We start from the raw sequence: 100,422 nt of genomic DNA, 5'->3' as shown, positions 1-100,422 counted from the left end.
CCCAGGTCAATTGACCTGGGACGCCCCCTTTTTAATTCGTCCTGCATCATTCTTTTACATAACCCGTTCCGACTCTTGCGGTGTCTCTGACCCATGCGATCCCGATGTGTGCCGTTCGAGCCAGTCGAGAACATGTGCCGCTACTTCATCCCGGTTGATTTCATGCAGCATCTCGTGGCGGCCACCGGGATACAGACGGTATTCAAGATCCTGAATGCCATGTTTCCGGTACAATTCGATCAACCGCCGCACGCCTTTACCGCGGTGTCCGACCGGATCATCCTCGCCCGAGAAAATATAAACCGGCTTATCCTTTAGAAGGCATTCCATCAATTGAGGTTTATGGATCTGGGACAGCAGTTTAAAGAAATCACGGAAGAAACGAGCGCTGCATACCTTGCCGCAGTAGGGGTCGTTGATATACTTATCTACTTCCGCTTCATCCCGGGACAGCCAATCGAACGGCGTGCGAATAGAGCCGAAACCTTTGTTGTAAGGGCCGAACACCATGGCGTTCAGCATCAGACTCCGGTGTGTGTCTCCTTGCAAGCGCATTTGTGCAGCTGCCAAGCTCATACCGAACGTCAGCAGTCCCTGGGGCCCATTGGTGCCTGACAGTATGAATCCGTCGAATAATTCACCGTTCGAACACATGATCTTTTGCGTCAAAAAGGAGCCCATGCTGTGCCCCATCAAATAATGCGGAACACCGGCATGGCGCTTCTTGAGCTCGGAAGCAAGAAGCAGCTGGTCTTCAATCATCCCTTCGAATCCGTTTTCCCCGGGATCGCCGAGAAGCGTAAGGCCCGACGTTTGTCCATGACCCCGATGGTCGTTGCAGTACACGGCGTAGCCGTGCTCTGTCAGCAACTCGGCAAGCTCCTCGTATCGCTTGCCGGTTTCGCACATGCCATGTGCGATTTGCACGATGGCACGAATGGGATGGTCCGGCTCCGGCAGCCATTGGTATACAAAAATATGCATTCCCTGCTCATTTAGCATCGTAAACGTGTCGGTTTGCATCACAGGCTTAACACCTCCACAAAAACGAATGGTTTATCTCAATTATTTATACCCTGATTAAGGAAGATATGAACGAAGAACCGTAGATTGCCCGTCCAGTGTATATGCACCCAGGTTAGCTGGCAGCAGGAAGCATTGTCCGGAGGTGTAATCCATGGAGCCGTTATCCCAGCTGAGGGTTCCTTGACCATCGCAAACCACCACGATTGTGAAGCTTTCCGCGGAAGTGGACAAGGACCAGGCACCGTTAACAACGCCTTTTTCGACTACAAAATAGGGAGATTTGGCAAGCTCAAGCCATTCTCCAGGCGCGGTTCCTTCTGTGCTCATGGTGGTTGCGCCCGATCCTTCATAGGCCGTCACGTTCAAGGAGTCTTCAATATGAAGCTCACGCGGCTTACCGTCAAGGCCTGGTCGATTATAATCGAAAATCCGGTAGGTTGTATCCGAATTCTGCTGGATTTCCGCCACTACAACGCCCGCACACAGCGCATGTACCGTACCGGCAGGTATGTAGAATGTATCTCCGGCTTTTACGGACACTTCTTGCAGTTGGTCCATAACTGTGCCGTTTTCCATAGCTTCTTTCAAAGTCTCGCGGCTAACGCCTTCTTTCAGACCGTATATGATTTTGGCGTCCGGTTTCGCATCCAGCACATACCACATCTCAGTCTTGCCCAGCTCGCCTTTCGGAAGCCCCTCGTAGTCATCGGTCGGATGGACCTGAACGGAGAGGTTGTCATTGCAGTCAAGCAGCTTGATCAGCAGAGGGAAACGTCCGTTAACTTCGGAGAATCCTTTGCTGCCAAACCACTCCCGTCCAAATTGCTCACGAACCTGATCCAAGCCGCGGCCGGCAAGTTCACCGTTCACAATGCTGGTCGTACCGTTCGGATGGTCGGCGATCATCCAGCCTTCTCCGATATGTCCTTCGGGAATATCCAAGCCGAATTGCTCCAGGGCACGGCCACCCCACACGCGTTCTTTAAATTCGGGTTGGAACAACAATGGATATGGTTTTGTCATTGTAATCATCTACCTTTCATCATGTTTGGAATATTCTATGGATGTAAGTGCGGTACCTCTCCTAGAACTTATATCATATCGGCTTCTTCCGTTCCAGTGCAATGAGATATGGTGCTTCGGATCGCTGAAGACCTCGATATAATATGGTTTGCACTTTGTGCTGGGGCAATTCCGCCGCCCAGGCCTGCACGGCGTCTGCTTCGGCATCGCCGCCCTTGTGGCCTGGATACAGCACGATGGTGATAATGCCGCCGGGGCGAAGCAGCTCGATGGCAGCTTCCAGAGCCGTTAGCGTGCTGGCGGTTTCCGTCATGATCCGTTTATCTGATGAATCTGCCGGAAGATAACCTAGATTGAACATGATCGCTCCTATACGGCCATGCTCGCACTCAGGTACGCATTCTCCCATAAGCGCATGGCTCTGGTGGTGAAGGGTAATCTCTGCAAGGGTGTCGGGCGATTCCTTATCCATCCTATCACGAGTCAGCTGCAGTGCTTGTTCCTGAATATCAAAAGCGTACACCTTGCCCTTAGATCCTATGCATCTGGCTAAATACAGTGTATCGGCGCCGGTTCCGGCCGTCGCATCCAGCGCAATGTCCCCAGGCCGCAACCTTTCGGACACGAGTTTGTGGGCAAAACTCAAAACCGAGAGGAAGCCCATCAGGATCCCCCCCACAATTTACCCTGCCATGTATCCCGGCGTTTGAGCTCGGCGTCAATGCCGTTAAGCACTTCCCATTTTTTGAGACTCCACGTCGGCCCGATCAAGAGATCCCGGGGAGCGTCTCCGGTCAGACGATGAACAATCATCTCCGGAGGCAAGAGCTCCAGACTGTCTGCGATAAGGCTGATGTATTCGTCCTGCTCCAGGAACCGCAGCAGACCAGCTTCATATTGCTTCACCATCGGCGTCTTGCGCATGAGGTGCAGCAGGTGGATCTTGATTCCCTGCACATCCATCTTGGAGACGGCCCGGCCGGTGGCGAGCATCATGTCATGGTCCTCTTGCGGAAGGCCATAAATGATGTGTGTGCAGACACGGATGTTATGCTTGCGCAGCTTTTCGACCGCTTCCAGATAACATTCGGTATCATGGGCCCGGTTGATTAGCTCAGAGGTGGAATCATGGATCGTTTGCAGGCCCATTTCCACCCAGAGATAGGTTCGCTCATTCAGCTCCGCCAAGTATTCCACGACGTCGTCAGGCAGGCAGTCGGGGCGAGTAGCGATCGATAAACCGACAACACCCGGCTGCTGCAGAATGACTTCATAGTATTCCCGAAGCTCTTCGACCGGAGCATACGTATTAGTGTAGGCTTGGAAATAACCGATGTATTTGGCGCTCGGCCATTTCTGGTGCTGCCGGTCACGGATGGTGTTGAACTGGGTAACAAGATCATCCCGCCGTCGTCCGGCAAAATCACCGGAGCCGCGAGCGCTGCAGAAGGTGCACCCGCCCTTGGCAATCGTGCCGTCGCGGTTCGGGCATGTAAAGCCCGCATCCAGCATAACCTTGAATACTTTTTCCTGGAACTGGCTGCGCATCTCGTAATTCCATGTATGAAATCGTTTGTCGCCCCATAACATTGGGGCGGGTCTAAGTGATGTACTCATGTGTGCTCCTTTTATAGCCGCATATGATGAATAGTGACAGGTATAGCTGTGCCTCAAAGTATACATGTGTTTACTTACCTTTTACTAAAGCAGATATGTCCATTGTAACAAAAAATAAAGCATTGCGTTATATACAGGTCTTCAAGCCTAATTAAGATGTTGTTACTTGAATGAATTGCATATAATTGGTATATTTAAAGTAGAAAAATAAAAATATGATTCAAGCAATTTTGGCATGGGTATATATCGGATAGGATTCATATTTGTGTGACGTCATGGATACAATAATACCGTGAGGTGATTACGAATGAATTCATCGACAGTAAAGAATGACAGTAAAGACAAAATCGCTGTGGAACTTACCCCGAACGAAGCTTTAGCCCTTACCGGCGTGGAGTTTAACTCCAACCAGGATGTGAAGGCTTCGGCACGTCGCAAGATTCGGGCTGCCTTTGAGAAGACGTTTGATTTTACAACGAAAGAAAGGTAGACTATTCACAGTTTAACTATCGCGGAACCCCAATTCCAAATATAAGAAAGAGGAACCTAAAGCCTTTGCGTTAAGCAAAGCGTGGGTTCCTTTTTCTATGGGGCTCTTTACTTTTGCGATTAACTTCGTCACAATAAATGCAGTATGGGGATATCATTCTAATTTACTTGGAAAGTTTCGGAGGTATGACATGCGTTTACGCGGAAGAAAAGGTATACGGGAAAATCTGGAGCAGCAGGAAGACCTGGTCGTTTTGGACCCCGGTCAATATAGAGGGAAATGGGCTTCATTATTTGGCAATGACCTTCCGATCCATGTTGAATTCGGCATGGGCAAAGGTCAATTCATAAGCCAGATGAGTTACAAGCATCAGAATGTGAATTTTATCGGAGTGGACATGTACGACGAGCTGATTCGCCGCGCTAGCGAGAAGGGGCGCAATGCTTGGGCTCAGGATGGTATCGATACGCCGCCGAATCTGAAGCTGGCACTGTTTAATATCGAGAATGTCGAGCAGGTCTTTGAACCCGGCGAGATCGAATGTTTATATTTGAACTTCAGTGATCCGTGGCCAAAATCCAAGCATGCCCGCCGTAGGTTGACGCATCCGCGTTTTCTGGGCAAGTATTCCCGGATCCTGAACGAGCGCGGGGAAATTCACTTCAAGACCGATTCGGTCACGCTGTTTGAGTTCTCCCTGAATGCATTTGCTGATTATGGCTTGCAAATGACGAATATTTCGCTGGATCTGCATCGCGACGGGCAGAACGAAGAGCATGTCATGACGGAATACGAGACGAAATTCGTCGGTCAAGGTATGCAGATTCATCGCTGCGAGGCCATTGTCGGCAAGGAAGCACTTGCTTCCTACCAAAAGAATCGCCTTGAAAAATACGGTAAATAATGTCTTTAAGTAGAGTCTTCCCTATGATAGCGTTTGCAACTATTATAATAGTAGGAAGTCTATCCATTGCGATGATATATTTACAGACAACGGCATAAAAAAAGGTGTGCTCCCTCTTTAGGAGTACACCTTTTCGTTTTCCAGCATGTCGATGATGCTGCGTGCGCTTTGCATCGGATGAAATCGTTCGATGTCTCGCAAATTTTGCACCCGTTGCTGTTGGATCATGTCATATTGATGAAGCAGGTTGTTCATCCAGTTGCCAATAACCTCCAGCGAGTGGATCGGCTCACCCAATCCTTGCGCCGTGAAGTACTGGCAGTTCTCTTCTTCCTGCCCCGGAAGAGGCTGATGGAACAGCATCGGGATTCCTTTGGCAAGGCCTTCGGTGCATGTCATGCCGCCCGGCTTCGTAACGAGCAGATCCGACACTTCCATGAGTTTGTCGATCTCGCGCGTAAAGCCCAAAATCCGGATGTTCGGATGTTGGAACCGAGGGTTGTTCTCTAACTCCTCGCGTCCTTTGTCGTTTTTGCCGAGGCAAAATATGATCTGGACTTCTTCGCGCCATCTGGTTAGGAATTCATGCACAACTTCGTCATTCATGATGCCCCATCCTCCGCCCATCACAAGCACGGTGGGCATATCGGACAGATTAAACCGTTCCCTGATTTCCTTCTTGCTCGGATGCGTCCAGAAGTCGGGATGGATTGGAATGCCGGTGACCTGAATTTTGGCTTGGGACACCCCGCGATTGAGCAGCTTTCGCTTCACTTCCGGTGTGGACACGAAGTATCGGTCGACTTCGGGACTAATCCATGTATCGTGAGCATCATAATCGGTTATAACGGTACACAGAGGCACATCAATGCCCAGCCGCTTCAAACGCGAGATAACCGCACTTGGTATGAAGTGGGTACACACAATGATGTCGGGTTTGAGTTGTCTGACCACATTTTTGGTGCTTGTATAGAACATTCGGTGAAGTGCTAAAGCCGTAAAGCGGTTAAAGGACTTTTGATGGCGATACATGTACCCGACCAATCTCGGGCGAGTTGTGATCGTCTTTCTGTAGGCCGAAATGATCAGTGGAGCGATTTTAGGGTTCAAGAAGCTCCCGAGTTCGAGAACTTTGGTCTGTACGCTAGGCGATAACTGGCGCAGGCTGCTGGAGAGTGCATGAGCGGCCTGTGTATGGCCTGCGCCGAACCCTTCAGATAACAGCAAGACTCTTTTTTTAGCCACTACTTTTCACCCGTTCTGCAGCGTTATTCTTTAACTTTAACATATCGACTTTGGGAAAAGAAATCAACCATTCCCCACCTGCGTTTAGGGGACTTTGGTCCCGGAAACGGAAGCTTTATTTGTCAAGATTCTCGCTGGCGCCTTGCTACTTAAGGAGTTAGCCAGCGACGCGCATTTTGTAGAAAATCAGGGTCCGTGGTCTTTTGACTTGAGTAGGAGATGCCGCTACAATGATTCAAACGGACATCAAAAAGTTTATTAGAGAAAGAGCATAGAAAAAAAACGAAAACTTTTTGGGTGTTTGTTGCGTTTATTTATTGGCGGACAAGTCGAAAAAGAAAAAATGGGCAGCCAAGAGAAATAAAAAGCAAGGAAACGGATGAAAATAAGAACTAAGGCCGTTTGAAACGAAGCTTGCTGGCAAACTGGGTTGCAAGCTGAGCTCTTTTACGAAGTTTTTCCGTAAATTAGAGCGTTCCACGGTTTTGACAAAAGATTCAAAAGTGTGGAAAATCGTGTATGACGTGCGAAGTTGCCCCGCGGCACCGAGGCTACTAGAAGGACAGACACAAGTCACAGGGTCATAGCAACAACAAAAAAAGCGAAAAACTTAGAGAGAAAAAAATAACAAACATTCTCGGGTTATAAAAAGGGGGTAACGGAGAATCATGATAGACGCCATCTTTATCGCGCTCCAACTATTCTTGGCCGCGGTGGGTGTGTACCAGTTCGTATTCTCTTTGTTTGGTCTGGTCAAAAGAAAAAAGAAACAACATTTTAAACCCAATAAATCATTTGCAGTGTTAGTTGCTGCGCACAACGAAGAACAGGTTGTCGGTGCATTAATGGAGAACCTGAAACAGCTTGATTATCCGAAACATCTGTACGACGTATTTGTCATCTGCGACAACTGTACAGATCGTACAGCAGAGATCGTCCGTGCCCACGGGATGAACGCATGCGTGCGTACGAATCAGAATCTTCGAGGCAAAGGTTATGCCATCGAGTGGATGCTGAAAGAGCTCTGGGCTATGCCGCGCCAGTATGATGCGGTCGTCATGTTTGACGCGGATAATCTGGCGGATCCGAATTTCCTGAACGAAATGAACAATGATCTTTGCTCTGGAGCAAGAGTTATCCAGGGATATATCGATACCAAGAACCCTGAGGATTCCTGGATCACTGCCTCTTATGGGGTGTCTTACTGGTATATCAACCGCTTGTGGCAGCTTTCCCGCAGCAATCTGAACATGGCGAACTTTCTCGGCGGTACGGGGATGTGCTTTGAGACCAATCTCTTGAAGGAGATCGGCTGGGGCGCAACCAGTCTGGTCGAGGATTTGGAGTTCACTATGCGCAGCGTTATGCGCGGTGTGTATCCGAAGTTCAACTATGACGCGAAAGTATTTGACGAAAAGCCGCTTACGTTTAAGGCTTCAGCCAGACAACGTCTGCGCTGGATGCAGGGTCACTTCACGGTTGCCCGCCGTTACTTCTTCCCGCTGCTGTGGCGTGCCATTAAAGAACGCAGCCTCGTGAAGCTGGATTTGGCATTGTACGGAGTCAATGTTTACATTGTGCTGCTGACTTTCTTGTTGACGGCCGTCATCTGGGTTGACACCTCATTCTTCGATGGTCCGAATATCGCGAATCTGTACGGTTACTTACCGCTGTGGCTGAGCTTTACGGCGATCGCGGCGAATGTGTTCACGTTCATGATCGCGATGATTCTGGAGAAGGTGAAGTACAAGAAGGTGTACTTCTATCTGGTGCTGTTCCCGATATACCTGCTGTCGTGGTATCCCATCACGGTATATGCGTTCTTCACGCAGAACAACAAGCAGTGGAGCCATACGGAACATACCCGGGTTGTGCGCCTTGAAGAAGTTCAAAGCAAACAAGGCTAATCCAATTTTTATTCCATCTGTGTTGACAGAAGATAGGATGACCTGTTATACTATCCTAGTCTGTTAAACAGAATATCTGATTGCAAGCAGAAGCACCGCTTCTCACCTGACCGACATGTGTTGGCTGGTTTGATCACGAAATCAATGAATGGATTCAACTTCATTTGTGAGATGAGTATCAAATAGGGATGTCGGTGATTAACCCGTCATCCCTTTATTTTTTTTGCAAACAGGAACAACAAGTAATTTGGAGGTGGAGGACTATCAGTAAGGAACATATGATCAATGACGAGATTCGGGCCAAGGAAGTACGTTTGGTTGGTGCCGAAGGTGAACAAATCGGGATCAAGCCGATTCGTGAAGCACTGCAAATGGCAATTGATCTCAATCTGGATCTGGTGAACGTGGCCCCTCAGGCGAAACCGCCAGTATGCCGCATCATGGACTACGGTAAATTCCGCTATGAGCAGCAGAAGAAAGAGAAGGAAGCACGTAAGAACCAGAAAATTGTAGATATCAAAGAAGTATGGTTCCGAGCCAACATTGAGGAGCATGATTATCAAACCAAGCTTCGCAATGTCGTTAAGTTTTTGAAAGACGGCGATAAAGTGAAATGCTCCGTGCGTTTCCGTGGTCGTGAAATCACCCATGCTAGCATTGGTCAGAAGATTTTGGAGCGCGTGAAGGTGGAAGTGGCGGATCTCTGCGTCATTGAACGTCAACCGAAATTGGAAGGCCGCAGCATGATTATGATTTTGGCTCCAAAAGCCTAAGAGAAATTAGAGGAGGAAGTACTACAATGCCTAAAATGAAAACACATAGCAGCCTGAAAGGCCGCTTCAAAATTACTGGTACTGGTAAAGTTAAACGTTATAAAGCTTACAAAAACCACTTGCTTTCCCACAAATCCAAGCGTGCGAAGCGCGTATTGTCCAATAGCCCAGTTATGGCGCCTGGAGATGTTAAACGTTTGAAGCAAGGTCTGGCTAACTTGAAATAGTAAACAACAATTATTGGGAGGTCTTTTGATATGGCACGAGTTAAAGGCGGATTTGTCGTTCGTCGTCGACATAAAAAAGTATTGAAGCTTGCGAAAGGTTATTTCGGTTCCAAACACCGCATTTTTAAAACTGCTAACGAGCAGGTTATGAAATCCCTCGTTTATGCATACCGGGATCGTCGCAATACGAAACGTAATTTCCGTAAATTGTGGATCGTTCGTATCAACGCGGCTGCTCGTCAAAATGGTCTGTCTTACAGCAAATTGATGCATGGTCTGAAGCTTGCTGGCGTGGACATTAACCGTAAAATGCTGGCTGATTTGGCTGTTAATGATCTGAACGCGTTCAATTCTTTGGCTACTGTAGCTAAAGAAAAAGTGAACGCTTAATTATACGTGTATGAAAAAACCGCCGTAATATTACGGCGGTTTTTTTTATTTTGTGCTCCTGTCCGTCATGCATAAGAACGTAAGCGCTGGATGAGGGGTACGAGAAGCTTTTTTTCCTATCTTTAACCATCGTAAGGGCCATAAAACAAGCAAGGGAACTCCTTCCGGAATAGATTGAAATGTATATTACCTGAGGAGGGATCTTATGCACAAGCCTGTCAGCAAGGCGAAAGTGAAATCATATGTGGGCAAAGAGATCGTAGCGTATAAGAAGGACGGGACTATGGTGACGGGCAAGCTGGTACGCGTCTCCGGCAACCGCCTTTTTGTGGAACCGGCAACCAAGGGGAAAAAGGTGAAAACCAAGGCGATTATTCCGCTCGCATTGTTTGACCTTCTTGCCATTGGTACGGCCCCTTATGCATATGGCGGCGGGTTTGGAGGCTACCCTGGCGGCTTTGGACCGGGTTACGGCGGCTTCGGGCCGGGTTTTGGCGGACCAGGCTTCGGACCGGGCTTTGGGCCAGGTTTCTTCTGGTAATTAGAGGAACCAAATCTTTTCCAGCTCATAACATCGACTGGGTTCGATGATTCTGGTTACCGTGTAGCCAAGCTTTCGGTAAAAGTTTAGGCCGGTATGGTTGCCAATATCCACCATGACCTTGGCACGTTTGCATCCGCGGGATACAGCGAAACGTTCGGCATGTTCCATCAATCGGACACCCCATCGTTTTCGCTGTGCGGTGGATGCGACGGCCAGCATATCGATATACAGCAGTTCGCCGTGCATCATAAAATGGACAAAGGCAATGATTTTATCGTTATTCTGAGGCGAAGCAACAAGGGTCACGCCGCGTCGTAATCGAGAGGGAATATCTTTACGGATGACGTCCAGCTCTTTTTTTGTCATATGGGAAAGCGGGACGAGTTGGGACTCAATGAGTTGTAGAATCATCGGATCATCCTGCTCCGGTTTTCGATAGCGGATCATCGTGTTGTTTCCTCCCTTCACCGCTATTAAGGATAGCTCCATTTATCATATGTAGCAGGGTTTAAGAGCGTGTTTTGCATCAAGGAAGCGAGGGATTGCCCCATTTGTGAATGAAAACCTTTCATCGGAAGTAAAATAAATGTGTTGACTTCTGGAATGAATGAATCATATAATGTTTCTAAACATTTTAACGAATATATCCAATCGGCAATGATGAGGACGAAGTTTAAAGGGCTCTTTTGCTCAGAGAGTGGATGGATCAGCTGAGACCACCACCAAAACCCCTTTTATACGAGCTCACCTCGGAGCTGTTTCCCTGAAAGATGCTACGCTATGACTTTATCGCATTAAGTCGTAACAGCGTTTATTAGGGGGAATCGTCTTAGTCCACGTTACGGACTGCAGATATTGAAGAGCTGTGTTCATTGTGTTCTTCATACCTGCTGAGGCTTTACACTGCGAAGTGTAGGGCAAACATGGGTGGTACCACGGAAGCTAAACCTTTCGTCCCTCACACGGAGATACTCCGGGTGTGGCGACGGAAGGTTTTTTTGTTGCTTGAATGAAGAGTGCCAATATTTGAGAGGAGGATGACTGATGAGCGCGCAAACTCCAGAAGTGCGGTCTACAGAACAATTACGAGAGAAATGGTTGAAGCCTGAAGTGATTACCGGATCGGAAATCTTGCTTCGGAGTCTTCTGCTCGAAGGTGTCGAATGCGTCTTCGGGTATCCGGGCGGAGCGGTCCTGTACATCTACGATGCCATGTATGGTTTTGAGGATTTCAATCACGTCTTGACCCGTCACGAACAAGGCGCCATTCATGCGGCAGACGGTTACGCTCGCGCAAGCGGCAAAGTCGGTGTGTGTATAGCGACTTCAGGGCCAGGGGCAACGAACCTGGTGACCGGTATCGCAACAGCTTATATGGATTCCGTTCCGCTCGTTGTTATAACTGGTAATGTTGCAACTACACTGATCGGTACGGACGCTTTCCAGGAAGCGGACATTACGGGCATCACGATGCCGATTACGAAACACAGTTATCTGGTAAGAGATGTAAAGGATCTGCCAAGGGTGATTCACGAAGCCTTCCATATCGCTTCAACCGGCCGCAAAGGTCCGGTACTGATCGATATTCCGAAGGATGTATCCGCGGCAACGACGCTGTTCCAGCCGGAAGAACGAATTCAACTGAGAGGATATAATCCTCGGACGGTACCAAACAAACTTCAGTTGGATAAGCTGGCCCGGGCGATTGAGGAAGCTGAGCGTCCGATGATTATTGCTGGCGGCGGGGTGATTTACTCCGGAGCTCATGAAGGGCTGTACGAATTCGTGAACAAATCGGGGATTCCGATCACGACAACGCTCCTCGGTCTGGGTGCTTTCCCGAGTGGTCATGACTTGTGGACAGGAATGCCGGGCATGCACGGAACCTACACATCGAACCATGGTATTCAGCAGTCGGACCTGCTGATCAACATCGGGGCAAGATTCGATGACAGGGTTACAGGTAAACTCGACGGATTCGCGCCACATGCGAAGATTGTTCATATCGACATCGATCCGGCTGAGATCGGCAAGAACGTGCCAACCGATATCCCGATTGTCGGAGACGTCAAGACCGTGTTTGAGATGCTGAATCCGCTCGTTCCATACGCAGCGAAAGCAGATGCTTGGAGAGACCAGATTAGAAAATGGAAAGCTGAATACCCATACCGTTACGTCGATTCGGATACGGTGCTGAAGCCGCAATGGGTTATCGAAATGCTGAACGACACCACGAAGGGTGAAGCGATTGTAACGACTGACGTTGGTCAGCACCAAATGTGGTCTGCTCAGTATTACAAGTTCAACCAGCCGCGTTCCTGGATCACCTCCGGCGGTCTCGGAACGATGGGCTTCGGATTCCCGTCCGCGATTGGTGCCCAGATGGCGCATCCGGATCGCCTGGTCATTTCGATCAACGGGGATGGCGGTATGCAGATGTGTTCGCAAGAACTTGCCATCTGTGCCATCAACAACATTCCGGTAAAAATCGTTGTTATCAACAACCAGGTGCTCGGCATGGTTCGTCAATGGCAGGAGCTGATTTACGATAACCGTTACAGCCACATCGATCTGGCAGGCAGCCCTGATTTCGTCAAGCTGGCTGAAGCCTACGGTGTCAAAGGACTTCGTGCCACTACGAAAGAAGAAGCACAGCGTGCTTGGGCCGAAGCAATGGAAACACCGGGACCCGTCCTCGTTGAATTCGTTGTAGAGAAAGGCGAGAACGTGTATCCGATGGTGACGCAAGGGTCGACAATCGATCAAATGCTGATGGGGGATGCGTAAGATGAGTACAAAACATACCATTGCCGTACTAGTGAACGACCAGCCGGGTGTCCTGCAGCGTGTATCCGGGTTATTCGGACGCAGAGGCTTTAACATCGAGAGCATTACCGTGGGACAGTCGGAGGAATCCGGTTTGTCCCGGATGGTTATCGTAACCACCGGTGATGAAACAACGCTGGAGCAGGTGGAGAAGCAGCTTTACAAGCTGATCGATGTCATTAAAGTCATCAACCTGAGCTCGAAACCGATGGTAGCCAGAGAACTCGCCCTGATTAAAGTAAAAGCCGAGCCATCGGCCAGACCCGAAATTATGGGAGTTGTCGAGACTTTCCGTGCATCCGTCGTGGATATCGGAACAGCTAACCTGATGGTTCAGGTGGTTGGCGATACCGTCAAAATCGATGCCATGATCGAGCTGCTTAAGCCGTATGGCATCCAGGAGCTTTCCCGTACCGGGGTTACCGCGATGATTCGCGGTAACGCGTAATGATTTTACGTTTTTCTTTTATCCAAGATGACAAAGTTATTGCAATATAGACGTTAGACACCTGCATGGCATGAGCGGGTGTCTCAGCAGATCGGGAAAGGGATTCGGTCTATTGAGATACCCGCTCATCATGAAGGGTCTTTAAAATCAAAGGAGGACTTATACAAATGGCAATTACTACTTATTATGAACAAGATGCAGAACTCAGCGTGTTGAAAGACAAAACGATCGCGGTTATCGGTTATGGAAGCCAAGGTCATGCGCAAGCGCAAAACTTGCGCGACAGCGGACTTCAGGTTGTCATTGGTCTTCGTGAAGGCAAGTCGTTCGACAAAGCGAAAAACGATGGATTCGAAGTACTTCCTGTAGCCGAAGCCGTTAGCCGTGCAGATGTAGTACAAATCCTGATGCCGGACGAAACGCAAGCAGCAGTGTACAAGAACGATATCGAGCCAAACCTGAAAAAAGGCGCGGCACTGATGTTCTCCCACGGTTTCAACGTTCATTTTGGTCAAATCGTAGCTCCTAAAGACAACGATGTCCTTCTGGTTGCTCCTAAATCCCCGGGCCACATGGTTCGCCGTACGTATGTTGAAGGCTTTGGCGTACCTGGATTGATCGCAATCGAGAAAGATGCGACTGGACAAGCTAAGGCGATCGGTCTTGCTTATGCCAAAGGTATTGGTTGTACTCGTGCAGGCGTTATCGAAACTTCCTTCCGCGAAGAAACCGAAACAGACTTGTTCGGTGAGCAGGCCGTATTATGCGGCGGTGTATCCGCATTGGTTAAAGCTGGTTTCGAAACGTTGACTGAAGCTGGATACGCGCCGGAAATGGCATACTTCGAGTGTCTGCATGAACTGAAACTGATCGTAGACATGATCTATGAGGGTGGTCTTGCAAGCATGCGCGACTCCATCAGTAACACGGCGGAGTACGGCGATTATGTAACAGGCCCGCGTGTGGTAACCGAAGATACGAAGAAGGCAATGAAAGAAGTCCTTTCCGATATTCAACAAGGTAAATTCGCTCGCGACTTTATCCTTGAGAACCAATCGGGACGCGCGTTCCTGACCGCTACCCGCCGCAACGAGTCCGAGCATCCGATTGAAGTGGTTGGTGCCGAGCTTCGTGAAATGATGCATTGGATCAAGAAATAAGAATATATAGAATTCATAAGGAATTCTTCCGGGTATAGAGCAGTCAAGCATAAGATGGATGATGCTGCTGCACGGGATCCGTTAGATTAAGCAGCCGGCGGCAGGGGATTAAGTCAACCTGCCGCCGGATGTTTACGTCAAGCGATAAACTTCAAGGAGGTGCCGACATGCGAAAGATTTATGTCTTTGATACAACGCTAAGAGATGGAGAACAATCTCCTGGCGTGAATTTGAACACTCGGGAAAAGGTGGAAATTGCCCTTCAACTCGAAAAGTTGAAAATCGACCGCATGGAAGCAGGGTTTCCAGCGGCGTCACCCGGTGACCTGGCTGCTGTGAACGCAGTGGCACGCGCGGTTAAGGATGTCACGGTCATTGGATTGTCACGCTCCAGAGAGAGTGACATCGATGCGGTTCGCGAAGCGCTTCAGGGAGCGCAGGATCCGTGCATTCATGTGTTCCTGGCCACTTCCCCGATTCACCGCAAGTTTAAGCTGCGGATGGAGAAGCAGCAGGTGCTGGAAACGGCGCAGGCCTCGATCCGTTATGCTAAGAAATACTTTTCCAAAGTGGAGTTTTCCCTGGAGGATGCCGGCCGGACGGAGCTGGATTTCATGGCTGAGGTTGTCGGCATGGCTGTGCGCGAAGGAGCCAATGTCGTCAACATTCCGGATACCGTGGGTTATTTGAATCCTTCGGAGTACGGGGCCATCTTCAAATACTTGAAGGAAAATGTTCCGGGCATCGAGAAGGTGCAGTTGAGCGCGCATTGCCATAACGATCTGGGCATGGCGACGGCGAACACCCTTGCCGCCATTCTGAATGGGGCCGATCAGATCGAAGGAACGATCAACGGAATCGGTGAACGTGCAGGTAACACCGCGATTGAGGAAATTGCGATGGCGCTGGAGACGCGTTCCGAGTTTTTCGGAGCGAAGACGGGGCTGGTACTGACAGAAATCGCCCGCACGAGCCGCCTTGTGAGCAAGCTGACCGGTATGGTTGTACCGGGCAACAAAGCGATTGTCGGCGCGAACGCATTCGCTCATGAATCGGGCATTCATCAGGATGGCATGCTGAAAGAGAAGACGACCTACGAAATTATGACGCCAGAGTCCATCGGGCTCAAAGAAAGCAAGCTGGTGTTAGGCAAACACTCCGGCCGCCATGCTTTCCGGGAGAAGCTGCTGGATCTGGGTTATGAGCTGAGCGAGGAGCAGGTGAATGATGCATTCGCCAAATTCAAAGTGCTGGCCGACAAGAAGAAGGAAGTATCCGATGAGGATCTGCTGGCTCTGCTGGAAGAGAAACTGATCGATACGCCGGAAGTGTTCAAGCTGGAAACAATTTTTGTTGCTTACGGCAATGAATCTACGCCGACGGCGCGGGTTCGTATTGCGACAGCGGAGCAGACGATTGAGGGAGAGGCCGAGGGCAACGGTTCCGTGGACGCGATCTATAACGCGATCGACAAGGTGACCGGAGAAGAGGTTACGCTTGCGGATTATTCCATCAAGTCGGTTACGCATGGCAAGGATGCTCAAGGCGAGGTGCATGTGGTGCTGTCGCAGAACGACGTGGCAGCACAAGGCCGCGGCTTGAGCACGGACATTTTGGAGGCAAGTGCAAGAGCTTACGTGGATGCGGTTAACGTCCTGATCGAGAAACGCAAAACGTTTAGCCAGCGCGAGCGCGCTACACTGTAATCCATACTTGGCGTGATGGGAGCTCGGATCGCAGTGTGAGCGCTGAAGGAGCATACCATGAAAAAGAGGGGCCGCTGTTGAAGCGGCTCCTCTTTTAATTGTTTTTTTAACTGTTGGCCAGACGTGTAATGCTGGTATCAAAGACACTTGCACCGAGCATATAACGCCTCATAGCAGTGCGCCGATACCGGCTTGATGCAGCTGATACAACGAGATAAGACGGAGTTTTATTTGGGCGCCGAAGCGAAAGTCCGAATCTTACCAGGCGTAGGCCTGCGGAGCCGCGCCGCCCGGACCCGGGAAGATTTCATCCAGACGTTTCATCACGGATTCATCGAGTTCAATCTCAAGCGCGCGCAGGGAGCTTTCGAATTGCTCCAGCGTGCGCGGTCCGATAATCGGTCCCGTAACCGCCGGGTTCTTAAGTACCCAGGCAAGGGCGACATTGTCCTGCGGTTCGCCGAGCTCCTGGCAGAGTGCCGCGAACTGTTCCAGCTGCGAGCGATACTTCTCCACGCGTTCCGCATTGCCTCCGCTGCGTGTGCCCTCTATTTTCTTAAGCGCATTGCGTCCCAGCAGTCCGCCGTCCAGCGGGCTCCATGGAATGACGCCGAGTCCGAGCTTCTGCGAAGCGGGAAGCACTTCGAGTTCAGGCAATCGACAAGTTAAACTGTATTTATGCTGCTCGGAAACCAAGCCGAGGAAGTGCCGGCTCTGAGCTGCGGCTTGTGCAACTGCAATCTGCCAGCCCGCAAAATTGCTGGATCCGACATATCCGATTTTTCCTTGATGAACCGCAACCTCAAAAGCTCCCCATAGCTCTTCCCATGTGACAGAAGGATCCACGTGATGCATTTGGTACAGCTCGATATGATCTGTCTGCAGACGCTTCAGCGATGCTTCCAGATGACGGCGCAGTTTATAACTTGATAGTCCGGCTTCATTGTTGGGGCCATCCAGAGGATCACTCATGGAGCCGTAGAATTTGGTAGCCAAAACGACTTTCTCGCGGCGGCCCCCGCCTTGATTAAACCAGCGTCCGATAATGGTTTCAGTCAGCCCGGAGTTCTCGCCCCAGCCGTAGACATTGGCCGTATCGAAGAAGTTGACGCCGGCGTCAAGCGCTGCATCCATGATGCGGAAGGCTTCCTTTTCATCCGTGGCAGGACCGAAATTCATCGTCCCCAGACACAAACGACTTACTTTCATACCTGATTTACCTAGAGCAGTGTACTGCATAATCAATGATCACTCCTTGGTCGTTTAGGGTATAAGACAAATTCACCCCTATTGTAGCGTATTGGCAGAAAAATGTAACTAACGGCGTGGGGAAACGTTAATTATAATAATGACTGTTTCAAGGGGGGGCTAGGATGAATCGAATCACTTTTTCCAGAAAATTTTTATTGTGTGCTTTATTGACCTTAACACTGTTGATTAGCGCTTGTACTCCGGCACAACTCCAAAACACAAGCACTGTTGATTCCGCGGGGTCCATCACAAAGCCGCCGGATCTTCAGTCCATATCGCTATCGGATAACAGACAGTTCATACGGGAAACCTTTGATTCCGTGAAAGAACTTCAAGATCATATCCGCATTCGGTCAGGCTCATCTTGGGTTATAGAGGATGAAGATGTGAAGATATCGCTGAGTGATTATGTATTTGCCAAGAAAAATAGAGAATTAATTTATGTCCTGAATCAAGTAAAAGAGATGCCTTCCGATGCCGCATTGCTGCAGGATATGGTTACTACACAGCTAATGGTTAACTATGCCAAACAGTCGGGCGTGGTCGTAACGCCCGAAGAAGTCAGAGAGGCCATCGATTTTCAGAAAGCAGCACTGCATAAAGCTGATCCGAATGACGAGAGCCATCGGTTGATTCGTTACATTATGGAGAACCGCATCCGCATTTCGGGTAAGACGGAAGAAGAGTTTTGGAGCAGTGATGAGGTATATCAGGGCTATCAAACCTCGCTCTACAACAGCAAATTAATACAGAGCATCTTGTCGGACGAGAGCATGAAGGGCATGGACAGTTATGACGAGCTCCAGGAAAGACTGTTCAACGATTTCCAGAAGAAGCATCCCATTCAGGTGCCAGACCTTGACGAGTTGTTCCAAAAAGCAGATCTGTAATATTCTTTCTCTCTTTTCTGGAGTATGAGGCCATTAGCTAAGAGTCCCTCCAAGATGTTACCTTCAAGAGCCGCCCCATGCTTTATGCATAGGGCGGCTCTTCTACCTCCCACCACCCTTGTGGTGAGGGAGATGTGCTCTTCTCCGGAGGCCCGCCAATCCATTAACTTCGAAGCAGCGGAGAGGACGAATCGATTCCGGAAAAGCGAAGCGTTCGCCTTTGGAGCCGAATTTCAACCTCAAAAGTACAATCCAGAAATTCGGCGACAACAGCGATTGGAGGAACGATACGTACTCGGAGCCTCCCACACCAGGCCTGACCTCGAAGCAACGGCCATCAGAAACCTCCCCTCATGACCATCGCTTATGACTTTTGCTCATGACTTCGCTCATGACTATCGCTCATGACTATCGCTCATGACTATCGCTCATGACTATCGCTCATGACCTTCGCTCATGAATTTTGCTCATGACCTTCTCTCATAGCCTTCTCTCAGGACTCCCCACCAGGAACTCCCCCGAAAGAAGCTCCAGTTCAAAAGCGCTCCGTCACCAAAGCGCATCTCTCTGACCACATTCCCCCTACTTATAGGCAAAACGAATTAAGTTCATAGTTTCTATATCTTGGTCAATCGAGGGGGAAGTATGTTACAACAGTAACTAGATGATTAAATACGACCAGTGTATATATAAATAAGGAGTGACGAAGGATGGCAGAAACGAAAAAAATCGCGGTAATCGCCGGAGACGGCATCGGTCCTGAGGTAGTGGCGGAAGCGGAGAAAATCATTAAACGTACCGAAGAGGTATTCGGACTTTCATTCACGACGGAGCATGCGTTGTTTGGAGGCATTGCGATAGACGAGAAAGGAACGCCGTTGCCGGAGGAAACGCTGAGCGTATGTAAAAGCGCCGATGCGGTATTGCTCGGTGCGGTGGGCGGACCGAAATGGGACAACAACTCGAAGGAGCTTCGCCCGGAAACCGGATTGCTCGGTATCCGCAAAGAGCTTGGCCTGTTCTCCAACCTGCGTCCGGCCGTCATTTTCGATTGCTTGAAAGATGCGTCCACATTGAAGCCTGAAGTTCTGGAAGGGACCGACTTGATGGTCGTTCGTGAGCTGACAGGAGGCATATACTTCGGCGAGAAGTTCAGACGCGAAGGTGCTGGTGGGGAAGAAGCGGTAGATACCTGCGTATACAACACGGCGGAGGTAGAGCGCATCGTCCATCAAGCCTTCGAGATTGCACAGAAGCGCCGGAAGAAGCTGGCTTCCGTGGATAAAGCGAACGTGCTGGAAACGTCCCGCTTGTGGCGCGAAACGGTAAACCGTATCGCTCCTGAATATCCGGACGTGGAGCTGGAGCATGTGCTGGTAGACAATTGCGCGATGCAGCTGCTGCGCCGTCCATCCAGCTTTGACGTCATCGTAACCGAGAACATGTTCGGCGACATTCTAAGCGATGAAGCAGCGATGCTGACAGGTTCCATTGGCATGCTGGCATCCGCATCCATGGGCGAAGGAGCTTTCGGTCTGTACGAGCCGGTACATGGTTCGGCACCGGACATTGCCGGTCAAGGCTTGGCAAACCCAATCGCAACGATTCTTTCCGTAGCGCTGATGTACCGCCTCACGTTCGGCTACGACGATGCGGCAGACGCAATTGAACGTGCAGTTGCCGAGGTGCTTGATGCCGGACATCGGACAGCAGACATTGCCGTGGATAAGAGCAAAGCGCTCAGCACGACAGAAATGGGCGATTTGATCGCCGCGGCTATCCGTTAATAGAAGAAGCATTCGTTCAAAGAAATTCCTTATTTATAATAATTATAATAAAGTAACGTTTACAATCTTGACTTTGATTAGCCTCAATGATAACATTTCTATTAAATGTTCATAGGAACATAGCATGTAGGAAATACACGTATTTTCTTACATATGTTAAGGAGGAATTCAATCATGGCAGAACGTTTGGTTGGTAAAGCGGCTCCTGATTTTACAATGGAAACTGTATCAGGAGACGGTAAAGATTTTGGTAAAGTAAGCCTGTCCGACTACCGTGGCAAATGGCTCGTATTCTTCTTCTATCCGCTTGATTTCACGTTTGTATGTCCAACTGAAATCACGGCTCTCAGCGATGCTTACGATCAATTCAAAGCATTGGATACTGAAATTCTGGGTGTAAGTGTTGACTCTATCCACAGCCACAAAGCTTGGATCAACACAGCTAAAGAAGCTAATGGTCTGGGAACATTGAACTTCCCACTGGCTTCCGACATCACCAAAAATGTAGCAAGAGACTACGGTGTTCTGATCGAAGAAGAAGGCGTTGCTCTGCGCGGTTTGTACATCATCGATCCAGAAGGCGAATTGAAATATCAAGTTGTTAACCATAACGACGTAGGCCGCAGTGTAGAAGAAACGCTTCGCGTTCTTCAAGCACTTCAATCCGGCGGATTGTGCGCTATGAACTGGAAACCAGGCGACAGCAACCTGTAATTCCATTTCGTTAAAGTTAAGGCAGCCCTCATTATCTGACATTATGTGCAGGTAATGGGGGTTTTTTCACCTCTGTTTTTATTGGATGAAATCGGGGAAGACTCTTGTTTAGAGAACCGCACTTGCGTTGATATATAATAAATATATAGGCTTACAGACTTAAGTCTAGGGAATCGTGCCTAAATTTTTAATCGAGCTTTTTTTCATGAAGGAATTAGCGGGAGTGAAAGCGAATACAATATTTTGAAACGGTTGAGAATCCACAAAAGGAGGGTGAACGATATGAGTTTTTGCTGTGGGGCTAGTATGATGGGTACAAAGGGTACACTGAAGCATTATCGCACTCAAGTACATAATGTTCCCCTGCTGTCTTGTCCGGTCTGCCATCGCGTCGAAGTACATCATCGGGTTGAGAATGAGTATGAAATATTAGCCGAATATGCCCATGGTGACGGAGCATCTCAGGTGGATTTTCAGGATTATGTGATGGAAGATGAGGACGCGATTTTTGAAAATGTTGTCAACCGGGAGTCGGAGGATCCGCTAACGGTGGTTCAGAGTCAGATTGATATGTCGTTAGATCTCCTGGTGGTTGCCAAATGGATGGAGGATGAGAAGTGGCAGGGCGAACTGAAAAGACGACTTGCCGTGATGAGTCAGCGCAGGCTCCGGCTCCAGAAGCAACCTTAACAGGAATTAATAAAGCCTCGTGAATATTCGGGGCTTTTTTAATGTTTCAAATGGAATCAAAGGGGGTAATATTTATATTAGTTGTTTGGGAATAGGGTTAGGTACAATACATAAACAGAAATACATAAGAACTAAGGATGGTATTTTTATACAATTTTCCATTTTTCGACAGGATTTCTGATTGACGTTTCTTTGTCTCGATGACTATCATGGAAGGAAGCAGATTCGGGCTGCTTCTGATTCAAAGGCGGACAAGCTGATTATTGCAAGGTTTTTTGTCGGTTTGGTGAGTTCAACTTTTCAAGAAAAGGGGGAGCCATCTTGTTGAGTCAAATCCGTGAATCTGAGCTGCAGGCTATTCGTTCTTTTCATTCCAGCCAGCTTATTAGGAACAAGTATGAGAACATACTGGAGAATCTCGACAGCGGGATCATCCTCTTTGATAGTGATGGTGTATTGGCATTTATTAATGTACAGATGGCAAAATTATTAGGTGTATCCCGTAAATCGCTGACTGGCTGTACGCTGACCCAACTATTGCGTCATCCCCAGCTCTCCAGATTCAAGAAGAGAAAAATACTTCGCATTTTCCGGGAAACGGTATTCCATCGCAAGAGATTTCATGAACTGGTTGATGAATATGGCAGATCGTGGCTGATCACCATGACTTATGGGGACCAGATGGAAGGCGATTTTCTGATCAGCGTGAAGGATGTATCCGACTTCAAACGAATTGAGCAAACCGCTTATCAGAACGATAAGCTGGCCATGCTGGGAAAGATCTCGGCATCCATTGCCCATGAGATAAGGAACCCGCTGACCTCCATCCGTGGCTTTATCCAACTGCTTCGTCCACATCTCGTTAGCTTAGGTAAGGACGAATATGCCAGAATTATTCTTACGGAGATCGATCGTGCGAATGATATTATATATGAGTTTCTAAATTCCTCCAAACCCTCTGCTCCAGAAACCAAGATTGTGTCCGTATCCTCTTTATTGAAGGAAGTCGTTCTACTTACTGAAAGTGAAGCCTTAATGAAGGGATGCCAGATTATTCTGCATACGGATAAGACCCCACCTGCGTTTATTTCCGTGGATGTGAAGCAGATCAAACAGGTGATTCTGAATATTATTAAAAATGCCCTGGATGCGATTAATGAGCATCATGACGAGAATATCACCGGAGTGATTGATATTTCCGCCCGCGATACAGGGAAACATATCAACATCTGCATTTCAGATAACGGCGGCGGCATGGATCAGAATACATTGAACCATCTATTCAATCCATTCTTCACGACGAAAGAGAGCGGAACGGGACTGGGATTATCCGTAAGTTACAGTATTATTAGAAATCATGGTGGCTCGATTGCCGTGGATAGTCAGGTTGGCAGCGGGACGGAGTTTGTCATTACATTTCCCAAGTTGGACGTTTCGGAAGTATAAGAAGGTAGGATCCATGCCTGAAATAAATACGAGAGCAGCTGTTCCGATGGAATGGCTTTTTCTTTTTTAGTTTTAGGGGGGAGAAGAACGCATGAAGTGGACATTACAAGGCAGTTTATCATCCGGGCAGGTGCATACCGATGCCATCATCATTCCCGTAACTGGCTTACGTGTCCAAGGAGCGAGGCGTGGATCCCAAAGGGACTACAGGCGTGCTCGTTCGTACCATCACCGACTGGATACTCAAGCAGGCCCAGAGAAGTCCCATATCCCTTTGAAAAACGTCCGTCTTTCGGACGTTTTTGCTTTACTTTTCAACCGGCATTCAAGTATGATGAAGAGAAAAATTGCCGAGAGGAGTTTAGCTTAGAATGATTAAGAGTAGTCAGACAAAGATTGTAGACTGTACCATTCGCGATGGCGGACTGGTAAATAATTGGGATTTTAGTGTGGAATTCGTACAAAATTTATATGCGGGCCTGAATGAGGCTGGCGTGGACTATATGGAAATCGGTTATAAAAATTCGCCTAAACTGCTGAAAGGCGCTGATCAAGCGGGCCCTTGGCGTTTTCTGGATGATGACTTCCTCAGAGAAGTGATTCCTCATAAAGGCAAGACCAAACTGTCCGCACTTGTAGATATCGGCCGTGTGGATGAAGACGATATTTTGCCGCGCGAGGAAAGCTTGCTGGATCTCATCCGTGTCGCTTGTTACATCAAAGACGTGGATAAGGCGCTTGCGCTGGTTCAGACCTTCCACGATCGTGGTTACGAGACTACGCTGAACATTATGGCTCTCTCCAACGTGATGGAGAACGAGCTGCTGGAAGCTTTTGAGCTGATCAAGGAGAGCGTCGTGGATGTGGTCTACATCGTCGATTCTTACGGAAGCCTTGATCATAAAGATATGGAATACCTTGTAAATAAGTTCAAGTCCCATCTGCCGAACAAACGTCTGGGGGTTCATACCCATAACAACATGCAGCTGGCGTTCTCCAACACGCTGGTCGCAGCGGATCTTGGCGTTGAGCTTCTGGATGCATCCGTGTACGGGATGGGACGTGCGGCCGGCAACTGCCCGACTGAGCTTCTGGTTACCCATCTGAAAGGCACGAAGTATGAGCTGCGACCGGTACTGGATATTATCGAGCGCTACATGATCCCTCTTCGCGAAAAAGAAGAGTGGGGTTATATTATGCCTTACATGATTACAGGCACCTTGGACGAACATCCGCGCTCCGCCATGGCACTCCGTGCTTCGGAGGATAAAGACAAAATTGTGGATTTTTATGATAAATTAACGACACCGGAAGTGACCTTCGACAAAAAATAGGCAAGGTGCTTTCACAGCCCTCATATCAGGTCAAGGTAAAGCAGCATCCTTCCCTCCCGGAAAGGATGCTGTTTGCTTTAATATACGGGTGACCCATTTTCCATAAAATACATGTTGAAATTATATGTTCGACATGGTATATTTATTTTTGTCTTCAAAAGACGCCATCTTCATTATCGGGACGTAGCTCAGCTTGGTAGAGCACCTGGTTTGGGACCAGGGGGTCGCATGTTCAAATCGTGTCGTCCCGATTCGCTTATGAATTAGGGCCTCGCAAAAGTAATCGAAAATGCTCCGAAGCATAGCGTCACTTTTGTAGGTATATGTGCGGGTGTAGTTCAATGGTAGAACTCCAGCCTTCCAAGCTGGTAGCGTGGGTTCGATTCCCATCACCCGCTTATAGTTAGAACAGAAACCCTTGGTGACAAGGGTTTTTTGTTTGCGGAAATCTGAATTTGAGAACTTTCGATTTCCCGTTCGATTCCTATAACAAACACCATACATACAAAAAAGTCCTTGAAAGAACAAGGGTTTTTTTTTGTTGTAACGATGCGCTAATCTAACCGAAGCTTGATGGCTGTCGGTAGAGCGCTGCCCAATGCCTCCGCGTGTGGTCCTCTCCGCCATGAAGGGCTAGCGACTTAATATGCTGAAAAAGTGCAGTTTTTTATCGCGTTGGCGGGGAACTTTGGGAGAATTCCGATTGCGTTGTCAAAAAAAAGGGTGGTATACTCGCATTAAACAGTGTTTAAAACAATGTTTAATAAGGAGGGGTTTGATGGCATCGCCAGACCACAGCAATGACACCAAAGAGAAAATTTTGCAGACGACACTAGACGTAATCAAGCGGGAAGGATTCGACAGTGTGACGATTCGCAAGATTGCTTCCCGTTCCGACGCCAACATCGCGCTTGTCAATTACTATTTTGGCTCGAAGGACAAGCTGATCAACGAGGCGATCAAGGGATTGCTGATCGGCTTCCGGGATACCTTCGATGTGCTCGATCACGTGTCTGTGCCACCGAAGGAGCGATTGAAATTATTTTTAACCCGTTACGTTCAGGTCATTCAGCAATATCCGGAGCTGGTGCTGCACACGATAGCGGCCGGCTCGGCGATGTTCGCGTCCCAACATGAGTATGGGGAATTTTTGCAAGCAACTGGATTTCATAAGCTTCAAAAGGTGTTTACAGAGATCACGGGGGAGGAACGGCAGGACTCGTTAATGATGATGATTACGCAAATTTTCGGCGCCATTTTTCTCCCTTCATTAATGAAGCCGTTGCTCGAATCCGGAGCCGGGGTCAAGCCTGCTCCCATCGACCGGCAAATCGATTTTTTGTTTGAGCGCTATTTTCCTGAACATGGAGGAGTAAAGGAGCGAGGAAAATGAAATTTCTAAGAGGTTATTGGCAGGATCTGGGCATCGTTGTCGCCTTCTTTGTATGTATTGGATTGTTGATCAATGGGGATCGCATGCCGGAAATCGAAACCATTTTATGGCTCAGCTTTGTGGCGATATTGGTGCATCAATTCGAAGAATATCGGTGGCCGGGGTATTTCGGAGGGCTGTTTAACGGCGTCATTTTTCGAAGCGAGCATCCGGAACGCTATCCGCTGAATACGCAGTCTGCTATGATCATCAACCTCGGAATCGCTTATCTGTTTTACCTTCTTCCCGTGTTTGTCCCGCATCTCATCTGGCTTGGTCTTGCCCCCGTCTTCATGGGCTTTTTCCAATTTATTTGGCACGGCATATTTGCCAACATCAAAGCAAAAACGATATACAATCCCGGCTTGGGCGCCGTCCTGCTGTTTCATTTTCCGATCGGCGGCTGGTATATCTATCATATCGTTAGTCACAATCTGGCAAGTGCGTGGGATTGGATTTTGGGCTCGGTTTATTTTGTTATCGCCGCATATATTTTCATCATCAAGGGGAATATGTGGCTGAAGGACGAACACTCGCCATATTCGTTTTCTCCGAAGCAGCTAGGCCCTTATAACGTGTCTGCAAAAAAGAAAAACGCATAGGTGTCGGTACGGATCGGCCCCGTATCCCCCAAGCGATAATGGCGACGAGCTTTCAGGCGGGAGTGGAGGCTTCGAAAGCAACCGATGGAGATCCGAACACGGTATGGGTCGACGACGAAATATAGGAGCGACATTAGGCCCCTGCAAAGTTCTGGTCATCCAGACGGTTGACGGCGGTGTTGAGCGATACGGGCGAGATGAGTTTACCCCTTTTACAAGTGCAGAATATCTGTTATAATGGCCATAATTTCATTCCAAGAATGCGAGGTAACCTAGTCCAATGAAGTAAGACACCCTTTTCTCTAAACAACTGCATGTGTTTTGCAGGCGTTTCTCTACGGCGGTAGAGGAGAGATTTGGTGTGTCTGAACAATGTGACTGGGGTGCCTCTTTTTGTTATGTTGAAATGGTACTCTATTGCAATACAATCACATCCATGGAACGGATTTGCAGCTTCCGCTAACGGCGAGGTTATTGAGCTTCATTTCAATAGCAGTCAAGGCTGGACTGGAATGAACAGCCGAAGTTAGTATCAGTCGTGCGAATTCGTCCCGTTAATTCAGACCAAACCCATACCTCTCTTTATAACATCCGCCGCAGGCCATCGCTTGCGGTTTTTTAGTTTTTTCAAAGAGAGAGGATGAAGCGATATGACCATGATTCTAAAAGCGAAAGATATAAGTATGGAGCTCCAAGGAAGGCCGCTGTTTGAAGGTATTCAGCTGGAGGTGGCGGAAGGAGAACGGATTGCACTGTACGGGCGAAACGGTACCGGCAAAACCACGCTTCTCTCGATCCTGGCCGGCGAGCTCGAACCGACCTCGGGCGTTGTGGAGACGATTCTCCCGCGAGAGCGCTGGGGCTGGCTCAGGCAGCAGGATGAGCCGGACGAAATCGATAGGAGTGCCATCGATACGGTGCGCAGCCGCAGTCATCCTTCATTATGGCAGCTGAAGCTTCAGCTTGCCGGCGTCGAGCAGCAGATGAATGGCGGCAGCCCTGAAGAAATGGAACCATTGCTTGAGCAATATGGCAATCTGCTGGAGCGTTATGAGTCCCAGAACGGTTTCCAGTGGGAGACCGAGGTGGAGAAAGCGATGACGATGCTGGGCATCGGGCCAGAGGTGTGGCCTGTATCCTACCGCGAGCTGAGCGGAGGCCAGAAGACGAAGGTCATGCTGTCAGGGCTCCTTGTATCGGCACCGAAATTTTTACTGCTCGACGAGCCCACGAACCATTTGGACAGCGAGAGCTTGGTCTGGCTGGAGCAGTGGCTGGTGTCGTCCTATAAAGGCACTGTGTTGTTTGTTTCTCATGACAGGGAATTCATCGACCGGGTAGCAACCTCTGTATGTGAGCTGACCTCGGAGGAACTCCGGCGTTACCGGGGAGGATATACGGATTACCGCCGCGAAAAGGAGCGGGAGCTGCGCGAACAGGAGACGCTTTACCGGAAGCAGGAGCTGGCCCGCAAAGCGCTGGAGGAATCAATCCGAAGATACGAGGAGTGGTTCCATAAAGCGCATAACGCGGCCGGGGACGTCAATGACGTCAAGATCACCGCCAGCTTTTACAAGGCCAAGGCCAAGAAGAACATCTCCAGATATCATGCCAAGGAAAAAGCGCTGGAACGGCTGGAAGCAGAGCGGGTGGATAAACCGCGAAGCGGTCCTAAGCTGAACATGGAGCTGGAAGGGGAAGCTTTCGGCGGTCGGACCCTTGTCCAAGTGAAGGACATCTGTTTTGGTTATGAAGATCAACCGCTTTTTAATAAGCTCACCTTCTATTTGAACCGCGGCGACCGGTTGGCCGTAAGAGGCCCTAACGGGAGCGGGAAAACGACACTGCTCAAGCTGCTGCTGGGCGAAATCGAACCGCAGGAGGGCCGAATTACCCGAAATCCATCCGTTAAGATCGGTTATTTCTCACAGGAACTTGAGGGGCTGGAACCCGAAACCACGCTGCTGGACAGCCTGCTCGTCATTCCGGGAATGACGGAGAGCCGTGCGCGTACCTTGCTGGGATCGTTCCTCTTCAGGCGGGACGATGTGTTTAAGAAGATGGGGCAGCTGAGCATGGGGGAGAAGTGCAGAACGGCTTTTCTCAAGCTGTATTTCAGCGGGGCGCATCTGCTCGTGTTGGATGAACCCTCGAATTACCTGGATGTGGATACCCGCGAGGTGATTGAACAAGTGCTCGTGAGTTTTCCGGGTGCGATTGCGCTCGTATCCCACGACCGGTATCTGGTGCGCCAAATCGCGAACCGGCTGCTCACGCTGAAGCCTGGGGAAGCTCCGGTTTGGTTTGAGGGAAGTGTGCACGAGGAGGAGGAACAGGCTTCGCGGGCCGGTGTGATCAGGGGGAATACGGAGAAGGACAATCGGCGAATGGAGCTTGAATATCGGATTCAGGAATTACTGGGCTTATCAGCCGAAGATTTTGAAGCTGGGGGCGAGGCCAGCTGGCTTACCGAGATCAGGGAGCTCCGGGCTGAGCTGACAAGACTTCAGTCGGAATAAGATCAGGGATCACGATTAAAATCAGTCAGTTGCGGTTAAAATGGGGAAATGAAACTTGCCATATCCCGAAAGGTTGCATATAATAAACCCTATATATTTGCATATGTAATAAATGCGTGGATGGAGAAAAGTAGCTAGTGCCTCTTTACAGGGAAGGGATGCCGTGGATTGAGAGTGTCCCTATAGAAACAGGCTAGTGAAGTTCGCTCCGGAGCAGTTCCCTGAACACGGCATGCAGCCGGTCAGTAGGGGATAACGGGTCCGATTCGTTACGTCGGTCAAGTGAGCATGATGAGGCATACTCAGGGCCTAAGGCTTTTTCCCGCCTTGGTTAGGGTATGATGCATGTTAACAAGGGTGGTACCACGGTCTCTTCGTCCCTTTTCGGGAGGAGAGGCCTTTTTTGTTTTCAGGAAAATGATGGAGTTTACAAAGGGGTGTGCGAATAGCCATGAAGGAAAAATTAGAAGCATTGAAGCAGGAAGCCTTGGCACAATTGCAGGATGTTATCGATCCGCAGCAGCTGAATGATTTGCGGGTGAAATACCTTGGCAAAAAAGGTGCTTTGACGGAAATCCTGCGCGGAATGGGAGCGCTGAGCGCAGAAGAGCGTCCCGTTATCGGCCAGGTGGCCAATGACGTTCGGGGCGCGATCGAGGAAGTTATTTCCAGCAAGCAGGAAGCGTTCCTGCAGCAGGAAACCGAAGAGCGCCTGCGTGCAGAGAAGGTGGACGTAACCCTTCCGGGGCGTAAGCTCAGCCAAGGCGCGGTTCATCCTTTGAGCAAGGTGATCCAGGATATTGAGGATATTTTCATCGGGATGGGTTATCAGGTAGCGGAAGGTCCCGAGGTGGAAACGGACTACTTCAACTTCGAAGCGCTGAATCTGCCGAAGAATCACCCGGCACGCGACATGCAGGATTCCTTCTATTTGACGGAGGATCTGCTGATGCGTACTCAGACATCCCCGGTGCAAGCCCGGACGATGCTGTCGATGAATGGAAAAGCGCCTGTCAAAATCATCTGCCCGGGCCGTGTATTCCGCCGGGACGACGATGATGCGACGCATTCGTTCCAGTTCCATCAAATCGAGGGCTTGGTCATCGGCGAGAACATTCGCATGAGTGATCTGAAAGGGACGCTGCTGCAATTCGTGCAGGAGATGTTCGGCGATAACACGCAGATCCGTCTGCGTCCAAGCTTCTTCCCGTTCACGGAGCCGAGCGCGGAAGTGGACGTATCCTGTGTAAGATGCGGCGGCAGTGGCTGCCGCGTATGCAAGCAAACAGGCTGGCTTGAGATTTTAGGCTGCGGCATGGTTCATCCGAAGGTGCTTGAAATGGGCGGTTATGACCCTGAGAAGTACAGCGGTTTTGCTTTCGGTATGGGGGTTGAGCGGATTGCCATGCTGAAATACGGCGTGGATGACATCCGTCACTTCTTCAACAACGATACAGCATTCTTGAATCAATTCACGCGGATCTAATTTTAACGATAAAGGGAAGTGAATAGACAATGAGAGTTTCAACCGATTGGTTGTCCGATTATATTTCGCTCGAAGGCGTAACCTCAGAGGATTTGGCAAGCCGTATTACTTCGGCTGGTATTGAAATCGATGTGATCGAGAAACGGAATCAAGGCATTAACAAAGTGGTCGTAGGCTACGTCAAGAGTAAGGAGAAGCATCCTGACGCAGACAAGCTGAATGTATGTATCGTGGATGCGGGTCAGGAGGAAGATCTCCAGATCGTCTGTGGAGCCAAAAATGTGGATGCAGGCCAGAAGGTGCCGGTGGCGCTTGTAGGCGCGAAGCTGCCTGGCGGTATGGATATCAAGAAGGCCAAGCTGCGCGGCGTGCTCTCCCAAGGCATGATCTGCTCGGCGAAGGAACTAGGCATGAATGACAAACTGCTGCCTAAAGAGCTGCAGGAAGGGATTCTGGTACTTCCGGCTGACACAGAAATCGGCAAACCGATTGTGGATGTGCTGGGTCTGAACGATGAAATTTTGGAGCTGGATCTGACGCCGAACCGCTCTGACTGTCTCAGCATGCTGGGAGCAGCTTACGAAGTGAGCGCCATTCTGGGGCGCGAGCTGAGTCTTCCGAACCCGGAGAAGGAAATTCTGGAGGTTCAAGATGCAGCAGCCGATCATATCTCGGTTACGATCGGGGCTGACGAGCAGTGCAGCCATTACGCGGCACGTTATATTACCGGAGTGAAGATCGGTCCTTCTCCGCTGTGGATGCAAAACCGGTTGATGGCAGCGGGCGTACGCCCGATCAGTAATATCGTGGACATTACGAACTATGTGATGCTGGAATATGGCCAGCCGCTGCATGCTTTTGATGCAGATCAGCTGAAGGATGGCTCGGTCCATGTGCGTATGGCTGAAGCTGGAGAAACGATGGTAACGCTGGACGGAACGGAGCGTCGCCTGGAGCCGCATATGCTGGTGATTACAGCAGGGGGCAAGCCGGTAGCCTTGGCTGGCGTTATGGGCGGCCTGGACTCCGAAGTAACGGAGAGTACGGTGAATATTTTCCTGGAGTCGGCTAAGTTTGATGGCGGTACCGTTCGCAAAACATCTCGTCAGCTGGGACTGCGTTCGGAGGCAAGCTCCCGCTTCGAGAAGGAAGTGGATCCTGCCGCAGTTATTCCCGCACTGAACCGTGCAGCAGCATTGATGGCGAAATATGCCGACGGCGCTGTCCATCAGGGAATCGTCGAAGCAGGCAGTGCGGACACCGAGCCTACCGTGATTACGTTGTCTCTGGAGAAGCTCAATCGTTATCTGGGTACGGAGCTGTCTCTGCTTGAGGTGAAAACGATTTTCGCCCGACTGCATTTCCCTTGCGGAGATTCGGGCCAAGGATTGGTGGATGTTCAGGTGCCGTCTCGCCGCGGCGATATCGTGCTTGACGTAGACCTCATTGAAGAAGTGGCCCGTCTGTATGGATACGACAATATTCCGACAACGGCCATTGAAGGTCCGACGACACCGGGTTCATTGACCGCAGCACAGGCCATTCGCCGCTCGCTTCGCCGTTTACTGACGCATAGCGGATTCCAGGAGGTTCTGGGTTATTCCTTCATCCATCCGCAGCAAGCGGAAATGTTCACCTCCCTGTCGTCAGATGGCACGGCGGTTAAGCTGGCCATGCCAATGAGCGAGGACCGCAGCGTCCTTCGCACCAGCCTGCTTCCGCAGCTGCTGGATATCGCGGTGTACAACCATAACCGCAAGCAGCCGGACTTGGCCCTGTTTGAAATAGGGAACCTGTTCCATACGCATGAGAAGACGTTGACAAAGCAGCCGCTGGAGCGCCCGGTTCTCGGGTTGCTGCTGACGGGACGCAAAGGCAATAAGCAATGGAATGTCCAGCCGGCCAAGATCGATTTCTTCGATTTGAAGGGGGCGCTCGAAACGGTGCTCGACTACCTTGGAATTCGCGCAGAGGAGATCACTTACGAGGCCAACGGACCGGCGGGCTTCCACCCGGGACGTTCCGCTTCCGTATATGCGGGTCAAGGCGAGAACAAGCAGCTGTTAGGTGTACTTGGACAAATTCATCCGAAGACGCAGCAGGAGCTGGATTTGGAAGATACCTATGCCGCCGAGATTCTCCTTAAGCCGCTGTATGATCTGACTAACGCCCGCGTCGTTTACCGCGATTTGCCTAGATTCCCGGGTATGGAACGCGATCTTGCCATCGTGGTGAATGAGGAGGTTGAAGCAGGCTCCCTGATTCAAGTGATCAAGGAGAATGCAGGTGAGCTTCTGCAGCAGATTCAGGTATTTGACGTCTTCACAGGCAGCAAGCTTGGAGAGGGTAAGAAGAGTGTTGCCATCTCCCTGACGTACCGTCATCAGGAACGGACGCTGACCGATGAAGAGGTTGCTAGCGTCACGGAAAAAGCGGTTGCTGCCCTTCAGCAAACTTTTGGCGCAGAATTAAGAAAATAGCAGGAATTGTGAACGCCGGCATCGAATCCATTACATCAGGGATTCGATGCGGGCTTTTTTGCTCTAAATTGAACTGGGATTTGCATCTGGACGCCCGCAGGGTACATAATTATAAGCACAAAACTGTGTTATCATATACCAAACTTCGGTCTGTTTTCTTGAGGTTCGTCTACAGATGTTATCTCATATATAATGAATGTAGAGAATAGACCATTTCAGACATCATAGAATCTACACATAATAGAAGGAGGGCACAATTTTGACTACATCGGACCGTAAAAGCGTTACCGTAGACATCTACGGAACTTCCTATAAACTCGTTGGCAGTAGCAGTGATTATACCAGACAGGTAGCGAATTATGTAGATGATCGCATGCGTACCATATCCAAGGCGCACTCTCGATTGGATACCCCGCGCATTGCCGTCTTAGCTGCAGTACATATGGCTGAAGAAGCTTTGCAGAAGCTGGAGTTTCAGAATGAGGCCAAGCAGATGACGGCCGAGCGAAATGAACTGCGTACGGAGCTTGCCAAGGTGCAAGGGCTTCAAATCGAGCAGCAGGAGAGACATCGTCAGCAACAGGAGCAGCTGGAGCGCAAGCTGGCGGAGCAGACAACGCTGGCTGAGGAATACAGGAAGTCCAAGGAGAATCTAAGCGCGGAGTCAGAGCGTACGAAGGAATTACTTCAGAAGGAATCGGACCGCGTGGCGGAACTGCTGAAGGAGAAACAGCAGCTTGAAGCACGTCTTAAGGAGCAGCGCGAGAAGCTGGAGAGCGGCCATAAGCAGTCTATTGAAGATATGAAGCGCCGCTATGAAGGGCAGATTTCGCAGCTGACGGTCACTCATAAGCAGGCCATCGAGAAGCTGGAACAGAGTCAACGGACCTCTGCGAAGCAGGCCGAAGAGAAGCTGGCTGAGCAATTGAAGAAACAGGAGAGCACCTATAAACAAGAGGCGCTTCTGAAGGAGCAGCAGCACTCGAAGACCGTGCACGATATGGAACAGAAGTATACGAAGACGGTGCAGGATCTGGAACAGAAGAACACGAGAACCGTGCAGGATATGGAGCAAAAGCATACGAGTACTGTTCAGGAGCTGGAGAAGCAGCTTGCCGAGCAGCGAACGCGCGGCGGTCAGCTCCAATCACGCTTGTCGTCCGCGGAGAAGGAACTGGGTGCTGTAAAAGCAGAATCGGACAAGCTGAAGGAAGCCCTCCAGTCGTCCAGACAGCAAGCCGAGGCCTCTTCGCAGGAATTGCGTGCCTTCCGTACGAAGGTGGAAGGGCTGACGAAGGAGCTCGAGGGCCTGAAGCAGGAATCCGCCAAGTCGGAGGAAGAGCGCCGTCGGTTGCAGAAACTTGTGGTGGATGCAAATCAGACCTCCCGCAAACAGCAGGAAGAGCTGCAGCGTCTAAGCAGCGAGCTTCAATCCTGGCGTACGCTGGCTGATCAGCGCAAAGAGGAAACCGGCGAGCTGGAGATGAGAATTGTTGAGCTTATGGAAGCGAACGAGAGCCTCGAAGAAGGAATGAAGGGACTTCAGGATGAGATCCAGGTCATGAAGGACGAAGCTGACCGGAGCATGTCCGAGCGTAGAAGTGCCCAAGAGGAATTGAAGGAACTGCAGCTTCGCCATGAAGAGCTGGAGAAGCTCGCGAAGGAAGCGGGAGTTCGAGAGGAAGAGACCAGCAAACTGTACGCTATGCTGGAAGAAGAATACGATACGGTGTCGAATCAGCTGGATGAACTTCGCAAGAAGGCGGCTGCCAGTGAAGAGCGCGCACGTGAACTCGCCGAGCAGCTGAGAGATTCAGAGGAACGCGCCGTTCAGTGGCAGGAGCAATACCAGCAAGGGATGGCGGAACGGGAACAGCTTGCCGTGGACAGCGAGAAGCTGGCCGCAGAGCGCGATGAGTGGAAACGAACCAAGCTTGCTCTCGAAGAAGAGCTCCAGTCCTGGCAACAGGAAATTGCATCCGCACGCCAAGCCTATGAACGTCTGGAAGACGAGAAGAGTGAAGCAGCACAGCAGTATTCCGATTTAGGTGAACAGTATGAGCTGGTTATGCACCAATATCGTCTGCTTCAAGCAGAACAGGAATTGAAGGCGGAGCAATCTGCGCAGCTTGAAGAAGAACACCGTAAGCTGAAGGAAGAGTATGCGAAGCTCCAAGTTGAATATAATGAGTGGATCGAGTTGATTGAGCAGGATCAGCGTTAGGCCATGTCGAAGATGTGAACCTGAAAAAACCTCCGGAATAGACAGAGGATACTCTGGCGATCCGGAGGTTTATTTTCGTGAGGAAGATCTACTATTCTTCGACGATAAGTTTGGATATCATTTTGCTGTGACCCGCTCCGCACATAATGGAACACGAAACTTCGAATTCTCCCGCCTCATCCGGCGTAACGACAGTTGAGTTGTTTTTACGGTCGAGCTGCAGGCCAAGCGCAGGAATCATAACGCCGTGGTTGCCGTCTTCGTTCTCGAAAGTAATCTTGACGGGCACACCTTTCTTGAGGCGATATTCCTCTTGGTCGAATTGGAAATTGGTGCCCTTAATCACGAGTTCAGCTTCCGGTGCTACACCAGTATCCGAGATCGCTGATGAATCTCCCTGGGACTCTTTCTGGTTTTCACCGCAGGCAGCCAATACAAATAGGAGCATACATGAAACAAGTAAAGCAATGCCTTTTTTCACTGAAATCTCTCCTGACTATGAAATAATTGCGAAATATAATTTCCAATCTTTATGATAGCGCAGAAAAAGAGTGGGTGCACATACGTGTTATGAAAAATTGGTGAACGTGAACGGTTTCAAACGATGATATGGATTTACTTTATAATATAGGGGAAGATGGAAAACCCCCTGTTCAGATTAACAGGGGGTTAGTGTGGGGATACTGCTGCCGTTCGGTTCGTTCAGAAAGAGGGCTTCAGAAGAAACCTCTAACAGAAGCGGGCGTTCTCCTATCTTATTCTTTGCGGGATTTGCCTGCTTCAAAAGGGGTGGAAACCGGAATGAACAGATCGATGATCCCGATGACCAGTGCAGCAAGCAAGGCGCCCAGTACGGAGACGCTAACGCCTCCAACGATGAATTGGGCAAGGTAAATCACGAGTGCGCTCACCAGGAAGCCCACGATGCCACGTCCAAACGGCGTGACTTTTTTGCCGAAGATGCCCTCGATAGCCCAACCAATCAGGGCGATAACGAGTGCAAGCAACAGGGCGCTTCCGAATCCGCCGACGGTGAATTGGGGAACAATCCATCCGACAACCATAAGAACGAGCGCCGAAACGATAAATCGAACAACATGCCCGAGAAATTGCATGGTACCTGCCTCCTTAGAATAAGACTGGAATGTTACGCAGAATTTATTTTGTTCAATAGGGCCGCCGGTTATGTGTGGAAGGTTTTTGGATTCCTTGGCGAATTCGTATTAGTTTCGATATAATATATGCATCGATTGAGAGGAGTTGTGAACTTCTTGAATGACAAGATTTTGCAAACTTTAGAATACCGAAAAATTTTAAATACATTAACACAATACACCCAAACCTCCATGGGAAGTGCGAGAGCTGAAACGTTAATGCCTGAAACCGACCTGGAGGCGGTAAAGGATCTGCTTGCGGCTACTGATCAGGCCTACACCGTAGACAGGCTCAAGGGCAATCCATCTTTCCGCGGGATTACCGATATTAACGACGCGTTGAAGCGGGCCAGAATCGGGGGGACGCTCAATCCCCATGAATTGCTGGCTGCGTCGAATACGATTCATGGATCACGCCGAATCAAGCGGTTTATTGCAGCGATCCACGAGGACGAGAAGATTGAGATCCTCTATAATCTGAGTGATCTTATTTCGGAGCAGAAGCCCCTGGAAGATGCCATTCGGCTCTGTATTGACGATGCGGCTGAGGTGCTGGACTCCGCAAGCGCGGAGCTTTCCCAGATCCGGCGGGAACTGCGGGGAGGAGAAGTTCGCATTCGCGAGAAACTGGAGTCCATGATTCGGTCGCAATCCGTGGCGAAGATGCTTCAGGACCAGTTAATTACGATTCGCGGCGACCGTTTTGTCATTCCCGTTAAAGCGGAATATCGCTCGCATTTTGGCGGTATCGTGCACGATCAGTCCGGATCAGGCGCGACGTTGTTTATTGAGCCGGAATCCATCGTAGCCATGAACAACAAGCTGCGCGAGACGCGATTGCGGGAAGAGCGGGAGATCGAAGTGATTCTGCAGAAGCTGACCGCCCAGGTCGGCGAACAGGCTGATCTGCTATCCATTGACTTGGATCTGATCGGCCAGCTCGACTTTATTTTTGCCAAAGCTCGTTTAGCCCATGTAATGAAGGCTTCACTACCAAGAATGAATGACAGAGGTTATATTAAGCTGCGCAAAGGCCGACATCCGCTGATTCCGGCGGATCAGGTTGTGCCGCTTGATGTGGAATTAGGCAATTCCTATACATCCATCATTGTCACGGGACCGAATACCGGCGGTAAGACGGTTACGCTCAAAACGATCGGATTATTAAATCTGATGGCCATGTCCGGACTCTTTATTCCTGCCGAAGAAGGCAGCCAGATGTGCGTGTTTGATGCGATCTATGCGGATATTGGCGATGAGCAAAGCATTGAGCAGAGCCTCAGTACCTTCTCCAGCCATATGACTAACATCATCCGCATATTAAGCCAGATGACACCGAAGAGCCTGGTGCTGCTTGATGAGGTGGGAGCAGGGACGGACCCTGCGGAGGGTTCCGCTCTGGCGATTTCCATTTTGGAACATATCCACCGCATGGGCTGCCGCATGATCGCGACAACGCACTATTCCGAATTGAAGGCTTATGCATACGAACGCAAAGGTGTGATCAACGCCAGCATGGAGTTCGATATCAACACCCTAAGCCCGACCTATCGCCTGCTGGTAGGCGTGCCTGGACGCAGTAATGCGTTTGCCATTGCAGAACGTCTGGGATTGCCGGGATCCATTCTGGAATTTGCCCGTGGCGAAGTGAAGGAAGAAGATCAGAGGGTGGAGCATATGATTGCATCACTCGAAGAGAACCGTCACACCGCGGAAGTAGAGCGTGAGAAGGCGGAGCAGGTTCGGAAGGAAATGGAGGAGCTGCGTCTTCGTCACCAGCACGAGCTTCAGAAGCTGGAAGAGCAGAAGGACAAGCTTGTTGATAAAGCTCGTACGGAAGCAAGGCAGATCGTGGACAAGGCACGGAGTGAGGCCGAGGAAATCATCGCGGATCTGCGCAAGATTGCCCAAGAGGAAGGGGCTTCCGTTAAGGAGCATAAGCTGATTGCTGCCAGAAAGCGTCTGGATGACGCCGAACCGCTGCAGGGTAAGAAGACGGCTGCCCAACGTTCAGCGAAGCAGCAGCGCAGCATTGAGCCAGGAGACGAGGTTCGGGTATCCAGCCTGAATCAGAAAGGGCATGTTGTAGAAATGGCCGGATCCAAGGAAGCTGTTGTTCAGCTTGGCATTATGAAGATGAAGGTCGCGCTGGATGATTTGGAGCTTTTGTCGAATCCGGCAGCAAGCGCCAAACAAGCGCCGAAACAGCATGCTACCGTCTTGAAGCGGACTCGCGATACCAACATCCGGAATGAGCTGGATTTAAGAGGAGCGAATCTGGAAGAAGCGCTGATCGAGGTGGATCGGTTCATTGATGAGGCATTTCTGGGGAACCTGGGTCAGATCTACATCATACATGGTAAGGGAACCGGAATATTGCGTACCGGGATTCAGGATTATTTGCGCAAACACAAACATGTTAAGAGCTATCGTTTAGGCAATTACGGCGAAGGCGGCAATGGCGTTACGATTGCCGAGTTGAAATAAGGAAAGTAAGAAATCAGGAACCGTTTTCTCCTTCAATCGTATAACATATCATCATAAGGTTCAGAACGACGGGATGCGAAAGGTGCCGCATCCCGTTTATATCAGGGAGGAAAAAAGGGAATGACGGAAGCGATTGATCATTTGCTGACCCATCCACTTGGGGTGCTCGTCGGCTATTTCTCGGTTGCGATACTTGCACTTATTGTTTACTTGTATTGCTTTGAATTGGTTACCAAGTACAACTGCTGGGATGAAATACGCAAAGGAAATGTTGCCGCGGCTATGGCGACCGGCGGCAAGGTCTTTGGCATTTGTAACGTGATGCGTTATAGCATAACAGCCAATACGTCCATTTATGGCATGATTAAATGGTCATTCTTCGGGTTTATACTGCTTTTATTGGCTTATTGGTTGCTTGAGTTCTTGACGCCCGTATTTTCGGTAGATGAAGAGATTGGCAAGGATAACCGCGCAGTTGGCTTGATCGTACTTCTTATCACCGTATCTTTATCTTACATTATTGGAGCGAGCATCATTTAATGGCTTCGGGAGGAAAAGGACGATGAAATATTTACCGCGGATATTGTTTGCGGCTGCCTTGATTTTTTTTGTGGCAGGTATTGTATACTTGATGTCTCAATAAAAATAAAGTTAACAGGGCCATTCATGGCCGTTTGAATAAAGAAAGGGATGAATGATCGATGGAACCGACGGTTTGCCCATGGTGCCAAAGCGAGATTGTATGGGATGAAGAGATAGGTCCCGAAGATACTTGTCCTCACTGTGCGAACGAGCTTAAAGGCTACCGCACATTGAATATCGCATTGGAAGACGAGGATGTACAAGATGATCCGGAGGAATATGAAGAAGCTTATGAGGCTTCCGATGAGGAAGCGGGTGATCTTCATCGTATATGGGGATCCGACCATGAAACACTGTCCTCGCTTCGAACCGTGGATAAGTACGGGGAGGATCATGACCTCTTTGCATTTGAAGAGACGGTAGAGGGGATTCTGGACCAGCAAGAGGAAGTTCCCGAGTGTTTGCATTGCAGAGAGTATATGCTTCATGCCGGAACGCAGCACGTGAGCGGGGAAGGCTTCCAGCCAGTTAACGCAGCCTTGATTCAAGGCCCTATCCTTCAGCCGCCATATGATTTAAATGTATATGTGTGCCCTGGATGCTTCCATGTACAGTACAATCTGGCAGAGAATGACCGGCTTCGGATGATCAAAAGCTTTATCCATAAAAAGGAATAGAGTTTGCGGAAAGGCGTTGCATGCCGATCCGCGGCTAGTTTAAGGAAACTGCTCGCGGCGGTTTCCTTTTTTTTGTTCATGAAGTGGGGATTAGAGGGGTAAAATACCTTGGACTTCAAGTGTAAGGGCAAGGGAGGAACTGTATATGAAGTTGATAAAGGACCCCCAGGCTATGCTTCTGTTATCCGTTCATGGGTTGTTTATACTATCGAGTGCATTGTCGGGTACATTCCTCAACGTTTACTTATGGAAAAGCCGCCAGGACTATACGATGCTCGGTTGGTTCACGATAGCTCAGCAGGTCGCATTGGGCTTGACGTTTTGGGCCGCCGGCAAATGGGTGAAGGAGCATAACAAAATGAATGCGCTTCGCCTGGGTATTGCGGTGTCCGCCCTGTTTTATCTATGTGTTCTGTGGGCAGGGCGGGATGCCGTCCATTATATTTGGCCTCTCGGCTTGCTGTTCGGCGTGTCATTGGGATTATTCTGGTTAGCCTTTAATGTGGTTTATTTCGAGATTTCGAGTGCAGAGAATCGGGACTGGTTTAATGGCTGGATCGGACTCCTGGGCTCCGTAACGGGGATTATCGGTCCGTGGATGGCGGGTTGGATCATCACGATGATGCATGGGGATCAGGGCTATCGGTTTATTTTTACCGTATCGATGGTTATCTTCGCGGCGACGGTGGTGCTAAGCTTTTTTCTGCGAAAACGACCGGTCCAGAGCGACTATCATTGGTTGGAGGGGGTCAGCCGACTCAAGGAGGGCGGGGTCTGGAAATACGCGGTATTCGGCTTGGCCGTTCAGGGAATCAGGGAAGGTGTGTTTTCCTTTCTTATTACACTCCTTGTTTTTGTGGCGACGGACCAGGAATCGAAGCTGGGGCAATTCGCATTGATTACTTCGGCGGTTTCGCTGGTCAGCTACTGGGCCTGCGGGAAGTGGTTCAAGCCCAAATTCCGTAAAATCGGCATGCTGGTAGGTTCGATATTGATGCTGCTGGTCATTATGCCGCTGCTGTTGGCCGTCAACTATACTACGCTGTTGGTACTGGGAATCGGGACATCGCTGTTTATTCCGCTGTACATGATGCCGGCTATATCGGCCAGCTTTGATCTTATGGGCGTGAATCAGGAAAACGTGGAGAAGCGGGTGGAACTGGTCGTGCTGCGGGAACTCAGTTTAACCGTAGGCCGAATTACAGGGCTGCTTGTGTTTATTCTTGTCCTGTCATTCAGACAGGACACATTAACGATAACGCTGCTGCTGCTGTTTCTGGGGGCTTCGCCTATCGGATCGTGGCTGTTTATACGAAAGCTGTTTCCTTCCAAAGGACAAGTCACCTGAAACACTTGAAGCCTAAACACATCCGCTTGCGTCAAAAGCGTTGTGCAAGTTAACGAACGGTGAGTTGGTAACAAAAGACATCGTTACGGCGCAACCCCTAAAACGCAAGAAGGTATCTCCGAGGCCCCATGGCCTACAAGGAGATACCTTCAATTATTTTATGTCATTTTCAGGTCCATTGGCCGTGTCAGGGAGAACCATTTCAACTCTTCGGGCTCACGTCCTGCAATCGTCTCGGCCAGCAGATCCGCAGCGATCATGCTGTAAACGGTCCCGTTTCCACCATACACCTCGATAAAGTAGCTGTGCGGATACTGCGGGTGTCTGCCGATCAACGGGATGCCGTCTTGGGTTGTGGCAAACACGCCGGCCCAACTGCAAGCGATTTTCAAGTCCGTCATATGGGGGAACAGTTGCTGGATTTCATTTAGCAATCTCCGGCCTCTCGGTTCAGCGTATTCCTCCGGTTTGACTGAAGGGGGAAGCGGTTCATCCAGCCCTCCGGCTATGATTCGTTGATCCGGCGTTGTCCGGAAATAGAGATAAGGGCGATTTGTTTCCCATATGAGTGCGCGCTCGTACCATGAAGACAGATCGGATACAGGCTCCGTCAGGATGGCATAAGTGTTGAGCAGCTCCGCTTGATAATCAGGCTTCCATTCTTGGGTGCTATACCCGGTGGCCCAGATCACGTTCCTGGCGAGGACGCTTCCTTGATCGGTTAAGACGGTGACATCGCTGTCGGTATACCGTGTTTCCTTCACTTCGCTATTTTCGTAAATTCGCAGCCCATGCTCGCTGGCATCTTGGAGAAGATTATGCCCGAAACGGTAGGGATTGACTTCGGCATCGCCGCGGGTATAGATGGCAGCTTCTTTTGAGAACGGGAAGTTAGCCTTCACATGCTCGCGGCTCCAGTACTCCACATCGAAACCCTTGCGTTTGAGCAGGTCATACTCATGGCGAATCATGCCGACATCTTGGGGGTTACTGGCATAGTAGAGGCTGCTTCGCGGGATCAGGCCGGAATCCCTGGACAGATGATTTGCGATTTCGGTGAGCCGACGTACAGCGTTTCTGCACATCATGTAGAAGGAGGATCCCCGTTGTTCGTTAAATTGTTGGATTAGATCAGATAGGGGGCAGTCACTAGAGAACTGCAATAGCCCCGAATTGGCGGATGTGCTGCCTTCGCATACGCGTTTTTTCTCCAGCAGGACGGTGTCCACGCCTTGCTTGGTCAGCACATAGGCCATCAGCGCACCGCTAATACCGCCGCCGACAATTAGCACATCACAGCTGAGCTGTTCTGATAGACCGGGGTATCTTTTTACAGGTTCGGTGTTTAAATATTTCCAGGGCGTTATTCCGCCGGTCAGTAACATGGTCCTACACCCCCTCATTGTCGCATCGTTATTAGTTTGGACGTTCCTTTCGTATTTCATGACATCACACGACATAGATTTTTATATAGGTGGCATACTAGCCCTGTGCAACCTAATTGGAAAGGGGAACAAACACAAAGATGATACCTAATCAGCAATTACAGCCTCTAACCTCAAAAGAACTGGACTATATTGCGGACTGCATTTCCAACGAGACCATGTTGGCCAAGCATTGTGCCGCGACAGCCGCAGCCAGTCAAAATCCTGCAATCCAGCAGGCGCTGCTGGGATTCGTCAGACGCCATGAGCAGCATCTCGATACATTGGTTAACTCACTGCAGATTCACAGCAATATCGCGCCGACGCAGCCTCAATAAGAGGAGATATAGACCAGGATGCATAATTGTTAAGGAGGAACGACTTATGATAACGCCTAATGGATCTTCATACCTGCCCGAAGAGGATATGCTTAGCCCTATTCTGGGAGAGCTGAAACGGGCCGTCCGAGAGTATACGATAGCTACGACGGAAGCCTCTTGTCCTGATGTCCGTCAAATGTTTACGGATCTGACTGCGGATACACTGAAGCTGCAAGGTGAATTTTTTAATATGATGAAGCAGCACAACATGTATACCGCGCCTCGGCATGCATTGAAATACGATGTGGACAAGCAGTATAAGCAAGCGCAGCAGTCCCAGCAAAAAACGCGGGAAACCATTAATCAAAAAACTTCCGGTATGGGCGCGTTCGCGCATCATCCGAATGTAGCGCCGCATACCACGAATGTAGCGCCTACATCTAATAATGTAACCCAATAATCCCTTGGTTAACTCAAACAATAAGCCGATGACACCCGCAGCCCGTTGCTGTAGGGATGCATCGGTATTTTTTTTTGCACATCCCGTGTAAGTTATTGTAATATAAGTATTAATCTCTGTTCCGAAATATCATGCATGAAGAATGGTTATTCGGAATAAGTGCTGGAGGATACGTATATGGAAGAGCTTAGCGAATTGAAACTGAAGGTGCTTGACCTGCTGAAAGAAGACGCGAGAAGATCGCCGGCTCTACTCTCTACTCTACTCGGTGTAGATGAGGAAGAAATAAAGACCTCCATTGCGGAGCTTGAACGAGATCACGTTATTGTCAAGTATGCGACCGTTGTCAACTGGGGCAAGATGGAAGACGAGAAGGTTACGGCGCTGATCGAGGTTCAAATTACACCTGAGCGCGGAAGAGGCTTTGAAGGAATTGCGGAGCGGATTTATTTATTCCCGCAGGTGAAGTCAGTCTATCTTATGTCTGGCGCCTACGACTTGCTGGTTGAAGTGGAAGGCAGAAACTTGCGTGAGGTGGCCAACTTTGTTTCGGAGAAGCTGTCACCTATCGATTCTGTATTATCGACCAAAACGAATTTTATTTTGAAAAAATATAAACAAGACGGGATTATTTTTGAAGAACGTCAAGAAGACAATCGTCTCCTGATCTCGCCGTAAAGGAAGCGTGTGCTATGATTGTGAACGAACAGCAGCTTGCAGAAAATAACAGGAAATCGATGAGCTCCTATTTGGCGCCTAGGGTCAGGGACATTCAACCCTCTGGAATCCGGAAATTTTTTGATCTCGTCAGTGGAAATAAGGATATTATCACACTTGGTGTCGGTGAGCCTGATTTCGTAACTCCGTGGCATGTACGCGAAGCTTGCGTGTATTCATTGGAGCGCGGGTTTACAGGGTATACGTCCAATGCCGGTATGCCGGAACTGCGGGAGGCGATCGCGGAATATTTGAATGACAGTTTCCACGTGACCTATAATCCTGCCAATGAAATGATTGTAACCGTAGGCGGCAGTGAAGCGATTGATCTGGCGCTGCGTGCCTTGATTGTTCCCGGAGATGAAATTCTGATTCCTGAGCCGTGTTACATTTCTTACTCGCCGATTGCTTCAATCGGTGGCGGGGTGCCCGTTGGTATTGAAACGACGGCAGAGCATCATTTCAAACTGACGGCCGAGGCACTCGAAGCGCAAATTACGCCCAAATCGAAGATTTTGATCTTGTGCTACCCAAGCAATCCGACAGGAGCCATCATGACCTATGAGGATTGGCTGCCCATTGCAGAAGTGGTGGAAAAACACGATCTGATTGTGATCTCCGATGAAATCTATGCGGAGCTCACATATGAAGGCAAGCATGTCAGCTTTGCCTCGATGCCAGGCATGATGGACCGCACCATACTGGTGAGCGGCTTCTCGAAGGCGTTTGCTATGACCGGTTGGCGTATGGGGTACGTGTGTGCTCATGCCGATCTGATCGGCGCCATGCTGAAAATACACCAGTATACGGTCATGTGTGCACCCGCAATGGGGCAAGTCGCCGCGCTCGAAGCATTGCGTAACGGCATGGGGGAAAAGGATCGAATGGTTGAATCCTATAACCAGCGGCGCAGACTGGTGGTTCAAGGACTGCGCGAGATCGGTTTGGATTGCCACGAACCGCAGGGAGCGTTCTACGCATTCCCGAGCATCAAGCGAACGGGACTCGGCTCAGAAGAATTTGCCCAGCGCTTGCTGACTGAGGCGAAAGTGGCTGCCGTACCAGGCACCGCATTCGGTATGGGCGGGGAAGGATTCATCCGCTGCTCTTATGCTACATCCATTGCCCAGCTGAATGAGGCCTTGGAGAGAATGGGCAATTTTGTGGAAAAAATAAAGTAGGCAAGGAATTCGTTGAACTTTTTCCTTGAATTAACAAAAAAATTACTTTCCATTGGGAAAATATATGTTATAATTTTATTTTGGGGGCAGAATTTTACTTTCCAAGGAGGGATCACCAGTGTTTTGTGATTATGAATTGTCAAACTACCGTGGTGACTATACGGCTGAAGACGATAACCACGGTAAATGGTCAATTAAATCAGCCAAATCCACTCCTCAGGAAATTACCTTGGAAGACGAAATTCACATGCTTCGCCGGAAGATGGAACAGATTTTTTTGGAAGAGCAGTCTTTTACGTCGGAAATTGTTATCGAGATCAGCAGTTTGCTGGATTTGAAGATTAACGAATATATGAAGGCTCATCCAAAAAAGAAACTATAAAAATACGATTTGATTGAATAATACAAGGCTGCTCCTGAGTGTGAATGACTCAAGGATCAGCCTTGTTTGCGTTTAAATGGTTCCCCTTGATGATAGAAACTCGCCCCGGAATCATGATCCCGCCTGGGGCTTATTCCGCCATAGAGGACCGTTATCCGAAATTATGCTATAGTTGAGCATAATAAGAAAAACGTCTATCGACGTACTTTCTCAGAAGACAGACCGAGGTTAGAGGAAGTTTTTCTTGCGATTATAGAATTGTTCAGCTTCGCTGAAACTATAAATTCTATAATCTTAAGAAATAGGGTGTTCGTTCAATAAGGACCGGACTTTGAAATGGAGGAAGATGGAATGAAGGTATATACGCGAACGGGAGATGCTGGGGAAACTTCAATTATTGGCGGTCGTGTGCCCAAGGATGATCCACGCATCGAAGCGTACGGCACGATCGATGAATTAAACAGCTTTGTGGGCCAAGCCCTATGTTTGGCCAAGGAAGCCGAATTTGAGGAGCTGCATCTTCAGCTCGTTCGAATTCAGCATGAACTGTTCGATTGCGGCTCGGATCTGGCCTACGCGAGACCTAAAGAGGATAAACTCAAGGTAAACGCCGAGTTGGTGGATAATCTGGAGGTATGGCTGGATGCATTCGAGGAGAAGAACCCTCCACTTGAACGTTTTATCTTGCCAGGCGGAAGCGCGTTGTCTTCGTTGCTTCATGTATGTCGGACCGTATGCCGCCGCGCTGAGCGGTTGACTGTTTCGCTGCAGCGAACCACGGAAATCAATCCGGAGGTCCGCCGGTATTTGAACCGATTGTCCGACTATTTCTTTGTGACTGCGCGGGCAGCCAATGTGCACGCCGGGATTCCGGATGTCGAATATGAGCGAAGTGGAAAGGTGTTTCGGTAATTCATGAGTTTGTACTATCCGCCAATCAGCTATGTCGTGTCCCCACACGAAGACGGCATGCTGCTTAAGACTATATTGCAAAAACGAATGGGGGTATCCCGTAAGCTGCTCTCGCGCCTCAAATTGACCGAGCGGGGCATTATGCTGAACGGGACCCGTGTATACATTAGCGTGAAAGTGCATGCGGGAGATCTGGTCGAAATCCGGATGGAGCAGGAACGTTCAGACGATATGCTGCCCCAGCCGATGGACCTTCATATTCTGTACGAGGATGAGCATCTGCTTGTTCTGAACAAGCCGGCAGGGATCATTGTGCATCCGACGCACGGTCATTATACGGACACATTGGCGAACGGCGTTGTCCACTACTGGCAAGAGAAGGGCTGGAATTACCGCTTCAGAGCGGTTCACAGGCTGGATCAGGAAACTTCCGGCGTGTTGGTGGTGGCCAAGAATCCGTATATTCACCAGCATGTTTCCGAACAAATGATAGCCGGTACGGTTGACAAGAGGTATGTAGCATTTGTTCATGGCAAGCCTGCTATGCCGTCAGGCGATATTGACGGGCCGATTGATCGGGATCCGTTAGAGCCCCACCGCCGCATCGTAACCCCGGACGGATATCCTTCATTGACACGGTTTCAGGTATGCGAAACCTATCCTTCCGCATCCTTGGTTGAGTTGAAGCTGGAAACGGGCCGGACCCATCAAATTCGGGTGCATATGCTTAGCATTGGTTGTCCATTGATTGGAGATCAGATGTATAGGCACCCGGTCTACAGCGATCGGAAGTTGCCATCAGATGGGACGGAAGCTGCTTCCTATGAGAACGAGGGATCGGCAGAGCCGGAAGCCGCATCCATCATGAGGCTGGACCGCTACATGGGCAGGCAGGCGCTGCATGCGGCAAGCTTGACGCTGATGCACCCGATTGAGGGAAGCACGATGGTATTCGCTGCTCCGCTTCCTGAGGATATGAACTCTCTGAGAAATAAGCTTGCGCAAGAGGCGACCTAATTCAAAACAACATGAGAAGGAGAACGTATCGAATGAGCAAACTGAAAGTATATCAATATCCGAAATGCGGGACATGCCGTAACGCGGTCAAATGGCTGCAGAACGAAGGACATGAGCTGGAACTTCAAAATATTTTTGAACAACCGCCAGAGAAGGAAGAATTAGCCGACCTTATCGATATGAGCGGCCTGGAGCTGAAGAAATTTTTCAATACGAGTGGCGAAGTCTACAAGGAAATGAACCTGAAAGACAAGCTGCCTGGACTTTCCGATGAGGAGAAAATCCAACTGTTGTCGTCCAACGGAAGATTGATTAAGCGTCCAATCGTGACGGACGGCAGTAAAGTGACCGTCGGTTTTAAGGCGGAACAATATCAGGATTCATGGCAGAAGTAGAATGGCTATTTTTGATCCGAGGCAATGACGGCCCAATTGAAGCCGGTTGAAAGAGTTGATTGGCCCCCGATTATTGAAGGCCAGCGATCCGGCATAGACCGCATTCTCTTGCTGATGAAGGTAGAGCATCCCAAGGTCTTTCGACCGCCGGGATGTTCTTTTGTTTTAAGAGATAAGAAAGTATTAACATCGGAGGCTTAGCATCCTTATCTCGCAAGAAAAACTTCCGCTATATGCGGTCTGTCTACTGAGAAAGTACGTCGATAGACGTTTTTCTAATGAACAGCCAATGATAGGAAATTCAAAGAAATACCTTGTGACTAGCCCAAGTCTATATAGGGATATGGTATAATGACAAGGTATATTTAAGGTTATATCAGAGAAGTTAAAGTTAGGAGCGATCATGACTGTGATACCCAACCAACAACCATCCTTAATGCTTGTAGACGGGATGGCTTTATTATTTCGTGCTTACTATGCGACCGCGTCAAGCGGCTATATCCGTCGAACCAAAGCGGGTGTGCCGACCAACGCGATTTACGGCTTCCTGCGGTATATGTGGGATGCTATCGATAAATTTCAGCCTACCCATGTAGCGTGCTGCTGGGATATGGGTTCGAAAACATTTCGTACAGAGCAATTCGCCTCGTATAAAGGCAATCGTCCGGAAGCGCCGGATGATCTAGTTCCGCAGTTTTCGCTGGTTCGTGATGTGACGGAATGTCTGGGAATTCCGAACCTGGGCGTCGTGGGTTATGAGGCCGATGATTGCATCGGTACGCTGGCCAGACGGTACGGGGATAGCATGAATGTCATGATCCTGTCGGGGGACCATGATCTGCTTCAGCTCGTGAACGATTCGACTTCCGTCATTATTATGAAAAAGGGACACGGCAATTATATGCACTATACACCGGAAACGCTGTATGCCGAAAAAGGACTTTCCCCAAGACAGGTGATCGATGTGAAAGGCCTGATGGGAGATACAAGCGATAATTATCCTGGCGTACGTGGGATTGGTGAGAAAACGGCGGTCAAGCTGATTCAGGAGTATGAAACCGTGGAAGGAATTCTTGCGAATCTTGAGTCTCTGACCAAAGGAGTCCGCACCAAGATCGAGGCGGATCTGGAAATGCTGCATCTGTCCCGGGCTTTGGCGGAAATTCATTGCGAGGTTCCAATGGAATGCGAACTGGAACTATGCCGCTTGAGCGTGGATCACGAACGTGCCCTGACCAAACTCGAAGAGCTTGAGATGAAGAGCCTGGGCCATCTTTTTGGGGTGGCGGTGGTTTCCTAGTCATGTGGAGACAGTTTAATTTCGGTAGAAAATCAATCTTGACCGGATTACTGCTTGGGGCCATGCTGCTTCTTATATCCGCGTGTGCCTCCAACCAGACCCCTTCAACCGATACCTCTAAGCAGCCGGCAGTTGCTGAGAAGAAGGTTGAAGTTATTGTTTCGGCAGCAGCAAGTCTCAAATCCAGCCTGGAAGAGACCGGACGACGTTTTGAAGCAGAGCATCCGAATGTTACGCTGCGTTATAATTTTGGCGGTTCGGGCTCTCTAGGACAACAGCTCGAGCAAGGGGCGCCTGTAGATTTGTTTGTATCCGCGGCAACGGAGCCGATGGATCGACTGGTCGAGAAGGGGATCGTGAAATCCGATGCGGTTCAGTTGATGTTTCGAAATGCGTTGGTGCTGATTGAGCCTGTTGGCAAACAGAACGTGAAGCAGTTATCCGATCTGCTCCAACCTGAAGTACGTGTTCTGGCTATCGGGCAGCCGGATACCGTACCGGCCGGGGAGTATGCGAAGGAGACTCTTCAGAATGAAGGCCTTTGGGAAGATGTCGAATCCAAGGCGGTGTATGCCAAGGACGTGACGCAAGTTCTTGCTTATGTTGAGTCGGGGAATGCGGATGCCGGTTTTGTGTACAAAACCGATCTGAAGAGTTCTGCCAAGGCAACACTTGCGCTTGAGGTTGACCCGGACAAGCACCAGCCGATCGAATATCCTGCAGCGGTTCCGGGCAGTGCCAAGCATCCGCAAGAGGCTGAGGCGTTCCTCGAATTTATGCGGAAGCCCGAGATCAGGGATATCTTCATGGAGGCTGGATTTGAGGTAGCGGAGGCGTCGCTGTGACTGCGACCGAAATGTTCTGGATGCCGGTATGGCTGTCGATAAAAACATCACTGCTGTCCAGCATCATTGCATTTATACTGGGATTAGCGGCAGCGCGCTGGATGTCCAGGCGCTCGTTTGTCGGCAAGACGGCGGTTGAAACCCTGCTGATGCTTCCGCTTGTGCTTCCGCCAACGGTGGTTGGCTTTCTTCTGCTTGTCATGCTTGGCAGAAACAGCTGGATTGGCGCAGCTGCCGAATGGCTGTTTGCCAGGCCCATTATTTTCAGTTGGGGGGCCGCGGTTATAGCGGCTATTGTGGTTTCGTTTCCGCTTGTGTATCAGAGCATGCGGGTGGGCTTTGAGTCCGTGGAACCGGAGCTTGAGGATTCGGCGCGATCGGCCGGGGCCGGCGAATGGCAGGTGCTTCGCTGGATTACGCTGCCGCTTGTCCGCAGAGCGGGGATTTCGGCGTTCATTCTGGCTTTTGCCAGAGGTTTAGGTGAATTTGGGGCAACCTGGATGGTTGCAGGCAATATACCGGGCGTTACGCAAACGCTGCCCACGGCGATTTACGTTGCGGTAAGCAATGGCGAGAGCGGGCTGGCGTGGGCGTGGACGGCTGTCATTATTTTGTTCTCATGGCTGTTGCTGGCCGCGTCAGGAACGGGCAGAAGCAGAGAAAGAGGCGGGCGGACTTGACGGGAGCACAATGTTTACATATGCTTCGAATAGAGCTTGTTAACAACTATATATAGATCAAGGAACAGCACATCGTGGAGAGGATGGAAGAAGCATGAGTTTACTTGGAGCAATTGAAGCAGGAGGAACCAAGTTCGTTTGCGGCGTGGGTATGGAGGATGGAACGGTTGTGGAGCGAGTGAGCTTCCCGACAACAACCCCTGAAGAAACCATGGCAAACGTCTTTAACTTTTTTGCTGATAAGGATATAGAGGCGATCGGAGTCGGTTCTTTCGGACCGATTGATCCGGTGAAGGGCAGCCCGACTTATGGCTGCATTACTACGACACCGAAGCCGCATTGGAGCAATTACAATATTGTCAAAGCATTGGAAGAGCGTTTTAATGTTCCGATTGGTTTTGATACCGATGTAAACGGAGCCGCTCTTGGAGAATATACATGGGGCGCTGCCCAAGGACTGGATAGCTGTCTGTATATCACCATCGGAACGGGAGTAGGAGCAGGCGCCGTGGTGGCTGGTGAATTGATTCATGGCTTGTCTCATCCGGAGATGGGGCATATTTATGTGCGCCGCCATCCGGAAGATCGGTATGAAGGGACATGTCCTTATCATGCAGACTGTCTGGAGGGGCTTGCTGCCGGACCGTCTCTTGGCAAACGTTGGGGAGTTCCCGGTGTGGAATTGACGCCGGATCATCCGGCTTGGGAGATGGAAGCTTATTATCTGGCTCAAGCGCTGATGAATTATGTCCTCATTCTGTCCCCACAGCGTATCGTGATGGGTGGAGGCGTTATGAAGCAGGAGCAGCTGTTCCCGCTGATCCGCACGAAGCTTCAGGAGCTGCTGGCCGGATATGTTCAGCATCCAAGCCTTCATGACGGGATTGATCAATTTATCGTTCCGCCGATGCTCGGCGATAATGCGGGTCTCTGCGGCGCATTGGCGTTGGCCAAGCTTGCAGTAGATGAGGCCAAGAGCGTTCAAGCTTAACCCTTTTTCTTATATAGAGTGAATCAAAATTGGGTTGATTTTATTACAGATTATGGTATTATAATTTCAACAGTATAACGTATGGAACGGGAAGCACCTTTCTTAGTCGCTGCGGCGGAGGAGAGGTGCTTTTTTGCGTTGTTTAATCGTTGTGCTGAATGCATAAGCGGGAGGTATTCGAGGGATGCAAATTGTGTTCATGAATCAGATGAGCGGAGCAGATGAGTCAGGTCATATCCGTTCTGCTCAAGTATGGATCGGTGAGGAAGAGGGGGGATGGCGGCTTGGATGGCGGAACATGGAACCAGACGGTGAAGTATCCGATGATGAGTGGTATGAGGGAAATTCATGGAATGAGTTATTATGTGTGTACCGACATCAATTAGCGAAGAAGCTGGGAGAGGGCTTCCGGCCGCTAGTTGAGGGGGTATTCCATGAACCGGGAGAGACTGGAGGTAAGAATCTTGGTGTGCAGAAGCTGCAATGCTACAGTGAGCTTTATGGCTCGGAGGAGCTGTACACGGAGTTGTGTGCCTGGCGCAGGAGAAAGGCGGCCTCCGGAAGAAAAGCACCCTATTTCATTGCCAGCAATCGGGTGCTGCGTATGATTAGCACCTTCATCCCCCAGAATGAGGAAGAGCTGCTGCAGCTTCCGGGAATTGGGGTCAGCAAGGCTTCGGAGCATGGGGCGGAGTGGCTGGAGATCACGACGAAAATCGAGCGAACCACAACCTTTCCACTGGATTGGGTTTACAAGCAGCTGCAGGAAGAGGTCTTCTTGTCCTGGCTGTATAAACAGAAGGAGCAGCGATACAAGCAAGAGCTCGACCGCTTCCGAATCCGCCGTACGATGCTAATTGGGATAGCTGAGGGAGCTTCGCTGGCCCAGCTAGAAGAGCGGACCTCGTTATCTCGTCGGGATTTGGTTGAGGAATTGGAGGGGCTCGAGAAGGAAGGTTATGATACGGAGCAACTGCTTGAGGTTGAATTGAATACGATGACGGCTTCAGAGCAGGCAACGGTATGGAAGGCGTTTGAAGAGCTGGGCGATACATTTCTTAAACCCGTATTGCAACGGGTATATGGAGAAGGACAAGCCCGGAATGGAGAGGTAGAAGAGATTGGCGGAACGGAGAAGCTGTATGAGCGGCTGCGCCTGATACGGATTCGCTTCCGGCGGGAGGAATCTAGCAAAGCAAACGCAAGCTAATCCACATAAATGAAAATCAGGACGGATTTCCTCGTGGCAAGGAGATCCGTCCTGATTCTGTCTGTGGTTCTGTAGATGAGGCAGCATATTTCATATCCAGTCTTTTTTACGGAACAGGTAAAACATAAGAGCACCGGCAAAAACCATGATGCCTAGAACCACATAATAAGAATATTTCCAGTCGAGTTCAGGCATATTTGTAAAGTTCATGCCGTAGATGCCGGTAATGAGCGTTAGCGGAATGAAGATGGTTGTAATAGCTGTAAACACACGCATAATTTCGTTGGCCCGATTGGCGATACTGGATTGATAAGCTTCGCGAAGGTTACCCATGAGATCCCGATAAGTCTCGAAGGTCTCGGAAATTTTCACGGCATTTTCATAGATGTCGCTGAAATATTTTTGCAGCTGGTCATCGATCAGCCGTAGGTCTTTTTTGTTCAGCGTATTGATGACTTCCTTCTGCGGTCCAAGCACTTTCTTAAGCCATAGGATTTCACTGCGCAGACCGATAATCTCGCTTAAGTGGGATTTTTTGGTATGCATGAGGATGTCTTCCTCCAGCTTTTCAATCCGCGCTTCAATTCGGTCCCCAACGGAGAAATAGTTGTCCGTGACGAGGTCGATCAAGAGATAGAGGAAGCGGTCAGGCGTGCTGACTTCATCCTCCCAGAGAAGCGGTTTAACGCTGCGAAGCTCGTGGATCTTTTGCTTGGTCATCGTAATAATAAAATGCCTGCCCAAGAAAACGTTCAATGCCCGAAGGAAAATTTCTTCGTCGTCAAACCGGATGCTGTTCACGACGATAAAATAGTGGTTCTCATATATTTCAATTTTGGGACGCTGCTCTTCTTCGCTGAGGCAATCCTCAACCGCAAGATCATGCAGGGAGAAGAGAGGTTGCAGTTCGGCTAAATCATCCTCGTCCGCATCCAGCCAGTAGAAGCCGCTGGCCGGAGGGGTCAGCGTCATTTCGATGTCATCAACAGGGGTAAATACGCCCGAATCGACCAACCGGATTTTCATCTGATATCACTCCTTTGTCAAATACAAGCTGCTTGGTTAAGCAGTAAAGGCACAGGATATCAGCCCACCGGTGTAGGGGCATGTCAAGGAAGGTTAGAATACGATAAAAGCGCATGAAAAATAACGCCGCCCTCTGCCGGTAGACTGATCTTAATCCTATGCGGTTGTGCGTCTTGTGCATCCAGTTTCTGGCTCGGGTCACCGTCCATCTTCCATGTCACCTCTTTCATACTCGGTTTTAAACAGCACTTGTCTAGTATAACGCCGGGTGTAGGACCTTTCAAGTTGAAATCCGGCGCAGCCAAGGACCATGGTACAGGGTATGGAAACCTTCGGTGAAGTGTGACAAACTTTATGAAAAGGTTCTTGACGAAAAATTGGGAATGATTTAAAGTAAATATCAATTACGAACAATTTAAGACAACTGAATAAAGCGAAATCTTATCAAGAGCAGGTGGAGGGACTAGCCCTATGAAACCCGGCAACCGGCGGCAACATCGCACGGTGCTAATTCTTGCAGGAGATACGACGCTTCTTAGAAGCCGTTGTATAGTCTGACAGATGAGAGAGGCGCATTGTGATACGTATATGATGACCTTTCTCTACTTTGAGAAAGGTTTTCTTGCGTTTATACAGTCTAACGCTCTTTCTCACAGCTTTTTATGGATGTATCATTTCATATTTCGAAGGAGTGAACCACGATGCCGATTAAAATTCCGGACGCCTTGCCGGCAAAGGAAGTTCTGGCTGGAGAAAACATTTTTGTCATGGATGAGAGTCATGCATTTCATCAGGATATCCGCCCATTGCGGATTGCTATTCTGAACTTGATGCCAACCAAGGAAACGACGGAGACCCAATTATTGCGATTGATCGGTAACTCCCCGCTCCAGGTGGATGTTGTCCTTCTTCATCCGAGTTCCCACGTTTCGAAGAATACGTCGGCTGAGCATCTGAAATCATTTTACAAAACCTTTGAAGAAGTGAAGAACCGTCGTTTTGACGGCATGATCATTACAGGAGCTCCAGTCGAGCAGTTGGAATTTGAAGAAGTGAATTACTGGAATGAGCTTACTGAAATTTTTGAATGGACCAAGACGCATGTGACCTCCACGCTCCATATTTGCTGGGCATCGCAAGCCGGGCTTTATTATCATTACGGCGTGCCGAAATACAGCCTCGAGGAAAAATGCTTTGGCGTATTTCCACATACGATCAATGAAGCGTGTACCAAGCTGCTCCGCGGCTTTGACGAAATGTTCTTTGTTCCGCACTCTCGTCATACGGAAGTTCGGCGCGAAGACATTACAGGCATTGACGATCTGGTCATCCTGTCCGAGTCCGAGGAAGCAGGAATTTATTTAGTTTCAAGCCGGGATGGCAAGCAGATATTTGCCACAGGACATTCCGAGTATGATGCGGACTCTCTGAAATGGGAGTATGACCGGGACGTTGCCAAAGGAATGGATATCGCGCTGCCGCGCAACTATTACCCGAATGATGATCCAACAAGGACGCCTCCGTCCATATGGCGAGCGCATGCAAACTTATTATTTACTAATTGGCTCAATTACTATGTATATCAGGAAACGCCATACGATATTGGTCCGCAAATATAGAAGTATACGGGAGGAGAGTTTGTGATGGAGAAGAAACCTTTAAATATAGAGAGCCGGCTGGCACAGATCGGGTCGGTGCAAGAACCGGTAACCGGAGCCGTGAATTTTCCGATTTATCAGGCTACGGCATACCGCCATCCCAAATTAGGCCAGAGCACAGGGTTTGATTACACCCGTACGAAAAATCCGACCCGTTCGGTACTGGAGGACGCCTGCGCCGAGCTGGAATCCGGTGATGCCGGCTTTGCCTGCAGCTCGGGCATGGCTGCCCTTCAGACGATTTTTGCTTTGTTCGGTCAAGGGGATCATCTGATTGTATCGCTGGATTTGTATGGAGGGACCTATAGGCTTCTGGAGCGGATTATGTCCAAGTTTGGCGTAACGGCTACGTATGTGGATACGAATGACCTGGATGCGCTGGAAGGGGCAAGAAGGCCCAACACGAAGGCTGTATTTATCGAAACGCCGACCAATCCGCTTATGATGATTACGGATATCGAAGCCGTCTGTACGTGGGCAAGGCGCCATCAACTGATCAGCATCGTGGATAATACGCTTTTGACTCCGTATTTCCAAAGACCTATCGAGCTTGGGGCGGATATTGTCATACATAGCGCCACCAAGTATTTGGGAGGACATAACGATGTGCTGGCGGGTATCATCGTAACGAAGGGCAAGGAACTATCGGAAGAGATGGCTTTCCTTCATAATTCCATCGGCGCGGTGTTAAGCCCGACCGATTCCTATCAGCTGATGAGAGGAATGAAGACGCTTGCCCTGCGCATGGATCGGCACGAAGCGAATGCAACCGCAGTGGCAACATTTTTGACAACTCACCCAGCGATTGGCGAGGTGTATTATCCTGCCCTGCCGGATCATCCGGGACATGACATCCAGAATCGTCAATCCAGCGGCAACACCGGCATCTTCTCCTTCAAGGTGAAGGACGCCCGCTATGTGGAGCCCGTGCTGCGGCACATTAAACTGATTGCGTTCGCAGAAAGCCTGGGGGGCGTCGAGTCTCTGATGACCTACCCTGCCGTCCAGACCCATGCGGACATCCCGTTTGAGATTCGGGAAGCGATTGGTGTGGATGACCGCTTGCTCCGGTTCTCGGTCGGCATCGAGCACGCGGATGATTTGATCGCGGATTTGGATGCGGCGCTTAACGCGGCCATGGCAGAAGTGGAAGGGAGAACTGGAGAATGAGCATCGATAAAGGACCATCAGGCTTGGAAACACAAGCCAAGCCGTTGTCAGCCAAACGGGATCGGGAGGAAGAACTACGTTTCGAGACGAAACTGCTGCATTTCGGCGGAGAAATCGACCGGGCAACCGGTGCCTCCAGCGTTCCGATCTATCAAGCCTCGACATTTCATCATGAGGACATCTTCAACCCGCCGCTGCACGATTACAGTCGTTCCGGCAATCCGACGCGGCAGGCGCTGGAAGATTATATCGCCCTCTTGGAGGGAGGCGTACGCGGTTTCGCTTATGCTTCCGGCATGGCAGCGATTTCCAGCACATTCATGCTGCTCTCCGCGGGCGATCATATGATCGTGACGGAGGATGTGTACGGCGGAACCTACCGCCTGCTAACCAGCATTTTAAGTCGTATGGGCATCGAGAGCACCTTCGTAGATATGACCGATCTGGATCAGGTGAAGGCTGCCCTCAAACCGAATACGAAAGCTGTCTATATGGAGACCCCTTCGAACCCGACTCTGAAAATTACCGACATTGGTGCCGTGACGGATTGGGCGAAGGAGCATGGACTGCTTACCCTGCTGGATAATACGTTCATGACGCCGTTTTACCAGCGTCCGATTGAATTCGGTGTGGATATCGTCATTCACAGCGCGACCAAATTCCTTGGCGGACACAGCGATGTGCTGGCAGGTCTCGCGGTAGCCAGAACCCAGGAGCTTGGAGACCAATTGAAACAGCTGCAAAATGGTTTGGGCACGGTGCTTGGAGTCCAGGATTCCTGGCTCCTTATGCGCGGCATGAAGACGCTCAGCACGCGTATGGCCCACTCCGAGCAAAGTGCAGCCAAGCTGGCGGCCTGGCTGCAAGGGAGAAGCGATATTGAGCAAGTGTACTACCCTGGTCTCTTGAATCATCCGGGACGTGAGGTCCATGAGAAGCAATCGAGCGGTTATGGCGCGGTCATTTCCTTTGACGTCGGCACAGGCGAGCGTGCCAAGCAGGTGCTGAACCATGTGAAGCTGCCGCTGGTAGCGGTCAGCTTGGGAGCTGTGGAGAGCATCTTGTCTTACCCGACGATGATGTCCCACGCAGCTATGGGCGAGAAGGTTCGGCATGAACGCGGAATTACGGATGGTTTGCTCCGTTTCTCGGTCGGACTCGAGGATGTGGACGATCTGATTGCTGATCTGGATCGGGCTTTTGCTGCCAGTTACTAAAGATTTGCATGAAGTTAGGAACGTCATTTGAAGATTTGCCAAATCATAGAATTCGGCATCCTGTCACGGACAGGATGTCGTTTTTAATGCCGGATTGTGGTAGGATGAGATAGAAAAAGTTTTATTGGTGTTTGTTATTTTGCTCTAAGTAGGGAGGCTGCAAGAATGAGTGCGGTAAACCGTATATTGGATAAAGCTTTACGCGGGGAACGTTTAAACCTTGAAGATACCGTGACGCTTTTTGAAAGTGATGAGATTGAGAAAATTGGTCATGCGGCGGATGTGATGACAAAGCGTCTGCATCCGGATCCTATCACGACATTTGTTATCGGCCGGAATATCAATTACACGAACATATGTGATGTATTCTGCCGTTTCTGTGCTTTTTATCGCAGACCGGGCTCTTCCGAGGGCTACGTTCTGCCCGATGAGACGATCTTCCAGAAGATTCAGGAAACCGAGGATGTGAACGGTACTGAAATTCTGATGCAGGGCGGAGTCAATCCAGATTTGCCTTTCAATTATTATACGGATCTGCTTCGCAACATTAAGAAGCGGTTTCCTAACATTACGATGCATTCCTTCTCCCCGGCGGAAATCATGAAGATGGTGGAGATCTCCGGGCTTACGCTCGAAGAGGTGATGCGCGAGCTTCACAGCGCGGGTCTGGACTCATTGCCTGGCGGCGGCGCAGAGATTTTGGATGATCGCATCCGCAAAAAAGTCAGCCGTCTGAAAGGCACATGGCGCCAGTGGATGGATGTCATGCAAACGGCCCATAAAGTCGGCATGAACACGACGGCGACCATGGTGATCGGCCTGGGCGAAACGATGGAGGAGCGTGCGCTACATATGCTTCGCGTGCGTGATGCGCAGGATGAATGCATTCAGAACGGTTATGATTCCAAAGGCTTCCTGGCCTTCATTCCATTTACGTTCCAGCCGGACAACACGAACCTTAAGCGTGAGCGTGAAACACCGGAGGCATACTTGAAGACGGTAGCCATCGGTCGCTTGGCAATCGATAACGTTCCGAATCTGCAGTCGTCCTGGGTAACGATGGGACCTGAGATCGGCAAGCTGTCACTCAGCTATGGCTGTAATGACTTTGGCAGCACGATGATGGAGGAGAACGTGGTTTCTTCCGCAGGAGCCGTGTATAAGGTCAATATTGAATCGATTATTCAATTGATCCGTGAGACCGGCAACATTCCGGCTCAACGCAACACCCGGTATGATATTCTGCGCGTGTTCGAAGATAACAGCACCGTTGAGCGTGACTTCGTCATGCAGAACTAATTCTATACTTCATGAAGATCCGCAAGGCGGGCCGAGCAACTCGGTCCGCTTTTTTATGATCAGAAAGTATAATCTTCGAGCAGCGCGCCCATTTATTAGATATTCTTTCGGACTTGCTTGTTTTTCCAAGCAGGAGTTCCGTATATCCCCGAGCGGGTCCCCATATACTGAAAAGGGAACTCGAAAGGAGTGATTCCATGGAACTGTTCAGCATTTCTGTCGGTACAAGGACGGAAGACGAGAAAAAGGCGTTTCACCGTATATTGTCAGACAAGCAGAAAGAGCTACATAAACAATGCAAGCAGCTGAAATTCACATTCAGCGCTTCGGATGACCGCGTGATTTGGACGTGCTCCGGCAAGCTTCCGCTGTCCTCATGGACCGCATCGGCCGACACGCTGCGCCGGCTCACTTCCGAAGCAGTCACTGCTTATATTATGGAAGAGAAGGAGCAGGAGATTGCTGCACGGTTAATGTTCTCGGAATTCGAGTTTGATGATGAGGAAGAAGCAGGGCGGATTCTGCAGTGGTTTTTGATGCTCCTGCAAAAAGAGGAAGGCCCGTCCGGGGAATTCTGGCAGAGCCGCAGACGCAAGCTGTCTGAAGGCATATATCAGTGCCTGAACGAGGCACCTGAGCTTAACCTGGATGGATTTATGACCTTCCGGCTTCAGCCCTACGAACAGGAGCTCCGCGAGATGGCGGAGTATGCAGTGGATGAATTTATGCTCGATCAGCAGTACGAGGAGTTCGTCAGCTTGCTGAAATATTTTGTTTATTTTCAGGAGCCCAAAATGCCGCTGGTTCACGTCATTCATAAGGGGGAGGAAGATTTTCTGCTGCTGGATGGCAATCTTCGCCCGATTGAACGTCCTCGAGATGAAGGGCTCGTTATGGAAAGGCTGGACCAGGATATGGAGATTGAAGATATGGTGGTCAGTACGCTGATTTCGGTATCCCCGGCCCGTATGATTATTCATACGAGACAGCCTGAGCTTCCGGTCATCGTGACATTGGCCCATATCTTTGATAACCGCGCCGAAGTATGCTGCAGCTGTCCTGAATGCAGTGCGCTTCTTGGAAGCGGACGAATGATGACTTGACGCACCGAAGCGGTGAGGATTATAATTACTGATAAATTCACGTAAAAAGCTCTGACAAAGACATGAATCAATCCGGATTTGACCGCTCAGAGAGAGGAAACCTCGGCTGCAATTTCCTCCGGTTCGCCATTGATTTACCCCTTTGTAGCTGTGTCGTCGAACCCGCACATGATGATCAATGCGGATGAGTAGGCTTCACCGGTTCATGACCGTTACTCAATGCTGATGAAGGATCTTAATCCATTATGTACCCGGTACATCATTGATGGAGAGATCGAATTAGGGTGGAACCACGGGTATAACACTCGTCCCTTCGCGGGACGGGTGTTTTTTGCATGTTCCGGTATCTTTCGTTGAAGTCCAGGCGTGCACCGAGCGGCCCATGCCTGGCGTTCGCGGGGAGACTAACGCGTCCTTCATATATGGAAGAAACGTGAAATTCTTTTTCTTGGGAGGAATACAAGGTGGCTATTAGCATTAAATTGCCTGACGGCTCCGTACGGGAGTATGAGGCAGGCAGCAGTATTGAGGATGTGGCTGCGTCAATCAGCAGCGGACTTAGAAAGAATGCGGTCGCGGGAAAAATGGACGGGATCGTTGTGGATCTCTCGACACCGCTTCAGGACGGAGCTTTGATCGAGATCGTAACCCAGGATACGCCTGAAGGGCTTGAAGTGATGCGCCACAGTACAGCGCATTTGCTGGCTCAGGCAACCAAGCGTTTGTATGGAGCGAAAGAAGTAAAGCTGGGCGTGGGTCCGGTCATTGAAGACGGTTTCTACTATGATATGGATCTGGAAGAGCCTTTGAATCCGGAGGACCTGCAGAAGATCGAGAAGGAAATGGAACGGATTATCGGCGAGAATCTTCCGATTGTCCGCAAGGAAGTGAGCCGTGCGGAAGCGCTGCGCATCTTTGGCGAGCTTGGGGATCCGTACAAGCTGGAACTGATCAACGCCCTGCCTGAGGATAGCGTTATTACGATCTATGAGCAAGGCGAATTCTTTGATCTCTGTCGTGGACCGCACGTCCCTTCAACCGGCAAGATCAAAGTATTCAAGCTCATGAATGTGGCAGGCGCATACTGGCGCGGCGACAGCAAGAACAAAATGCTTCAGCGCGTTTACGGTACGGCGTTCGTGAAAAAAGCGCAGCTCGATGAGCATCTTCATCTGCTTGAGGAAGCCAAGAAGCGCGATCATCGTAAGCTGGGCAAGGAATTGCAAATGTTTACGTTCTCTCAGCTCGTTGGACAAGGCCTGCCGATCTGGCTGCCAAACGGTGCGAAATTGCGCCGTACCCTGGAGCGTTATATCGTGGACATGGAGGAACGCCTCGGTTACCAGCATGTGTACACGCCTGTGCTCGGAAACGTGGAGCTGTACAAAACGTCCGGTCACTGGGAGCACTATCAGGAAGATATGTTCCCGAAAATGGAGATGGACAACGAGGAGCTTGTTCTTCGTCCGATGAACTGCCCTCACCATATGATGGTATATAAGAGCGATATGCACAGCTACCGGGATCTGCCGATCCGTATTGCGGAGCTTGGCATGCAGCACCGCTATGAAATGTCCGGTGCACTGACCGGCTTGCATCGCGTGCGCGCGATGACGTTGAACGACTCGCATATTTTCTGCCGTCCGGATCAGATTAAGGAAGAGTTTGCGCGGGTCATTCAGCTGATCATGACCGTCTACAAGGACTTTGGCATCCATGACTATCGCTTCCGCCTTTCTTACCGGGATCCGCAGGATACCGAGAAGTACTTCCAGAACGATGAAATGTGGGAAATGTCCCAGCGTATGCTGCGCCAAGTCGTTGAGAGCCTGGACATGCCGTTCTATGAGGCCGAAGGCGAAGCGGCCTTCTACGGTCCGAAGCTCGACGTTCAGATCCGTACGGCGCTTGGCAAGGAAGAGACGCTGTCAACCGTTCAGCTCGACTTCCTGCTGCCTGAGCGCTTTGAACTGGAATACGTCGGCGACGATGGCCAGAAGCATCGTCCGGTCGTTATCCACCGTGGTATCCTGGGCACGATGGAGCGCTTCACCGCGTTCTTGCTTGAGAATTTTGCAGGTGCGCTGCCGCTGTGGCTGTCACCGGTACAGGTTAAAGTCATTCCGGTTTCCAATGCCTTTGAAGACTATGCCAAGGAAGTGGCCGAGAAGCTTCAATTCGCCGGTATCTCCGTCGAGTCGGATCTTCGCAACGAGAAGATGGGCTACAAGATTCGGGAAGCCCAGCTCGAGAAGATTCCTTACATGTTCATCGTTGGCGAGAACGAGAAAAACGCGGGCGCGGTTTCCGTTCGCAAACGCGGCGAAGGGGACATCGGTGCCCAGCCGCTGGACGAGATCATCGTCAAGCTTCGTGAAGAAATTAACACCCACGTCGTTTAAGTTAAGCTATAAGCTTAAGTAACGAAGCGACATGCAAACCTCTGCCATCACGTATATTCTATTTGGGAAATGGGAACCCTCGCTAGTAAGGGGGAGGTATTCACATGATCCAATGGAAAAAGTGGCAGAGGTTTTTTGCTGGTTTTATTTTATCAGCCGTCTTGTTTAGTGCAGGTTCTTCAATGGTAGAAGCGCACAATCTGATTCTAAGCGAATCCTATGATTCAACAGACTTCAGAAATGTGTATGATCCAGCCGGGGAAATTCAAGGCTCCGATTACGTGGAAATGTCTCGCTTCTATGCGCTTCGTGTAGCAGGTTTTAGCGATATGAATAGATACTTGGAAGTACCGGATACTGGACCTAAGGCCAGCGTGCCTGGGAAGAAACGCGAATCCATGCCTGTGCTTGCGCCGAGGGAGGACCAGGTGCTGCATACGGTGAAGGTAACCGCTACAGGGTATACGGCAGGTTATGAATCGACCGGGAAGAAGCCGGGACATCCTCAATATGGAATCACCTATTCCGGGGTGAAGGTTAAGCGGGATCGAAATATGGTATCTACGATTGCCGCGGATCCGAATGTATTCCCGCTTGGCAGTATTCTCTATATACCGGGCTATGGTTATGGAATCGTAGCGGATATCGGCTCCGCGATCAAAGGGCAAAAAATTGATCTTTACTTCTCCACAACCAAACAAGTGTTTAAGGAGTGGGGAAAGAAGGACGTCGAGGTACAGGTTATTAAAACCGGAAGCGGCAAATGCACGGAGGAAATGCTTAAAACACTGGATAACGCGATCGAAACCTATCGTTTCCTGCCTTCATCTGTTTTGAAGGAAGCCATTTAGGATGATTTTGGCGCGTAGATTGGCAGTAAACATTTAAGAATAATGCCTCCATGTTCATCACATACTACTTTTCGGGGGCCAAACCCCTGAAGAGGATGATGGTATTGCATATGAACAGGGAGGTGAATACTGTGGCTAAAAAGAACAAGGTACAAGAAAACTTTAAAACACCGAATGAAAAGTTTAACGCTGAGTTTGCTGAAGATACCAGCATAGCCAGCAACCCAAAAGGGAATTCCAAAGTTCAGGAGAACTACAAAAAACCGAACGAAAAGTTTGATGCTGAGTTTGGCGAACTGAACACACCAGGGGACCATTCTGCAAACCGTTAAGGTTTAGATGCCAGCGTCCGTTCGTGAAAAATAAGACCTCCGCTTTAGCGGAGGTCTTTTATTATGGTTAAATACCCATTTTTATCCACTCACTCGGTCTCTAGACCGAGATCAACTTCATTCCACCGCCGCTAACCTGTTCATCGCAATATGTTGTACACTGTAGTTAAGAAAAAATAGAACTGGAAGGCAAGGGGATGACCATGAGTAGAAAAGGATGGAGCCAGCTTAGCAACGGTTTGCTGCTCATCGGTATTGGTGTGGTGTTTCTTCTAAATCAGCTCGATATGATACATGTGGATCTTGGTTATATATTCTCGACCTTTTGGCCGGTGTTTATCATCTGGTTCGGCCTGCAAAGCTTAATTTATGCCCGTGGAGGAGCACTATGGGGCTCCGTTGTTCCAATCATTATCGGTTCGTATTTCCTTGGAAGAAATTTGGACTTGGTTGACTTCTCATTCGGCGATCTGATCAAGTACGCGATTCCGATTATGCTGATTGGGTTTGGGTTGCAGGTTATTTTTAAACCGAAGTCCCATACGCCGCCGCCATCACCGCCAAGTCCGGATGACTTCAGCTCGCATCGGCGCGACGATTACAACATTCCCGATCCGCCTGAAGCGCGTCCGCTTGATTCTTCCTTGGATGAAGAATTCGAACGGAGATTTGGCAAGCAAGACAAGGCTGACAAGACTGAGAGTATTCTGCCTGATCCAGAATCCGAATCACCGGATTTCCATGAGCAGGGTAAGGGTTACCGCTGGCAGGGACAGGGACAGCATCAAAAACGTCAGCGCCAGGACCGTCAGGATCGCAGCCGGTTCAGAGTTCATGTTGATTTTGACGATAACGGCAAAAGCTACAGCGACGGATCGGATTATAAGGATGAACAGCACCACCAACACCACCATCATCAATCTTGGCACAGCCATGATGCGGTGAACAAGTCCTCTTTTATCGGGGACGTGCATATGGGGAAAGATTATTTTCAGCTGAAGCCGACAAATATCTCGCAGTTCATCGGTGATACGGTGCTGGATCTGACTAAAGCCCAAATCCCTTACGGTGAAACGAAAATCAACATCTCGGCGTTTATCGGAGATGTCAAAGTATTCGTTCCGAATGATTCGGATGTCGGCATTCATGTCACGACCAACTCCTTCATCGGCGATATGAAGGTGCTGGAGGAAAGCCGCAGCGGCTTTATGAGCAATGCCGGTCTGGAAAGCCCGCATTATAGGGAAGCAGGTAAGAAAATTCGAATCACCGTCAGCGTATTTATCGGTGATGTCAAAGTGAATAGGGTAGGATAACCGTTATGATGGGAATATTGAAAAATACCAAATGGGTGATACTGTTTTACTTTCTGTTGATTGGAGCCGGGGTTGCTGTTTTCCTGTATACAGCAAACCAATCCGGCTACATACATATTGAAGATAACCGGCTGTGGGTGTATTACACGGTCGGTGTACTTCTGTTTACGGGGATTGCGGGATACATTGCGGGACAGCGCATCCAGCGACCGCTGGACCTGCTTCATCTGAACATGCTGCAGGTTGCCAAAGGAAATCTGAACGTGCGACTGCCAGCCATGGAAGACGGCTCTTTTGCCAGAGTATACGATGAGTTTAACGGAATGACAGAAGCGCTGGAGAAGAAGATGAAGCTGCTGCAGCGCCTGGGTGAGCAGGATGTCATTGAGAAAGAGATTGCTGCGGAAGCCGCGGTGCTTGAGGAACGACGCCGGATGGCCAGAGACCTGCATGATACGGTCAGTCAGCAGCTGTTCGCGATCCATATGTCGGCTTCATCGCTTCCGGCGGTTCTGAAGAGAAACCCGGAGCAGGGCGATAAAGTGCTTGGCCAGTTGATTGAGATGTCTCACGTTGCGCAGAAGCAGATGCGTGCGCTAATTGCACAGCTTCGGCCTGTTGAACTGGAAGGAAGAACCCTAGAGGAGGCACTCGAACGGTGGTTCCCAGATTATTGTCGCCAAAATGGCCTGAAGGGCATGAAGGATGTGGAACTTTACGGCGGAGTGTCGGATGCGATTGAGCATCAGCTGTTCCTGATTATACAGGAAGCAGTGGCTAATATTGTGAAACATGCCGGTGCAAGCCTTGTCAGCATGTCGCTTCGTGAGGATGAGAAACGCGTTATTTTAAGCATTAGCGACGATGGGATTGGGTTTGACGAGGTGGCAGGCAAGCAGGGTTCATACGGGCTGTCCACGATGCGTGAGCGAGCTGAAAAGCTTGGCGGGCAGGTCGATATTATAAGTAAAAAGGGTGCAGGAACAACGGTTCGCGTGAATATTCCGCTGTTTGAGGCCGAGGGCAATCAGGGACCGACTGCGGAAAAGAGCAAGGATCAGGAAGTGCTGGCTGAGCCAGTGGAATAGAGAGGGGACAACATCATTATGGGAACGATTCGGATATTGCTGGCGGATGATCATGATATGGTTCGAATGGGATTAAAAACGTATTTGTCACTGGACCCGGGATTTGAAGTGATCGGAGAGGCCGCAAACGGCCAAGAGGTTGTCGATATGTTAAGAAATGGGGATGAGGCAGACCGGCCTGATCTCATTCTTATGGATCTGATGATGCCGGTGATGAACGGGGCAGAGACCACACGTGCGGTCATGTCCGAGTTCCCGGACCAGAAGATCGTGATTCTGACCAGCTTTCTCGAAGACGAGCTTGTGGTTGAGTGCATTGAAGCGGGGGCTGTTAGTTATGTACTGAAGACCGTTTCGGCCGACGAGCTCATCTACGCTCTTCAGGGAGCGTTTAGGGGTATGCCGGTCATGACCAAAGACGTGTCGGAAGCACTCACCCGCGGGATCCGCCGACATATGGTGAACGGTGATGAATCCGGGCTTACCGAGCGCGAGAAGGAAGTTTTGCTGCTCATTGCCGAAGGCAAGAGCAACAAAGATATCGGCGAGGAGCTGCATATCAGCATAAAAACGGTCAAAACCCATGTCAGCAATCTGCTGATGAAGTGTGAGCTGGAAGACCGCACACAGTTGGCGATCTACGCCCACCGTAAGGGATGGGTCAAAATGTAGCGACTCCACTCGGATCAGATTCCCTTGATGCGGCCGTAGCTTTCTTTTTATCTGCCTTTTAATTGTTTTTAAGGTACTATTAAGGTTTATAGTACACAATAAGAACAGTTAATCAATTAAACCACTTGGAAGCAAGTGATTTTAAATAGGAGGTAGACCTATGGACGACCAAAGAAAGCGCTACGGGTATCCGGATGATGAGGGAATGAACAACGAGTCGAATAACAATGAAGCACCGAGACGTGAGGAAGCATCCACGAAGAATTCGTCTTATTACTATTCTTACGGACCGTTTCAGTCCATACCCAGCGAACGTGATGATCAGCAGCCAGAGCGGCCATACCAGAGCCGGGAATCGAAGGAAGTGGAAGTTACCGCTCCGCAACCTGTCAAACCGATTCCATCCTCCGGTTTCTCGCAGTCCCATTCCTCCGGAAGCCAGGGGGGCGGCGGGTCTATGGATCCGATGCAAAGAAATAAAGAATGGAACTATAGCCAGAAGCCTAAAAATTCCGTGAAGACGGTGCTGTTGTCCTTCATGGCAGGTGTCCTTGTCATTTCGAGCCTGATGTTTGCCGCTGACCGCACGAATCTGTTTACACCTGATGCGGCGTATTCTTCAGAGCCAGCCCAAGAAACTTCAGCCAAAGTCGATGATAACGGCGGAGCTACTACGGCATCGGCCATGATTCCTTCGGGTCAAGGCGATGTATCGGCGGTTGTGGATCAGGCAAGTCCTGCCGTTGTACTGATCGAGACGCTTGTGAAGAGCAGCAATCGCCAAGGCACGAATCCGAATATGAATGATCCGTTCTGGTACTTCTTCGGCGGCGGCCAATCGAGCCAGGAAGGAAATGGCGGAAACAGTGGAAACGGTGGAAGCAGCAACAACGGAGGTCAGGAATCCCAGCTTCAGCCTTCCGGCATCGGCTCGGGTTTCATCTTTGAGAAGTCGGGATACATTTTGACGAATGAGCATGTGATCCATGGCTCAGATGTGATCCAAGTAACGGTACAGGGTACCAAAAAGCCTTATGAAGCGAAGCTGCTCGGTTCCAGCTATGAGCTCGACTTGGCCGTGCTAAAAATCGAAGGGGCCGATTTCCCGACGGTGCAGCTAGGCGACTCCAATTCGCTGAAGGTCGGTGAATGGCTTGTTGCCATCGGTAACCCGCATGGTTTTGAGCATACGGTAACCGCAGGCGTACTTAGCTCGAAGGAACGCGAGATCGATATTCAAGGCACTAATGGCGAGGATGATCGTAATTACGAGCATCTTCTGCAAACCGATGCTTCGATTAATCCGGGTAACTCCGGCGGACCGCTTCTCAATCTGAAGGGCGAGGTTATCGGGATGAACGTAGCCGTCAGCGCGGAAGCGCAAGGGATCGGATTTGCAATTCCGTCCAGTACGATCAAGGAAGTTGTGGAATACCTGAAGAATAATGAGGAAGTTCCGAAAGAGCCGATTCCGTTTATCGGGGCAAGCCTGGGAACGGTCACTCCGCAAATTGCCCAGTCTTTGGGTACCGATGTGAAGGAAGGTTCTTTTGTTGACAGCGTTGTATTCCGTTCGCCGGCTTATGAAGCAGACCTGCGTCAATATGACATCATTGTAGGTGTGGACGGAACAAAATATCCGACCTCGAAGGATCTGACTGAATTCATACAATCGAAGAAGGTTGGAGATAAAATCACACTGAATGTGGTTCGTAACGGTAAGAATATGGATTTGCCGCTGACGATTGGGGACCGTAATAAGTTTGATCTATCCCAACAGCAGCAACAACAGCAACCGTAACCCTGGATAAGTGTGACAACAAGCGGAAGGGACCGTTCCCTTCCGCTTGTCTTGTCCTTGAGGCGACCGATATAATGGGATTGTAACGTCGAACTAAATTAAACGCTAGAAGATAGAGGAGATGCCGCTATGCGATCCCGGATATTAATTGTAGATGATGATGAGAAAATTATTTCCATGCTGCGCAGGGGACTTGCGTTTGAGGGCTATGACGTCCTAACCGCATCCAACGGAGCGGAAGGCTTGAAGGTGATATTGAGTGAGGACCCGGATGTTGTCGTTCTGGATGTGATGATGCCTCAAGTCGATGGATTTGAAGCGTTGCGCAGACTCCGGGAAGGCGGAAGCACGACACCGGTGCTGATGCTGACCGCGAAGGATGAAGTGGAGAATCGGGTGAAGGGACTGGATACCGGAGCGGATGATTATCTGGTCAAACCTTTCGCGCTGGAGGAACTGCTTGCCCGCGTACGGGCTTTGCTGCGCCGTAAAACCGGAGACGATAGCTCTAACCACCGACTGACCTACGAGGATCTTGTGATGGATACCGATGCAAGGGAAGTTATTCGCAGCGGGCAGAGACTAGAGCTCACCGCCAAGGAATTTGAGCTGCTGCATCTGTTTATGCAAAATCCGAAGCGGGTGCTGTCCCGTGATTTAATAATGGATAAAATATGGGGCTATGATTACAGCGGGGAGTCCAACGTGCTGGAGGTTTATATCGCCATGCTCCGGCAAAAGACCGAGGAACATGGAGGTAAACGGCTGATCCAGACGATCCGCGGAGCCGGCTATATTTTAAGAGGAGATAACTAGCATGTCCATTCGGTTGAGACTGACAGCATGGTATACCGGCATTTTATTTGTGACACTGCTGATTTTCAGCTCGGCGGTGTATGGTTTTGTCCATTTGTATACGTATGAGGAGTTAAAGCAGCGGATTGCACAGCAAGCCGATAAAATAGGTTTTACGCAAGGTGCGGTGGAAGTTCTGCCTAATAGATCCTCAGCAATCAGCTTAGAGGAGGCAGATCTGTATGTGCAGACCTATACATTTTACAATGGTAAACTATGGCAGTCCCAGAATATGGCGTTTAGCGGTATCCAATTTGACGTTCCTTCTGTAGAGAAAGCTTTAAATTCAACTAAACATGCGTTTAAGCGTGTTACTGTGAACAATAATTCGTTCTTGGTATTTGAAAACCAGGTTGTAGAGACAAATTCAGGCAAATTGTTCGGCTGGATACAAGTCGGAGCAAACACGCGAACCATCGATCAAACCCTGGACCGACTCCAATCCATCCTCATCATGGGATCGGCAGCAACACTTGTCATTGCTTCAACATTAGGGTTGTTCCTCGCCCGGAAATCCATGAAACCGATCGGCAAGGTCACGGAGGCTGCGGAGCAAATCCAGAAAGGGACTGACCTCAGCGTACGAATCGAATACGATGGTCCGGAGGACGAGATTGGTCAGTTAATCGGCACGTTTAACGGAATGCTTGAGAGGACGGAGGGCTTTTACAAAGAGCTTGAAGATGCCTATGCGGCGCAGCGCCGGTTTGTATCGGATGCTTCCCATGAACTTCGAACGCCGCTGACCACCATCCGGGGGAATGTGGATCTCCTCCAGAAGATGTGGACGGAAGCCCCTGGCGAGAGAGCGAATATGGACGAGGAAACGATTAAGCAAATCTCGGTCGAAGCGGTGGGAGATATATCCGATGAAGCGAAGCGGATGAGCCGGCTGGTGAACGATATGCTGTCTCTGGCACGGGCCGATACTGGCCAGACCTTTGAACTGGATCCGGTCCCTCTGCAGCCTTTGGTTGAAGAGGTCGCACGGCGCGCTCATTTCCTCGAGAAAACCGCTGAGTGGCATGTCGGAGAACTGTCTGTCCTGAACGGTGTTTATGTAGAAGGAAATAAGGACTACTTACAGCAGATGCTGTTCATCTTTATCGAGAATGCGTTCAAGTATACGCCGGAGGGTGAAGTCAGTCTGGATGTCGTCCTGTACAAGGGTCAGGTCGGTCTGCGCATTTCGGATACGGGGATCGGTATGGATAAGGATGAGGTTCCGTTTATATTCGAGCGTTTCTATCGTGCGGACCAGTCCAGAGGCGTGACGAGCGGGACCGGTCTTGGACTGTCTATCGCCAAATGGATTATTGATGAGCACAAGGGCTCTGTCGAGGTTGTTACCCGAAGAGGGGAAGGCAGCACTTTTATCGTCTGGCTGCCCGTCGTCTTTGCGCCTCCTCTGGAATAGGTTATAATAGACTGGATACTTTACGTATTACAACGGAAAGCAGGTGAAGATCATCGAAGTCTTGAAAATATCACCGAGAGGTTACTGTTACGGTGTCGTTGACGCTATGGTCTTGGCACGTCAGGCGGCCCAGAATCTGGATCTTCCTCGGCCTATTTATATATTGGGCATGATCGTGCATAACAGTCATGTCACGCAATCCTTTGAGGATGAAGGTATCATTACCCTGGACGGTCCGAATCGGATGGAAATCCTGAGTCAGGTGGAGAGCGGCACCGTTATTTTTACCGCACACGGAGTCTCTCCCGAAGTACGCAAGCTTGCGAGAGATAAAGGGTTAACCACGCTCGACGCAACTTGTCCTGATGTTACGAAAACCCATGATTTGATCCGAGAAAAGGTAGCGGACGGGTATGAGATCATTTATATCGGGAAGAAGGGACATCCCGAGCCGGAAGGCGCGATCGGGATCGCTCCGGATCACGTGCATCTGATCGAGAAGGAAGAAGAGATTGAACAGCTTCAGGTAAATTCGTCCCGAGTCATCATTACGAACCAGACAACGATGAGTCAATGGGATATCAAGCATATCATGAAGAGTCTGCTCGATAAATTCCCGGGAGCGGAGATTCATAATGAAATTTGCCTTGCAACGCAAGTTCGGCAGGAAGCGGTAGCCGAGCAAGCGGGTCAGGCGGATTTGGTCATCGTGGTTGGAGATCCGCGCAGTAATAACTCGAACCGTCTTGCACAGGTATCCGAAGAGATAGCAGGCGTTCCGGCTCACCGCATTGGCGATGTGACGGAGCTTAAACGCGAATGGCTTGAAGGCGTAGGCAAAGTAGCAGTGACATCAGGGGCTTCAACACCGACTCCAATTACCAAGGAAGTCATCGCCTATTTGGAACAGTATGAACATGATCAGCCGGAAACTTGGGAGATCAAACGTACGGTGAATATGAATAAACTGCTTCCGCCGGTTCGGGTAAAGAGCAAGTCATAAGAATGGATGCTTTTTCTTAATGGGGCTGTCCCAAAAGATCTTAGATCTTGTGGGAGGGCCTCTTTCTTGCTGTTAGAAGATGCTCCATGTAGGAATCGTTCCTACCATCGCTGTTGCTTGTCCGGAATCGATTCGTCCTCTCCGCTACGCCGTGCAGATTGCTTAATATTTTAGACGTAAAGAAACCGTTCTTCGGTAAAATGGAGGTGCGACCCAAACCATTTACGAAAAGGAACGGTTTCTTTTGTACATTCAATATACCATGGACCAATAAAGTAATATTAACTTCTCTCCGTTCGATCCTTCCCAAATACGACTGATCAATTTGCAGATATTCTCCTAGCTCTTCCTGGGTCAGCTTTCTCGCTTTTCGATACATTCTGATCTTCTTTCCAGATCAAAATGCTTCATTTAGAGAGGTAGCTTCAGTGGAAGAGTTCAAAAACAATGCGATGAGCTAGAAGATAGAAGTACTGCTAAGCCTTACATATCGATCCGGGGTACCACTGCCTTTTTGGGTGTCATTGTATTCTACTGTACTAAAGTATTCAGCTCCGGCTGCAATTTATTCCGCAGAACGTACAACATGATGGCTCCAACAAGGAACGCGACGACATCCGCAATGACGAGCGACCAGACCACCCCGTGGAAGCCGTTCATTCGATTGGCGATAAATAGCACAGGAATTAGAGTAATTCCTTGAATAACTGACATAATAAACGCGGCGCTTCCTTGCGCTGTTGCTTGAAAGATCCCCGTAAACAACGTGGTCATTCCTGAAATGAACAGGGATAAGAATGTCACATGTAGAATGTAGCTTCCCATTTGAATTAATTGCGGGTCCTTTGTAAATAAACCAATTAAATGGTCGGAAATCAGATAGACGATGACGCCAAACACGACTGCTAACGCCACAATCGCTTTTATCGTAAATCCAATCGTTTGTTTCATGCGTAATTTATTCGCTGTAAAAGAGAAGGCAATCAATGGCACGACTCCCTCACATAAGCCCATCAGAATAAACTCAGGAAATTGCAATAAACGTGATGAAATTCCGTACCCCGCTATAGCCTGCTCCCCATATTCGACAAGAAAATGGTTCACGATGAGGGACATTGCACCCAAGAAGATACTCATAATAAAGACGGGAACTCCAATTTTAAATACATTGCTCAGAATGTCCATGGTAACCTTGAACCATTTTACGGAGATAGTTAGGAATTGGCTCTTATATCCCATATGGTAGGCATAAAATGCACTTGCAACAAGGTTAGAGATGACCGTGGCAGACGCAACGCCGATCACGCCCAAATGGAAGACGAAGATGGCTAGTGCATCAAGAATAATATTTACGACAACACTGAGAATCATGCCAATCATCGACGTGATTGCTGCGCCTTCTGAGCGCACGATGTTCTCCAGCGTGAAAAATAATACGACAAAAGGGGCACCAATAAGCATAATCGTGACATAGTCCTTCGTGAATCCGAAAGAGTCTGGCGTTGCCCCTAGGCCATGCACGATTGGATCGATCAACGGAAGGCCGATCGCCATCACGATTAAACCGAGAACTAAACTGCTGTAAAAGGCGAATGAAGATACATGCTTTACATCGTCCTTTTTTTTCTCTCCTAGCAGCCGGGAGATGAATGTACCGCTACCCATGCCAATCAAGTTGCCTAACGCCATAATGACAGCGAATAACGGCAAGGTTAGTGCGAGTGCGGTTAACATGGAAGTATTGCCCAGTGTACCAAGGAAATAGGCATTCAAGATGGAATAGATGACACTCATTGACGTGCCTAGCATCATCGGTACTGCGAAGTGAGCTACGGCTTTTGCGACAGGTGCCTTTTCAAAGAAATGGAGGTTTTCTGCATCCATATGGGTCACTACTTTCTTCATTTTTTTGGGTTTTCAATCTAACAGTGTTAGGTTGAACCTTACAGTGTTAGATGATATCATGTAACAATAAACTTGTAAAGATAAACTTACACTGTTAGATAAAAGGGTGGATACCGATGAAAAAACAGCAACCTCAGATTTCGGAGGATAAGATTTTGAAAACTTCGTGGGAGCTTTTGGGGGAAGAGGGCATCGAGAAATTCAGCATGAGACGATTGGCTGACCGGCTGGGGATTCAGGCTCCTTCTCTGTACTGGTATTTTAAGAGCAAGCAGAATCTCTATCAGCGTCTGGCTAATCAGATATCGAAAATTATCCTGGAGGAGTTCCACACCGAGGGGGACTGGAAGGAGCAGATGGCGGGTCTTGCGATAACGGTACAGAGTGTGCTTCGTCGGTACCCCTGCTCGACGCAGCTCATGATGATGACGCTGCCCCACGAGCCTGACATGATTCGGTTAACCAACCGTATGCTGCTCTGCATGGAGCCAACACCACTTGAGCAAGAGCAGAAATTACAAGCCGTTATTACGCTTCTGAACTATGTTTTCTACTTCGTTTTGGACGAGTATCAGCACCAGCGCAATATCTCCGCGATGCTTAAGGACCAGGTAGCGATTCCGGGCGGGGAGATGATCCGTCTTCTGGACTCCATGAGCGAGACGGAAGCGGGAGTGTTCCGGAGGATGTACAAGAATGGGCTTTTTGAGCTGATGGGGACAGATGCAGCGTTTGAGTTCGGATGGAAGCTGATTCTGTTAGGAATTGAACAGGTGATAAAGGAGCAGGAGAAGTAGAATGTAAAACAACGCTCATCGGATGCGGTTTCACTATAAGAAAATATGCTTAACTGGATGAGATCACAGAACAGGGGGATAAGCGTTTATTTTCATGATCACCTATGATATATTAGGAGTTCCAGTCCATTGACATTACAGAAAATGGTTTATAGCATACCAGCAGAGGACAGCGTTTAGCTAAATATTGATAGTGTTACCAGAAATGATATCCGTTCATGAATCATTGCCTAAACATAACAAGAGATCCATTTTAATAGTTCAAATTAAGAATGGTTTAGCCAAATAGTGCTAATTGATAAACTCTCTCCCCTTGTGGTGAATGGTGGAACAAAAGTTCATGTGAAATGAACTTGACACTATAGACCTAAGGGGATTTTCTATGTCCCGTACTAAGAACGGAAGGCTGAATATTGGACAACCTCGCCGGATACAGGATCATTTTTTGGACTAGCAGTAACCCCGTAAATATCCCGAATCTGTAAGCGTTTTAATTTTCGATTGAATAATATCATTTTTCGTTGAATAGGCAAATGTTTATATTGGATAGTTTATTCTACAATGTTAGACATCAGGTAAACTTCATGGCATAGAACACACGGGGGGTTGGACATGGCGCAAATATCCGTAGAACAGGAACCTGTTCCAAAACGGAAAAAGGACAGCTTATTGATTCGCTTTGCTAAACAATGGGATATTCAGTTAATGGTGCTTCCTGCACTCGCACTCATTTTTGTGTTTAGCTATATACCGATGTACGGTATTCTAATGGCTTTCCAGGACTATAACATTTTCAAAGGGATGGGCGAGAGCCCATGGGCTGGATTCAAGCATTTCGAAATGTTTTTTGAATCACCTGAATTTATGACGGTTATGCGAAACACGATCGTCATCAGTTTACTTAAATTTATCATTGGTTTCCCTGCACCGATTATGCTGGCGCTGATGCTGAACGAGGTTCGGCATATGTTCTTCAAGAGATTGGTGCAAACCGTCAGTTATCTACCGCACTTCCTGTCTTGGGTTATCGTTTCAGGATTTGCGATTTCTCTCTTGTCAACGGATAACGGCAGTGTGAACATTCTGCTACAGAAGCTGAATTTGATCGAAGAACCGCTCAACTTCCTGTCCATTCCTGAGTATTTCTGGACGATACTCGTAACGACAGGGGTTTGGAAAGAGATTGGGTTCTCCTCGATTGTTTACTTGGCAGCTGTTGCCGGGGTTGACCCGCACATGTACGAAGCAGCGGACATGGATGGCGCAAGCAAATTCAGGCAGATCTTTACGATTACGCTTCCATCGATTATGCCAGTCGTTGTTATCTTTATGATTCTTGCCATTGGTAACTTGCTAACTGCGGGCTTCGAAGACATCTTGCTCTTGGCTAAGAATCCGGTATTGCGAGAGGTATCCGACGTTATCGACACGTATGTCTATCGAATAGGTATTGAAAATTCCCGATTCTCATATGCAACGGCTGTAGGCTTGTTTAAAGCGGTAATCAGCGTCATGCTTCTGACGATTGCCAACTTGATTGCACGTAAATCAGGGAACAGCTTATGGTAAAAGACCACTATGATGAAGGGAGCGGGTAATTGTGGTACGTCTAGCATTTGGTGACAAAGTGATGATGGTCATCATTTATATCTTCTTGGCATTACTGGCCTTTGTAACTTTTTATCCGTTTTGGAACGGACTTGTCATTTCATTTAACTCAGGTTCAGATACAGCAATGGGGGGCGTTACCTTCTGGCCCCGGGACTTTACATTAGAGAATTATGGGATCGTCTTTCAGGATAACAGGCTGCTGAATGGTTTCAAGATTTCGGTGCTTCGTACCGTGATCGGAACCATCTCCTCCATACTTGTAACCTCTATCTTCGCTTATGGGATGACGAAGAGCGAACTGATCGGCCGTAAGTACTACATGGTTATGTGTATTATTACGATGTATTTTGGCGGTGGCTTGATCCCATCCTTTATGCTCGTTCGCGGTTTGGGTCTGATGGATTCTTTCTGGGTGTTCATTATTCCGGGCTTGGTAAGTGTGTGGAACATGATCATCTTCCGGACGTTCTTTAACGGCCTCCCGAATGGCCTTGAAGAGTCCGCCAAAATTGACGGCTGTGGCAACTGGGGTATTTTCTTTAAGATCATTCTCCCACTGTCCGGTCCGGTAATCGCAACATTGTCATTGTTCACCGCGGTTTCGCATTGGAATGAATGGTTCTTGCCGAGTATCTACATCAATAACGAGAACTTGCTGCCAATTCAGACCATGCTTCGCCAAATATTGAACTCTAATATTATGTCTGAACAGATGAGCAATCTAGATTCGGCTTCTCAGGCCGTTCTCTCCCGTATGCAGAGTGTGACCTCCAAGTCGCTGTCCATGGCAACCATGATGGTGGCAACACTTCCGATTATTATGGTGTATCCATTCGTACAGAAGCACTTCGTTAAAGGTGTTCTGGTAGGCTCCCTGAAAGAGTAAGGGAAACAATATGTGTTGTTTGAAGCATTATGCTTTAGACATAAATATCAAGTGTAAAGACGAAAGGGGAAATTAGAGAATGAGGTTGAGAAAGAAATCGCTGACCACATCGATGACGGCTTTGCTTGCGGCAGCGCTAATGCTTTCTGCATGCGGCGGCGGCGGAGCCAAAACTGCTGACCCAGCTCCTGCGGGCGAAGGTGGAACTAGCACGCCTCCAACGGAGGCATCTGACAAGTTTGTGCTTGGCGAAACTCCGCTTGAGTTCAGCTTCTATGGTCATTATAACGAGTACACCATGCCTCCATGGGGGCAAGACGAATCCTCAAAATGGATTAAAGAGAATAAGAAAGTAACCGTAAATGCCATTCATTCGCAAGGTAACGCACAACAAAAATTCAATACCATGATTGCTTCCACGGAGCTTCCAGATGTCATGTGGATGGATCGCGGACCGGATGTAGAGAAGCTGCGTCAAGCAGACATGCTTGTGCCTTATGACGATTATCTCGATAAATACCCTAACCTGAAGGAATGGATGGGTGAGGAAGGTCTGAACATGCTTCGTTCCCCTGACGGTAAACTGTATCAGTTCCCGAACTGGTATACGAACCAACCGAACGGTAACGCAGGGTATGTTGTTAATAAACAAATCTACCATGAGTTAGGTTCACCTAAACTGGAAACAACAGATGACTTGTACGAATATCTGAAAGCAGTTAAAGCCAAATACGGCGATAAAGTTGTTCCATTTGAACCACACGTTCAAGGTCAAGGCATTGAAGTACTGTATTCCGCTTTTGCTGAAAATGCTCTAACGCGCTGGATCAGCATCCGCGGCGTACCTAACGGTGACAAGCTGTCTTCCATCTTTACTGATCCGATCTTCCGTGAGTCGATGCAGTATTCTGCGAAGCTGTTCCGTGAGAAGTTGATTTCTCAGGATGCTATGACTCAAACGGTTGACCAGGTTAAAGAGAAAGTGAACACTGGACGCGTTGCAGTTTACGCTGCATCAAGCCCGACTGAAAATGCAATGAATGCCCATGCAGAGTTGGCAGCAAAAGATCCAAACGGAGGATATTTCATGATCTGGCCGATTCACAAAGAAGGCCTCGACAAGAACAAAATCTTCCCTGGTACTTATACGCAATTGGGTTGGAACGTAAGCGTAATTACGAAGTCCGCTAAAGATCCAGAAGCTATCTTTGCTTTCCTAGATTGGTATACAGGTCCTGAAGGACAAAGCGTTCTGATGTGGGGCCCTCCAGGAGGATATTGGGATGGTTTTGAAGAAGACGGCGTGACACCTAAATTCACGGAGAAATATGTATCTGATGCAGCCGGTCTTAACAAACTTCAAGCAATCACAACGAACCTGCACTGGAATGGTAACACGGTATTTATTGATACAGCAAAAGCAAAATACGAGAGCACATTGCCAGAAGAGCAGCGCAACTGGTCCACTCGTTGGCAGTATGAAATCACTTGGAAAACCCAAGCCAATGCTACGGAATACATCAACCTCGATCCGGCTCCGGACAGTGAGGAAGGAATTATCCGTCAGCGTGTAGAGGATATCTTTACAGAATCCAGAGCGAAAGCCCTGTATGCGAAGGATGATGCCGAAGTATTGGCCATCCTCGACAAAGCGGAAGCGGATGCACAATCTGCTGGATACGATAAACTTCTTGCATTCAAAACAACGAAATGGCAAGAAAACGTTGCAAAAATGAAAGGCCAATAATAATCTTTACTTAAACCAAGAAGGGTATGCTGCTGATGCAGTATACCCTTATCGGAATTTATAGGGGAGATGGTAACCTGTGTATAAAGTGCTGCTGGCAGACGATGAAATACTGGATCTAGAGGGCATGAAGAGCTTTATTCCATGGGAAAATCTCGGAATGAAAGTGATAGACTCGGTCAATAATGGCTTCGCTGCCTGTGAGGTTCTCGAAAAGGAGAAGATCGACATCCTTGTTACCGATGTACGCATGCCGAATATGACCGGGCTTGAGCTTGCCCAGCGGGCACTGAAATTGCAGGAGGAACTCCGGGTTATCTTCGTAAGCGGTTACCAGGACTTTGGTTATGTGAAGCAGGCGATTGCCTTGAATGCATGCAGTTATGTGCTAAAGCCGATGGAGGACCAAGAGCTGGTTGATGCGTTAACGAAGGTGAGGATAGAGTTGGATCGTCTTCATGAACGCAAGGAGACGGAAGAAGCTTACCAGCAGATGATCCCCATCCTCAAAAATCAGTACCTCCTGCAAATTCTTCAGAGGCCCTACGATGGTGCCATACTGGATATTATCAAGCGGGAGTACCGATTGACGGAGCTTCACTGGCCGGTTTGTGTCATTTTGCTAGAGCTTGATAATGTGAGCACTTGGCGAAGCAGCTTGCTCGATTCCGAGGAAAAGCTTAGTGTCATAGAGGAGTATTTCTCGAGACTGCATAAACTGCTCGAACAGAACGGCTTCGAATATATATGCAAGGTAACAGATCAGCGGACGGCTGTATTGCTTAACGGGGGCAGGGGCAAAGAAGAGATTCAATCCCTGCTTGAGGAATTGAAGCGGGAATATAACTATACGATGACGGTAGGAGAAGGAAGAGCTGTCTACCAACTGGAGCAGCTTCACACGTCGTATCAGGAGGCATTGGCCGCGCTGGACTACAAAATGTTCCGGGGCAAAGGTAAATGGATTCTGTACAGCGAGGTGCCTACCGAAGACCGTGAGGATGTAAAAAGCCTCGATATCCGTCTGGATGCCTTATTTACAGCCATGACAGAGTATGATATCGTTCGTATTTATGATGAACTGGAAGCGATTCAATTGCTTGCATCCAATATCAGATCCAAGTTCACCATACGCAATTTAGCCGTGTATATTATGGTGAAGCTGGAAGGCCAACTTCAGACGATTAATGAAGATTTATACCGTATGGCAGGATTGGAGCTCAAAAATCTCGACATTCTACTTCATTTTGAAACGATGGATGATATTTTCTCATGGCTGCGCATGAAGGCAATGGAAATTTCGGAAATGCTCAAGAACCGTAAATCAACAAAGAATGGCAGGCTGGTCGAAGAGATCATAGAAAATATCCAAGCGCGTATGCATGAGAATATCACGCTGCGAGATATGGCAAACCGGTTTTCTTTTTCACCGAATTATCTTGGGGTGCTTTTTAAGGAAGAAACTGGACATAACTTCAGCGATTATGTAATCAAGCTCCGCATGGAGCGCGCTAGAGATCTGCTCAAAACGACCAAGCTCAAAATATACGAAATTGCATCGCAAACAGGGTATCAGTATCTGCCTTATTTCAGTAGACAGTTTAAGGAAATGTATGGAATGACGCCTCTGGAATATCGGCGCAAGCACTCTTAACTTGTAAAATTCAGATTAGATATGGGGTCAAACAGGTGATGGCAGGGAAATTCGAACGAATACGGGTCAAGATACCTTTCGGGTACAAGTTAATGATTTCGTACTGCGTGTTCATCATTATACCGGTGCTGCTTGTCGGTCAGATTGCGAATCAGGTCTTCGTAAAGTCCACTCGCGAGCAGACGTATAACAATATTCAGGGTACGCTGCATCAGATGAGCGAGAATATATCGTATAAGATGGAGGACATGATCCGGATCTCGGACATGCTTTATTTTGATACGACCTTTAACAGCCGCCTGCGGTTTACTGAAAGCGCTTGGATTAGCTACGACACCACGATTAATGTGCTGATTCCCAAGTTGGAGACCGCGGTGAGTACGGCTAACCGAAGGATCTGGTTATCGATCTACCTGCGTAATGACGACCTTAGGGAGATCTATGACAATTATTCGTATTCTGATCCGCTGGATTCCAATAAACGTCTGTTTGATATTTATCAATATGACAGGCTAGAGGACCGCTCATGGTATAAACTGTATCCAAAGGATGAGAATTATGGCGTAACTTTGCAATGGAAGCAGATTGAAGACGATGTGAGGAACGGACGTATTTCCTTGCTGCGGCGGTTGGTGGATATCAGCTCGACCATTAAACCGGAGGAGATCGGATTCATGCGGATCAACGTCAGTATGACCGACCTGTTTGAAAGCATGGATTACAACAAGATTGGTGACGGAACGGCATTATATTTATCGGATTCCCAAGGGCGGGTAGTTCTTTCCTCGGGAGGTATACAGACAACCGTCTTCAAGGAAAAAGAACTTCGCAAGAACGGCGACCTCCTCATTCGGAAGCCCATTCCCCAACTCGGATGGGATTTGATTGCCGTTGTCCCTGCTCAAATCGTGGAGAAAGATACGGTCAAGATTCGTAATTTAACTTACCTGATCTGTTTGATTTGTATCGCTATCTTTTTTGTGGTCAGCATTTTGGTCTCCAGATACTTCAGCCGCCGGGTTTCCAAAATCGTATCGGTGCTGGACTCGTTTCAGGAAGGCGAATTCCACAAGCGGGTATCCTTTAAAGGGAATGATGAATTTACGCATATTTCTTCAGCCCTGAATGATATGGGCAGCAATATCGGCAAGCTGATTAATGAGGTGTATCTGGCCGACCTTCAGAAAAAAGAAGCGGAACTGGAATCGCTGCATGCACAGATTAACCCGCATTTTCTATACAACACCCTATCCTCCATCAGCCGCCTGGCGCGGTTTGGAATGCTGGATAAGCTGCAGCGCATGGTAATGGACTTAGCGAAGTTTTATCGCCTGTCGCTTAACGATGGCCGGAATATCATCTCTGTGAAGAATGAATTGGAACAGGCCCAGGCGTATGTCGATATTCAAAAGATTAAATATGACGAACGGATGCAGGTTACTTATGATTTTGAGCCGGAAGTGGTCCGGTATGAAACCGTGAAATTGATTTTGCAGCCGTTTATCGAGAATGTGCTGGAGCATGCCTGGACCGGGGATTATATTCATGTTCGAATTACCGCCAGAGTGCTCGAAGACGTCCTGGAATTTAAAATTATCGATAATGGAGTCGGGTTCCCGCCCGGCAGAGTTTTGGACAATACAGGCGGACAGGATCTAACCAATGCCGGATACGGTATTCGAAATGTGGATCAACGAATCAAACTTCACTATGGCAGCGAATATGGGGTCACGTTATTCAGCCGAGCCGGAATTGGGACAACGGTAAGAATTGTGATACCACTTGTGAAGCGAACCGTAGCGGAAGGACGCAGCAAAACATTGATGTAACAGGTAATCGACATCTCCCGATCGTGAAGGCTTGAAGAATGGGCTTGACGAGGGGAGATTTTTTCTGTATATTTACTTTATCGGATAAAAGCATAAAAGCTTAAAAGCGAACAAGCGCGAAAGTGACCATCCATCGATCGAAATTGGAATATATTCAGAAAGAAGGTTTTATTATGATCGTAATTACATCCAATCAAATATCAGAGGAACAAGTTCAGCATATCGTAAGCGAGATTGAGAAGGAAGGACTGCAGGCTCACGTATCCCAGGGGGCGGACCGTACCGTGATCGGGCTGATCGGCAGCGTGAACCCGAAGCTTGCGGAGCATCTTCGCCAAATGAAGGGCGTAGAGAATGTAGTTAAAATCTCCAAGTCCTACAAACTTGCTAGTCGTGATTTTCATCCGGATGATACCGTCATTGATATTAAAGGAACCAAGATTGGCGGCGGCAATCTGGTCGTCATGGGTGGTCCATGCGCCGTGGAATCCGCACAGCAGATTGACGAGATCGCGCAGCTGGTTAAGGCAGCAGGCGGACAGGTGCTTAGAGGTGGCGCTTTTAAGCCTCGTACGGGTCCATACAGCTTCCAGGGCGTTGGCGTTGAGGGTTTGATTATGATGGCGGAGGCCGGACAAAAACACGGCCTGCTGACGATTACGGAGGTTATGACGCCCGAATACGTGGATATTTGCGCGGAGTACGCCGATATTCTGCAAGTAGGTACCCGCAATATGCAAAATTTCGATTTGCTTCGGAAACTGGGTACCTGCGGTAAGCCGGTTTTGTTGAAAAGAGGTTTCAGTGCAACCTATGATGAATTCCTGAATGCAGCGGAGTACATTCTTGCCGGCGGCAATCCGAATGTCATGCTCTGTGAACGTGGAATCCGAACATTCGAAACGTACACCCGGAATACGCTGGATTTATCTGCCATCCCTGTTTTACAAGGGTTGAGTCACCTTCCGGTCATTTCCGATCCGAGCCATGGAACAGGACGACGCGAGCTTGTCGAACCGATGTCCAAGGCATCCGTAGCGGCTGGGGCGGACGGTCTTATTATTGAGATGCATACAGATCCAGATAATTCCATGACAGGCGACGGGGTTCAATCTCTGTTCCCGGATCAATTTGCCGCATTGCTTAAAGACTTGGAGCAGCTGGCCCCACTAGTAGGCAAAAGCTTTGCGACTGCCAAAGCACCTGCTTCTGAATTTGCGCGCGTATAGTAATTGATAAGCGACGTTGTACACTCGGGGGGTAGCTTTAAGAACATCGTTAAGGTTCGCCAGTTCCTTAAATCTAATATAAAAGACACCTGCAAAAAGCTTGCAGGTGTCTTTTTTCTGAGCTTACATTAATTGGTCTCTTGTGTTATATAACCTGACATTGTTTTCAAAAATACCTTACATAAGTATTGACGTCAGGTTATCTCCCGGCATATAATGACGAAAAGAAATCGAAAGATTATGAACATTGTTAAGCTGTTTAAGTCTTAATGTTCGGAAATTGGGAGGAAGAGACATGTCGGTAGAGAAAGTATTGCAAACCATTAAAGAGAACAATATTGAGTGGGTCGATTTTCGTTTTGTGGACTTGTCGGGACGGGTTCATCATATTAGCTTGCCGGCTTCAGAAGTAGATGAAGAAACATTCGTGAACGGGGTAGCGTTCGATGGATCTTCTATTCCAGGATTCCGCGGCATTGAAGAATCGGATATGGTTATGATGCCTGATCCGGATTCTTGCTATATCGATCCGTTTACAGCACATCCTACGCTTAACATTATGAGCAACATCTATACACCGGAAGGTGACTCATATGAGCGTGACCCGCGCGGTATCGCAGCTCGTGCCGAGCAATACCTTCAAGAGGCCGGTATCGGAACCGCAGCATTCTTCGCACCGGAATCCGAGTTCTTCCTGTTTGATGAAGTTCGCTATGGAAGCTCCATGAACAGCTCCAGCTATTTCGTAGACTCCGAGGAAGCGCATTGGAATACGAACCGCAAGGAAGAAGGCGGCAACCTTGGTTTCAAAGTTGGCGTTAAGGGCGGATATGTTCCAGTAGCACCTGTGGATACTCAGCAGGATATCCGTAGCGAAATGTGCCGTTTGCTTGATGAAGCAGGACTTCGCGTTGAGCGTCATCACCATGAAGTAGCCACTGCCGGCCAAGCGGAAATCAACTTCCGTTTCGATACATTGAAAAAAACAGCTGACAATTTGTTGATCTATAAATATATCGTGCATAACACAGCACGCCAATATGGCAAAACGGCTACGTTCATGCCGAAGCCATTGTTCGGGGATAACGGAAGCGGCATGCACGTTCACCAATCCATTTTCGATGGCGACACCCCGTTGTTCTATGAAAAAGGAGCTTATGCTAACCTTAGTGAAACAGCGATTCACTACATCGGCGGCATTCTGTACCATGCGCCTGCATTGATCGCTTTGACGAATCCGAGCACCAACTCCTTCAAACGTCTCGTACCAGGCTATGAAGCACCGGTTAACCTCGTATTCTCCAAAGGCAATCGTTCTGCCGCAGTGCGGATTCCGGTTGCAGCCGTAACGCCTAAAGGCTGCCGCATCGAGTTCCGTACACCGGATTCCACGGCGAACCCTTACCTTGCATTCTCGGCCATGCTGATGGCTGGACTGGATGGTATCAAGCGCAAAATCGATCCGACGGCACTGGGCTACGGACCATTCGATAAGAACATTTACGAACTGTCGGATGCTGAGAAAAGAGAAATCCGCAGCGTACCAGGTTCCCTGGATGAGGCTTTGGATGCTCTTCAAGCAGACAGCGAATTCTTGACTGAGGGCGGCGTGTTTACGCAGGAATTCCTCGACAACTTCATTGAGCTCAAGCGCTCTGAAGCTAAAGCGGTTAACATCCGCGTTCATCCGCACGAGTACTCCCTGTACTACGACCTATAATAAACAACGTCAAAAAGCCTAGGGCATCATGCCCTGGGCTTTTTTTGCACACATATAAAGCTTAGCTAGGTTTAGGCGAGGATTATCTTACTAAGGGGAACAGGGGCTATTCAAAGGCAGGCATGAATAGCCTTGCTCTTGGCTGAAGCAGCCCCTCACTCCCTTACCCCAGCATTACTCTTTAAAGTATCCGTAGTGATGGGTATTGCTTCCGCAAGATTCCCGAACGATGAGTTCAGGCTCTACGACAAAAGAGCTGATGGGCGATTGTTTATGGATAAGGTCGTAGAGCATGAGCGCTGCCAGGCGACCGATTTTCTCTTTGTTTTGCCGAATCGTCGTTAGTTTGGGTGTTGTATATTTGCACGCCTCAATATCGTCACAACCGATGATCGATACATCGTCAGGGACCTTCAGGCTATGTTCCTGAAGCGCTTGGATGGCTCCTATCGCAATCTGATCGGAGGCCGCAAAGATCGCGCGAGGAAGGGAACTCGCTTGAATCAGCCGTGTCATGGCTTTGTATCCGCTTGCCTCATGAAAATCATCACCGCTTAGGAACCATTCCGCACGGGCCGGAAGTCCGAAACTTTCCATGGCATTGCGATAACCGGCCTCACGCTTGTTGGAGATTTCAGACTCCTTGCTGCCTCCGATGAACCCCAAGTCTCTGAAGCCTTGAAGATAGAAATGCTCCACGACCTTCGAGGACATTTTATAATTATCGGACATGATATGCCCCGACATTTCGCCGAACAGCTCAATATCGACCCCGATACACGGAATATCGCTCTCATCCAGCTCTTTAATCGAGGGCTCAATTTCCTCGCCGGATATTATGACACAGCCATCCACCTGATAATGACGACATCGGCCGAGGTAGTCGGCGTCATCCCCTTGGAATTTCTCATTCGAAAAAAACAGTAGATCGTAACCGAGAACCCCCATTTGCTTCTTGAAGGAATTGAGAACTTCAACAAAAAAAGGATGAGTAAAATCGACATTCAGCTTTCCCGCAAATATGATACCGATTAAATTTGATTTCTTGGTTGCTAATGTTTTCGCCGAATTGGAAGGGGTGTACCCCGTCTCTTTCATAATTTCCAACACGCGTGCTTTGGTCTCTTCGGATACATCACTGTAGTTGTTGATAATCTTGGAGACAGTGGATACGGATACCCCGGCCATTTTAGCGATTGTTTTGATGTTTAACGCCATGCGAAACGCCCCTTATTCTGTTTATATGATCATTTCATAATTTTCGTGAGTTTTCGTTAATTATGATTGCTGCTTGTCCGTTATTCAGTACAGAAGCGAAACTGTTTCGTAAATTAGTGTATCTGCTTTAACTAGGTAAGTCAATGAAGAGAGTAGTTGTGATGCTTGTAATAGAAAGGGATAAAGCTGAATCGCGTTTAATAATAAAATATTGCGGGAAGGAGGAAAAAAAGCTTTGACAAACAAAATATTATGAGTAATAATAGGCCTTACGAAACCGCTTTCGGTATATTTCGCTGAATTGCGAAAATTTATAATAATTGTTTCGTAACATCAAGATTGTACTGGGCGAGAAAAAGCGGAATGATGAATCCGGTTTCATAATGAATTGCATTTTAATTTCAGGGGGTTAGGAAATGATTAAGAAATTATCAGCAATACTTTTGGCGGGTGCTCTGACTTTCTCGCTAGCGGCTTGTGGAGGCAGCGATTCAGCCGATAAAGGTACACCTGCAAAAGGTGATAAAAAGGTCATCAAAATTTTACACTGGAAGCAAGATAACATCAATAAAGCGGTTGAAGAGATCAACAAGAAATTTGAAGAGAAGTATCCCGAGTATACGATAGAGTATACCACTACGGGGCCAGATGACGAATACAAGCAGGCGCAGAGAGCAAGAATTACCGCTAATGACGTCGACGTTTTGGCTGATTTATCGGGAATGAGACTTTCCCCGCAGGAATGGACACCGGGTGCGAAAGTACCTGATTGGCAGCAATGGATTGATACGGGATTGATCGCGGATTTATCCGACCAAGCCTTCATTAAGAATTATAACGCTAACGATATCGAAAAAGCCGGGACTTATAACGATAAAGTGTATGCGATTCCAACGGGCAAGGTTGCGATGTCCGGTCTGTTCTACAATAAGGAAATATTTGAACAGAATGGATTGAGTGTTCCGAAAACGTGGTCGGAGTTCATCATGCTGAATGATGATCTGAAAGCCAAAGGCATTACCCCGATTGTTGTTGCAGGTAAAGACGTATGGCCTTTGAAACTCCCTGTATTCGCTCTGCAAGCCAAAATTTTGGGCGGCGGAGATCAACAGAAATGGATTGAGGGTGTTTGGAAAGGCGAGACGGCTTATAACGATGAAGAGGCAGTCGAAGTATTGGAAAGAATGAAGACGCTTCAAGACAATTACATGATTGACGGATTCATGGGGATTGATTATGCAACAGCGCCTTCCTATTTTGCAACAGGAAAAGCAGCCATGCTGGCAGATGGCTCTTGGGATGCTCCAACCGTCGCAGCAGCAAATCCGGAGCTGAAATTCGGTTACTTCCCGCTTCCGGCTACGGAAGATGCAGCCAAGAATGCCTCTTTTGTCGGCAAGTATGACGTAACCTGGTATGCAGCCGAGAAGGGACCGAACAAAGAAGGAGCCCTAAAATGGCTTGAATTCTTCTCCGAGCCGGAAAATTACACAACATTCGTGAAAGCTGCCGGTTTCATCCCGACACAGGATAACATTCAGACGGAAAGCGACTTTATTGACAATGAACTAACCCCATATCTCGGAGAGTTCGAATTGGCGTACGAAATCATGATGATTAACCGTCAAAATATTGGCGAGCATCTGGCTGCGGAAGGTGTTCATACAGAATTCCTGGCACCGGGCGGTCCATACAAAACAGCAAAAGAGCTGGCTGATATTCAACAAAAAGAATGGGAAGCTGCTGCTCCGAAATAAGATTCTTCTATTATAAAGAGACCTATATAGAATGAACCATACTGTAGTCGGGGTCTGTGCAGCAGGCCCCGACATTTATTGAAATGGGATTTTGCGAGGTGAGAGAGATGTATCCATTTGGAAAAGGATTTAACCGATTCATACCCTTATTGCTGCTGCTGATACCGATGGCGCTTTATATCGTGTTTTATTTTGGACCATCGATCCTAACAGTCATCTATTCCTTTACCGATGTCAAGAACCTCCCGGGCAGCACGTACCAATTTGTCGGACTTGATAATTATAAGGAATTATTCTTCTCGGGGAACTCAGGGGAGCGGTGGCGTTCCATCGTAAACACTCTGATCTTCATGTTCGTTGTTACGATCGTGCAGAACGGGGTCGCTCTTTTTATCGCCGTCATCATTAACCAGCGTCTAAAAGGCGATTACTTCTATCGCGCGGTATTCTTCTTGCCGGTTGTACTGGGCGTAGCTGTTGTTGCTCTGATCTGGGGGATGATGTTCGATCCGTTAAACGGACCGGTCAATCGCCTCTATGACGCTCTCTTCGGCTATCAAGACATGTTCTTTGGGAGCTTCACTCACGCGTTCGGCTATATTATTTTCGTCCAGATTTGGATGTACATGGGCTATTCCATGCTGATCTTTCTGGCTGGACTTCAATCGGTCCCTAAAGATTTATACGAGGCAGGTCATATTGATGGAACCAGCAAGTGGCAATCCTTCCGTCATATTACCTTCCCCTTGATCGCACCGTCCTTCACGGTGAATATGTTGTTATCCATCATTGGTGCAATGTCTACCTTCGATATCATTTTGGCGACAACAGACGGTCGCTTCAATACAAGGACGATGGCTTACGACGTGTACAAAGAGACGTTCCGGGGAAGTTTGGAAATGGGCCTTCCTTCGGCGCTGTCCGTTGTGCAGTTCCTGATTATTCTCCTCTTTGTTGTGGTAGCCGTCAGACAGACGCGTAAGAGAGAGGTGGAGTATTGATGCGAAATTCCAAAACCACGCAGATTCTTTCTTACGCCGTCATATGTTTGCTGCTGATTCTGTATGTCGTTCCGCTTCTGCTCGTATTCAACGTATCACTTAAATCCTTCAACGAATACTTGCTCAATCCGATCGGGATCGTCCAGAACATGGAATGGGGCAATTATACGCAGGCATGGTCTGAGGGCAATTTCGCCGGTTATTTCGCAAACAGCTTAATTTATACGGTAGCTGCGACGGTACTGACCATCATCGTGTCGTTGTTTGCGGCGTTTCCGGTCGCGCGCGGATATGTGATGTGGAGCGGCTTCATTTATATGTTCTTTTTGTTGTCCCAGTTTCTTCCGAATCCGATGGTTGCCCAGTATAAACTCATGCTGTCCTTCAAGGAGAGTGTTTCGTTCTTCGGGTATGATACCAAGCTTGGTTATATCTTGCTGAAAACGACGGGGACGGGCGTTGTGTTCATGATGTTTGTCGGTTATATCAAGTCGATTAGCCGCGATCTGGATGAGGCCGCGGGAATGGATGGTTCCGGTTATATCCGTTACCTGTTCCAGATCATTCTACCGCTGATGAAGCCAGTTATCGCAACCGGCGTCATTCTGACCGCGATTGGAATCTGGAATGATTTTGTCGGACCGATCATGTATCTCCCGAGTCCGTCCAACTATCCTATTACGTTCGGCCTAAAGGAATTCAGGGGGCAATACGGGAATAACTGGCCGCTGCTTGCATGCGGAATTACGATCGTGGCGGCGCCATTGATCATTCTGTACACGTTCATACAGAAATATCTGGTGGACGGGGCGCTGGCGGGAGCCGTCAAATCCTAAGGCATAGAGGGGAAGAGATCGCGATATGAAATCAACAGGATGGAAGTTCGAGGGAAACCATGGGGTCTTTACGCTGCGTAATCCTGAACATCATAACTATTTATATTTTCCTTTAGTGAATGAGGCCGGCATGATGTCGGCCGTCACGCCAAATCTTCACGGTGAAATGACTAGCAGTCATAATACGTTTTTCATGTCGCCCGTATCGGTGGAGGATCTACATAATTCCAAGTCCGCACGAAACTTTTGGGTGCACATTGACGGGCATGGCCCATGGTCCGTAACCGGCAATTCAGCCAAGCAGAATGCAAACCGGTTCATGAACGAGGAAGAAGAAAGTCAATTGGCAGCCGGGTTTTTATGGCATAAGCTGACGCGGATCAACGGGGAGGCCGGACTGCAAGCGGAAGTAACCAGCTTCGTTCCGGTAACGGATGATAAAATCGAGTTAATGAAAGTAACGCTGACCAACGTAGGCGAGCAGACGCTAAAATTGACCCCTACTGCGGCGATCCCGCTGTATGGCCGTTCGGCAGACGATCTGCGGGACCACCGTCACGTGACATCCCTACTTCACCGGATCTTTGTCCATCGCAAAGGGATCGAAGTCCAGCCTGCTCTCTCATTTGACGAGCGGGGACACCGTATCAATCACGTATCCTACAGTGTGCTGGGTGCGGAAGCGGACGGTGCAGAACCGATCGGTTATTTTCCGGTGCTTGAAGAATTTATCGGGGAAGGCGGCGCGCTCGATTGGCCTGAGGCAATCATTGCCAATAAGCTAGCAGGCGCGCAGGCAGGCGACTCCTTGGAGGGATACGAGGCCATTGGAGGTCTGCGGTTTGGGGAGGTTCAACTGCAGCCTGGCGAATCCAGGGCTTATGTTATGGCGATGGTCATTTCGGAAGATCGCGCCGAGACCGGAAGACTTACCGAAACGTATTTATCGGAGAAGCGCTTTGATGAGCTGCTTGCTCAAAATGAAGCCTATTGGAATGACAAGCTGAATACCGTATCCTTCCATACCGGGGATCAGCAGCAGGACTTGTGGATGAAATGGGTAACCTTGCAGCCGATATTGAGGCGCCTCTATGGCAACTCATTTCTTCCTTATCATGACTATGGCCGTGGAGGACGTGGATGGCGTGACCTCTGGCAGGACTGCCTAGCATTAATGATCATGGAACCGTCCGAAGTCCGGTATCTGCTGCTCAATAACTATGCGGGTGTACGGATTGACGGAAGCAATGCAACGATTATCGGAACGAATCCCGGTGAGTTTATTGCTGACCGGAACAACATACCGCGCGTATGGATGGATCACGGTGCATGGCCATTCATGACCACGCTGCTTTATATGGACCAGAGCGGGGATTTGGATTTCCTGATGCAGCCGCAGACCTATTTCCGCGACGTGTTTGTAAGTCGGTGCAAGGAGAAGGACAGTGGATGGCTGCCTGAGCATGGAAATCAACTCTTAACCGTGAACGGTGAAGTATACGAAGGTACGATACTGGAACACATGCTGCTGCAGAACCTGGTTCCGTTCTTTAATATAGGTGAGCACAATAACATGAAGCTTGAGGGAGCAGACTGGAATGATGGTCTCGATCTTGCCCCAGATAGAGGCGAGAGCGTAGCCTTTACGGCGTTCTATGCAAGCAATTTGATGCAGCTTGGCGATCTGCTGTTGGCATGGCAGGACAGCAAAGGCGTGGAGTTTCTTGAAATCGCGGAGGAAATGGCCGTGCTGCTCGATTCGGTAACGGCTCCCGTCTCATATGAAGATGTGCAGGAGAAGCTGGGGCTGCTTGATCAGTATTATGAGTCTGTTAAAGTCTCCGTGACCGGAAATAAACGAAAGTTTAGCGTTGCGGAAGTTGTGAGGGATTTGAAACTGAAAGCGGACTGGATCATCCGGCATTTGCGCAGCAAAGAATGGATTACGAGTCAAGAAGGATACTCGTGGTTTAACGGTTATTACAATAATGACGGAGCGCGCGTGGAAGGCGATCATCCCCTTGGCGTGCGCATGACCCTTACGGGCCAGGTCTTTGCTGTCATGGGCGGAATCGCAAGCGACGAACAGGTCGGTGACATTACGAAATCGGTAGATCGTTACTTAAAAGATCCGAGCATCGGCTATCGTCTGAATTCGAATTTTGGCGAGATTCAGCAAAATCTCGGGCGGGCATTCGGTTTCGCTTTCGGGCATAAAGAGAATGGGGCCATGTTCAGTCATATGAGCGTCATGTACGCTAACGCTCTTTATAAGAGAGGTTTTGTCCAAGAGGGATACGAGGTGTTACAATCGATTTACGATTTAAGCAATGACTTTGAACGCAGCCGCATGTATCCGGGTATTCCCGAGTACATTAACGAGAAGGGAAGAGGGATGTATCCCTATCTTACCGGGTCGGCAAGTTGGCTTTTGCTTACCATGCTGACCGAGGTTTTTGGAGTGAAAGGAAATCTGGGACATCTGCTCTTGGAGCCCAAGCTCAGGTCTTCGCAATTCGGAGCTGACGGTACTGCCGCTGTGCATACGCGGTTTGCGGGTAAAGAGCTTCAGATTGTATACAGCAATCCGAAGCGATTGGATTACGGAAGTTATACGATTCAATCGGTTACGCTGAACGGCGAGAAGATTCGGCTCCGCAGTCAGAAGCAGGGGGCTGCCGAATTGGATCGAAGCTTGCTGTCCGCGTTATCCGAAGACGAGGGTCAACTAATTCGTGTCGAGCTTGCCTGACACACGAGCATACAACATTTCGGAAGCCCTGGCAGGCAAGTTGGCCGGGGCTTCTTCATCATGAATGGAGCGATTGTTTTGGGACATCAATTAGCAAACGGACAATTGGAAGTCGAAATAGCGGAAGTCGGTCGTTATCAAGGCACGCGTTTTGACCGGACCGGTTTCATTACGCAGGTCAAATTGACCCAGAGCGGTCACACATTCTGTGTTCATGAGTTTGCGGATGGGTTTAACCCTCTGGCCGGGTCCGGATTGTGCAACGAATTTGGACTGCATGAGGGGATGGGCTATGCAGGGGCCGAAGTAGGTGGATGGTTTCCTAAATTAGGGGTGGGCCTTCTCAAACGGGTCAGCGAGGACCCATATCACTTTCAGTATACGTATCCGGTGGAACCTTTCGATGTCGATATCACTTCGGATGACGTGAGTATCACCTATACGATTCATCCTAGGAACGTCAAGGGGTATGCGGCAAAACTCGTGAAGAAAATCTCGATTCAGGACACGGCATTAACGATAGATTATGAGCTCTGCAATGAAGGGAGTCAAAGGATAGATACGGAGGAGTACATTCATAATTTCATAGGGATAAATGAGGAATCGGTAGGACCGGAGTATAAGCTCAAGCTGCCCGTCCCTGCCCGTTTTACGGAGGTCGAATCGGATTATACTTCGGGCTTGCTGTCTGTCGATGATTGTGAGGTATGCTGGAATGACAGACCCCACAAGCCTTTTTATGGGAGAATGCAAGGCTTTAACGGCAGCGATTATCCTTATTCCTGGGAGCTAACGCACAGCGCCAGCAGGGCGGGAGTGAGGGAGATCAGCGATTTCCCGGTGGCGCATATGGCCCTGTGGGGGACCGGTCACGTTATTTCGCCGGAAGTGTTTATTCGATTAAGCCTGGCACCCGGAGAAAAGAGATCCTGGAGCAGAAAGTATCAATTCATCTGTTGGTAGCCGGAAGAATTTAATGTGAATAATTACACTTGAAGGTCTATGGGATTGTTGCTATGATTAGCGTTAATTAGCATTCATAGTAGAGAAAGGGTGGAGAGTCTTTTGAGCAAGAGAGCATACAATTTTAACGCAGGACCTGCTGCATTGCCGCTTGAAGTGTTGGAGCGCGCCCAGGCCGAATTCGTCAATTACGGGGATACCGGCATGTCGATTATGGAAATGTCTCATCGCGGTGCTGTATATGAAGCGGTTCATAACGAAGCGCAGGAGCGCCTTCTATCGCTACTGGGGAATCCATCCGGCTACAAGGTGCTGTTCATCCAGGGTGGTGCAAGCACGCAATTTGCGATGATTCCGATGAACTTCCTGGGACAAGGCCAGGTTGCGAACTATGTAATGACGGGAAGCTGGTCGGACAAGGCGATTAAAGAAGCCAAGCTGATCGGCGAAACTCATGTGGCAGCCTCCTCTGAGGAGAGCAAGTACATGGCTCTGCCTAGCCTTAAGGACATCAAGCTGTCGGATCATGCAGCTTATCTCCATCTGACTTCCAATGAAACGATTGAAGGCACACAGTTTAAGGAATTCCCGGATACCGGTTCCGTGCCGCTTATCTGTGATATGTCGAGCGATATCCTCAGCCGTCCGTTCGATTTGAACCAATTCGCGATGGTCTATGCGGGCGCTCAGAAGAACTTGGGACCGTCCGGCGTTGCGGTTGTGATCGTTAGAGAGGATATGATTACAGATTCTCCTAAACATCTGCCGACTATGCTCCGTTACAACACGTATTTGAAAAATAACTCGCTGTACAATACGCCGCCTTCTTTCGGCATCTATATGATCAACGAAGTGCTGAAGTGGATTGAAGAGAAGGGTGGCCTGCAAGGCGTTCAAGAGATGAATCGGAAGAAAGCCGCGCTCATCTATGATGCCATCGATCACAGCGAAGGCTTCTACCGCGGCTGCGTGAATGCAGAGGTGCGTTCCGATATGAACATTACGTTCCGTCTTGCCTCCGAGGAGCTGGAGAAGGAATTCGTGAAGGCGTCGGAGCAAGCAGGCTTTGTCGGCCTGAAGGGTCATCGCAGCGTCGGCGGTTTGCGGGCTTCGGTCTATAACGCCGTTCCGTATGATAGCGCTCAGGCGCTGGTAGAATTCATGCAGCTGTTTAAAAACAGCCACAGCTAAGTTCATACAAGATTTACCATGATAACCTTCCGCCGAACCGGCGGAAGGTTATTTCTGGATATCCCGGGAAATTGGGAACGAATCGGTTATAATAAAAATAAAACAGAAGAAAAGGTGGACTTATCAACATGGCATTACACATCGTACTAGTCGAACCGGAAATTCCAGCCAATACGGGCAATATCGCCAGAACTTGCGCCGCAACGGGCACACATCTGCACTTGGTCCGTCCGCTCGGTTTTAATACAGACGACAAGACATTAAAACGGGCCGGGCTGGATTACTGGTATGCCGTACATATTGATTATCACGATTCCTTTGAGGAGCTGCAGGCACTCTATCCGGAAGGACGCTATTTCTACGCTACGACGAAGGCAACCAAGCGTTATATGGATATTGAATATCAAGACGGGGATTTTCTGGTGTTTGGCAAAGAAACCAAGGGATTGCCACCGGAGCTGTTAGCCGCAAATAGCGAGCATTGTATTCGCATGCCGATGACGGATAAGGTGCGTTCACTGAATTTATCCAACTCGGCAGCGATTATGGTGTATGAAGCATTACGTCAATTGGATTTCCCGGGTATGGAATAAGTTTTTGCGAAACTTTGAGTTTTTTGGGGAATATCATCCAGTATACCTAGTTGATATTGAAAAAAACTAAGAAATTCTTAATTTCCAGCAGGATTCGACAACTTTTTATCGAACTATTATACTAGGCCCTTGTTATCAGTTCTGAACTGTGGTGTCAGAAATCACTTGTTGAAAATGAAAGAGGTGTACAATCGTTATGAAACCTGCTGGTGTTGTTCGTAAAGTTGATCAGCTGGGAAGAATCGTTCTGCCTAAGTCTCTACGCAAGAGATATCAAATGAACGAGGGGGATCCCGTAGAAATTCTTGTACAGGGGGACCATATTATATTGGAGCGCTATCGTCCGAAATGCGTCTTCTGTGGTTCTATGGACGGAGTAAGCGAGTTTAAAGAGCGCTATATCTGTTCACAATGCATGTCCGAAATGCAGCAGCTTCCGAAACATGCCTAGTACCTCAAATGAATTACCTTTTGCGCATCGCTAATGAGCGATGCCTTTTTTGTTCCCCAAAAAAATAAAACTCCCCCGATATACGAGGGAGACGCCTTACAGGCCTTTGGTCTTATCATCATTGTATGCCGCGGTCCAAATGCCAACCATGTAAAGGGCGAATACGAGCATGACGATCCAAAATGTTAATGAGAACGACATTCTTGCCACCTCCTGCTAAGCTAACCTTATTATAACCACCTTGAGCCAAAAAATAAACGAGAATATGAGTGCCGATTCTATCATTTGAAAAATAAGAAGTGCGTGGGTACCGGGCGCAGACTTCCGTCCGACGGTTTGTTCACGACGCGGCCGTTTAGGATTAGGGATGCGGACCCGCCCCCATCCAGATTATAAGCGTCAATCACGCCCAAATTTTTAAGCTTGTTCTGCAGCTCTTGCAGCGTGGCTCCGGATTTGCCCTTCTCATCATATCCTTCGGTAACCAGGATGAGCAGCTGATCGTCCTTGTAATTGCCGATGACGGTACGCGGTGCCCGGCCGGGGGCCGTTCTCCATTTCTCGGGAATTGTCGTTTTGCTGCCGTTTTGGAGCAGCACGGGTACAAAGGTAGCACCGAACATGGGATCGAGCCGGTCAAGCTCGCTCTGGCTGTAGAACTTGCCACCGATCAGCTTGCCGGACTTGCTCATGCCGACAAAGGCAAGATCCTTAAAGCTCGGTTGAAAACCCGAGACGTATTTGCCATCATAATAGGTCGTGCTCAGCGGATGTCTGCCCCCGTTCCCGTCAGCGTATCCACCGGCATTAATCCCGGCAACCGCACCATGTCGGCTTACAGCACGCATGGTGGTTTCTACGGACCCGGGTCTGCCGCTTTCACTGCCAAGCGACATCTTCATCGCGGAAGGATCCTTCAATTTGACCTTCATCGCATATCCGTGATAGGTACCCGGGTTGATCTTGTATAACTCAATTCGAATCCGGTCACTGCTGACCGTTTCAATAGGGACACCCAGTTTGGATGTGATCCGGCGGTTATAGATTTGCTCCGGGCGCGCGGCTTGTGCTTCCGCTGTTTGCAGGATGGTTCCTACCGTGGCGGTCGTTTGCCGATAGAGCTTGGCCGTTTTTTCAATGGAGGATATCGTCTGTTCCGCATAGACGGCGGCTTGATCCAAATCCTGTTTGATCACGGCGGACTGTTCCGATATGCTGCTGGATGGTATGTACTCCGCGGTTTCGTGCGACAGACGCGGCGGCTCCGTTATTAACCACATACACAGCAGCATTCCGATAAAAGGTGCAATGGCCAGCATAAACGTACGGTTTAACTGCTTGGGACGGATATACTTCAGTGTTCTCACTTCAGCAGCTCCATCTTGCGTTCCAGCTCTTTCAGCTGTTTCTCAACTTGGCTTAGTTGACTGTACAGCTTATTGCTGTTGTCTGTTTTGCCGCTAGCCTGATCCTTGGTAAAGGTCAGCAGCTCATTAAACGACTGAACCTTGCTCTGCATCTCGTCCATTTCCTGAACCAGCTCGTTAAACCTTTGGTCGTACTCCGCTTTGAATGCCGCCATCTCCTGGCGCGTATCCTGCTGCAGCTGCACCACGACTTGCTCTTTCAAGTGATTGCTATATAGGTAGGCTGCGGTGGTACCCAGCCCGATGAGAACAATCCAAAATACCCAGAACCATTTGGTGGATGGCCCCTTTTGCTGCACTTCCTCACGGGATTTATAGGGGGTATTGTGTTCCTGCTCCAACATTGGCATTTCATCACCCCTCAAAAACTATCATTTTTTCCAAATTTCATTCTAACATGTCAGGATTACTTTCGCAAAGACGAACTAATAGCACTTGTTTTTATGAAAAATAGATTGCCTAGAAAGATAGAGTGGGATACAATCTGTATAGATTTGATTATCAAACAGGATACATATAAGACATTCGCCATGCATACCGTCAAAGGCCCTACGCCTATAGGATTAATTAACCTTATTTCTACACGAATAACGGCTCCGAATTGCGTCTATCCATATCTTCAAACAACGGAGATTCGCAATGCCGGATATGTAAGAAATTGACGGCGCTTACTTAATAGAGATACTAGGAGATTCAAGTTTGCTGATACAGGAGGTCTATTAGAAAATGAATCAGGTTTGGCGGGTAGTTATTGTCGGCAGTCAACCTACAAGCATGCTGGGAACAAAATTGATTTTGGAAGAGCAGCAGGATCTGCTCGTTGAGGGAATGACATCCTCGGATTCAGAAGGGCTTCGAATGGTCGGGGATTTGCTGCCTGACTTGGTACTATTGGATTATCATTTCTCGGAACATACCTCGGAAACCGTATTGGAGCAGATGAAGCAGCTGTCCCCGAAGACCCATGTCGTCATTATGACCGACAATGATGGCCTTCCTTTGCTGCAATCCTTGATCAGCCGCGGTGCAAGCGGCCTGTTGTCCAAGCAGGCCTCCACTTTTCAGCTCATACATATGATTACCGGACTTCGGGAAGGCGTTGCCTCGCTGCCGCTCGACTGGGTAAGGCAAGGCATCTGGCCATTAACGGCATCTGCGATGAACGAAGGCGGACTCCAGCTCTCCGAGACAGAGGCTTTTATAATGGAACGGATCGTCCAGGGCATTACATACGACAAAATCGCCATGGAAATTCAGGTGAGCCGCCGCTCGATTGACAATTACCTCCGCAAAATCTATGTGAAGCTCGGGGTATCCACTCGTGCGCAGGCTATCGAGAAGTATGCGCTGTATACCCGTCAAGGCAGGCAAATATATGCCTAATGCAAGATTAAGGTATAATATATACATATCAGGAATACCTTTTAGAGGTTGTTAATAGGCTCCTGAATACAAAACCGAGGTTTTGATAACGGTTAGAGGAGGGACTTCCATGCAGTATTCCTTTGCTTCCCGTGCACAGACCCTTTTGTCATCCCCGCTGCGCGATATCAGGGAACTTGCGAAGCGGGATTCTTTTATTTCCTTGGCAGAAGAGCTGCCGGCCGAAGAGTTATTTCCTTTGCATTCCCTGGCAGAAGCGGCGACATCGGTGCTCTCCGAGGACCCGCTCGCCTTGCAGTACGGTGAGGCAGAAGGATATGGGCCGCTGCGCGAGTGGCTGAGCGAGGACTTTTCCCGGCGTAAAGGCCTGAGTGTCCAGCCCCAGCATATTCTGCTGACAACGGGCACCCAGCAGGCCATCGATTTGCTGGTCAGGGTGTATGTGGACCCGGGCGATCCGGTGCTGGTGGAGAACCCAACTTCACCGGGACTGCTCCAGGTGCTGCGTCTCCAAGGTGCGGTCATTGTGCCTGTGGAGGGAGATCAAGACGGGATGCTGCCGGAGCACCTGGAGGCCATGATCCGGCAGCACAAGCCGAAGCTGCTTATGGCTGCGCCCAATTTTACCAACCCTACAGGCGTGATGTGGAGTTTGGAGCGGCGTAAGCAGGTGCTGGAGCTGTGTATCTCACACGGACTTCTTATCGTGGAGGATGATTCTTACGGCGATCTTTATTTTGCGGATCCCAAGAATCCGAAGCCTCGAATTCCTTCGATCTTCTCACTTGAGGAGCCGCAGGGAGGACATGTTCTGTATGTGGGCTCATTCAGTAAAACCGTTGCGCCGGCGCTGCGTACGGGATGGGCTGCCGGGAACCGGCGCTTGATTGAGATGATGACGGCCGTGAAGCAGATGGCCGACTGGCAATCCAGCATGCTGAACCAGCGGATGCTGCACCATCTGCTGGAATCGAAGCATTTTAAGCTGGAAGATCATATCGGCATGCTCAATCGGGAATACGCAACGAGGCTCAAGCTG

89 protein-coding genes, 2 tRNA genes, 1 riboswitch and 1 other annotated feature (1 of these 93 running past the window's edge) are annotated in these 100,422 nt (G+C 49.1%); of the genes, 75 read left to right on the top strand and 16 right to left on the bottom strand.

Going from position 1 to position 100,422, the window contains the following annotated elements; genetic code table 11:
- Nucleotides 1–54: 54 nt before the first annotated feature.
- The 4 genes from ABEW73_RS04800 to ABEW73_RS04785 all read right to left on the bottom strand — a co-directional run bounded on the left by ABEW73_RS04800 (nt 55) and on the right by ABEW73_RS04785 (nt 3,666).
- Entirely contained in the window at nt 55–1,023 is a 969-nt protein-coding gene (locus ABEW73_RS04800) for a lysophospholipase (RefSeq protein ID WP_430162182.1), read from the bottom strand.
- A gap of 57 nt (nt 1,024–1,080) precedes the next feature.
- Entirely contained in the window at nt 1,081–2,049 is a 969-nt protein-coding gene (locus ABEW73_RS04795) for a type I phosphomannose isomerase catalytic subunit (RefSeq protein WP_430161709.1), read from the bottom strand.
- 73 nt (nt 2,050–2,122) lie between these two features.
- Complete coding sequence (locus tag ABEW73_RS04790; RefSeq protein ID WP_430161711.1) at nt 2,123–2,713, bottom strand: class I SAM-dependent methyltransferase; 591 nt, start codon at nt 2,711–2,713, stop codon at nt 2,123–2,125.
- On the bottom strand, nt 2,713–3,666 hold the full coding sequence (locus ABEW73_RS04785; RefSeq protein ID WP_430161713.1) for a TIGR01212 family radical SAM protein: 954 nt from the start codon (nt 3,664–3,666) through the stop codon (nt 2,713–2,715). The genes ABEW73_RS04790 and ABEW73_RS04785 overlap by 1 nt, the downstream gene beginning before the upstream one ends.
- Before the next feature lie 307 nt (nt 3,667–3,973).
- Here ABEW73_RS04785 and ABEW73_RS04780 point away from each other — a divergent pair, with 307 nt between their 5' ends.
- On the top strand, nt 3,974–4,156 hold the full coding sequence (locus ABEW73_RS04780; RefSeq protein ID WP_430161715.1) for a hypothetical protein: 183 nt from the start codon (nt 3,974–3,976) through the stop codon (nt 4,154–4,156).
- Nucleotides 4,157–4,346: 190 nt separating this feature from the next.
- The gene (gene trmB / locus ABEW73_RS04775; RefSeq protein ID WP_430161717.1) at nt 4,347–5,060 is read left to right on the top strand and encodes a tRNA (guanosine(46)-N7)-methyltransferase TrmB; all 714 of its coding nucleotides are present in this window, start codon (nt 4,347–4,349) and stop codon (nt 5,058–5,060) included.
- A gap of 117 nt (nt 5,061–5,177) precedes the next feature.
- Here the strand turns inward: trmB and ABEW73_RS04770 are convergent, their stop codons facing one another.
- Complete coding sequence (locus ABEW73_RS04770) at nt 5,178–6,305, bottom strand: MGDG synthase family glycosyltransferase (RefSeq protein ID WP_430161719.1); 1,128 nt, start codon at nt 6,303–6,305, stop codon at nt 5,178–5,180.
- Nucleotides 6,306–6,973: 668 nt separating this feature from the next.
- Here ABEW73_RS04770 and ABEW73_RS04765 point away from each other — a divergent pair.
- The 5 genes from ABEW73_RS04765 (at nt 6,974) to ABEW73_RS04745 (ending at nt 10,143) form a co-directional block, all read left to right on the top strand.
- Nucleotides 6,974–8,212: a glycosyltransferase family 2 protein gene (locus ABEW73_RS04765; RefSeq protein ID WP_430161721.1), complete on the top strand. Its 1,239-nt coding sequence runs from the start codon at nt 6,974–6,976 to the stop codon at nt 8,210–8,212.
- A gap of 278 nt (nt 8,213–8,490) precedes the next feature.
- Nucleotides 8,491–8,985: a translation initiation factor IF-3 gene (infC, locus tag ABEW73_RS04760; RefSeq protein WP_114149316.1), complete on the top strand. Its 495-nt coding sequence runs from the start codon at nt 8,491–8,493 to the stop codon at nt 8,983–8,985.
- A gap of 26 nt (nt 8,986–9,011) precedes the next feature.
- Nucleotides 9,012–9,212 (top strand): 50S ribosomal protein L35, encoded by a 201-nt coding sequence (gene rpmI / locus ABEW73_RS04755; RefSeq protein ID WP_007127239.1) that lies wholly within the window; start codon nt 9,012–9,014, stop codon nt 9,210–9,212.
- 30 nt (nt 9,213–9,242) lie between these two features.
- Nucleotides 9,243–9,602: a 50S ribosomal protein L20 gene (gene rplT / locus ABEW73_RS04750; RefSeq protein ID WP_006212255.1), complete on the top strand. Its 360-nt coding sequence runs from the start codon at nt 9,243–9,245 to the stop codon at nt 9,600–9,602.
- A gap of 205 nt (nt 9,603–9,807) precedes the next feature.
- Nucleotides 9,808–10,143 carry a hypothetical protein gene (locus ABEW73_RS04745; RefSeq protein ID WP_430161723.1) on the top strand — a complete coding sequence of 112 codons (336 nt, stop codon included), beginning with the start codon at nt 9,808–9,810 and terminating at the stop codon, nt 10,141–10,143.
- Here ABEW73_RS04745 and ABEW73_RS04740 read toward each other — a convergent pair whose 3' ends face one another.
- Nucleotides 10,144–10,593 (bottom strand): GNAT family N-acetyltransferase, encoded by a 450-nt coding sequence (locus tag ABEW73_RS04740; RefSeq protein ID WP_430161725.1) that lies wholly within the window; start codon nt 10,591–10,593, stop codon nt 10,144–10,146. It lies immediately after the preceding gene.
- Between the two features lie 597 nt (nt 10,594–11,190).
- Between ABEW73_RS04740 and ilvB the strand changes: the two genes are divergently transcribed.
- The 4 genes from ilvB to ABEW73_RS04720 all read left to right on the top strand — a co-directional run bounded on the left by ilvB (nt 11,191) and on the right by ABEW73_RS04720 (nt 16,286).
- A complete protein-coding gene (ilvB, locus tag ABEW73_RS04735) occupies nt 11,191–12,933 on the top strand; it encodes a biosynthetic-type acetolactate synthase large subunit (RefSeq protein WP_213643476.1) in 1,743 nt (580 codons plus the stop codon).
- A 1-nt stretch (nt 12,934) separates the two neighbouring features.
- Nucleotides 12,935–13,420, top strand: coding sequence for an acetolactate synthase small subunit (ilvN, locus tag ABEW73_RS04730; protein ID WP_071222673.1), 486 nt, complete (start codon nt 12,935–12,937; stop codon nt 13,418–13,420).
- A gap of 167 nt (nt 13,421–13,587) precedes the next feature.
- Nucleotides 13,588–14,580, top strand: coding sequence for a ketol-acid reductoisomerase (gene ilvC, locus ABEW73_RS04725; RefSeq protein WP_009589347.1), 993 nt, complete (start codon nt 13,588–13,590; stop codon nt 14,578–14,580).
- Nucleotides 14,581–14,747: 167 nt separating this feature from the next.
- A complete protein-coding gene (locus ABEW73_RS04720; RefSeq protein ID WP_430161727.1) occupies nt 14,748–16,286 on the top strand; it encodes a 2-isopropylmalate synthase in 1,539 nt (512 codons plus the stop codon).
- 258 nt (nt 16,287–16,544) lie between these two features.
- Here ABEW73_RS04720 and ABEW73_RS04715 read toward each other — a convergent pair whose 3' ends face one another.
- A complete protein-coding gene (locus tag ABEW73_RS04715; protein ID WP_430161729.1) occupies nt 16,545–17,525 on the bottom strand; it encodes an aldo/keto reductase in 981 nt (326 codons plus the stop codon).
- Between the two features lie 134 nt (nt 17,526–17,659).
- Here ABEW73_RS04715 and ABEW73_RS04710 point away from each other — a divergent pair, with 134 nt between their 5' ends.
- The 14 genes from ABEW73_RS04710 (at nt 17,660) to ABEW73_RS04645 (ending at nt 35,141) form a co-directional block, all read left to right on the top strand.
- Nucleotides 17,660–18,427, top strand: coding sequence for a hypothetical protein (locus ABEW73_RS04710; RefSeq protein WP_430161731.1), 768 nt, complete (start codon nt 17,660–17,662; stop codon nt 18,425–18,427).
- A gap of 710 nt (nt 18,428–19,137) precedes the next feature.
- Nucleotides 19,138–20,214: a 3-isopropylmalate dehydrogenase gene (gene leuB, locus ABEW73_RS04705; RefSeq protein WP_430161733.1), complete on the top strand. Its 1,077-nt coding sequence runs from the start codon at nt 19,138–19,140 to the stop codon at nt 20,212–20,214.
- A gap of 174 nt (nt 20,215–20,388) precedes the next feature.
- On the top strand, nt 20,389–20,928 hold the full coding sequence (locus ABEW73_RS04700) for a peroxiredoxin (protein ID WP_430161735.1): 540 nt from the start codon (nt 20,389–20,391) through the stop codon (nt 20,926–20,928).
- A gap of 282 nt (nt 20,929–21,210) precedes the next feature.
- Nucleotides 21,211–21,618 (top strand): hypothetical protein, encoded by a 408-nt coding sequence (locus ABEW73_RS04695; protein ID WP_015737147.1) that lies wholly within the window; start codon nt 21,211–21,213, stop codon nt 21,616–21,618.
- A gap of 321 nt (nt 21,619–21,939) precedes the next feature.
- The gene (locus ABEW73_RS04690) at nt 21,940–23,064 is read left to right on the top strand and encodes an ATP-binding protein (protein ID WP_430161737.1); all 1,125 of its coding nucleotides are present in this window, start codon (nt 21,940–21,942) and stop codon (nt 23,062–23,064) included.
- Nucleotides 23,065–23,435: 371 nt separating this feature from the next.
- Nucleotides 23,436–24,398: an aldolase catalytic domain-containing protein gene (locus ABEW73_RS04685; protein WP_430161739.1), complete on the top strand. Its 963-nt coding sequence runs from the start codon at nt 23,436–23,438 to the stop codon at nt 24,396–24,398.
- A gap of 177 nt (nt 24,399–24,575) precedes the next feature.
- Nucleotides 24,576–24,649: transfer RNA gene (locus ABEW73_RS04680), tRNA-Pro, on the top strand.
- Between the two features lie 76 nt (nt 24,650–24,725).
- Nucleotides 24,726–24,796 (top strand) — tRNA-Gly (locus ABEW73_RS04675).
- Between the two features lie 380 nt (nt 24,797–25,176).
- Nucleotides 25,177–25,791, top strand: a complete 615-nt coding sequence (locus ABEW73_RS04670) for a TetR/AcrR family transcriptional regulator (RefSeq protein ID WP_430161741.1) — start codon at nt 25,177–25,179, stop codon at nt 25,789–25,791.
- Nucleotides 25,788–26,432, top strand: a complete 645-nt coding sequence (locus ABEW73_RS04665; RefSeq protein ID WP_430161743.1) for an HXXEE domain-containing protein — start codon at nt 25,788–25,790, stop codon at nt 26,430–26,432. The genes ABEW73_RS04670 and ABEW73_RS04665 overlap by 4 nt, the downstream gene beginning before the upstream one ends.
- A gap of 650 nt (nt 26,433–27,082) precedes the next feature.
- Nucleotides 27,083–28,951 carry a ribosomal protection-like ABC-F family protein gene (abc-f, locus tag ABEW73_RS04660; RefSeq protein WP_430161745.1) on the top strand — a complete coding sequence of 623 codons (1,869 nt, stop codon included), beginning with the start codon at nt 27,083–27,085 and terminating at the stop codon, nt 28,949–28,951.
- Between the two features lie 108 nt (nt 28,952–29,059).
- Nucleotides 29,060–29,336: a binding site (T-box leader), on the top strand.
- 66 nt (nt 29,337–29,402) lie between these two features.
- Nucleotides 29,403–30,437, top strand: a complete 1,035-nt coding sequence (pheS, locus tag ABEW73_RS04655) for a phenylalanine--tRNA ligase subunit alpha (protein ID WP_430161747.1) — start codon at nt 29,403–29,405, stop codon at nt 30,435–30,437.
- A 29-nt stretch (nt 30,438–30,466) separates the two neighbouring features.
- Nucleotides 30,467–32,917: a phenylalanine--tRNA ligase subunit beta gene (pheT, locus tag ABEW73_RS04650; RefSeq protein WP_430161749.1), complete on the top strand. Its 2,451-nt coding sequence runs from the start codon at nt 30,467–30,469 to the stop codon at nt 32,915–32,917.
- A 259-nt stretch (nt 32,918–33,176) separates the two neighbouring features.
- Nucleotides 33,177–35,141 carry a hypothetical protein gene (locus ABEW73_RS04645; protein ID WP_430161751.1) on the top strand — a complete coding sequence of 655 codons (1,965 nt, stop codon included), beginning with the start codon at nt 33,177–33,179 and terminating at the stop codon, nt 35,139–35,141.
- 91 nt (nt 35,142–35,232) lie between these two features.
- Here ABEW73_RS04645 and ABEW73_RS04640 read toward each other — a convergent pair whose 3' ends face one another.
- Both ABEW73_RS04640 and ABEW73_RS04635 read right to left on the bottom strand, forming a co-directional pair.
- Nucleotides 35,233–35,622 carry a cytochrome C oxidase subunit II gene (locus tag ABEW73_RS04640; protein ID WP_430161753.1) on the bottom strand — a complete coding sequence of 130 codons (390 nt, stop codon included), beginning with the start codon at nt 35,620–35,622 and terminating at the stop codon, nt 35,233–35,235.
- Between the two features lie 274 nt (nt 35,623–35,896).
- Nucleotides 35,897–36,256 (bottom strand): phage holin family protein, encoded by a 360-nt coding sequence (locus ABEW73_RS04635; protein WP_430161755.1) that lies wholly within the window; start codon nt 36,254–36,256, stop codon nt 35,897–35,899.
- Nucleotides 36,257–36,412: 156 nt separating this feature from the next.
- On the opposite strand from ABEW73_RS04635, the gene ABEW73_RS04630 reads away from it, so the two are divergent.
- The 4 genes from ABEW73_RS04630 to ABEW73_RS04615 all read left to right on the top strand — a co-directional run bounded on the left by ABEW73_RS04630 (nt 36,413) and on the right by ABEW73_RS04615 (nt 41,389).
- Nucleotides 36,413–38,782, top strand: a complete 2,370-nt coding sequence (locus ABEW73_RS04630; RefSeq protein ID WP_430161757.1) for an endonuclease MutS2 — start codon at nt 36,413–36,415, stop codon at nt 38,780–38,782.
- Between the two features lie 120 nt (nt 38,783–38,902).
- Nucleotides 38,903–39,322 (top strand): DUF350 domain-containing protein, encoded by a 420-nt coding sequence (locus tag ABEW73_RS04625; protein ID WP_100538959.1) that lies wholly within the window; start codon nt 38,903–38,905, stop codon nt 39,320–39,322.
- A 161-nt stretch (nt 39,323–39,483) separates the two neighbouring features.
- Nucleotides 39,484–40,041: a hypothetical protein gene (locus tag ABEW73_RS04620; protein WP_430161759.1), complete on the top strand. Its 558-nt coding sequence runs from the start codon at nt 39,484–39,486 to the stop codon at nt 40,039–40,041.
- Nucleotides 40,042–40,144: 103 nt separating this feature from the next.
- A complete protein-coding gene (locus tag ABEW73_RS04615; protein ID WP_430162184.1) occupies nt 40,145–41,389 on the top strand; it encodes an MFS transporter in 1,245 nt (414 codons plus the stop codon).
- Nucleotides 41,390–41,547: 158 nt separating this feature from the next.
- Here the strand turns inward: ABEW73_RS04615 and ABEW73_RS04610 are convergent, their stop codons facing one another.
- The gene (locus ABEW73_RS04610; RefSeq protein ID WP_430161761.1) at nt 41,548–42,774 is read right to left on the bottom strand and encodes an NAD(P)/FAD-dependent oxidoreductase; all 1,227 of its coding nucleotides are present in this window, start codon (nt 42,772–42,774) and stop codon (nt 41,548–41,550) included.
- Nucleotides 42,775–42,914: 140 nt separating this feature from the next.
- Between ABEW73_RS04610 and ABEW73_RS04605 the strand changes: the two genes are divergently transcribed.
- From ABEW73_RS04605 to ABEW73_RS04545, 13 genes are all read left to right on the top strand, one after another.
- Entirely contained in the window at nt 42,915–43,151 is a 237-nt protein-coding gene (locus tag ABEW73_RS04605) for a hypothetical protein (protein ID WP_098748563.1), read from the top strand.
- 46 nt (nt 43,152–43,197) lie between these two features.
- On the top strand, nt 43,198–43,593 hold the full coding sequence (locus ABEW73_RS04600) for a spore coat protein (RefSeq protein ID WP_430161763.1): 396 nt from the start codon (nt 43,198–43,200) through the stop codon (nt 43,591–43,593).
- A 177-nt stretch (nt 43,594–43,770) separates the two neighbouring features.
- Nucleotides 43,771–44,271 carry an Lrp/AsnC family transcriptional regulator gene (locus ABEW73_RS04595; protein ID WP_076324518.1) on the top strand — a complete coding sequence of 167 codons (501 nt, stop codon included), beginning with the start codon at nt 43,771–43,773 and terminating at the stop codon, nt 44,269–44,271.
- A 14-nt stretch (nt 44,272–44,285) separates the two neighbouring features.
- Nucleotides 44,286–45,491, top strand: a complete 1,206-nt coding sequence (locus ABEW73_RS04590) for an aminotransferase class I/II-fold pyridoxal phosphate-dependent enzyme (RefSeq protein ID WP_430161765.1) — start codon at nt 44,286–44,288, stop codon at nt 45,489–45,491.
- Between the two features lie 118 nt (nt 45,492–45,609).
- Nucleotides 45,610–45,873, top strand: coding sequence for an aspartyl-phosphate phosphatase Spo0E family protein (locus ABEW73_RS04585; RefSeq protein WP_098748561.1), 264 nt, complete (start codon nt 45,610–45,612; stop codon nt 45,871–45,873).
- Between the two features lie 351 nt (nt 45,874–46,224).
- Complete coding sequence (locus ABEW73_RS04580; protein WP_430161767.1) at nt 46,225–46,785, top strand: cob(I)yrinic acid a,c-diamide adenosyltransferase; 561 nt, start codon at nt 46,225–46,227, stop codon at nt 46,783–46,785.
- Nucleotides 46,786–46,788: 3 nt separating this feature from the next.
- Nucleotides 46,789–47,802: an RluA family pseudouridine synthase gene (locus ABEW73_RS04575; RefSeq protein WP_430161769.1), complete on the top strand. Its 1,014-nt coding sequence runs from the start codon at nt 46,789–46,791 to the stop codon at nt 47,800–47,802.
- 32 nt (nt 47,803–47,834) lie between these two features.
- Complete coding sequence (locus ABEW73_RS04570) at nt 47,835–48,197, top strand: arsenate reductase family protein (RefSeq protein WP_430161770.1); 363 nt, start codon at nt 47,835–47,837, stop codon at nt 48,195–48,197.
- Between the two features lie 409 nt (nt 48,198–48,606).
- Nucleotides 48,607–49,497 (top strand): 5'-3' exonuclease, encoded by an 891-nt coding sequence (locus ABEW73_RS04565; RefSeq protein ID WP_076324512.1) that lies wholly within the window; start codon nt 48,607–48,609, stop codon nt 49,495–49,497.
- A 2-nt stretch (nt 49,498–49,499) separates the two neighbouring features.
- On the top strand, nt 49,500–50,342 hold the full coding sequence (gene modA / locus ABEW73_RS04560; RefSeq protein WP_430161772.1) for a molybdate ABC transporter substrate-binding protein: 843 nt from the start codon (nt 49,500–49,502) through the stop codon (nt 50,340–50,342).
- On the top strand, nt 50,339–51,022 hold the full coding sequence (modB, locus tag ABEW73_RS04555) for a molybdate ABC transporter permease subunit (RefSeq protein ID WP_353049504.1): 684 nt from the start codon (nt 50,339–50,341) through the stop codon (nt 51,020–51,022). The genes modA and modB overlap by 4 nt, the downstream gene beginning before the upstream one ends.
- A gap of 94 nt (nt 51,023–51,116) precedes the next feature.
- A complete protein-coding gene (locus ABEW73_RS04550) occupies nt 51,117–52,013 on the top strand; it encodes an ROK family protein (protein ID WP_215159249.1) in 897 nt (298 codons plus the stop codon).
- 184 nt (nt 52,014–52,197) lie between these two features.
- A complete protein-coding gene (locus tag ABEW73_RS04545) occupies nt 52,198–53,223 on the top strand; it encodes an HRDC domain-containing protein (protein WP_430161775.1) in 1,026 nt (341 codons plus the stop codon).
- A 90-nt stretch (nt 53,224–53,313) separates the two neighbouring features.
- Here ABEW73_RS04545 and corA read toward each other — a convergent pair whose 3' ends face one another.
- Nucleotides 53,314–54,249 (bottom strand): magnesium/cobalt transporter CorA, encoded by a 936-nt coding sequence (gene corA, locus ABEW73_RS04540; RefSeq protein WP_379407526.1) that lies wholly within the window; start codon nt 54,247–54,249, stop codon nt 53,314–53,316.
- A gap of 438 nt (nt 54,250–54,687) precedes the next feature.
- Nucleotides 54,688–54,817: riboswitch (SAM riboswitch) on the top strand.
- A gap of 133 nt (nt 54,818–54,950) precedes the next feature.
- On the opposite strand from corA, the gene metA reads away from it, so the two are divergent.
- From metA to ABEW73_RS04465, 15 genes are all read left to right on the top strand, one after another.
- Nucleotides 54,951–55,868, top strand: coding sequence for a homoserine O-acetyltransferase MetA (gene metA, locus ABEW73_RS04535; protein WP_430161777.1), 918 nt, complete (start codon nt 54,951–54,953; stop codon nt 55,866–55,868).
- Nucleotides 55,869–55,892: 24 nt separating this feature from the next.
- A complete protein-coding gene (locus tag ABEW73_RS04530) occupies nt 55,893–57,077 on the top strand; it encodes a PLP-dependent transferase (RefSeq protein WP_430161779.1) in 1,185 nt (394 codons plus the stop codon).
- Complete coding sequence (locus ABEW73_RS04525) at nt 57,074–58,294, top strand: aminotransferase class I/II-fold pyridoxal phosphate-dependent enzyme (protein WP_430161780.1); 1,221 nt, start codon at nt 57,074–57,076, stop codon at nt 58,292–58,294. Before ABEW73_RS04530 ends, ABEW73_RS04525 begins: the two co-directional genes overlap by 4 nt.
- Nucleotides 58,295–58,459: 165 nt before the next feature.
- Nucleotides 58,460–59,593, top strand: coding sequence for a cyclic dehypoxanthinyl futalosine synthase (mqnC, locus tag ABEW73_RS04520; protein ID WP_015737124.1), 1,134 nt, complete (start codon nt 58,460–58,462; stop codon nt 59,591–59,593).
- Between the two features lie 197 nt (nt 59,594–59,790).
- Entirely contained in the window at nt 59,791–60,696 is a 906-nt protein-coding gene (locus ABEW73_RS04515; RefSeq protein WP_430161782.1) for a putative sporulation protein YtxC, read from the top strand.
- 464 nt (nt 60,697–61,160) lie between these two features.
- Nucleotides 61,161–63,098 carry a threonine--tRNA ligase gene (gene thrS / locus ABEW73_RS04510; RefSeq protein ID WP_430161784.1) on the top strand — a complete coding sequence of 646 codons (1,938 nt, stop codon included), beginning with the start codon at nt 61,161–61,163 and terminating at the stop codon, nt 63,096–63,098.
- Nucleotides 63,099–63,427: 329 nt separating this feature from the next.
- The gene (locus tag ABEW73_RS04505) at nt 63,428–63,949 is read left to right on the top strand and encodes a 3D domain-containing protein (protein ID WP_430162186.1); all 522 of its coding nucleotides are present in this window, start codon (nt 63,428–63,430) and stop codon (nt 63,947–63,949) included.
- Nucleotides 63,950–64,080: 131 nt separating this feature from the next.
- A complete protein-coding gene (locus ABEW73_RS04500; RefSeq protein ID WP_071222739.1) occupies nt 64,081–64,281 on the top strand; it encodes a hypothetical protein in 201 nt (66 codons plus the stop codon).
- Nucleotides 64,282–64,478: 197 nt separating this feature from the next.
- On the top strand, nt 64,479–65,597 hold the full coding sequence (liaF, locus tag ABEW73_RS04495) for a cell wall-active antibiotics response protein LiaF (RefSeq protein WP_430161786.1): 1,119 nt from the start codon (nt 64,479–64,481) through the stop codon (nt 65,595–65,597).
- A 5-nt stretch (nt 65,598–65,602) separates the two neighbouring features.
- The gene (locus tag ABEW73_RS04490) at nt 65,603–66,685 is read left to right on the top strand and encodes a histidine kinase (RefSeq protein WP_430161788.1); all 1,083 of its coding nucleotides are present in this window, start codon (nt 65,603–65,605) and stop codon (nt 66,683–66,685) included.
- A gap of 18 nt (nt 66,686–66,703) precedes the next feature.
- Complete coding sequence (locus tag ABEW73_RS04485) at nt 66,704–67,357, top strand: response regulator (protein WP_430161790.1); 654 nt, start codon at nt 66,704–66,706, stop codon at nt 67,355–67,357.
- 160 nt (nt 67,358–67,517) lie between these two features.
- Nucleotides 67,518–69,158, top strand: a complete 1,641-nt coding sequence (locus ABEW73_RS04480) for a S1C family serine protease (protein WP_430161792.1) — start codon at nt 67,518–67,520, stop codon at nt 69,156–69,158.
- A 129-nt stretch (nt 69,159–69,287) separates the two neighbouring features.
- Nucleotides 69,288–69,974 (top strand): response regulator transcription factor, encoded by a 687-nt coding sequence (locus tag ABEW73_RS04475; RefSeq protein ID WP_213643504.1) that lies wholly within the window; start codon nt 69,288–69,290, stop codon nt 69,972–69,974.
- A 1-nt stretch (nt 69,975) separates the two neighbouring features.
- Entirely contained in the window at nt 69,976–71,430 is a 1,455-nt protein-coding gene (locus ABEW73_RS04470; RefSeq protein WP_430161794.1) for a sensor histidine kinase, read from the top strand.
- Nucleotides 71,431–71,482: 52 nt separating this feature from the next.
- Nucleotides 71,483–72,433, top strand: coding sequence for a 4-hydroxy-3-methylbut-2-enyl diphosphate reductase (locus ABEW73_RS04465; RefSeq protein ID WP_430162188.1), 951 nt, complete (start codon nt 71,483–71,485; stop codon nt 72,431–72,433).
- 40 nt (nt 72,434–72,473) lie between these two features.
- Here the strand turns inward: ABEW73_RS04465 and ABEW73_RS04460 are convergent, their stop codons facing one another.
- Together ABEW73_RS04460 and ABEW73_RS04455 are read right to left on the bottom strand one after the other, a co-directional pair.
- On the bottom strand, nt 72,474–72,812 hold the full coding sequence (locus ABEW73_RS04460; protein WP_430161796.1) for a helix-turn-helix domain-containing protein: 339 nt from the start codon (nt 72,810–72,812) through the stop codon (nt 72,474–72,476).
- A 152-nt stretch (nt 72,813–72,964) separates the two neighbouring features.
- Nucleotides 72,965–74,317: an MATE family efflux transporter gene (locus ABEW73_RS04455; protein ID WP_430161798.1), complete on the bottom strand. Its 1,353-nt coding sequence runs from the start codon at nt 74,315–74,317 to the stop codon at nt 72,965–72,967.
- A 137-nt stretch (nt 74,318–74,454) separates the two neighbouring features.
- Here ABEW73_RS04455 and ABEW73_RS04450 point away from each other — a divergent pair, with 137 nt between their 5' ends.
- From ABEW73_RS04450 to glnA, 8 genes are all read left to right on the top strand, one after another.
- Nucleotides 74,455–75,135, top strand: a complete 681-nt coding sequence (locus tag ABEW73_RS04450; RefSeq protein WP_430161800.1) for a TetR/AcrR family transcriptional regulator — start codon at nt 74,455–74,457, stop codon at nt 75,133–75,135.
- Between the two features lie 612 nt (nt 75,136–75,747).
- Entirely contained in the window at nt 75,748–76,704 is a 957-nt protein-coding gene (locus ABEW73_RS04445) for an ABC transporter permease (protein WP_076324468.1), read from the top strand.
- 31 nt (nt 76,705–76,735) lie between these two features.
- Entirely contained in the window at nt 76,736–77,632 is an 897-nt protein-coding gene (locus ABEW73_RS04440) for a carbohydrate ABC transporter permease (RefSeq protein WP_076324467.1), read from the top strand.
- A 79-nt stretch (nt 77,633–77,711) separates the two neighbouring features.
- Nucleotides 77,712–79,379 (top strand): extracellular solute-binding protein, encoded by a 1,668-nt coding sequence (locus tag ABEW73_RS04435; RefSeq protein WP_430161802.1) that lies wholly within the window; start codon nt 77,712–77,714, stop codon nt 79,377–79,379.
- 79 nt (nt 79,380–79,458) lie between these two features.
- A complete protein-coding gene (locus tag ABEW73_RS04430; protein ID WP_430161804.1) occupies nt 79,459–81,033 on the top strand; it encodes a helix-turn-helix domain-containing protein in 1,575 nt (524 codons plus the stop codon).
- A 38-nt stretch (nt 81,034–81,071) separates the two neighbouring features.
- Complete coding sequence (locus tag ABEW73_RS04425; RefSeq protein ID WP_430161806.1) at nt 81,072–82,862, top strand: sensor histidine kinase; 1,791 nt, start codon at nt 81,072–81,074, stop codon at nt 82,860–82,862.
- A gap of 173 nt (nt 82,863–83,035) precedes the next feature.
- Nucleotides 83,036–84,091: a 3-deoxy-7-phosphoheptulonate synthase gene (gene aroF, locus ABEW73_RS04420; RefSeq protein WP_326117124.1), complete on the top strand. Its 1,056-nt coding sequence runs from the start codon at nt 83,036–83,038 to the stop codon at nt 84,089–84,091.
- A gap of 295 nt (nt 84,092–84,386) precedes the next feature.
- Nucleotides 84,387–85,811, top strand: coding sequence for a type I glutamate--ammonia ligase (gene glnA / locus ABEW73_RS04415; RefSeq protein ID WP_430161808.1), 1,425 nt, complete (start codon nt 84,387–84,389; stop codon nt 85,809–85,811).
- A gap of 174 nt (nt 85,812–85,985) precedes the next feature.
- On the opposite strand, the gene ABEW73_RS04410 is transcribed toward glnA, so the two are convergent.
- A complete protein-coding gene (locus ABEW73_RS04410) occupies nt 85,986–87,029 on the bottom strand; it encodes a LacI family DNA-binding transcriptional regulator (RefSeq protein ID WP_430161810.1) in 1,044 nt (347 codons plus the stop codon).
- A 416-nt stretch (nt 87,030–87,445) separates the two neighbouring features.
- Here ABEW73_RS04410 and ABEW73_RS04405 point away from each other — a divergent pair, with 416 nt between their 5' ends.
- The 8 genes from ABEW73_RS04405 (at nt 87,446) to ABEW73_RS04370 (ending at nt 96,573) form a co-directional block, all read left to right on the top strand.
- Nucleotides 87,446–88,786 carry an ABC transporter substrate-binding protein gene (locus tag ABEW73_RS04405; protein WP_430161812.1) on the top strand — a complete coding sequence of 447 codons (1,341 nt, stop codon included), beginning with the start codon at nt 87,446–87,448 and terminating at the stop codon, nt 88,784–88,786.
- Nucleotides 88,787–88,893: 107 nt separating this feature from the next.
- The gene (locus tag ABEW73_RS04400) at nt 88,894–89,787 is read left to right on the top strand and encodes a carbohydrate ABC transporter permease (protein ID WP_076324460.1); all 894 of its coding nucleotides are present in this window, start codon (nt 88,894–88,896) and stop codon (nt 89,785–89,787) included.
- Entirely contained in the window at nt 89,787–90,623 is an 837-nt protein-coding gene (locus tag ABEW73_RS04395) for a carbohydrate ABC transporter permease (protein WP_098748537.1), read from the top strand. The genes ABEW73_RS04400 and ABEW73_RS04395 overlap by 1 nt, the downstream gene beginning before the upstream one ends.
- Before the next feature lie 25 nt (nt 90,624–90,648).
- Nucleotides 90,649–93,375: a GH36-type glycosyl hydrolase domain-containing protein gene (locus ABEW73_RS04390; RefSeq protein WP_430161815.1), complete on the top strand. Its 2,727-nt coding sequence runs from the start codon at nt 90,649–90,651 to the stop codon at nt 93,373–93,375.
- 78 nt (nt 93,376–93,453) lie between these two features.
- Nucleotides 93,454–94,338, top strand: a complete 885-nt coding sequence (locus tag ABEW73_RS04385) for a hypothetical protein (protein ID WP_430161817.1) — start codon at nt 93,454–93,456, stop codon at nt 94,336–94,338.
- Between the two features lie 102 nt (nt 94,339–94,440).
- Complete coding sequence (gene serC, locus ABEW73_RS04380) at nt 94,441–95,529, top strand: 3-phosphoserine/phosphohydroxythreonine transaminase (RefSeq protein ID WP_430161819.1); 1,089 nt, start codon at nt 94,441–94,443, stop codon at nt 95,527–95,529.
- A gap of 128 nt (nt 95,530–95,657) precedes the next feature.
- Nucleotides 95,658–96,122 carry a tRNA (uridine(34)/cytosine(34)/5-carboxymethylaminomethyluridine(34)-2'-O)-methyltransferase TrmL gene (gene trmL, locus ABEW73_RS04375; RefSeq protein WP_430161821.1) on the top strand — a complete coding sequence of 155 codons (465 nt, stop codon included), beginning with the start codon at nt 95,658–95,660 and terminating at the stop codon, nt 96,120–96,122.
- A 196-nt stretch (nt 96,123–96,318) separates the two neighbouring features.
- Complete coding sequence (locus tag ABEW73_RS04370; protein ID WP_009595823.1) at nt 96,319–96,573, top strand: AbrB/MazE/SpoVT family DNA-binding domain-containing protein; 255 nt, start codon at nt 96,319–96,321, stop codon at nt 96,571–96,573.
- A 281-nt stretch (nt 96,574–96,854) separates the two neighbouring features.
- On the opposite strand, the gene ABEW73_RS04365 is transcribed toward ABEW73_RS04370, so the two are convergent.
- Both ABEW73_RS04365 and ABEW73_RS04360 read right to left on the bottom strand, forming a co-directional pair.
- Nucleotides 96,855–97,940, bottom strand: a complete 1,086-nt coding sequence (locus ABEW73_RS04365) for a phosphodiester glycosidase family protein (protein ID WP_430161823.1) — start codon at nt 97,938–97,940, stop codon at nt 96,855–96,857.
- Entirely contained in the window at nt 97,937–98,344 is a 408-nt protein-coding gene (locus ABEW73_RS04360) for a hypothetical protein (protein ID WP_098748532.1), read from the bottom strand. Before ABEW73_RS04360 ends, ABEW73_RS04365 begins: the two co-directional genes overlap by 4 nt.
- Nucleotides 98,345–98,726: 382 nt before the next feature.
- Between ABEW73_RS04360 and ABEW73_RS04355 the strand changes: the two genes are divergently transcribed.
- The gene (locus ABEW73_RS04355) at nt 98,727–99,383 is read left to right on the top strand and encodes a DNA-binding response regulator (RefSeq protein ID WP_430161825.1); all 657 of its coding nucleotides are present in this window, start codon (nt 98,727–98,729) and stop codon (nt 99,381–99,383) included.
- 109 nt (nt 99,384–99,492) lie between these two features.
- A protein-coding gene (locus ABEW73_RS04350) for a PLP-dependent aminotransferase family protein (protein ID WP_430161827.1) crosses the window boundary here: on the top strand, nt 99,493–100,422 show its 5' portion. It continues 285 nt past the right edge of the window; 930 of the gene's 1,215 nt are visible here — the first part of the coding sequence; it begins with the start codon at nt 99,493–99,495; its stop codon lies off the right edge, out of view.

This window comes from Paenibacillus lautus, assembly GCF_050482385.1.
Lineage (GTDB): Bacteria > Bacillota > Bacilli > Paenibacillales > Paenibacillaceae > Paenibacillus_AQ > Paenibacillus_AQ lautus_B.
Note: the sequence above shows the minus strand (reverse complement) of the source record. Positions and strands in the feature narration are given on the sequence as shown.

What these genes read in the sequence shown, in the direction of transcription:
- ABEW73_RS04435 (WP_430161802.1), top strand. Translation starts at nt 77,712, where the DNA reads ATGAGGTTGAGAAAGAAATCGCTGACCACATCGATGACGGCTTTGCTT.
- ABEW73_RS04550 (WP_215159249.1), top strand. Translation starts at nt 51,117, where the DNA reads ATGAGTTTACTTGGAGCAATTGAAGCAGGAGGAACCAAGTTCGTTTGC.
- ABEW73_RS04570 (WP_430161770.1), top strand. Translation starts at nt 47,835, where the DNA reads ATGAGCAAACTGAAAGTATATCAATATCCGAAATGCGGGACATGCCGT.
- infC (WP_114149316.1), top strand. Translation starts at nt 8,491, where the DNA reads ATGATCAATGACGAGATTCGGGCCAAGGAAGTACGTTTGGTTGGTGCC.
- abc-f (WP_430161745.1), top strand. Translation starts at nt 27,083, where the DNA reads ATGACCATGATTCTAAAAGCGAAAGATATAAGTATGGAGCTCCAAGGA.
- ABEW73_RS04545 (WP_430161775.1), top strand. Translation starts at nt 52,198, where the DNA reads ATGCAAATTGTGTTCATGAATCAGATGAGCGGAGCAGATGAGTCAGGT.
- ABEW73_RS04780 (WP_430161715.1), top strand. Translation starts at nt 3,974, where the DNA reads ATGAATTCATCGACAGTAAAGAATGACAGTAAAGACAAAATCGCTGTG.
- ABEW73_RS04665 (WP_430161743.1), top strand. Translation starts at nt 25,788, where the DNA reads ATGAAATTTCTAAGAGGTTATTGGCAGGATCTGGGCATCGTTGTCGCC.
- ABEW73_RS04470 (WP_430161794.1), top strand. Translation starts at nt 69,976, where the DNA reads ATGTCCATTCGGTTGAGACTGACAGCATGGTATACCGGCATTTTATTT.
- mqnC (WP_015737124.1), top strand. Translation starts at nt 58,460, where the DNA reads ATGAGTGCGGTAAACCGTATATTGGATAAAGCTTTACGCGGGGAACGT.
- rplT (WP_006212255.1), top strand. Translation starts at nt 9,243, where the DNA reads ATGGCACGAGTTAAAGGCGGATTTGTCGTTCGTCGTCGACATAAAAAA.
- ABEW73_RS04625 (WP_100538959.1), top strand. Translation starts at nt 38,903, where the DNA reads ATGACGGAAGCGATTGATCATTTGCTGACCCATCCACTTGGGGTGCTC.
- ABEW73_RS04485 (WP_430161790.1), top strand. Translation starts at nt 66,704, where the DNA reads ATGGGAACGATTCGGATATTGCTGGCGGATGATCATGATATGGTTCGA.
- ABEW73_RS04530 (WP_430161779.1), top strand. Translation starts at nt 55,893, where the DNA reads ATGGAGAAGAAACCTTTAAATATAGAGAGCCGGCTGGCACAGATCGGG.
- ABEW73_RS04490 (WP_430161788.1), top strand. Translation starts at nt 65,603, where the DNA reads ATGATGGGAATATTGAAAAATACCAAATGGGTGATACTGTTTTACTTT.
- ABEW73_RS04445 (WP_076324468.1), top strand. Translation starts at nt 75,748, where the DNA reads ATGGCGCAAATATCCGTAGAACAGGAACCTGTTCCAAAACGGAAAAAG.
- pheT (WP_430161749.1), top strand. Translation starts at nt 30,467, where the DNA reads ATGAGAGTTTCAACCGATTGGTTGTCCGATTATATTTCGCTCGAAGGC.
- pheS (WP_430161747.1), top strand. Translation starts at nt 29,403, where the DNA reads ATGAAGGAAAAATTAGAAGCATTGAAGCAGGAAGCCTTGGCACAATTG.
- trmB (WP_430161717.1), top strand. Translation starts at nt 4,347, where the DNA reads ATGCGTTTACGCGGAAGAAAAGGTATACGGGAAAATCTGGAGCAGCAG.
- ilvB (WP_213643476.1), top strand. Translation starts at nt 11,191, where the DNA reads ATGAGCGCGCAAACTCCAGAAGTGCGGTCTACAGAACAATTACGAGAG.
- modA (WP_430161772.1), top strand. Translation starts at nt 49,500, where the DNA reads ATGTGGAGACAGTTTAATTTCGGTAGAAAATCAATCTTGACCGGATTA.
- ABEW73_RS04635 (WP_430161755.1), bottom strand. Translation starts at nt 36,256, where the DNA reads ATGCAATTTCTCGGGCATGTTGTTCGATTTATCGTTTCGGCGCTCGTT.
- rpmI (WP_007127239.1), top strand. Translation starts at nt 9,012, where the DNA reads ATGCCTAAAATGAAAACACATAGCAGCCTGAAAGGCCGCTTCAAAATT.
- ABEW73_RS04715 (WP_430161729.1), bottom strand. Translation starts at nt 17,525, where the DNA reads ATGCAGTACACTGCTCTAGGTAAATCAGGTATGAAAGTAAGTCGTTTG.
- ABEW73_RS04595 (WP_076324518.1), top strand. Translation starts at nt 43,771, where the DNA reads ATGGAAGAGCTTAGCGAATTGAAACTGAAGGTGCTTGACCTGCTGAAA.
- glnA (WP_430161808.1), top strand. Translation starts at nt 84,387, where the DNA reads ATGTCGGTAGAGAAAGTATTGCAAACCATTAAAGAGAACAATATTGAG.
- ABEW73_RS04785 (WP_430161713.1), bottom strand. Translation starts at nt 3,666, where the DNA reads ATGAGTACATCACTTAGACCCGCCCCAATGTTATGGGGCGACAAACGA.
- trmL (WP_430161821.1), top strand. Translation starts at nt 95,658, where the DNA reads ATGGCATTACACATCGTACTAGTCGAACCGGAAATTCCAGCCAATACG.
- leuB (WP_430161733.1), top strand. Translation starts at nt 19,138, where the DNA reads ATGGCAGAAACGAAAAAAATCGCGGTAATCGCCGGAGACGGCATCGGT.
- ABEW73_RS04620 (WP_430161759.1), top strand. Translation starts at nt 39,484, where the DNA reads ATGGAACCGACGGTTTGCCCATGGTGCCAAAGCGAGATTGTATGGGAT.
- ABEW73_RS04710 (WP_430161731.1), top strand. Translation starts at nt 17,660, where the DNA reads ATGAATCGAATCACTTTTTCCAGAAAATTTTTATTGTGTGCTTTATTG.
- corA (WP_379407526.1), bottom strand. Translation starts at nt 54,249, where the DNA reads ATGAAAATCCGGTTGGTCGATTCGGGCGTATTTACCCCTGTTGATGAC.
- ABEW73_RS04695 (WP_015737147.1), top strand. Translation starts at nt 21,211, where the DNA reads ATGAGTTTTTGCTGTGGGGCTAGTATGATGGGTACAAAGGGTACACTG.
- ABEW73_RS04405 (WP_430161812.1), top strand. Translation starts at nt 87,446, where the DNA reads ATGATTAAGAAATTATCAGCAATACTTTTGGCGGGTGCTCTGACTTTC.
- metA (WP_430161777.1), top strand. Translation starts at nt 54,951, where the DNA reads ATGCCGATTAAAATTCCGGACGCCTTGCCGGCAAAGGAAGTTCTGGCT.
- ABEW73_RS04410 (WP_430161810.1), bottom strand. Translation starts at nt 87,029, where the DNA reads ATGGCGTTAAACATCAAAACAATCGCTAAAATGGCCGGGGTATCCGTA.
- ABEW73_RS04525 (WP_430161780.1), top strand. Translation starts at nt 57,074, where the DNA reads ATGAGCATCGATAAAGGACCATCAGGCTTGGAAACACAAGCCAAGCCG.
- ABEW73_RS04455 (WP_430161798.1), bottom strand. Translation starts at nt 74,317, where the DNA reads ATGGATGCAGAAAACCTCCATTTCTTTGAAAAGGCACCTGTCGCAAAA.
- ABEW73_RS04395 (WP_098748537.1), top strand. Translation starts at nt 89,787, where the DNA reads ATGCGAAATTCCAAAACCACGCAGATTCTTTCTTACGCCGTCATATGT.
- ABEW73_RS04505 (WP_430162186.1), top strand. Translation starts at nt 63,428, where the DNA reads ATGAATAGATACTTGGAAGTACCGGATACTGGACCTAAGGCCAGCGTG.
- aroF (WP_326117124.1), top strand. Translation starts at nt 83,036, where the DNA reads ATGATCGTAATTACATCCAATCAAATATCAGAGGAACAAGTTCAGCAT.
- ABEW73_RS04575 (WP_430161769.1), top strand. Translation starts at nt 46,789, where the DNA reads ATGAGTTTGTACTATCCGCCAATCAGCTATGTCGTGTCCCCACACGAA.
- ABEW73_RS04475 (WP_213643504.1), top strand. Translation starts at nt 69,288, where the DNA reads ATGCGATCCCGGATATTAATTGTAGATGATGATGAGAAAATTATTTCC.
- ABEW73_RS04685 (WP_430161739.1), top strand. Translation starts at nt 23,436, where the DNA reads ATGATTAAGAGTAGTCAGACAAAGATTGTAGACTGTACCATTCGCGAT.
- ABEW73_RS04795 (WP_430161709.1), bottom strand. Translation starts at nt 2,049, where the DNA reads ATGACAAAACCATATCCATTGTTGTTCCAACCCGAATTTAAAGAACGC.
- liaF (WP_430161786.1), top strand. Translation starts at nt 64,479, where the DNA reads ATGACCATGAGTAGAAAAGGATGGAGCCAGCTTAGCAACGGTTTGCTG.
- ABEW73_RS04740 (WP_430161725.1), bottom strand. Translation starts at nt 10,593, where the DNA reads ATGATCCGCTATCGAAAACCGGAGCAGGATGATCCGATGATTCTACAA.
- ABEW73_RS04720 (WP_430161727.1), top strand. Translation starts at nt 14,748, where the DNA reads ATGCGAAAGATTTATGTCTTTGATACAACGCTAAGAGATGGAGAACAA.
- ABEW73_RS04790 (WP_430161711.1), bottom strand. Translation starts at nt 2,713, where the DNA reads ATGGGCTTCCTCTCGGTTTTGAGTTTTGCCCACAAACTCGTGTCCGAA.
- ABEW73_RS04355 (WP_430161825.1), top strand. Translation starts at nt 98,727, where the DNA reads ATGAATCAGGTTTGGCGGGTAGTTATTGTCGGCAGTCAACCTACAAGC.
- ABEW73_RS04360 (WP_098748532.1), bottom strand. Translation starts at nt 98,344, where the DNA reads ATGTTGGAGCAGGAACACAATACCCCCTATAAATCCCGTGAGGAAGTG.
- ABEW73_RS04515 (WP_430161782.1), top strand. Translation starts at nt 59,791, where the DNA reads ATGGAACTGTTCAGCATTTCTGTCGGTACAAGGACGGAAGACGAGAAA.
- ilvC (WP_009589347.1), top strand. Translation starts at nt 13,588, where the DNA reads ATGGCAATTACTACTTATTATGAACAAGATGCAGAACTCAGCGTGTTG.
- ABEW73_RS04425 (WP_430161806.1), top strand. Translation starts at nt 81,072, where the DNA reads ATGGCAGGGAAATTCGAACGAATACGGGTCAAGATACCTTTCGGGTAC.
- ilvN (WP_071222673.1), top strand. Translation starts at nt 12,935, where the DNA reads ATGAGTACAAAACATACCATTGCCGTACTAGTGAACGACCAGCCGGGT.
- ABEW73_RS04450 (WP_430161800.1), top strand. Translation starts at nt 74,455, where the DNA reads ATGAAAAAACAGCAACCTCAGATTTCGGAGGATAAGATTTTGAAAACT.
- ABEW73_RS04745 (WP_430161723.1), top strand. Translation starts at nt 9,808, where the DNA reads ATGCACAAGCCTGTCAGCAAGGCGAAAGTGAAATCATATGTGGGCAAA.
- ABEW73_RS04590 (WP_430161765.1), top strand. Translation starts at nt 44,286, where the DNA reads ATGATTGTGAACGAACAGCAGCTTGCAGAAAATAACAGGAAATCGATG.
- ABEW73_RS04580 (WP_430161767.1), top strand. Translation starts at nt 46,225, where the DNA reads ATGAAGGTATATACGCGAACGGGAGATGCTGGGGAAACTTCAATTATT.
- ABEW73_RS04390 (WP_430161815.1), top strand. Translation starts at nt 90,649, where the DNA reads ATGAAATCAACAGGATGGAAGTTCGAGGGAAACCATGGGGTCTTTACG.
- ABEW73_RS04670 (WP_430161741.1), top strand. Translation starts at nt 25,177, where the DNA reads ATGGCATCGCCAGACCACAGCAATGACACCAAAGAGAAAATTTTGCAG.
- ABEW73_RS04700 (WP_430161735.1), top strand. Translation starts at nt 20,389, where the DNA reads ATGGCAGAACGTTTGGTTGGTAAAGCGGCTCCTGATTTTACAATGGAA.
- ABEW73_RS04605 (WP_098748563.1), top strand. Translation starts at nt 42,915, where the DNA reads ATGATACCTAATCAGCAATTACAGCCTCTAACCTCAAAAGAACTGGAC.
- ABEW73_RS04800 (WP_430162182.1), bottom strand. Translation starts at nt 1,023, where the DNA reads ATGCAAACCGACACGTTTACGATGCTAAATGAGCAGGGAATGCATATT.
- ABEW73_RS04480 (WP_430161792.1), top strand. Translation starts at nt 67,518, where the DNA reads ATGGACGACCAAAGAAAGCGCTACGGGTATCCGGATGATGAGGGAATG.
- ABEW73_RS04600 (WP_430161763.1), top strand. Translation starts at nt 43,198, where the DNA reads ATGATAACGCCTAATGGATCTTCATACCTGCCCGAAGAGGATATGCTT.
- ABEW73_RS04610 (WP_430161761.1), bottom strand. Translation starts at nt 42,774, where the DNA reads ATGTTACTGACCGGCGGAATAACGCCCTGGAAATATTTAAACACCGAA.
- ABEW73_RS04370 (WP_009595823.1), top strand. Translation starts at nt 96,319, where the DNA reads ATGAAACCTGCTGGTGTTGTTCGTAAAGTTGATCAGCTGGGAAGAATC.
- ABEW73_RS04460 (WP_430161796.1), bottom strand. Translation starts at nt 72,812, where the DNA reads ATGTATCGAAAAGCGAGAAAGCTGACCCAGGAAGAGCTAGGAGAATAT.
- ABEW73_RS04765 (WP_430161721.1), top strand. Translation starts at nt 6,974, where the DNA reads ATGATAGACGCCATCTTTATCGCGCTCCAACTATTCTTGGCCGCGGTG.
- ABEW73_RS04400 (WP_076324460.1), top strand. Translation starts at nt 88,894, where the DNA reads ATGTATCCATTTGGAAAAGGATTTAACCGATTCATACCCTTATTGCTG.